Annotated in this window: 94 protein-coding genes and 4 tRNA genes (1 of these 98 only partly in view); 35 read left to right on the top strand and 63 right to left on the bottom strand. The window is 57.6% G+C overall.

Annotated features, from left to right (window positions below):
- The first annotated feature begins 70 nt into the window (after positions 1-70).
- Together AC5FXY_RS02445 and AC5FXY_RS02450 are read left to right on the top strand one after the other, a co-directional pair.
- Positions 71-1297 carry a Glu/Leu/Phe/Val dehydrogenase dimerization domain-containing protein gene (locus tag AC5FXY_RS02445; protein WP_493555040.1) on the top strand — a complete coding sequence of 409 codons (1227 nt, stop codon included), beginning with the start codon at positions 71-73 and terminating at the stop codon, positions 1295-1297.
- A gap of 167 nt (positions 1298-1464) precedes the next feature.
- Entirely contained in the window at positions 1465-2604 is a 1140-nt protein-coding gene (locus tag AC5FXY_RS02450; protein ID WP_493555041.1) for a mechanosensitive ion channel family protein, read from the top strand.
- A 405-nt stretch (positions 2605-3009) separates the two neighbouring features.
- Here the strand turns inward: AC5FXY_RS02450 and AC5FXY_RS02455 are convergent, their stop codons facing one another.
- Both AC5FXY_RS02455 and AC5FXY_RS02460 read right to left on the bottom strand, forming a co-directional pair.
- Entirely contained in the window at positions 3010-3918 is a 909-nt protein-coding gene (locus tag AC5FXY_RS02455) for a TerB family tellurite resistance protein (RefSeq protein ID WP_493555042.1), read from the bottom strand.
- 108 nt (positions 3919-4026) lie between these two features.
- A complete protein-coding gene (locus tag AC5FXY_RS02460; RefSeq protein ID WP_493555043.1) occupies positions 4027-6555 on the bottom strand; it encodes a hypothetical protein in 2529 nt (842 codons plus the stop codon).
- Between the two features lie 191 nt (positions 6556-6746).
- On the opposite strand from AC5FXY_RS02460, the gene AC5FXY_RS02465 reads away from it, so the two are divergent.
- A tRNA-Val gene (locus tag AC5FXY_RS02465) sits at positions 6747-6824 on the top strand.
- Between the two features lie 46 nt (positions 6825-6870).
- Here AC5FXY_RS02465 and AC5FXY_RS02470 read toward each other — a convergent pair.
- Positions 6871-8151 (bottom strand): glycosyltransferase family protein, encoded by a 1281-nt coding sequence (locus AC5FXY_RS02470; protein WP_493555044.1) that lies wholly within the window; start codon positions 8149-8151, stop codon positions 6871-6873.
- 72 nt (positions 8152-8223) lie between these two features.
- On the opposite strand from AC5FXY_RS02470, the gene AC5FXY_RS02475 reads away from it, so the two are divergent.
- Entirely contained in the window at positions 8224-9861 is a 1638-nt protein-coding gene (locus AC5FXY_RS02475) for an ArnT family glycosyltransferase (protein WP_493555045.1), read from the top strand.
- On the opposite strand, the gene coaE is transcribed toward AC5FXY_RS02475, so the two are convergent.
- The 8 genes from coaE to AC5FXY_RS02515 all read right to left on the bottom strand — a co-directional run bounded on the left by coaE (position 9803) and on the right by AC5FXY_RS02515 (position 16425).
- A complete protein-coding gene (coaE, locus tag AC5FXY_RS02480; RefSeq protein ID WP_493555046.1) occupies positions 9803-10444 on the bottom strand; it encodes a dephospho-CoA kinase in 642 nt (213 codons plus the stop codon). The two genes, AC5FXY_RS02475 and coaE, sit on opposite strands and share 59 nt — an antisense overlap.
- A 2-nt stretch (positions 10445-10446) precedes the next feature.
- Positions 10447-11424 (bottom strand): YbbR-like domain-containing protein, encoded by a 978-nt coding sequence (locus AC5FXY_RS02485; protein WP_493555047.1) that lies wholly within the window; start codon positions 11422-11424, stop codon positions 10447-10449.
- Between the two features lie 29 nt (positions 11425-11453).
- Positions 11454-11771 carry a preprotein translocase subunit YajC gene (gene yajC / locus AC5FXY_RS02490; RefSeq protein WP_493555048.1) on the bottom strand — a complete coding sequence of 106 codons (318 nt, stop codon included), beginning with the start codon at positions 11769-11771 and terminating at the stop codon, positions 11454-11456.
- A 112-nt stretch (positions 11772-11883) separates the two neighbouring features.
- The gene (locus AC5FXY_RS02495; protein WP_493555049.1) at positions 11884-12408 is read right to left on the bottom strand and encodes a DUF1573 domain-containing protein; all 525 of its coding nucleotides are present in this window, start codon (positions 12406-12408) and stop codon (positions 11884-11886) included.
- Between the two features lie 84 nt (positions 12409-12492).
- Positions 12493-13494: an isocitrate/isopropylmalate dehydrogenase family protein gene (locus AC5FXY_RS02500; protein ID WP_493555050.1), complete on the bottom strand. Its 1002-nt coding sequence runs from the start codon at positions 13492-13494 to the stop codon at positions 12493-12495.
- A 111-nt stretch (positions 13495-13605) separates the two neighbouring features.
- Positions 13606-13920, bottom strand: a complete 315-nt coding sequence (locus AC5FXY_RS02505) for a YtxH domain-containing protein (RefSeq protein ID WP_493555051.1) — start codon at positions 13918-13920, stop codon at positions 13606-13608.
- 113 nt (positions 13921-14033) lie between these two features.
- A complete protein-coding gene (gene nusB / locus AC5FXY_RS02510; protein WP_493555052.1) occupies positions 14034-15221 on the bottom strand; it encodes a transcription antitermination factor NusB in 1188 nt (395 codons plus the stop codon).
- A 112-nt stretch (positions 15222-15333) separates the two neighbouring features.
- On the bottom strand, positions 15334-16425 hold the full coding sequence (locus tag AC5FXY_RS02515; protein ID WP_493555053.1) for a Glu/Leu/Phe/Val dehydrogenase dimerization domain-containing protein: 1092 nt from the start codon (positions 16423-16425) through the stop codon (positions 15334-15336).
- A gap of 238 nt (positions 16426-16663) precedes the next feature.
- On the opposite strand from AC5FXY_RS02515, the gene AC5FXY_RS02520 reads away from it, so the two are divergent.
- On the top strand, positions 16664-18448 hold the full coding sequence (locus tag AC5FXY_RS02520) for an ABC transporter ATP-binding protein (RefSeq protein WP_493555054.1): 1785 nt from the start codon (positions 16664-16666) through the stop codon (positions 18446-18448).
- Positions 18449-18469: 21 nt separating this feature from the next.
- Here the strand turns inward: AC5FXY_RS02520 and AC5FXY_RS02525 are convergent, their stop codons facing one another.
- Together AC5FXY_RS02525 and AC5FXY_RS02530 are read right to left on the bottom strand one after the other, a co-directional pair.
- Positions 18470-19606: an NAD(P)/FAD-dependent oxidoreductase gene (locus tag AC5FXY_RS02525; RefSeq protein WP_493555055.1), complete on the bottom strand. Its 1137-nt coding sequence runs from the start codon at positions 19604-19606 to the stop codon at positions 18470-18472.
- Positions 19607-19685: 79 nt separating this feature from the next.
- Positions 19686-20051: a T9SS type A sorting domain-containing protein gene (locus tag AC5FXY_RS02530; protein WP_493555056.1), complete on the bottom strand. Its 366-nt coding sequence runs from the start codon at positions 20049-20051 to the stop codon at positions 19686-19688.
- A 217-nt stretch (positions 20052-20268) separates the two neighbouring features.
- Between AC5FXY_RS02530 and AC5FXY_RS02535 the strand changes: the two genes are divergently transcribed.
- Both AC5FXY_RS02535 and AC5FXY_RS02540 read left to right on the top strand, forming a co-directional pair.
- Positions 20269-20342 (top strand) — tRNA-Pro (locus AC5FXY_RS02535).
- Positions 20343-20422: 80 nt separating this feature from the next.
- A tRNA-Pro gene (locus AC5FXY_RS02540) sits at positions 20423-20496 on the top strand.
- 166 nt (positions 20497-20662) lie between these two features.
- Here AC5FXY_RS02540 and AC5FXY_RS02545 read toward each other — a convergent pair.
- From AC5FXY_RS02545 to AC5FXY_RS02565, 5 genes are all read right to left on the bottom strand, one after another.
- Positions 20663-21193 (bottom strand): hypothetical protein, encoded by a 531-nt coding sequence (locus AC5FXY_RS02545; RefSeq protein ID WP_493555057.1) that lies wholly within the window; start codon positions 21191-21193, stop codon positions 20663-20665.
- A gap of 73 nt (positions 21194-21266) precedes the next feature.
- Positions 21267-23057: an ABC transporter ATP-binding protein gene (locus AC5FXY_RS02550; protein WP_493555058.1), complete on the bottom strand. Its 1791-nt coding sequence runs from the start codon at positions 23055-23057 to the stop codon at positions 21267-21269.
- Between the two features lie 308 nt (positions 23058-23365).
- Complete coding sequence (gene truA, locus AC5FXY_RS02555; protein WP_493555059.1) at positions 23366-24193, bottom strand: tRNA pseudouridine(38-40) synthase TruA; 828 nt, start codon at positions 24191-24193, stop codon at positions 23366-23368.
- Positions 24194-24304: 111 nt separating this feature from the next.
- Positions 24305-24862 carry a GNAT family N-acetyltransferase gene (locus AC5FXY_RS02560; RefSeq protein WP_493555060.1) on the bottom strand — a complete coding sequence of 186 codons (558 nt, stop codon included), beginning with the start codon at positions 24860-24862 and terminating at the stop codon, positions 24305-24307.
- Complete coding sequence (locus AC5FXY_RS02565; protein WP_493555061.1) at positions 24862-26064, bottom strand: thiolase family protein; 1203 nt, start codon at positions 26062-26064, stop codon at positions 24862-24864. The genes AC5FXY_RS02560 and AC5FXY_RS02565 overlap by 1 nt, the downstream gene beginning before the upstream one ends.
- Before the next feature lie 79 nt (positions 26065-26143).
- On the opposite strand from AC5FXY_RS02565, the gene AC5FXY_RS02570 reads away from it, so the two are divergent.
- The gene (locus AC5FXY_RS02570; protein WP_493555062.1) at positions 26144-26611 is read left to right on the top strand and encodes a DUF4293 domain-containing protein; all 468 of its coding nucleotides are present in this window, start codon (positions 26144-26146) and stop codon (positions 26609-26611) included.
- A 110-nt stretch (positions 26612-26721) separates the two neighbouring features.
- Here the strand turns inward: AC5FXY_RS02570 and AC5FXY_RS02575 are convergent, their stop codons facing one another.
- From AC5FXY_RS02575 to AC5FXY_RS02595, 5 genes are all read right to left on the bottom strand, one after another.
- Positions 26722-27615 carry a proline and serine-rich protein 1 family protein gene (locus AC5FXY_RS02575; protein ID WP_493555063.1) on the bottom strand — a complete coding sequence of 298 codons (894 nt, stop codon included), beginning with the start codon at positions 27613-27615 and terminating at the stop codon, positions 26722-26724.
- Between the two features lie 201 nt (positions 27616-27816).
- On the bottom strand, positions 27817-29829 hold the full coding sequence (locus AC5FXY_RS02580; RefSeq protein WP_493555064.1) for a CHU_0125 family OmpA-like outer membrane integrity protein: 2013 nt from the start codon (positions 29827-29829) through the stop codon (positions 27817-27819).
- Positions 29830-29954: 125 nt separating this feature from the next.
- Positions 29955-30449, bottom strand: a complete 495-nt coding sequence (locus tag AC5FXY_RS02585; protein WP_493555065.1) for a hypothetical protein — start codon at positions 30447-30449, stop codon at positions 29955-29957.
- Positions 30450-30594: 145 nt separating this feature from the next.
- Entirely contained in the window at positions 30595-31449 is an 855-nt protein-coding gene (locus tag AC5FXY_RS02590; RefSeq protein WP_493555312.1) for a (Fe-S)-binding protein, read from the bottom strand.
- 104 nt (positions 31450-31553) lie between these two features.
- Complete coding sequence (locus AC5FXY_RS02595) at positions 31554-32933, bottom strand: 4Fe-4S dicluster domain-containing protein (protein ID WP_493555066.1); 1380 nt, start codon at positions 32931-32933, stop codon at positions 31554-31556.
- Positions 32934-33097: 164 nt separating this feature from the next.
- Here AC5FXY_RS02595 and AC5FXY_RS02600 point away from each other — a divergent pair.
- From AC5FXY_RS02600 to AC5FXY_RS02635, 8 genes are all read left to right on the top strand, one after another.
- Positions 33098-33170 (top strand) — tRNA-Phe (locus AC5FXY_RS02600).
- 297 nt (positions 33171-33467) lie between these two features.
- On the top strand, positions 33468-34679 hold the full coding sequence (locus tag AC5FXY_RS02605) for a PAS domain-containing sensor histidine kinase (protein ID WP_493555067.1): 1212 nt from the start codon (positions 33468-33470) through the stop codon (positions 34677-34679).
- A gap of 97 nt (positions 34680-34776) precedes the next feature.
- A complete protein-coding gene (locus tag AC5FXY_RS02610) occupies positions 34777-35199 on the top strand; it encodes a response regulator (protein WP_493555068.1) in 423 nt (140 codons plus the stop codon).
- Positions 35200-35664: 465 nt separating this feature from the next.
- Positions 35665-35877: a heavy-metal-associated domain-containing protein gene (locus tag AC5FXY_RS02615; protein WP_493555069.1), complete on the top strand. Its 213-nt coding sequence runs from the start codon at positions 35665-35667 to the stop codon at positions 35875-35877.
- A 290-nt stretch (positions 35878-36167) separates the two neighbouring features.
- The gene (locus AC5FXY_RS02620; RefSeq protein ID WP_493555070.1) at positions 36168-38426 is read left to right on the top strand and encodes a heavy metal translocating P-type ATPase; all 2259 of its coding nucleotides are present in this window, start codon (positions 36168-36170) and stop codon (positions 38424-38426) included.
- Between the two features lie 205 nt (positions 38427-38631).
- Complete coding sequence (gene chrA, locus AC5FXY_RS02625; RefSeq protein ID WP_493555071.1) at positions 38632-39975, top strand: chromate efflux transporter; 1344 nt, start codon at positions 38632-38634, stop codon at positions 39973-39975.
- Between the two features lie 73 nt (positions 39976-40048).
- Positions 40049-41083 carry a DUF1259 domain-containing protein gene (locus tag AC5FXY_RS02630; protein ID WP_493555072.1) on the top strand — a complete coding sequence of 345 codons (1035 nt, stop codon included), beginning with the start codon at positions 40049-40051 and terminating at the stop codon, positions 41081-41083.
- A gap of 92 nt (positions 41084-41175) precedes the next feature.
- Positions 41176-42498 carry a cation:proton antiporter gene (locus AC5FXY_RS02635; RefSeq protein ID WP_493555073.1) on the top strand — a complete coding sequence of 441 codons (1323 nt, stop codon included), beginning with the start codon at positions 41176-41178 and terminating at the stop codon, positions 42496-42498.
- A gap of 58 nt (positions 42499-42556) precedes the next feature.
- Here AC5FXY_RS02635 and AC5FXY_RS02640 read toward each other — a convergent pair whose 3' ends face one another.
- Positions 42557-43696, bottom strand: a complete 1140-nt coding sequence (locus tag AC5FXY_RS02640) for a DnaJ domain-containing protein (protein ID WP_493555074.1) — start codon at positions 43694-43696, stop codon at positions 42557-42559.
- A 170-nt stretch (positions 43697-43866) separates the two neighbouring features.
- Between AC5FXY_RS02640 and AC5FXY_RS02645 the strand changes: the two genes are divergently transcribed.
- The 3 genes from AC5FXY_RS02645 to AC5FXY_RS02655 are packed head-to-tail and all read left to right on the top strand — an operon-like array spanning position 43867 to position 45740.
- On the top strand, positions 43867-44235 hold the full coding sequence (locus AC5FXY_RS02645; RefSeq protein ID WP_493555075.1) for a phage holin family protein: 369 nt from the start codon (positions 43867-43869) through the stop codon (positions 44233-44235).
- Between the two features lie 22 nt (positions 44236-44257).
- Positions 44258-44986, top strand: coding sequence for a hypothetical protein (locus AC5FXY_RS02650; RefSeq protein WP_493555076.1), 729 nt, complete (start codon positions 44258-44260; stop codon positions 44984-44986).
- The gene (locus AC5FXY_RS02655) at positions 44964-45740 is read left to right on the top strand and encodes a phosphoglycerol geranylgeranyltransferase (protein WP_493555077.1); all 777 of its coding nucleotides are present in this window, start codon (positions 44964-44966) and stop codon (positions 45738-45740) included. The genes AC5FXY_RS02650 and AC5FXY_RS02655 overlap by 23 nt, the downstream gene beginning before the upstream one ends.
- 145 nt (positions 45741-45885) lie before the next feature.
- Here the strand turns inward: AC5FXY_RS02655 and AC5FXY_RS02660 are convergent, their stop codons facing one another.
- From AC5FXY_RS02660 to panC, 7 genes are all read right to left on the bottom strand, one after another.
- Positions 45886-46809 carry a helix-turn-helix domain-containing protein gene (locus tag AC5FXY_RS02660; protein WP_493555078.1) on the bottom strand — a complete coding sequence of 308 codons (924 nt, stop codon included), beginning with the start codon at positions 46807-46809 and terminating at the stop codon, positions 45886-45888.
- A gap of 159 nt (positions 46810-46968) precedes the next feature.
- The gene (locus AC5FXY_RS02665; RefSeq protein ID WP_493555079.1) at positions 46969-48108 is read right to left on the bottom strand and encodes an acyl-CoA dehydrogenase; all 1140 of its coding nucleotides are present in this window, start codon (positions 48106-48108) and stop codon (positions 46969-46971) included.
- A gap of 257 nt (positions 48109-48365) precedes the next feature.
- Positions 48366-49052: a zinc metallopeptidase gene (locus AC5FXY_RS02670; protein WP_493555080.1), complete on the bottom strand. Its 687-nt coding sequence runs from the start codon at positions 49050-49052 to the stop codon at positions 48366-48368.
- An 81-nt stretch (positions 49053-49133) separates the two neighbouring features.
- On the bottom strand, positions 49134-49628 hold the full coding sequence (gene rfaE2 / locus AC5FXY_RS02675; RefSeq protein WP_493555081.1) for a D-glycero-beta-D-manno-heptose 1-phosphate adenylyltransferase: 495 nt from the start codon (positions 49626-49628) through the stop codon (positions 49134-49136).
- On the bottom strand, positions 49612-50661 hold the full coding sequence (locus AC5FXY_RS02680; protein WP_493555082.1) for a lysylphosphatidylglycerol synthase transmembrane domain-containing protein: 1050 nt from the start codon (positions 50659-50661) through the stop codon (positions 49612-49614). The genes rfaE2 and AC5FXY_RS02680 overlap by 17 nt, the downstream gene beginning before the upstream one ends.
- A gap of 85 nt (positions 50662-50746) precedes the next feature.
- Positions 50747-51094: an aspartate 1-decarboxylase gene (gene panD / locus AC5FXY_RS02685; protein WP_493555083.1), complete on the bottom strand. Its 348-nt coding sequence runs from the start codon at positions 51092-51094 to the stop codon at positions 50747-50749.
- A 71-nt stretch (positions 51095-51165) separates the two neighbouring features.
- The gene (panC, locus tag AC5FXY_RS02690) at positions 51166-52056 is read right to left on the bottom strand and encodes a pantoate--beta-alanine ligase (protein WP_493555084.1); all 891 of its coding nucleotides are present in this window, start codon (positions 52054-52056) and stop codon (positions 51166-51168) included.
- A gap of 80 nt (positions 52057-52136) precedes the next feature.
- On the opposite strand from panC, the gene AC5FXY_RS02695 reads away from it, so the two are divergent.
- The 4 genes from AC5FXY_RS02695 (at position 52137) to AC5FXY_RS02710 (ending at position 58010) form a co-directional block, all read left to right on the top strand.
- Positions 52137-52949: a glycogen/starch synthase gene (locus AC5FXY_RS02695; protein ID WP_493555085.1), complete on the top strand. Its 813-nt coding sequence runs from the start codon at positions 52137-52139 to the stop codon at positions 52947-52949.
- The gene (locus tag AC5FXY_RS02700; protein WP_493555086.1) at positions 52933-54399 is read left to right on the top strand and encodes a DUF4270 family protein; all 1467 of its coding nucleotides are present in this window, start codon (positions 52933-52935) and stop codon (positions 54397-54399) included. The genes AC5FXY_RS02695 and AC5FXY_RS02700 overlap by 17 nt, the downstream gene beginning before the upstream one ends.
- An 88-nt stretch (positions 54400-54487) precedes the next feature.
- Complete coding sequence (gene glmS, locus AC5FXY_RS02705; protein WP_493555087.1) at positions 54488-56323, top strand: glutamine--fructose-6-phosphate transaminase (isomerizing); 1836 nt, start codon at positions 54488-54490, stop codon at positions 56321-56323.
- Between the two features lie 376 nt (positions 56324-56699).
- On the top strand, positions 56700-58010 hold the full coding sequence (locus tag AC5FXY_RS02710) for a DUF6056 family protein (protein WP_493555313.1): 1311 nt from the start codon (positions 56700-56702) through the stop codon (positions 58008-58010).
- Here AC5FXY_RS02710 and AC5FXY_RS02715 read toward each other — a convergent pair.
- Positions 58007-58696, bottom strand: a complete 690-nt coding sequence (locus AC5FXY_RS02715; protein ID WP_493555088.1) for a 3-hydroxyacyl-CoA dehydrogenase family protein — start codon at positions 58694-58696, stop codon at positions 58007-58009. The two genes, AC5FXY_RS02710 and AC5FXY_RS02715, sit on opposite strands and share 4 nt — an antisense overlap.
- A 57-nt stretch (positions 58697-58753) precedes the next feature.
- On the opposite strand from AC5FXY_RS02715, the gene AC5FXY_RS02720 reads away from it, so the two are divergent.
- The 5 genes from AC5FXY_RS02720 (at position 58754) to AC5FXY_RS02740 (ending at position 62584) form a co-directional block, all read left to right on the top strand.
- On the top strand, positions 58754-59140 hold the full coding sequence (locus AC5FXY_RS02720; RefSeq protein ID WP_493555089.1) for a RidA family protein: 387 nt from the start codon (positions 58754-58756) through the stop codon (positions 59138-59140).
- 106 nt (positions 59141-59246) lie between these two features.
- Positions 59247-59432, top strand: a complete 186-nt coding sequence (locus AC5FXY_RS02725) for a hypothetical protein (protein ID WP_493555090.1) — start codon at positions 59247-59249, stop codon at positions 59430-59432.
- A gap of 145 nt (positions 59433-59577) precedes the next feature.
- Positions 59578-61134 carry a glutamate--tRNA ligase gene (gltX, locus tag AC5FXY_RS02730; RefSeq protein WP_493555091.1) on the top strand — a complete coding sequence of 519 codons (1557 nt, stop codon included), beginning with the start codon at positions 59578-59580 and terminating at the stop codon, positions 61132-61134.
- A 156-nt stretch (positions 61135-61290) separates the two neighbouring features.
- Complete coding sequence (locus AC5FXY_RS02735; RefSeq protein WP_493555092.1) at positions 61291-61674, top strand: hypothetical protein; 384 nt, start codon at positions 61291-61293, stop codon at positions 61672-61674.
- Positions 61675-61804: 130 nt separating this feature from the next.
- Positions 61805-62584 carry a TIGR00266 family protein gene (locus AC5FXY_RS02740; protein ID WP_493555093.1) on the top strand — a complete coding sequence of 260 codons (780 nt, stop codon included), beginning with the start codon at positions 61805-61807 and terminating at the stop codon, positions 62582-62584.
- Positions 62585-63504: 920 nt separating this feature from the next.
- Here the strand turns inward: AC5FXY_RS02740 and AC5FXY_RS02745 are convergent.
- Together AC5FXY_RS02745 and lptB are read right to left on the bottom strand one after the other, a co-directional pair.
- Positions 63505-65004, bottom strand: coding sequence for a GH3 auxin-responsive promoter family protein (locus AC5FXY_RS02745; RefSeq protein WP_493555314.1), 1500 nt, complete (start codon positions 65002-65004; stop codon positions 63505-63507).
- Between the two features lie 286 nt (positions 65005-65290).
- Positions 65291-66022 carry an LPS export ABC transporter ATP-binding protein gene (gene lptB, locus AC5FXY_RS02750; RefSeq protein ID WP_493555094.1) on the bottom strand — a complete coding sequence of 244 codons (732 nt, stop codon included), beginning with the start codon at positions 66020-66022 and terminating at the stop codon, positions 65291-65293.
- A gap of 388 nt (positions 66023-66410) precedes the next feature.
- On the opposite strand from lptB, the gene AC5FXY_RS02755 reads away from it, so the two are divergent.
- Positions 66411-66671, top strand: coding sequence for a hypothetical protein (locus AC5FXY_RS02755; protein WP_493555095.1), 261 nt, complete (start codon positions 66411-66413; stop codon positions 66669-66671).
- A 713-nt stretch (positions 66672-67384) separates the two neighbouring features.
- Here the strand turns inward: AC5FXY_RS02755 and AC5FXY_RS02760 are convergent.
- Complete coding sequence (locus AC5FXY_RS02760) at positions 67385-69244, bottom strand: M61 family metallopeptidase (RefSeq protein WP_493555096.1); 1860 nt, start codon at positions 69242-69244, stop codon at positions 67385-67387.
- A 177-nt stretch (positions 69245-69421) separates the two neighbouring features.
- On the opposite strand from AC5FXY_RS02760, the gene AC5FXY_RS02765 reads away from it, so the two are divergent.
- Positions 69422-69835, top strand: coding sequence for a DoxX family protein (locus AC5FXY_RS02765; RefSeq protein ID WP_493555097.1), 414 nt, complete (start codon positions 69422-69424; stop codon positions 69833-69835).
- A 57-nt stretch (positions 69836-69892) separates the two neighbouring features.
- Here the strand turns inward: AC5FXY_RS02765 and recJ are convergent, their stop codons facing one another.
- The 12 genes from recJ to pdhA form a co-directional block, all read right to left on the bottom strand.
- Positions 69893-71614 carry a single-stranded-DNA-specific exonuclease RecJ gene (gene recJ, locus AC5FXY_RS02770; RefSeq protein ID WP_493555098.1) on the bottom strand — a complete coding sequence of 574 codons (1722 nt, stop codon included), beginning with the start codon at positions 71612-71614 and terminating at the stop codon, positions 69893-69895.
- A gap of 260 nt (positions 71615-71874) precedes the next feature.
- Entirely contained in the window at positions 71875-73707 is a 1833-nt protein-coding gene (locus AC5FXY_RS02775) for a tetratricopeptide repeat protein (protein ID WP_493555099.1), read from the bottom strand.
- Positions 73708-73895: 188 nt separating this feature from the next.
- The gene (locus AC5FXY_RS02780; protein WP_493555100.1) at positions 73896-76004 is read right to left on the bottom strand and encodes a peptidylprolyl isomerase; all 2109 of its coding nucleotides are present in this window, start codon (positions 76002-76004) and stop codon (positions 73896-73898) included.
- An 82-nt stretch (positions 76005-76086) separates the two neighbouring features.
- Positions 76087-76341, bottom strand: coding sequence for a hypothetical protein (locus AC5FXY_RS02785; protein ID WP_493555101.1), 255 nt, complete (start codon positions 76339-76341; stop codon positions 76087-76089).
- Positions 76342-76353: 12 nt separating this feature from the next.
- The gene (lptC, locus tag AC5FXY_RS02790; RefSeq protein ID WP_493555102.1) at positions 76354-76929 is read right to left on the bottom strand and encodes an LPS export ABC transporter periplasmic protein LptC; all 576 of its coding nucleotides are present in this window, start codon (positions 76927-76929) and stop codon (positions 76354-76356) included.
- A gap of 5 nt (positions 76930-76934) precedes the next feature.
- Positions 76935-78275, bottom strand: a complete 1341-nt coding sequence (gene bamG, locus AC5FXY_RS02795; protein WP_493555103.1) for a BamG family beta-barrel-assembly machinery protein — start codon at positions 78273-78275, stop codon at positions 76935-76937.
- The gene (locus AC5FXY_RS02800) at positions 78265-79008 is read right to left on the bottom strand and encodes a type III pantothenate kinase (protein WP_493555104.1); all 744 of its coding nucleotides are present in this window, start codon (positions 79006-79008) and stop codon (positions 78265-78267) included. The genes bamG and AC5FXY_RS02800 overlap by 11 nt, the downstream gene beginning before the upstream one ends.
- A gap of 78 nt (positions 79009-79086) precedes the next feature.
- On the bottom strand, positions 79087-80952 hold the full coding sequence (locus AC5FXY_RS02805) for a pseudouridine synthase (RefSeq protein WP_493555105.1): 1866 nt from the start codon (positions 80950-80952) through the stop codon (positions 79087-79089).
- Between the two features lie 196 nt (positions 80953-81148).
- Entirely contained in the window at positions 81149-81532 is a 384-nt protein-coding gene (locus AC5FXY_RS02810) for a TraR/DksA family transcriptional regulator (protein ID WP_493555106.1), read from the bottom strand.
- Between the two features lie 230 nt (positions 81533-81762).
- The gene (gene ribH / locus AC5FXY_RS02815; RefSeq protein ID WP_493555107.1) at positions 81763-82239 is read right to left on the bottom strand and encodes a 6,7-dimethyl-8-ribityllumazine synthase; all 477 of its coding nucleotides are present in this window, start codon (positions 82237-82239) and stop codon (positions 81763-81765) included.
- A gap of 136 nt (positions 82240-82375) precedes the next feature.
- Positions 82376-83155 (bottom strand): tetratricopeptide repeat protein, encoded by a 780-nt coding sequence (locus tag AC5FXY_RS02820; protein ID WP_493555108.1) that lies wholly within the window; start codon positions 83153-83155, stop codon positions 82376-82378.
- A gap of 56 nt (positions 83156-83211) precedes the next feature.
- The gene (pdhA, locus tag AC5FXY_RS02825) at positions 83212-84333 is read right to left on the bottom strand and encodes a pyruvate dehydrogenase (acetyl-transferring) E1 component subunit alpha (RefSeq protein ID WP_493555109.1); all 1122 of its coding nucleotides are present in this window, start codon (positions 84331-84333) and stop codon (positions 83212-83214) included.
- Positions 84334-84408: 75 nt separating this feature from the next.
- On the opposite strand from pdhA, the gene recF reads away from it, so the two are divergent.
- Both recF and AC5FXY_RS02835 read left to right on the top strand, forming a co-directional pair.
- Positions 84409-85518 carry a DNA replication/repair protein RecF gene (gene recF / locus AC5FXY_RS02830; RefSeq protein WP_493555110.1) on the top strand — a complete coding sequence of 370 codons (1110 nt, stop codon included), beginning with the start codon at positions 84409-84411 and terminating at the stop codon, positions 85516-85518.
- A gap of 80 nt (positions 85519-85598) precedes the next feature.
- Positions 85599-85916 carry a DciA family protein gene (locus AC5FXY_RS02835; protein ID WP_493555111.1) on the top strand — a complete coding sequence of 106 codons (318 nt, stop codon included), beginning with the start codon at positions 85599-85601 and terminating at the stop codon, positions 85914-85916.
- 507 nt (positions 85917-86423) lie between these two features.
- On the opposite strand, the gene AC5FXY_RS02840 is transcribed toward AC5FXY_RS02835, so the two are convergent.
- The gene (locus AC5FXY_RS02840) at positions 86424-86810 is read right to left on the bottom strand and encodes a winged helix-turn-helix transcriptional regulator (RefSeq protein ID WP_493555112.1); all 387 of its coding nucleotides are present in this window, start codon (positions 86808-86810) and stop codon (positions 86424-86426) included.
- A 368-nt stretch (positions 86811-87178) separates the two neighbouring features.
- Positions 87179-88036, bottom strand: a complete 858-nt coding sequence (locus AC5FXY_RS02845; protein WP_493555113.1) for a glycerophosphodiester phosphodiesterase family protein — start codon at positions 88034-88036, stop codon at positions 87179-87181.
- A gap of 289 nt (positions 88037-88325) precedes the next feature.
- Here AC5FXY_RS02845 and AC5FXY_RS02850 point away from each other — a divergent pair, with 289 nt between their 5' ends.
- Positions 88326-88955: a hypothetical protein gene (locus AC5FXY_RS02850; RefSeq protein ID WP_493555114.1), complete on the top strand. Its 630-nt coding sequence runs from the start codon at positions 88326-88328 to the stop codon at positions 88953-88955.
- A 96-nt stretch (positions 88956-89051) separates the two neighbouring features.
- Here AC5FXY_RS02850 and AC5FXY_RS02855 read toward each other — a convergent pair whose 3' ends face one another.
- From AC5FXY_RS02855 to AC5FXY_RS02890, 8 genes are all read right to left on the bottom strand, one after another.
- Positions 89052-89333 carry a PLD nuclease N-terminal domain-containing protein gene (locus AC5FXY_RS02855; RefSeq protein WP_493555115.1) on the bottom strand — a complete coding sequence of 94 codons (282 nt, stop codon included), beginning with the start codon at positions 89331-89333 and terminating at the stop codon, positions 89052-89054.
- 101 nt (positions 89334-89434) lie between these two features.
- Positions 89435-90073: a rhomboid family intramembrane serine protease gene (locus AC5FXY_RS02860; protein WP_493555116.1), complete on the bottom strand. Its 639-nt coding sequence runs from the start codon at positions 90071-90073 to the stop codon at positions 89435-89437.
- A gap of 161 nt (positions 90074-90234) precedes the next feature.
- Positions 90235-91209: a polyprenyl synthetase family protein gene (locus AC5FXY_RS02865; RefSeq protein WP_493555117.1), complete on the bottom strand. Its 975-nt coding sequence runs from the start codon at positions 91207-91209 to the stop codon at positions 90235-90237.
- Positions 91210-91377: 168 nt separating this feature from the next.
- Complete coding sequence (gene rnr / locus AC5FXY_RS02870) at positions 91378-94041, bottom strand: ribonuclease R (RefSeq protein WP_493555118.1); 2664 nt, start codon at positions 94039-94041, stop codon at positions 91378-91380.
- Positions 94042-94504: 463 nt separating this feature from the next.
- Complete coding sequence (locus tag AC5FXY_RS02875; RefSeq protein WP_493555119.1) at positions 94505-96499, bottom strand: ABC transporter ATP-binding protein; 1995 nt, start codon at positions 96497-96499, stop codon at positions 94505-94507.
- A gap of 415 nt (positions 96500-96914) precedes the next feature.
- On the bottom strand, positions 96915-97565 hold the full coding sequence (locus tag AC5FXY_RS02880; protein ID WP_493555120.1) for a lipoprotein signal peptidase: 651 nt from the start codon (positions 97563-97565) through the stop codon (positions 96915-96917).
- A 374-nt stretch (positions 97566-97939) separates the two neighbouring features.
- Positions 97940-101350, bottom strand: coding sequence for an isoleucine--tRNA ligase (ileS, locus tag AC5FXY_RS02885; RefSeq protein WP_493555121.1), 3411 nt, complete (start codon positions 101348-101350; stop codon positions 97940-97942).
- Between the two features lie 156 nt (positions 101351-101506).
- Complete coding sequence (locus AC5FXY_RS02890) at positions 101507-103969, bottom strand: efflux RND transporter permease subunit (protein ID WP_493555122.1); 2463 nt, start codon at positions 103967-103969, stop codon at positions 101507-101509.
- Between the two features lie 195 nt (positions 103970-104164).
- On the opposite strand from AC5FXY_RS02890, the gene AC5FXY_RS02895 reads away from it, so the two are divergent.
- Positions 104165-104542, top strand: a complete 378-nt coding sequence (locus AC5FXY_RS02895) for a hypothetical protein (protein ID WP_493555123.1) — start codon at positions 104165-104167, stop codon at positions 104540-104542.
- 86 nt (positions 104543-104628) lie between these two features.
- Here AC5FXY_RS02895 and AC5FXY_RS02900 read toward each other — a convergent pair whose 3' ends face one another.
- Both AC5FXY_RS02900 and AC5FXY_RS02905 read right to left on the bottom strand, forming a co-directional pair.
- The gene (locus AC5FXY_RS02900; protein WP_493555124.1) at positions 104629-107847 is read right to left on the bottom strand and encodes a DUF7948 domain-containing protein; all 3219 of its coding nucleotides are present in this window, start codon (positions 107845-107847) and stop codon (positions 104629-104631) included.
- A 148-nt stretch (positions 107848-107995) separates the two neighbouring features.
- Positions 107996-109519 (bottom strand): glycine--tRNA ligase, encoded by a 1524-nt coding sequence (locus AC5FXY_RS02905; RefSeq protein ID WP_493555125.1) that lies wholly within the window; start codon positions 109517-109519, stop codon positions 107996-107998.
- 353 nt (positions 109520-109872) lie between these two features.
- Here AC5FXY_RS02905 and AC5FXY_RS02910 point away from each other — a divergent pair, with 353 nt between their 5' ends.
- Positions 109873-111273, top strand: a complete 1401-nt coding sequence (locus tag AC5FXY_RS02910) for an inorganic phosphate transporter (RefSeq protein WP_493555126.1) — start codon at positions 109873-109875, stop codon at positions 111271-111273.
- A gap of 198 nt (positions 111274-111471) precedes the next feature.
- Here the strand turns inward: AC5FXY_RS02910 and AC5FXY_RS02915 are convergent, their stop codons facing one another.
- The 4 genes from AC5FXY_RS02915 to AC5FXY_RS02930 all read right to left on the bottom strand — a co-directional run.
- Positions 111472-111951, bottom strand: coding sequence for a hypothetical protein (locus AC5FXY_RS02915; RefSeq protein ID WP_493555127.1), 480 nt, complete (start codon positions 111949-111951; stop codon positions 111472-111474).
- Between the two features lie 57 nt (positions 111952-112008).
- Entirely contained in the window at positions 112009-112500 is a 492-nt protein-coding gene (locus AC5FXY_RS02920) for a DUF4385 domain-containing protein (protein WP_493555128.1), read from the bottom strand.
- A gap of 1008 nt (positions 112501-113508) precedes the next feature.
- A complete protein-coding gene (locus AC5FXY_RS02925; protein WP_493555129.1) occupies positions 113509-115128 on the bottom strand; it encodes an Ig-like domain-containing protein in 1620 nt (539 codons plus the stop codon).
- Positions 115112-115343: the 3' portion of a hypothetical protein gene (locus AC5FXY_RS02930; RefSeq protein ID WP_493555130.1), read on the bottom strand. 83 nt of this gene lie beyond the right edge of the window; only the last 232 of its 315 coding nucleotides appear in the window; its start codon lies off the right edge, out of view; the stop codon is at positions 115112-115114. The genes AC5FXY_RS02925 and AC5FXY_RS02930 overlap by 17 nt, the downstream gene beginning before the upstream one ends.

The raw sequence follows: 115343 nt of genomic DNA on the forward strand, positions 1-115343 counted from the left end.
GCAGCGGCCCCGTCCGTGCGCCTTTGTCCCGAACATACTCTCACTCCTACCCCACCCCTCCCCGCTGATTATGCGCGACTTATTGGCCACCTTCGAAAACAAGCGTCCCGAAATCGTCTTTGAGTGGAAAGACTCCGAAACCGAGGCCGAGGGCTGGGTGGTGATCAACTCGTTGCGCGGCGGTGCGGCCGGCGGCGGCACCCGCATGCGCAAGGGCCTCGACAAGCGCGAGGTGGAAAGCTTGGCCAAAACCATGGAAGTGAAGTTCACCGTCTCGGGACCGGCCATCGGCGGCGCCAAGTCAGGCATCAACTTCGATCCGCAGGACCCGCGTAAGCGCGGCGTGCTGGAACGCTGGTATCGCGCCGTGATTCCGCTGCTGAAAAACTACTACGGCACCGGCGGTGACCTGAACGTGGATGAAATCCACGAGGTAATTCCTATTACGGAGGATTACGGCCTGTGGCACCCGCAGGAAGGCGTGGTGACGGGCCACTACCGCGCCAGCGAGCCGCAGAAGATTCAGAAAGTAGGCCAGCTGCGCCAAGGCGTTATCAAAGTGGTGGAGGACGAACTGTTTACGCCCGACCGCGCCCGTCGCTACACCGTAGCTGACCTCATTACCGGCTACGGCGTGGCCGAAGCCGTGCGCCACTACTACCGACTCTGGCCTGAGCAGGACGTAACCGGTAAGCGCGCCATCATCCAGGGCTGGGGCAACGTAGGCGCCGCCGCAGCTTATTACCTAGCCCAGCAGGGTGCGCTTATCACCGGCATCATCGACCGTGCTGGCGGGCTGCTGAAGCCTGAGGGTTTTACCTTCGAGGAAATCCGTGCCCTGATGCTTAACCGCCAAGGCAACGCGCTGGCGGCCGACAACCTGCTACCTTTCGCCGAAGTGAACGAGCAGATATGGTCATCGGGGGCTGAAATCTTCGTGCCGGCCGCAGCTTCGCGCCTGGTTACCCGCTCGCAGGTAGAGCAACTGCTGGCCGGCGGGCTGGAAGTCATCAGCTGCGGCGCCAACGTACCCTTCGCCGATCCGGAAATCTTCTTCGGCCCCACCGGTGAGTTTGCCGATGCTCATACGGCCGTCATCCCCGATTTCATTGCCAACTGCGGTATGGCGCGGGTCTTTGCTTACCTGATGGAGACCAATGCGGAAATCACCGACCAAGCCATTTTCGGCGACATTTCCCGCATCATTCTGCGCGCTCTGGAGCGTACCTATGCGCAAGGACATCAGCTGCAGATAGCCCGCACATCGTTTGAGTTAGCCCTGCGCCAGCTGGTGTAGCCCGGCCTCGGCGCTGCTGGCGACAGGCATCTGGCGCAGTTTTACAGCCCCGGCAAGGTGTCAGAACCCTGCCGGGGTTTCGTCTGCCGACGAGTTTTGACAAATAGCCTTGGCACGCGCCGCGCAAGCGCCTGCCACCTCTTTAGCGCTACCACACTTGTTTACCCATGACCATCCACGAGTTTCTTAACCAACGCTTCTTCGGCAATACCGTCGGGCAGTTTATGGTCTGCGGCATTATTCTGCTGCTGGGCTTCCTGCTGCGGCGGCTGATGTCGCGGTTCGTGTCGAAGCTATTTTACCGGCTTACCAAGAAATACACCGCGGGCGTGTCAGAGCAGGAACTGAGCGCACTCCTGATCAAGCCGCTGTCGGTGGTGCTGTTTCTGCTGACGCTGTTTGTGGCCTTCAACGTGCTGGACTACCCCGTGGAAGTAACCGACCTAGCGCATTCCGACCCTTGGCCTAAGAAAATCGCCCTGCGCTTGTACCAGATCGGGGTGATTTCGGCTACGGCGTGGGTGGTACTGCGCCTCATCGACTTCGCGGTACTGGTGTACCGGCGTCGTAGCGAGTTGATTAGCACCATCACCACTTCCCGCCTCGACGCGCAATTCATTCCCTTTGCCAAGGACTTTATAAAGGTCATTATCCTGATTTTTGCCTTCCTCATAATCCTGGCAAAGGCCTTCGGGGTAAACGTGACGGCCTTGATAGGCGGCCTGGGCATCGGTGGCCTGGCTGTGGCATTTGCGGCCAAGGAAAGCCTGGAGAACCTCATTGCCTCGTTCACCATCTTCCTCGACCGGCCTTTTCAAGTAGGCGACCTGGTGGAAGTGGGCGGCATTACGGGCTCGGTAGAAAAGATAGGTTTCCGTAGCACCCGCCTGCGCACCATCGAGAAAAGCTACGTGACGGTACCCAACAAGTCGATGATCGACAAGCCGTTGAACAACTTGTCGCTCCGCACTTCGCGCCGGGTCAATTTCGTGCTGGCCTTCAGCCACGATACCAACAGCGAGCAACTGCGCGCCATCATGGTGGATCTGCAGCATTACCTGCAGGAGCACCCGCAGCTCACGGAAGAAGCGCACATTCGCCTCACCGCCCTCACGCCCATTTCCCGCGACGTCACCGTGCAGTACTTCGTGCAAACCACCGACTACAACGAGTACATGACCGTGCGCGAAGGCATTTACTACCGCATTCTGCAGATCATCGAGCAGCACGGCGGATCCTTTGCCTCGCCCGACATGCAGTTCCGCGCCCCGCAGTGGCCGGGCTTCGGCATAGTTGGCACTACCTGAGTGGTAACACCAACTGGATCACAACGAAGCCGGCGAGGATATCCCCGCCGGCTTCGTTGTGCTTGGCCCACACTGACCCCCAGCTCACTGGAACTTCGTCGACTTAATGCGCACGCGGTGGTTGATGATGTTTACTTCCTTTGCCCGCGGGCAGGCTTAGGCTACCTTGGTGCTCCAGCTTCGAACGATTTAAGTACAGGGTAACGCTCGTTAGCGCAGGGCTGGCATCGAGTAGCGGGCGCGTCTGGGCTTGGGCGCTGAAGCAGGCGCCTAAAACAGGAATAGTACACGTAGTTGCATGCAAATGCCGATCAGATGAACGCGGCAAGTTGAGCATCTTCCTCCTAACAAAAAACGGCTGCTCCGCGGGAGCAGCCGGTTCTGATCAATTAAGACAACAGCGTGTTATCGCCCGCCGAGCAGGCCGCCCAGCAGGCTACCCATGCCGCCGCCCATCAGGCCACCGAGGCCGCTGCCGCCGGTGCTGCGCGGGCCCATCTGAGGACGGCCACCCAGGCCACCCAGTACCGTCATGAGGCCACCCAGCCCGCCGCCAGGCACGCCATAACCGGCTGGCCGGGAGCCGTAGCCGCCCGAAGCACCACCAAGCATTCCGCCGAGGGCGCCGCTGTTCATCAGACCGCCGAGCAGGCCGCCCATGGTACCGCCGCCGCCCATGGAAGCGGCTGCACCACCTAGCAAGCCTCCCAGAGTGCCACCGCCTCCGCCCATCATTCCACCACCCATCATGCCGCCGCCGCGGTTGCCGCCCATCACGCGCGACAATACCATGGGCGCTGCTACAGCTAGCAGACCAGTAAGCGCTGCCTGAGGCGGAATGCCCACTGACCGCAGCTTATCGCCGATGGAGTCCATAAAGCCTTGTGGCGCCTGTTGAGGGTTTTGTGCCTGGGCCTGCTGGGTCTGATTGACAGCGGTTTCCAGGGCGTTTACCTGCTGCTGATTCAGGCCGAGGTAAGATGAAATTTTATTGACCATGGCCTCTTCCTCGTTGGAATAAGCGCCATCGGCCCGGGCAAAGCTGATCAGATCCGTCACTAGCGAATAGCGTAGGTTGCTGTTGCGTAGCTGATCTAGGTTCGCCTTGATGCTTTCGTTGTTGGAATCCTGTGCGGCATGAAGTACCTGCTGGGTGCTCTGCCCCGATAAGCCGGCCACCTGAGCCATTTGCTGTAAAAATTCCGCTTCTTGCTGCGAGGCTTGACGGTCGGCCGTAGCAATACTGGCAATTACGCTGAGGTAGGCGGTTTTCTCCTGCTCGGAGTATTGGTTAAACACTTCTTCGGGCTGCATGTGGGGGTGTTTTGGGGTGAATAGATAGTTCATGACCCATCGCACCGCGCACGGCGGCGAATGGCTGTTAGCCTTACGCATCGTTTTCAGTAAATGTTGACGCTGAGCTTAGAACTCGAAGTACTCTCCCAACTGAGGCTGCGCTGGCTTTTTTTCTTTGGATGGCACTGGTCGTACAGCCGGCTGCGTTCGAACGGCAGGCCCCGATGAGCTGGTTTCGTTGCCCCCGCCCGCCGGCGGGGAAGCTGTTCCCGCTGGACTATCGGTCGTTCCTTTCTCGCCGCGTCGCACCACGGTTCTTTGTCGTCGGTCCCACCCAACGCGGAAATTGTCCTCCGTTCCCCACACCCGCAGCAACAAATCGGGTCCGCCGCGGCTTACCACACCACCAGCGTCGCCGTCGAAAATGGGCCGGCGCAGGCCCGGTAGCAGCGGCACCACCAGGTGGTAATCCATGTGCTGATCGAAAGTGTGGGTGCCCGTCAGCCGAATTACGGAAGCGCGCTTGACGTTGGAGCGAATCTCCATTTCGGGCACGTACACGGTGCGGCTCTGGATGTAGACCGTGTTGGTCAGCTCGTCGAAGCGCAGCCGACGCAGCTGCTCGCGGCTGGCTAGCATGCTGAGCTGCTGCGCCGGTGCAAAGTCGTGCAGCTCGCCGTGGCGCACTGTAGCGCGCACCTCGGCTTCCAGCCGGTCGGTCAGAGGCTGCAGCTGCGGGCCAAAGAACATGTCCGCCTCGGCCGATGCCGTCAGTTGCCCGCGCAGGTGGCGGCTTTTGATAAAGCTTTGCCCAAAATCCTCGAACACATAAAACAGGCTATCGAGGGGCACTTGCTGGCACGACGCCACGGTACTTACTTTCAGCAGCTCCGGTCGGCGGGCATCAAGCGTGCCACGTACGGCTAGTTGGCCACCGGCAGCCGTCAAGGACAGGCCAGGTGAGGTCAGCACCTGCTCGTGCAGCCGCACCGTACCCCGGGCCGCACGCGCCCGGAACCGGCGGAAGTGTAGTTGCTGCACGTTGGCGTTCAGGTCCAGATCGAGGCTGGCGGGCAAGGTCAGGGCGTATTGCGGCTGACTGCCAGCTTTCGGAGCCGGACCGGTGGGCGCCGCGTCGGCAGCACGCAGCAGCTCATTGAGGTCCAGATACCGCGCCTCCACGTCGGCTTCTACCCGCAGCGGTTGGCGTGGCAGTAGCAGCCAGCCTAGGGCGTTGCGAAACAACCCGTTGATGCGAAAATCGGAGCGACCGGCGCGGCCCGTGAAGTTGGTTACGGCTACATCGTTGCGACGGAGCAGAAAGCTACCGTTGAGGTTTGAGAGCGGCAGGCGCAGCTTGCGGCGCAGGTGCAGGCTTACGTTGCGCAGCTGCAGCTCGCCGGCTGCTTCGCCCGCCGCCCGGGCCGGGTTTTGGCGGAAGGTGCGCAGATTGCCCGCCAGCTGGGCTTCCAGGTGCAGTTCGCCGCGCCCCTGCTGCACTTCGGCCACGGGGAAGAAGCGCAGCGCGTCGGCCACATCCAGGTTGGCCCGCACCTTAAGCTGCAGGTAGGGGTCGTGGAAGTTACGGTACAGCAAGCTGCCGCTGAACGACCGGCCACCTAGCTGCCCGCGCACCTGCTGCAGCTGCAGCTCGGCCGTGCGTTCCGTGGCCAGGGCACCGTTGTCGAAGCTGCCTGTCAGGAACACGTGCTCCACGCGCTGCTTGGTGTCAGGATGAAAAAACGATGCGTCTCGGCAGCCGAAACTGGCCTGTAACCGCGGGTTCTTTTTTGCCGACAGCTCTCCGCGCACCGTGCCGTTGAAGTACACGGCTCCCTGGCTGCGGTACACCGCCATTGACTTGCTGAAGCGTAGCGGCAGCAATGCCAGCACGCTCTGCACATCGGTGTCTTTGCCATCGACGCGCAAGTCGAGCCGCGTCGGCTTGGCCCAGTTGACGGAGCCAGCCACCGCGTAAGCCGCTGCCCCGATGCGCAGCTCCGAGGACTGGATGGAGACGTTGCGTCGGGCGCGGTCGATGTCTAACGTGGCAGCCAGGGTCAGCTCCCGGTTGCGGAAGTAAGTATCGGAGCCCAGCCGCAACGCATCCACCCGAACTGGCCCCGTAGCTGTCAGCTGTACTTGCTCCCCTTCGATGCCTAAGCTCGCCTGCAATTCATGCGCGTAGAAAGAGTAGCGGTGTTGCAGGGCCGAATCGGCGTAATACACGGCCACGTTGCGCAGTTGCACCCGTTCAATATCAAAGCGTACCGGCTCCTCATCGGCCGTTGAGTCGGTTCGGAGGATTAAGTAGTTCGGCTCGCCCCGCCGATCCAGACGCACGGTCACGGCTCCGTTCTGCAGCGTGAGCGTACGGATGCGGTAGCGGCCGCCGAGCATATCCCAAGCATCGAAGGAGCAGTGTAGCTGCTGCAGGCGCGCCAAGGCCGTAGTGTCTTGCGGCAGCGAGCCACTCACTCGCACGTCACGCAACGAGATGCTCACGCGCGGAAAATCTTGCCACCACGACATCTTGAGTTGTCCTACCTGCACCGGCGTGCGCAGGTAGCGGTTGGCTGACTCTACAAATAAGCCAATGATGCGGTCTTCCCCTAGCCAAAGCGCCGCAGCCAGCCCCACTACCAGCAGCAGCACCGTCAACAGCCCATATCCCATCCACTTTAGCGCCCGCACCCGATTTTTTTTAGCGTTGATACTGAAAAGCTTGCGTTAAAACGCCGGTTTTAACGCAAAATTTCCGTCCGAAATGTCGGCAAACTGTTGCGGTTTCCGAAAACACCCCCCATATTTGCACTCGCAATCGGGACACAAGCCTGGTTAGCCAAGGGGGATTAGCTCAGCTGGTTCAGAGCATCTGCCTTACAAGCAGAGGGTCGGCGGTTCGAACCCGTCATCCCCCACCACTGAAAGACTGTCGGAAACGGCAGTCTTTTTTTGTTTTATCGCCTTTCATACTGCCTGTTTCTTCTGAAGCCGGGCATTGCGCAGCCGCTGCCAGGTGATAAATGGGAACAGCACGAAGGCCGGCTCGGCAAACAAGCGCCAGCGGTAACCGACAAAGAATACGACGCTCAGCGTCAAAACCACTGCAAAAGGTGTGAGCAGCATCACATCGGCAAGCTGAAACCGCAAGCCACGCCACTGGACAGCGGTCAGCAACAGGCTGACAAGAAACGCCACATGCACTACTGCAGTCAGTGGATTAATATCGGTCCGCAGGGCATTGGCCACGAAGTTGCGCGGGCTGAAAAATACTTTCAGCTTCTGCCCTACTAGGCGCACCTCTTCCGCTGGGTGCTCGGCCACCCACGCGCGAGCCAACCGGGCACGGGCTTGGCTTTCCTGGTATTGGTCTAGTTGATGCAGCTCGGGAATATTGTCCAGCACCCATCGGCCAAATGGTTTGTCGGCTTCGTCCCAGTCAAACATGAATTGTCCCTGGGTGTAGGAGTTATGTCCTTGCAAAAGCTCGAACCCAGGCTGCGTGCTCAGCACCGGGGCGCCAAAAAGCTGATTGTTCTTGATCAAAATGGGCATGTGTGCCGTGACGACCAGCCCCAACGTTAGCAGGGCTGGCTGCCAAACCTGCCGTAGCGTGTGCTGCTGGTAGCTGCGTAGCAGCAGCCACCCGAACATAATGCCATATACAGCCAGCAGATAGCCCCGCAGCAGGCACGACAGAACTACCACGGTGGCCAGCAGCAGAGCCTTACTCAACGGAAGTGAACGGCCTTCAAGCAGCCGCAACAGTTGATACATACTCCACACCAAGGCCGGTAGGCATAGGTTTTCGTACCAGAACCACGCGCCCACGTACCACAGCACCGATGGGTATAGAGCTAGTAACAATCCGCCTGCCCAAGCCAGCTGCGGCGGAACCTCGTACCACCGCAGAATGCGCTGCCCATAAAGCCACGTAAGCACGCCCCCTGCGGCCATGAGTAAGTACATCCCCGCCGTGAAGTAGTGCCGCGGCAGTCCCAGTTTAAACCAGCCTGCGTACACCCACACCGGAAACGCGGCGTGAAAGGCATCGGGCCGCAGCGCCTGGCGCACTGGGTCGTGGCTTACGTAGCCATGGCCCTGCAGCCAGTTTTCAGCAATGCGGGCGTTGCGCACTTCGTCCCAATTCCACTCTAGCCCGGGGTTGTTGTGCCACAGCAGGCCGAGACGCAGGCCAAACATCAGCACGGCAATCAGCCAGAAAGAAGGAGGAAGACGACGAAGCATACGGCAGGTAAGGGTGGGCACAAAGAAACACAGTCGCTGACGAAGCTACCTTTGCGTTGCTTGGATCCAGCTATGTTGTCAACGCCCCCTTCGATACTGCCCTCTTCTACTCTCGGCCGCTGGTTGGTTTCGGCCTTCTTTTTGGGCATCCTGCTGACTGGAATATTGATTCATCGCGACTACGGCGTATCCTGGGATGAGCCCGTTGACCGCTTGAATGCATCGGTTAATGCCAAGTACATCGCGGACAAAATCGCGCCCGATCTGGCTCGGCGCGCTGAGAACTACGCCCTTATTCCAGAGCTGGCCACGTATCCGGACCAAGACCACGGGGTTTCTTTTGAATTGCCGGCGGCCTTGTTACTGAAGCTGCTGGGCGTCGAAGAGCAACAGCAGGTATATCAAACGCGCCATTTGTTGATTTTCCTGCTGTATTTCTGTGGTTTGCTGGCCTTTTATCGGCTGGCTCAACTTCGCTTTCAGGATTGGCGCATTGCTCTGATTGGCACTGGTGTGCTGTTTTTCACGCCTCGCTTGTTTCCTGAGTCCTTCTACAACGCAAAAGATGGCCTGTTCCTAGCCTTTTTTGTGATTGGGGTATGGGGGCTAGCTCAGCTGTTACGCCATCCTTCTTTAAAGACTGGCCTGTGGCTGGGTATCGTTACCGGAACAACTATTGCCTTACGCGTCAATGGGGTAATGCTGGTGCCGCTTCTACTGCTGGGCTTTGGCTTACGCTTATGGACTGGGGGCACTCGGCGGCGCTTAGTGGCCGCCGTAGCCTTGTGGTTGATTTCAACGCTATGCTTTACCGTTCTGCTATGGCCCTTTTTATGGGAACAGCCTTGGGAGCATTTCCGCTTGGCCTTTCAAAACTTCAGCCGCTTTCCACGGGGTGCCACCAGCGTACTTTACAATGGGGAATGGGTTCCTGCTTTTACGCTACCGTGGCACTATGTCCCGGTTTGGATACTCATTACTACCCCTGTCGCTTACATCATTGGTTTTGGGTTGGGAGCCTTCAGTTGGCTGTGGCGTTTTCTTCCCCGCCCGCTTCGCGTGCTACGCACTTACTTTGGCTGGCTTGATTTGCTTACCTGGGCATGGCTGCTGGGCCCTTTGGTAGCGGTAGTATTATTCCGCTCGGTGCTATACGACGGTTGGCGGCACCTCTTTTTTGTCTACCCGGCCTTTGTGCTCATTGGTTTGCATGGTGTACACCACTTATTCCGCTGGGCTCGGCAGTGGCACCGGCCGGGCTTGCGTACCGCTGCACTAGCAACAGGCAGCGTATTAGCTCTTGGTGCGGGGGAGCCTATCTGGCGCATTATACACGACCACCCGCACCAGCAGGTATACTTCAGTTTATTGCCTCCTTCGGTAATTGAATGGGGCTTTGAGCGCGACTATTGGGGGGCTAGCTACCGCACCGGCCTTGAATGGATTCTGCAGCATGACCAGGCCCAACGCATAACGATAAGTTCTTATCGGCCGGAGCCCTTGTACAACAACCTGCAAATTCTGCCGCCAGCACAACGGGAACGATTTGTTTACGTCCGTAATGGGCATGCCAGGTATTTTATTACCAATTACCGTTGGCATCCAGAGCCATACCCCGACAGCACCGGCCAGGAGGTCTACCAGCTACAGGTTAATGGCTTGAAGGTGTTGTCCGTATTTCGGAAGGGAGGGCCGCCGCCAGCGCCGTAAACTGCTCGTGTAGGGCCAGTACCTGCGGCAGCACCATTTGCTGGTCATCGTTGTAGATGACAAAATCAGCCCGCTTAAGCTTTTCTTCTTCGCTGAGTTGCTTGCCGATGATGTTCAGCACGTCGGCGGCCGAGCGGTGCGGGTCGCGGCGCAATACCCGCTGCTGGCGCACCGACTGCGGGGCGTACACGGTGATAACGCGGTCTAGCTGTCGGTAGGAATTGGACTCAAACATCAGCGCCGCTTCTTTCAGCACATACGCGTGGCCTGCCTGCTGCTGTTTGGTGGCCCACTGCTCAAAGTCATGCCCGACACGCGGGTGCACCAGCGCATTTAGCTGCGCCAGCTTGGCAGGATCAGTGAAAGCCACTTGGGCTAGATGCGCCCGGTTTAGGCCACCTTCCGGCAGGTAAGTTTCGGGTCCGAAAGCATCCTGGAGTGCAGCCCGTAGTAGCTCATCGTGGTTCATGACCCATTTGGCCCGGGTATCGGCATCGTACACGGGCACCCCGAGCAGGGCAAACAGGCGGCAAATAGTAGTCTTGCCCGAGCCAATGCCGCCGGTAATTCCAATCTTGAGCATGGCTACTGAGGTTTAGCGCTTTTGCCGGTGACCACCCGTAGTACCGGCACCTTTAGGCGGGCTCCACGCACCACGTAGGGCAATGGCCGCAACGAAAGCTGCACTGTGGAATCGTTTTCCTGCATCTGTCGGAAGTCGACGAACGCACCCACTTGCTCTGGCCCGACGCGGGCAGAGTCCTCGGGGAAGTATTGCACTTCTACCGGAATTTGGGCCGGCTGCAGCTTGATAGAGCTATCGATTGGGAAGAAATGCCGCTCCGGCGTTACCAAAAGGGTGCGGGTGTGTACCTCCCGCGGCCGCAATTTTACCTGCACTTCCTGCACGTCCGTTTCCACAAGGGCCGGACCGCCGATGGGTACCCTAATGCTGCCATCGGTGCTGCCAGCGGGGGCTTTGGGCAGATGCACCGAATACAGGCCCGGCCAGCTGTTCAGCACGCTGGCGGGCCCGCGAAAAGTCACGCTGGTGGGCACAAACTTCGCCTCAAAAGGCAGGGCCGAGCCATCGGCGGCTGGGCTCAACCGCAGGGTAAGCTTGCGCGTCACCAGGCGGTCAAACTCGAAATAGATCGTATCGGTCAGCACGGCGTTGAGCTGGAGGCCGTCCATGGCATTGATCAGGCCGCCGCGCAGCGCATTGCCCGGCACCGCTCCGCTGCCGCCGGGCCGGCGCACCTCCACCTCGGCGGGCCGAATATCGAGCCCCATGGTATTGCGCAGCAGCTTCCAGCCCCGCCCCGTTACCTGCACCGAAATCTGCTCCGGCAGCGGGCGGAGCGGAATGAAGTTTTCCTTATCGTAGCGCCACTGCAGCGGGTAGTTGACGCGCGTAGTGTAGGTCTTATTCAGGGCGTTGAGCAGCCACAGCGTAACAGCCGCCAGAAAGCAGGTAGTAACTACGCGCCAAAAGCTCCGCTCCGGTTCGGATAGCGGCCGGATAAACCACTGGGCCAGTGAACGAGCTATCTGGAGCGGCATGGCGCGTCAGCAAGGGAGGCGAAAAACTCTTACGAAGCAGCTTCAGCGGGCTTGGCGGTGCTCAGCTGCCGGGCCACGGCCGAACGGTCGAACGTCATGCGGATGCCTTTGTCAACTTCCAATACTACCTTATCCTCCCCTAGCTCCACCACGCGCCCGTGCAGGCCCCCAATAGTTACTACTTGCGAGCCTTTGCTCAGGCCTTCCCGCAGCTTGCGCGCATCAGCCGCCCGCTTTTGCTGGGGCCGGATCATGAAGAAATAGAATACCGCGACCAACAGCACCGGAAACAGGTACTGCATCGGGCCGCCTTGGGCAGACGCTTGCAGGAGTAAAGAAAGAAGCATGAGGCAGATGAGGAAGTAGAAAGCAAACGAGAAGAGGAGCTAGGGGTAATACGAAAACTTATCAGTTCTGTATCAACCCACTAGCTCCCCGTCACAAACTCTAAAACAGAAATTACTGACGTACGGGGCCTTGGGAGCCGTCGGGCAGAATGTTGCCTTTGATGGTCAGCTGGGTAGTGCTGGGCTGCGTGTTGGCGTAGATGGTGATTTGCTTGTTCTGCACGCCCGACTTGCCGTGGCTGTCGAACTGTACCTCAATCTTGCCTTTCTGACCGGGGGCTACCGGGTCTTTGGGCCAGCTCGGCACGGTGCAGCCACAAGAAGCCTGCGCGTTGTCGATGAGCAGCGGCGATTTGCCGGTGTTCGTAAACTCGAAGGTGTGCTTTACCACGTCGCCCGGCTTGATGTCGCCGAAGCTGTACTCCGTCTGCTCAAACGCCAGCACCGGCGCGTTGGGGTTTGGAGCTTCGGTTTCTGCCGTTACGTTAGGGTTGTCCACCGTCGGGTTGGCGGCGTCGGCGGCTTGGGTGGCGGCGGCGTTCATGCCGGCCTCACCCACTTCGGTCTTGTCCTGATTGCAGGCGCCTGTGAAGAGCAAACCGGCTACCAGCAGCGTCGAAAAAAAGGTGCGTTTCATGAATATCAGAAAGGATCAAAAAAACCGCGCCGCCCATTCCGGCGGCGCGGCGGGGTGTGCCCCAAAGATACAACGTGCAGCGCGTTAGCGCAGGTTGTTAATGACGTTCTGTGCGAACTGCTGCGTGGAGGCCGGACCGCCCAAGTCACCGGTGCACTGCTCCTTGTGGCGCAGCGTCTCGTTCAGGGCAGCCTCAATGCGGCCGCAGGATTCTTTCTCGCCCAGGTGCTCCAGCATGAGCAAGGCCGAGCGCAGCAGGGCCGTGGGGTTGGCAATGCCCTTACCAGCAATGTCCGGCGCCGAGCCGTGCACCGCCTCGAAAATTGCCATGTCGTCGCCGATGTTGGCGCCCGATACTACGCCCAGGCCGCCTACCAGACCCGCGCACAGGTCCGACAGAATGTCGCCGAACAGGTTGGTCGTCACAATCACGTCAAACTGCTCGGGTTTGGTCACGAGCTGCATGCACATGTTGTCGATGATCTTGTCTTCGTACTGAATGTGCGGAAACTCCCGTGAGGCTTCCTGCGCGGCGTTCAGCATCAGTGTGCCGGCCATCTTCAGGATATTGGCCTTGTGAGCCAGCGTTACCTTCTTACGGCCGTGCTTGGCGGCGTAAGCAAAAGCGGCGCGGCAAATCTTGCGCGAGCCTTCCACCGAAATACGGTTAAACGAATCGGCAATACCACGGGCCTCGTCGTACACTTCCAAACCCGAGTACAGGCCTTCGGTGTTCTCACGAAACAGCACGATGTCTACGCCCGAGTAGCGCGTCGGTACGCCTTCGGTCGTCTTGGCGGGGCGCAGGTTCTGGTACAGGTCGTACTTCTGGCGCAGCGACACGTTGATCGAGCGGAAGCCCTTGCCTACCGGCGTGGTGATGGGGCCTTTCAAGGCTACGCGGTTGCGCTCCAACGAATCCAGCAGCGCTTGGGGAATCAGCTCGCCGGATTGGTCGTAGGTCGTCTGACCCGCGTTTTGCTCTTCCCACTGCACGGGCACTTGGGCCGCAGCGAAGATGTCCTGAACGGCGCGCGTGATTTCGGGGCCGATGCCGTCGCCAGGAATGAGAGTGATGGTATGCATTTGGGAGAATGAGTAGGAAAGGAAATGTGCTAACGTGCTGAATGTGCTACTGCGCTAATGCGGCATTTCCGTCACTAGCACAGTAGCACATTCAGCACGTTAGCACACTGGTTACAGGGTTGTGCGACGCGAATTGATCTGGTTGATGAGTTGGTCGACGTCGCCAAGCAACTGCTCTGCCTTGTCCTTGGCGTCGCGAATTACTCGCTGGCCTTCGGCGCGGGCCGACGACGGGCCTTCATCGGCACGGCTGGTGACGAGGCTTTCCGTCAGGTCGGCCAAGATTTCGCGGTAGCGCTCAAGCTGATAGCTCAGCCAGCTGCGCGTTTCGCGGCCGGTTTCGGGCGCGTACAGAAGACCAATGGTAGCCCCGGCGAGGGCGCCGGAAGCAAAGCACAGAATGCCGATAGTGGTTTTGCTGGCCATGGGGCGGGAGCAGAAGAGAGAGAAGGGAAAGATCAGGGGGAATGATTTCGAGCCCAAACAACTCAACGGGGTCAGTCGCAGCCGGGTTACCGGCTCCGGCCGGGGTCCGGCGCTTACTGGTTGTCCAATAGGCCGCGGCCGGATTTGCGAATGGCCCCACTGGCCATCAAGTCCTGCGCCAATTTATCCAGAATACCGTTTACGAACTGCTTGCTTTTAGGCGTACTGTAGAGTTTGCTGATTTCAATGTACTCGTTGATGGTCACCTTCACCGGAATAGAGCGGAAAAGGTGCATCTCGCAGAGGGCCATTTTCAGGATAATCTTGTCGAGCATGGCCACGCGCTCCACGTCCCAGTTCTGCACAGCGCCGGAAATCAGCTGCTCGTAACGGGCGTCATCGTTCAGCGTTTGCTTGTAGAGCGTCTCAGCAAACTCCTTGTCTTCCTTCCAGTTGGCCGAAAGCGACAGAAGCTCCATGTTCTCGTCGGCGCTTTCTTCCAACATTTTCATCGTCTTCACCACGAGGTTTTTGACGATGGAGCGGTTTTCCTCCCAATTCAGATCCTGCTCCTCAAGCAGGTTCGGAATGGCTTCGCCCTTGAAGACGTAGGTTTTGTAGATGTACTTGAGGATTTCCTGATCAGCGGCGTAGTCACCGGCCGGGGCCTCAAAGTAACTGCGCAGCTCCGTGTCGTTGCGCATTTCGTTGCGCCAAGCGTTGCGCAGGGCTTCCATCTCGTCTTCGCCGGCCCACTGCAGGGTGCGGCGGATGGTCAGCTCCTGCAGCTGCTTGTTGTCGGCGAGCTTCTGCAGCACAGGGTTTTGCTCCAGCCGCGTGGTATCGATGCGGTCGGTGGCGGCGGTAAAGCGGCGTGCCTCGCGGCTGCGCTCTTCTTCCAGCACCGTACGCAGGGCAGCGGGCAGGTTCAGCAGGTGAATGTACTGATCGTGAATGCTCTCGGTGGCGTGGAGCATCTGATTCAGATAGAACAAGTTCTCCTTCTGTACCTGCTTCTGGTAGTACTTGGTGGCGTCTTTGACAGCGTCGTTGACCTCTTGGTTGTCGAGCTGTTCCGGCTCAGCCGTACCGCCGGCCTTGTGCCAGTCGCGAAATCCTGCCTCGGCCAGCTTCTGCTGCCCTTGGAGCAGGCGCCGGTCTTGGGGCACCATAGAGTTCAGATCGGGCTGAAAAGCTTCGCCAATGCGGTCAAGAGCCAACAGATAATCGGACCCCACTGCCTGATCGTAGGCATAAAGGGCCTGCATGACTTTGATGCGAAGCGTACGGCGGTTAAGCAAAACGGAAGAGGTTTATGAGTTTATGAGTCGGGGAGTCCACGAGTTGGGGAGTCATGGCTCAGAAGTTCTGAACAACAACTCCTACGCTCATAAACTCCCCAACTCGCAAACTTTAGTACGTCGACTTCACCCGACCGATGGCAGCAATGCGCTGCTCGGCCTGGCGAACGGCTGCTGCCTGCGGGTGCGTACCCTCTTTAGCGGCCTTCTCCAGTACCTGGATGGTGTAGTCGTAAATTTTTTCAGTCTGGGTAAGGGCACCCTGACGGCTGGAGCCTACTACTTCCGAGTACACGTTGATCAGGCCTCCGGCGTTGATCAGGAAGTCGGGAGCGTAGATGATGCCGCGGTCCACGAGGGCCGGACCGTGCACGTTCTCGTCGGCCAGCTGGTTGTTGGCGCAGCCCGCTACCACGGCGCACTTCAGGCGTGCAATGGTGTCGTCGTTGAGGGTAGCACCGAGGGCGCAGGGCGAGTAGATGTCTACGTTTTGGTCGTAAATCTCGTCGAGGCCCACCACTTTGGCACCGAAACGGGTACCGGCTTCCTCAGCGCGCTCCTTGTAGTAATCGGTCAGTACGATTTCGGCGCCCTCTTTGGTGAGGTGCTCCAGTAGGTAAGTACCTACGTGACCCACACCCTGCACGGCTATGCGCTTGCCTACGAGGCTATCCGAGCCGAATGCCTTCTTGGCGGCAGCCTTCATGCCCATGTAGGTGCCGTAGGCCGTTACCGGCGACGGGTCGCCCGAGCCGCCCATGCTCTCGGGCAGGCCAGCTACGTGCGTGGTTTCCATGCGGATGTACTCCATGTCCTTGGTGGTCATGTTCACATCCTCGGCAGTGATATACTTGCCGTTGAGGTTTTTAACGAAGCGACCGAACTTGCGCAGCAAAGCTTCGTTTTTCTGCGTCTTGGCGTCGCCGATGATTACGGCTTTACCCCCACCCAGATTCAGGCCCGAAATGGCGGCCTTGTAGGTCATGCCCCGCGAGAGGCGCAGCACGTCGTTCAGAGCTTCCGCGTCGGTAGCGTAGTGCCACATGCGGGTACCGCCTAGCGCCGGGCCCAGTACGGTGTTGTGAATGCCGATGATGGCGCGCAGACCGGTTTCGTGGTCGTGGCAGAACACCACCTGTTCGTGCTGATGATCAGCAATTTGCCCAAAGATGCTGGTCTCGGGCAGGGCTTGAATCTCAACCATTGGGGGAAATTGTTGTGGGAATGGGTTGGGAATGGGGTCGACGGCTGGTTACCGGTGCCCACCCACAGTTACCGAACACAAAAGGCGGTCGTAATCGGTTTCTGATTACTGACTACCCTCCACGCAGTACCTTTGGCCAAGGCCCCGAAACCGGGCGCAAAGGTAACCCGTTTTTCCGACTTCAGCCCACCGGCAACGTTCCCCAAGCGGGCCTTAGCGGCCTCTTTTCCACCCGCTCGTGAAAGCACTCCGCGCTACCGACAAGTACTTGATTCGCTACAAATGGCACTTCCTCGGTGGGGTGCTGTTCGTGGCCCTGAGCACGCTGCTGGCCATTTTTCCGGCCCAAGTGGTGCGCTATGCCTTCGACTTGGTGCAGGAAGGCATCGACCTCTACCACCTCTTCGGTGGCACCGAAGCTCAACAGAGTGTATACAGTTTGTTCGGCCGCAACATCATCCTGTACGGCGCGCTGATTATCCTGCTGGCCTTGCTGCGTGGGGTATTCTTGTTCTTCATGCGCCAGACGCTAATCGTGATGTCGCGGCACGTCGAAAACGACCAGAAAAACGAAATCTACCAGCACTACCAGTCGCTGCCGCTGAGCTTCTACCGCCGCAATAGTACCGGCGACTTGATGTCGCGCATTTCGGAGGACGTAGGGCGCGTGCGCATGTACATCGGGCCGGCCATCATGTATTTCCTGCAGCTGGTCATCCTGTTTCTGCTGATCGTGCCGCTGATGCTGGTGGTCAACGTGAAGCTCACACTGCTCACCTTGTTGCCGCTACCTATCCTGAGCATCAGCATTTTCTACGTCAACAACCTGATCGAGAAGAAGTCCGATGAGATTCAGAAGGCCCTGTCGAACATGACGACCTTCGTGCAGGAAGCCTTCTCGGGCATTCGGGTGCTGAAGTCTTTTGTGCGCGAGCAGGATTCGCACCGCAACTTCAGCACCGCCTCAGATACGTACCGGGAGAAGTCACTGAGCTTAAACCTCGTCAACTCGCTGTTCTTTCCGCTGATTCTGTTTCTGGTCGGCGTCAGCACCATCGTCACGGTCTGGGTTGGCGGTCAGGAGGTTATCCGCGGCACCATCACCACGGGTACTATTGCCGAATTCCTGATTTATGTGAACCTGCTGACCTGGCCCGTAACGGCGCTGGGCTGGACTTCCTCGCTGGTGCAGCGCGCCGAGGCTTCGCAGGCCCGCATCAACGAGTTCCTTGATCAGAAAACCGACATCGTTTCGCGCCAAAACATCGAGCAACCCATCCAAGGCGACATTGTATTTGACAACGTGTCGTTTACTTATCCCGACACCGGCATTGAAGCCCTCAAAGGCGTATCTTTCCGCATCCAGCCGGGCCATACGCTGGCCATCATCGGCAATACCGGCTCGGGCAAAAGCACCATTGCCAACCTACTCTGCCGCCTTTACGATGTGCAGGACGGTCGCATCCTCGTCGACGGGGTAGACGTGCGCGACTACTCACTTACTTCACTGCGCAGCCAGATTGGTTACGTGCCGCAGGATGTATTCCTGTTCTCCGACACCATTGGCCACAACATCGGCTTTGGCCTCGATGAGCTGCCGAAGGAACGAATGGAGCAGGCTGCTAAGGACGCCGACGTGTACGAGAACATCATCCGCTTTCCGGAAGGCTTCGACACCAAAGTGGGCGAACGAGGCATTACGCTCTCGGGCGGGCAAAAGCAACGCGTCAGCATTGCTCGCGCCTTGGTAAAGGAGCCCAGTATCCTTATCCTCGACGATGCGCTATCGGCTGTGGACACCAAAACGGAAAACGTCATTCTGGACAGCCTGCAGCGCATCATGCGCAACCGCACCAGCCTGATTATTTCACACCGGGTATCGTCGGTCAAGCTCGCTGACCATATTCTGGTGCTCGACGACGGCTGCATCGTGCAGCACGGTACCCACGAGGCGCTCATGGCTGATCAGGCTGGGCTGTACCGCGCGCTGTACGAGCGTCAGTTGCAGAGTGAGGAAGCGTAAGCCTGACTGTAGCGCGGACTACTAACCGCCCATTAGCTCAGCTGCACGCCAACCACTCTTTGCCCCCATAGCCACGCCCATGCCATTGCAGCGTAGCGCACCGTAAACGTTTGGAGCTAACATTCCAATAAACGGCTCTAACTCCTGCCCGAAGCCCATTACCCCGCTCCAGCGGTGCTCGATGGTGGGACGCTGCCCCGGCAGTATTACTTCGTATAGCAATTGCTCCAGCTGCTGCTGTACCAGTGGCGTCAGGCCAGGCTCAGTGGTGGCTTCGGCTGCGAAGTCGAGGTTGCGGCCGCCGCCCAGCAGCAGGCGGTTGCCCACGTTGCGGAAGTAGTAGTAGCCGGCATCGTAGTGAAAGGTGCCAGACAGGCGCAGGTTTTCGATGGGCTCCGTAACGAGCACTTGCCCGCGACCGGGCACCACGTCGAGGTCAGGGAAAAATTGGCGGCTGAAAGCATTGGTAGCCAGCAGCACTTGTCCTGCTTCTATATTCGCCAAGGGCGTTTTCAGCTGTATACAGGCTGACCCAGGCTCTATTGCTTGCACGGGCACTCCATGGAGCACCACCACGCCTTCTTGCCAAGCCAGGCGCAATAGTGCGTGCATCATACGGCCGGTGTCGAGGGCGCCCTCTGCTACATTTTCGAGTAAGGCATGCACTCCTGCAAAGCCGAACTCCGCCAAGCGGTGGCTGCTGTCGCGGAAGACTACTGCCTCGCCGATGACTGATGCCAACAGTTCGTTGTAGTACGGCAGTTGGTGCCGGCAAACGTGCGCAACTTCTTCATCGGCTGGCGAGAACAGCTCAAAGCCGCCAACTGGTTCGTAGCCGAGGGCTTCGTTGCCGAGCAGCTGGCGCAGCATCTGCAAGCCTTCCCAGCGGTAGCGCACCACCGACAGCAAAGCGTCGGTGCCGCCCTTCTTTTCCTGCTCAATCAGTTCGGAAATGCTCCCAAAACAGGCAAAGCCAGCGTTTTTGGTGCTAGCACCGTTGGGCAGGGTGTCGCGCTCAAGTACTACTACCCGCGCCTTGGGGCGCTGGCGCTTGGTATAGATGGCGGCCGTTAGGCCCACCAAACCTGCACCTATTACGGCTACATCAAAGCCTTGCAGGAAAGACTGCTTCTCCCAATACGACAGTAACGTAGCCATGCGACGGCAGCAAATAAAAATGAAAAGCCTCCCGACAGCGAATGTCGGGAGGCAAAACTACTGACCGGCTAGCCCAAGGCTATTGCCCAAGCGTTACGCGGCGCATAAAAGTCTTATCGGCCACCATGCAGCGTACCACATAGGCGCCGGCGGGCAGGTTCCCCAGCGGCACCGACATAGCCGCGCCATTGGCCGACAGAGCCTTGGTCAACACGGGGTGCCCGGCGGCATCGTTGACCTCCAGCTGCATCGGCCCCTTGGCGTTGGTACGCACGCGCAGGGTGTTGTTGACCGGATTAGCCTCAACGTTGAACGTAATATTCGGCCCATCAATTTTTTTCTGCACGGAATCCGAGGTGATAAGCGCCGGTGTAACGGATGCAGTTTGGGCCGTGGCAGCGCCGGATAGCGCTACAAGCATAATAGTGTAGACAAACGCTTTCATAGGTGGAAACGACTGCGTGTCAGGACTCAAAGATACTCTTTTTTGCAAGGATGAGCTAGGCTTTTATCGGGCCATCAAGCTCGACTATTCCCTAAACGCGGTCAGTGCCAACTTTCGTGCCTAATATTTGCATCCAGCGGGCCTATAAAATTTATCACCTCAAGAGTTGCAGTTTAACTTCAGAGGTGCGTACATTTGCACCCACATTGTCCGAAAACGGGGTGTAGCGCAGCCCGGTAGCGCGCTACGTTCGGGACGTAGAGGCCGTAGGTTCGAATCCTGCCACCCCGACTACGAAAAGGAAAGAAGCTGATACCAGCGCTTTTTTTCTGGACAATGTAAAAGGCCGCCTTCCCGAAAGGCGCCACGCTCGGGGTGTAGCGTAGCCTGGTATCGCGCCAGCATGGGGTGCTGGAGGTCGCAGGTTCGAATCCTGCCACTCCGACAAAAACCCGCCGAACAGCTTGTTCGGCGGGTTTTTTATTGCCTTTGCGCTCTGAAGTACCGCGTAGTCTGAGCCAGGGGTTGCGATTCAAGCTGCTGCCGAAAGACACTGTCTTCCCGAGCAAAACACATTTGTTGAGGCTTAGGCACGAGGTTCGGTTAAGGGCTTACTGACCCGAACCAGCCACCACCACTAGCATTTCGGCTGGCGCGTCTTCGGGAAACTGCTCCAGAAACACGTTCTGTGACTTGAGCTCACGTTCATTCAGCGCTTCTTTCAGCGCCGGGTACAGCCGGCCCGGCGCCAGCATAAAGCTGGCTTCCACGCGGGCTTGCAGCACCCGCTGCCCGGCCGGAAACACCCGGTAGCGGTAGCCCACCGGCAGTTGCTGGGTGGTATCAGCCACTACCAGCCCGATAAAAGCCTTAACCTCCTCTCCTTCTGCCTCGGGGTCGTTGTAGTAGATGTTGCCGAGGGTTCCTTTGATAGTGCCTTTGCGGTAAAGCTCGTTGGCTTGGCTGAACAGCTTGCCGAACTGGTTATCGGGAATGCCTTCGTAGTAGCGGCCGGCCAAGAAGATGGGTTGTGGCGTGGTCAGCTGCTCGATATCGGGCTTACTGAAGCCGCCCAGGTAGGCGTACACGCTTGCAAAGCCAACCAGCAGCACCCCGCCGATAATTAAAAACCAACGTGACATGAAAGGGGAATGAGTTGTAGTGTAAATGAGTAGTGAGACGGATAGAGCATGAGCACTTTGCTCACGCGCTCATTTACTCGTTCACGTATTGCATCTGGTACAGCTGGGCGTAGTAGCCACCGAGGCGTAGCAGCTCCTCGTGCTGCCCGCTTTCCTTGATTTCGCCGCGGTCGAGCACGATGATGCGGTCGGCTTTCTGGATTGTGCTTAGGCGGTGGGCAATAACGAGGGAGGTACGGCCCAGCATCAACTTCTCGATGGCCTGCTGGATCATTTCCTCCGTTTCAGAATCGACCGACGAGGTGGCCTCGTCCAGGATGATGATGCGCGGGTTGTATACCAGGGCCCGTACGAAGCTAATAAGCTGGCGCTGCCCTACCGACAGCGTAGCGCCGCGCTCCATCACCTTGTACTGCAGCCCGCCGGGCAAGCGCTCAATGAATTTATCGGCCCCTACTAAGCGGGCGGCGTCCCAGATCTGGGCTTCGCTAATAGTGTGGTTGCCGAGGGTGATGTTGTCTTGAATGGTGCCGTTGAACAGGAATACATCCTGCAGCACCACCCCAATGTGGCGGCGCAGAGCCTTCAGGTCGTACTCGCGCAGATCGTGACCATCCACACAGATTTCGCCCTTCTGAATATCGTAGAAGCGGGAAAGCAGGTTGATGATGCTGGTTTTGCCGGCGCCGGTAGCACCCACAAAAGCCACCGTCTGCCCGGCTTTGGCTTCGAAGTTGATGTCGCGCAGCACCCATTCCGGCTCGCTGGCCTCGCTAACTTCCTTGTACGAGAACCACACCCGGCGGAACTCTACGTCGCCGCGCAGGGTTTCGGGCCGGCGCGTGCCTTCGTCGGCAATGAATTCTTTGCTGTCGAGCAGCTTCAGCAGGCGTTCGGTGCTCACCAGGCCCAGCTGCAAGGTGTTGAAACGATCCGCAATCTGTCGGATGGGCCGGAAAAACAACGCGTTGTACATGATAAAGGCGATGAGCGCCCCCTTGGAAATGGTGCCCTCAATCTGGCCCTGGGCTGCGTACCACACCAGCAAGCCCACGCCTACGGCCGCCAGCACTTCGGCCACCGGAAAGTACACCGAGTAGTACAGCACCGAGCGGATGTTGGCGCGGGTGTGCTCCTGATTCAGCTTCTCAAACTTGCGGAACTCACGCTGCTCATTGCCGAAAATCTGCACGATGCCCATCCCCGTTAGGTGCTCCTGCACGAAGGCATTGAGGTTGGCTACGGCTGTGCGCACCTCCTGAAAAGACTTCTTTACTTTTTCCTTGAACACGTACGTGCTCAACAGCAGCGGCGGAATCACCGACAGGCTCACCAAGGTCAGGCGCCAATCGATGTAAAACATGAACGCCATGATGAACAGCAACTGCAGGATGTCACCGATCATAGCCGCCAGCCCTTCGCTAAACACATCCGACAGCGTTTCTACGTCGGAGATATTGCGCGTCACCAGTACCCCGATGGGCGTACGGTCGAAGAACTGCAGCCGCAGATTCAGGATGTGCTGGTAGAGGTCCACGCGGATGTCGCGCACTATGTACTGGCCCAGCCAGCCGCCGTAGTACGTTTGGAGGTAGCTCACGCCGGTGTGCGCCACTAGTATTCCCATCAGCCAGGCAAACATACGGTTCAGCCCCGGCCAGTCGCCGTTGCTGATCTGCACGTCCACCATCTGCTGAATCAGAAACGGGCGCACCGTGCCCAGCACCGCCGTGGCAATGGTGAGGAAGATGAGCAGAAAGAAAATGGCGCGGTACGGCCGCACGTACACCAGCAGGCGTCGTAGCACCTGCCAGTCGAAGATATTGCCGGCTTTGGCGGTAGTTGCAGTAGCAGCAGGCTCCACGGGCAGCAGATTAAGTCAGGTTGGGAAAGGCGTAGTGGTCTTAACCACCCAAACGCCCGGCAAGTTACGGCAGTCGCAACGAGGCACGCACAGAAAAGCCTAAGCCGTACTAAAGCTAGAGCTAGCTCCCCTCCTCAGATGAGGAGGGGTTGGGGTGGTTGATGGACTAGAGATAGAAGATTCAGGCTACCTGTCGCGTCAGTCCTGCTAAGCTTGCTTTTTTCAATCGCTCACGAGTAGGTCAACCACCCCTAACCCCTCCTCATCTAAGGAGGGGAACCTTGCTCTAGTCTCTGGCTTAGCTTTGATTAGCCTCGCTCTTGCTTCCAGTAATGCGGCTGCAAATCAGCGTCAGTCACGAAGAAGGGCCTCTTCCCTGCCCAATCAGGCAACAATATTTCCGGCGGATACTCTACGCGGCTCAAAAACAAGCCTTGAGCCGGTGCCGCCCCGCTGGCGGCAATGCGCTGCTGCCGGTGCAATACCTCGGCAAACTGCACTGGCGTGAGCCGCCCGCGTCCTACATCAAGCAAGGTACCCACCACGAGCCGCACCATACCGCGCACGAAGCGGTTGGCCCGGATGCGAAACATCAGCCCGTGCGGCGTGGGGTGCCAGCCGGCCTCATGTACCCAGCAGACGTAGTGCGTCTCGGCGCCTTTCACCTTCGAGAAGCTCGTGAAGTCACGCTGACCGAGCAAATACTGCGCTGCTTCGTTCATAGCGTCCACGTCGGGCGCTTTGTCGAGCCACAACGCTTGGTCGCGGCGAAACGGGTCGCGGCGCAGTACCACGTGGTACTCATAGGAGCGCGCCACGGCCCCAAAACGAGCGTGTGCATCGGACTGCACCGGCGTAAGGGCGTAAGCGCCGATGTCGGGTGGCAGGGCACGATTAAGGCGGTACAGTAACTGCGTGGTGTCCAACTGCGAGGGCAGTTCCGCGTCGAAGTGCGCTACCTGGTGACTGGCGTGCACGCCCGAATCGGTGCGGCCACTACCGAGGCTGTACACAGACTGCCGCAGAATTTGCGAGAGGCAGCGGTCCAGTTCCTGCTGCACGCTCGGGGCATTGGGCTGTATCTGCCAGCCGCAGTAGCGGGTGCCGTCGTAGGCGAGTTCGAGGAAGTAACGCACATTAATTGAATGAGGAATCAGAACGGAGCAGGAACCATGCGGGTGCTACAGCGCTTGGCGGCGCGCATGCGTGACATACAAGAAACAAAACTGCCCCTTCTCCATCATTCCTCATTCGTTGACCAACGCGTACAGCAGACCATCGACGGTCCGGCCATCCTTGGTAATGCTTTTGCGCAGGCGGGCTTCAAACGCAAAGCCGGCCTTCTCCAACACCCGCCCTGAAGCAGGATTGTATTCGAAAATGGTGGCAAACAACCGACACACCTCAAAGTGCGCGAAGGTATACTCGGCTAGTGCCCGGGCAGCAGCTGTCGCAATGCCGTACCCCCAGTAGCGGCGACCCAGCCAGTAACCTATTTCGGCTTCGCGACGGTTGATGTCGCCCTGAAACAGCACACTGATGCTGCCCACCGCCTCGCCGTCTGCCTCGATGCACAGGTGCAGGTCGCGGCGGCCGTCGCCGTGCACGAAGCTGATGTACCACTCCGCATCTTCTAGTGAGTACGGATGCGGAAACCGGTCGCGTAGATTCAGCCAGATGTCGCGGTCATTGGCGTGGCTAGCCAAAGCGGGTGCATCGGCAGCTTGAAAAGGTCGTAAACGCACGCCGGCCACCGGCAACGGCAACGTAGGCTGCAGAAGGTCGGTGGCCGGCGTGGTAGTCATTACAGCTTCTCGTAGATAACGGCAGCTCCCTGCCCCACGCCCACGCACATGGTGGCGAGGCCGTAGCGCACATCGTCGCGACGCTTCATCTCATGCAGCAACGTAGCCGTGATGCGGGCTCCGCTAGCCCCCAGTGGGTGGCCAATGGCAATAGAGCCGCCGTTTACGTTGATTTTGCTGGGGTCGAGGTTCAAATCGCGGCAGCAGGCAATGACCTGCGCGGCGAAAGCCTCGTTCAGCTCAATCAGGTCTAGGTCGTTTACCGTCAAGCCCGCACGCTGCAGCGCTTTCTGGGTAGCTGGCACCGGGCCGATACCCATGATAGCCGGATCGACGCCCGCCACGGCCGTGGATACCACACGGGCCAGCGGCTTCAGGTCGAAGCGCTTCAGGATTTCCTCGCTCACCACCATGCTTGCGGCAGCGCCATCGTTGATGCCCGAGGAGTTGCCGGCCGTTACGGTGCCGCCGTTGGGGTTGAAGGCGGGCTTGAGCGCACCCAGCTTTTCTAGGGCCGTCAGGCGCGGGTGTTCATCGGTGTCGAACATCACAGCCTCAGTCTTGGGCTGCGACACGAATACTGGAACGATTTCGCGGCGGAAGCGGCCCTTCTCAAAGGCTCGCTGGTACTTACGCTGCGACTCGAAAGCCCATTGATCCTGCTCTTCGCGGGTGATGCCGTACTTTTTGGCCACGTTCTCGGCCGTCTCGCCCATGGAATACGGGTGATGCAGCTTCGAAAGCTTGGGATTCACGAAGCGCCAGCCAAGGGTGGTGTCGTGGGCGGTGAAGTCACGGCCAAAAGCCGTTTCAGACTTGGCCATCACAAACGGGGCCCGGGTCATGCTCTCCGAGCCGCCGGCCAGGTACAGGTCGCCGTCGCCAGAGCGCACGGCGCGGGTCGCGTCGATGATGCTTTGCAGGCCCGAGGCGCACAAACGATTCACCGTTACGCCACCTACCGTAGCGGGCAGGCCAGCCAGCAAAGAGGCCATGCGGGCCACGTTGCGGTTGTCTTCACCGGCTTGGTTGGCAGCGCCCATGATGACGTCTTCTACCAGTTGGGGGTCCACCGACGAGTTGCGGCGCAGCAGCTCGCGGAGTACCACGGCGGCCAGATCATCGGGGCGAACAGCACTGAGCGCGCCGCCGAACTTGCCGACGGGGGTGCGAACAGCATCTACAATGTATGCTTCAGGCATTGGATAAATGCGGGTTAGCTAAGTCTTTTGGCTACTTTTGCCGGCCCAATCAGACCGGATTTAGCTCACAACAACAAAGATGATACAAAGAATCCAAAGCGTGTTTTTGCTTTTGCTAGCCATCAGCATGGCGTGCGTTCTGTTTCTGCCGATTTGGTCCAAAACCGATCCGCTGACCAACCAAACGCTGACCCTCACCGCCACGCAACTGCAGTCGTCTACACCCACGGTGCCCGGCATGGGCACATACGCCATTGCGGCCTTGGCGGCCGCATCAGCGCTGGTGGCGCTCATCGAGATTTTTCAGTTCCGCAAGCGCATGACGCAATTACTGCTTGGTTCGCTCAATTTGCTGCTGATTTCGGCTACCATCGGCGCCAGCTTTTATTACATCCGCGAAGCTGATCAGCTGCTGAACGCGAAAATTCCCGGCGAGTTTGAAGCCGGCTTTTACTTGCCCACTCTAGCCCTGCTGCTCAACCTGCTGGCCAACCGCTTCATCCGCCGCGATGAAAAGCTGGTGCGTTCCATGGACCGCCTACGCTAGTAAACCGGCTACTTATGAACGAAGAGGTGCCCCGACTCTATGAGTCGGGGCACCTCTTTTTTGCGCTACAGTAAGTCTGGCGCTCAGGCTCTATGGCGTAGCATCACCCGCTACACACCGCGGTTTTGCTCAATGTATTGCTGCATTTCCCGCACGCTAGAATCGAAGGTAAACACCTCGTACACCCGGTAAAAGTTCTGCCGGTCAGCCACGCGGCCGTACGCGTACTTGGCCAGATCGAGCCGGCCACGGTCAAAGCTGATTCCACCGAGCAAACGCCGCAGGTCTTCGCTACGGATGTCGCTTTCGGCCAAGGCTTGCTTGGCCATCACTACCTTCTGGTCATCAAACGAACGGGCCTGCAAAGCCCGGATGAGTTCATCCACCTCCTGCGCTTCCATCAGGTGACGGTAGTTATTGCCGTAGCTGCCACCATTGGTATAGCCACCGTTGTTGTACCCACCGCTGCTGTAGCCTCCCGGCGCGGGCTGCGAAGGCTGTTGGGTGTAGGGGTCGCGGCCGTAGCCATCGTCATAGCTGCCGTACCAGTCGTCGCGGCCGCCCGGAGTAGGCCAGCCGCTGGGGCTATTATAAGGCGTTGGCTGGCACTCGTAACCGTATTCGTAGCCGCGCGCCGGGCCTCGCCCGCGGCCACCGGCCCAGCCTGGCAGCGGCACCTCATCGAAGCGTTGCAGCACAGGCGGGTAGCCGCGACGGGTCACGAGTACGAAGCGCGTTTCGCGGCCCGGAATTAACTGTACCCGGGTGCGGTAGTTGAGCACGCCACCGTTGGCCGGAATCTGAAACTCAGCCCAATGGGTGCCCGGTGCCAGCCGATCGAAGCGCACTTGCGTGAGGCCGTAGCGGCCCCCGATGGCGTAGCCATCGAGGCGTAAGCGGAAAGGTAAGCCGCGCTCAGAGCGCACGGCCATACCTGCTGGCTGAGCCAGCGCCACCTGAGCCAGCAACAGCAGACTCAGGCACAGTAGTAAGGTTCGTTTCATAGCTGTAAAGGAAAGAAAGGCAACTGCTTCGGTGAGGAAGCAGCCAGCGGTGCTTAAGCCAACTTCTATGCCAGTTTCACGGCACGTATCAGCCCAGCTTTGCTTCCCCCATTTCTTGTTCGACAAGTACAAGCCTTAAACGCAAAGCAGCCCCTGCATCCATTGATGCAGGGGCTGCTTGTTGGTTGACTTTACGCGGACTTAGTTGCCCGACGGAGTCGTAATCTTGGTCACCTTAAACTCCGTGCGACGGTTACGCTGGTGCTCATCCTCGGTCTTCGCAGTTTTCACCACCGGAGCCGTTTCGCCGTAGCCTTTGGCCGTAATGCGCGACTTGTCGATGCCCTTGGAGATGATGTAGTCCACGGCCGATTGCGCGCGCTTCTGCGACAGGGTCAGGTTGAACGCGTCCTTACCACGCGAGTCGGTGTGCGAGCTGAGTTCGATGCTGATGTCGGGGTTATCGACCAGCGTCTGCACCATCTTATCCAACTCGGCGGCGGCATCCTCGCGGATATCCCACTTGTTGTAATCGTAGAAGATATTCTCCACTACGATGGCCTTGTTCTTGATGATTTCGTTCAGCGTCAGCGTTACGGGCAAGCTGATGTCGTTCATCTCGTTTGGCAGCTGATCCTGCGCCGGCACTTTGCCCACGGTGCTCACCGATTGGCGCGCCGTGAAGTAGCCAACCCGGTCGGCCACCAGTGAGTACGTAGCCGACGTGTCCAGCTTCACTTTGAAGGAGCCGTCTTCGGCCGTTTGCACGCTCTGCACTTTCTGACCGGCCCTGTTCAGCACGTCCACCGTCTCGTTACCAAGCGGCGATGTTACGCCGGTTTTGCCATTTACGCCCAGCACTTTGCCTTCGGCGTAGAACGTTACCAGCTTCAGCGGCTTCTTGCGGAACATGTACAGGTCGTCGGACCCCTTGCCACCGGCGCGGTTCGACGAGAATACGCCTACGTCGGTGCCCGTCAGGTACGGCGCGAAGTCGTCGCCGGTGCTGTTGATGGGGGCGCCGAGGTTGGTCACTTTGCCGTTCTTCTCCACGCGGAACAAGTCCAGCTTACCAAAGCCGGGGTGCCCGTCGGAAGAGAAATACAACGTTCCATCAGGGGCTACGCCGGGGAAGTTTTCGTTGCCGGGGGTATTGATCTGGTCGCCCATGTTTTCGGGCGTCGAGAAGCGGTTGTTGGCACCCAGCGTCGACTTGTACAGGTCGTTACCGCCTTGCCCGCCGGGGCGCGACGAGGCGAAGTACAGCGTCTGGCCATCGGGCGAGAGCACCGGCGAGAAATCGTCGGCCTTGCTGTTATTGATGCCCCGGATCAGCTCGGGCTCCGTCCAGGTGCCGCCGCGGAAGTAAGACACGAATAGGTCTACGCTCAAGTAACCCTTCTTCGAGCCATCGTTGGAACGGGCAAAGACCATCATCTTGCCATCGGGCGAGAACGTGGCCGAAGCCTCGTGCATGCCGGGCTTGTTGAAGAGCGGCTTACCAGCATCTTTGCTCGGCGTAGCAGCCCCGGCCGAGGCCGTCGCGCCTGCCGTCTGCGCCACATCCTCAAACGAGACGACCGTACCCCCTGTCATCTTTTCCAGGTCGTCGAATTTGATGGCGTACAGATCATTGAAGCCTTCACCGTTGCCGAGGTACTTCTTACCGTTGCGGCCCGAAGCAAAAATCAGCTCCTTGGTATCCGGCTTGATGGTAGCACTGAAGTCCGATGACTCCGAGTTTACTTGATCCAGCGGGGTTACCTCGTTGTTGTTGCGCATGGCCTGCAGCTGGGTGGCGGCTTGGGCATTCTGCGCTTCACGTTCGGAACGGGCTACCAGCGCCCGGTTGGTACCGCTTTGGGCGTACTGCTGAAATTGCGTTGCAGCTTCTTCGTACTTGCCAGCGGCTTTCAAAGCCATGGCATAGTGGAAAGGCGCATCGGCATTCTTTACTCCTCCATCCAACGCTGCCTTGTAGTACTGCTCGGCCTGCTCGATGCGGTTAGACATGCGGTAGGCTTCACCGATTTTGTAGTTGGCCAGCGCAATGTCTTTGCCTTTGGCCACATCGGCTTTGTAGAGTTCGATGGCGGTTTCGTACTCGCCGCGCGAAAAGCGCTTATCGGCCTTGCTCAGGCCGCCCGACGTAGCGCAGCCGCTCAAGGCAGCTACGGAGCCAGCCGCCGCACAAGCAACGATGAGGTTCCTCATAGGTGGAAAAGAGAAGGGGTGGAGGTGGGGGTAAAAGTGTTTCAGGGTGGTTCGCTTTAAGGCCAAGATGGGGCTAGCAATAATACTAAGTTTAGATATCATTCTGCCCCGCCCCCCCGTTTTTTCTAAGTAGCACTAAAATACCGAGAAAGCCACGTGGCGGCGGCAGGTGCGGGCCATCCTCCATCCAAGGCACTGCGCTGGTTTACCGTATTGTCAAAGTACAGCGTATCGGGGCGCAACTTGCCTTGGCCCACGGCCTGGCGCAGGTCGCGGCGATGCAGCAGTTGCACTTGGCCCGCTTCGTCGAGAAAAGCCAGCTGCTCCTTGGCCAATAGCTCTAGGCTTAGCGCGCTTTCCAGCTCCCGTACAAAGCGCACGGAGGAATCGATAGAGCAGCCGCTGGCATCGGCCACAGCCTCATCTAACCCGATGACCAGAAACTGGCGGTGCCGGAACTCAGCCGAAGCGCGCAAGTGGCGGCCGTGGCTTGTCCATGCTTCGGAAAACTGCTGCAAAGCTGGCTGCACTACCGCTAGTTCAGCATCGGTGAGGGGGCGGCTGGCCTGGTATATCCAGATGCGGGCCAAAGCGGGGAGTTCGTGAAAGGGAACGAACATAACGGAAGAACAGGTAAGCGCAACGCGGGCTTAGACCGCCGGCAACCTTGCCTGGCAGCACCCGGTCACAATAGAAAAACCCGCGCCCCGAACAAAGTTCCCAGGGCGCGGGCCTCAAGTTAGGCAAGCTTTTTCTGGCGCGGTACTAGGCGTTCAGACCTTCTGCCGATGCTACCAGTTCGGCCAGGTCAAATACCTGCACGTTGTTTTCACGCTCTTTGTTTTTGACGCCGTCGCTCATCATCGTCATGCAGAACGGGCAACCCACGGCAATGATACCGTTGCCCTCCCGCGAAGCGGGCGTGGCACCAGCATTGCCGCTCTCTACGCCCATCAGGCTACCAAGCGCCGCCGCGTTGCCGTCGATGGTGGCCAGAGCTTCTTCGGTACGCTCGATGTTGACGTCCTTCTTGCCGGGCTCGGGCTCTTTCCACATCTGCGCCCCGCCGGCGCCGCAGCACAGACCGTTGGCTTTGCTGCGCTTCATTTCCACCAAGTCAGCGTCCAACGCGGCCAGTACTTCGCGCGGCGCTTCGTAGATGTTGTTGGAGCGGCCGAGGTAGCAAGAGTCGTGGAAGGTGATACGGCGGCCTTTGAAGGACTCGCCACCCTGCACCTTCACGCGGCCATCATTGATGAGCTGTTGCAGGAACGTGCTGTGGTGAATTACCTCGTAGTTGCCTCCCAGTGCGGGGTACTCATTCTTGATGGTATTGAAGCAGTGCGGGCAGGCCGTCACGATGGTCTTGATGCCGTAGCCATCCAGCGTGGTAATGTTCTGCATGGCTTGCATCTGAAACAGGAATTCGTTGCCGGCGCGCTTAGCAGGGTCGCCGGTGCAGCTTTCTTCCATGCCCAGCACGGCATACTTCACTCCCACGTGTTCCAGAATGCGCACAAAAGCGCGCGTCACGCGCTTGTACCGGTCGTCGAAGGCACCGGCGCACCCTACCCAGAACAGGACCTCGGGTTGCTCGCCGCGGGCCGCCATATCGGCCATCAGGGGAACGTTGATTTGACGCTTGGCTACTTGCTCAGCCATTGTATTTGAGAAGCTAGAAGTCAGAAGATAGAGTGAGGAGAAGCAGGAATGAGAGGAGCCTTCTAGCTCCTCGCTTCTACTGCTGCCCCCTTCTCGGCCACGTACAATTCGTCGGCCCAGTTAAAGCGGTCGGAGGGCGAAAAAGCCCACGGCGCGCCGTTGTTTTCGATGTTGGAGAACATCACGTTCAGCGAGTGCGGCGCCGCCGACTCTTCCAGTACCAGGTAACGGCGCATCTCGATGATGCTGTCGAGCGGGTTGATGTTGACGGGGCAAGCTTCCACGCAGGCGTTGCAGGTGGTGCAGGCCCAGAGTTCTTCGGGCGTCACCTTGCCGCGTACCAGCGCCGCATCTTCCGTATCGGCCCCGATGTCGCCGTTGTACTTGTTTGGCGCGAAAATCAGCGGCGACTCGTATTTTTCCTCAATCCGGTCGCGCGTGTCCATGATGATCTTGCGCGGCGAGAGCAGCTTACCGGTCAGGTTGGCCGGGCACACCGAGGTGCAGCGGCCGCACTCGGTGCAGGAGTATGCATTGAGCAGGTTTAGCCAGGAGAGGTCGTCGGCATCTTTGGCGCCGAAGCGCTGCACCACGGGGTTGCCATCGGCGTCCACGGGGCCAGCAGGCACCTCGTAGCTTGGGTCCATCATGGCCTTCACCTCGTGGGTGATGCTGTCCACGTTGGAGAACTGGCCTTGCGGTACCAAACGCGTGTAGTACACGTTCGGGAAAGCCATAATGATGTGGAAGTGCTTGGAGGACGGCAGGTAGTTCAGAAAGGCCAGAATACCCAGGATGTGCAGCCACCAGCCCACGCGCTCCAGCACGTGCAAGGCCGCCACGTTGTCTGGGAACAGACCCGTCAGCAGCGAGCTAACGGGGAAAGTACCCGGCAAATCCAGCCCCTGCTGCTGATGCAGCTTCAAGTCGGCCGCGTTCATGGTGAAGAGAGCCGTCATCAGCACTATCTCCACGTACAGAATCACGTTGGCATCGAGCCGCGGCCAGGCACGCATCTCCACGCCGGTCAGGCGGCGCACGGGTTGGGTGCGGTTGCGGCGCCACCAAAAGGCAATGACCGCAACGATTACCAAGATACCGAGAATTTCGTTGGTGGCCATCAGCACGTCGTACACCGGGCCGAGAAAACTCAGGGCTCGGTGCGTGCCGAAGATGCCGTCAATCATAATTTCGATTACCTCAATGTTGATAACGATAAAGCCGACGTACACGATGAGGTGTAGCAGGGCCGGGGTGATGCGCTTGAACATCTTCTGCTGCCCGAAGGCCACCAAGATGGTCTTGTTTATCCGCTCACTGACTGGACCGCCCATCACGCGGTCTTTGCCCTTTAAGATATTGGCGCGAATCTTTCGCACCTGCCACACAAACAGCCCTATGCCCAGGACTGCGACGAGCAGAAAGAGAATTTGTTGTACCACGGTTGGGAGGGAATGGTTGGCGGCAAGATAGTAGGCATGCCTAATACTTTTGCTACGCGAACAAAAGTAATCCGTTTCCGGTCAAAGATTTTTTTTCGCAGAAATCTTGCGTTGTAGAATCCGCTGTCTATTTTTGCGCTCCAATCAGCCACAAACGGCTAACTGGTGATGTAGCTCAGCTGGTAGAGCAAAGGACTGAAAATCCTTGTGTCGGCGGTTCGATTCCGTCCATCACCACAACTAGAAACCTCCTGATAGCTCAGGAGGTTTCTTTGTTTTTGGGTTTTTTACGCAGTGCTTGCCCGCACTTAAGCGGCCGGCAAGACACTGGTGGAGCGCGCAGAAGCCGCCCTCGTTGGAGCAGCAAGAAGTTGAGCACGCCCCGCGCATCGGTCCCTTCAGCGGCCTAATCCCTGTTCTTACTGGGTACCTTCATCCGTCTCCTGGCCCGCAACTGCAGGCGGGCAAGGTTTCTATGACCGGGGATTTTGCCTTTGCGTATGACGATCCTGTGCACCTTGCCTTTATCCCATCATGCCTCTAAGTTCTGACCACACGCCCCCATTAGGTTCCTTGGAAACGGAACTGCAAGCCGTGCGGGAGGAAAACCGGAGGCTGCACGCAATGGTAGCCAAGATTGAACACGATGCCTTAGCGGAGCGCTACGAGCAAAGCCAAATGCGCTTCCGTGCGGTGTTTGAAAACTCCCCACTCGGCCAGAAAATCATTACCCCCGACTTAATAATTCGCCAGGCTAACCCCGCCGTAGTGGCTATGCTCGGATTAACCCGCCCCGACGAGCTCACCGGGCGACGCATCGTTGAGTTTGCACACCCTGACCGCTGCGCTGACTGGAATGAGCTGCAAACCCGGCTCTGGCAACACAAGCTACCCTATTTCTCCCTCGAGACCATTTTGGTGCGCACTGATGGTACCCCGTTCTGGTGCCAAGTTCACTCTGTGCTCTTTCCCGACGAAAGCGGTGAGCTAGGCTACACCATCCTCGAGGATATTTCCGAGCGCAAAAACCTGGAAGCCAAACTTCAGCGTGTTTATGATGCTCAAGAAACCATCCTGCAGCTAGCCACTCACGACTTGAAGGGCCCCATTGCCCACATCGAATTGATGGTGGACCTGTTGCAGCGCGAGGTGACTAGCCGCAACGGCGAGGCTCCACCCCCGGCGGAAATGAGCCACTACTTCACTCTCATCCAGCAGGCCTGCACCCACGCCCATGCCTTGCTGGAAGATGTGCTCTACGTCGGCGACCTTGACCAGAACGGCTTGGAGAAGCGCCCGACCGACCTGAACACCTACCTCAAAAAGCAGCTGGATCGGCACACCCTAGCGGCCCAGAAGCAAGGAATAACCCTAAACCTAGACTTACCCGGCTCGTCACTGCAGGTCCGCCTTCACCCCGAAAAGTTTGGCCGCGTGCTTGACAACCTGCTCCACAACGCCTTAAAATTCACCCCGGCCGGAGGTACCATCACCTTAGGCCTGGGAGAGCACCAAGGCAAGGCTCGTGTGACGGTGCAGGACACGGGCATCGGTATTCCAAGTAAACTTCACGCGCAGCTGTTCGACAAGTTCAACCCCACGCGCCGCGCCGGTCTGCAAGGGGAAACCACCACCGGCCTCGGCCTGTTTATCGCCCGGCAGATCGTGGAGCTCCACGGTGGGGCAATCTGGCTTGAAAGTCGGGAGGGAGAAGGCACCACATTCTTCATCGAGCTTGCTTCATAGAACGCGACGGAGGCGGTACCTTTGCGAGGCGCCTTTTTTCTGCAACCGGTAGGTTGTGGACTGCTTTGGGCGTTGCAGCAGTGCCCCGTTCCGACATATGATAAAAATCGCCAGTGTGCTGCTGGTCGACGACGACCCGCTTACCAACGACCTCAACGAACGCCTGCTCCGGAAGCTGGAAGTAGCCGACCAGTATCTGTCAGCCACCGACGGCGTGGATGCCCTGGCGGCCTTGGAGCAGCTGAGCGCCCGAGCCCAGCCCAGCAGCCCGGTCTTGGTCCTACTCGACGTGAAGATGCCGCGCATGGACGGAATGGCTTTCGTCGAAGCTTACCAGCAGTTGCCGGAGGCCCACAGGAAGTCCATTATCATCGTGATGCACACCGCATCCATGAGTTCGACTGACCTCGGCCGCATGAATTCCCTGCCCATTGCTGGCCTAGTCAGCAAGCCCCTTACCAAAGAAAAGCTCGACACCATCCTCCAACTGCACTTCCAGCGCCAGTTTCCCTCGGAATAGGGCACTAGTAGGATCATGTTGCCCGAGTGGTGGCAACTCATTTTCACTTGGGCAGCTTACAATTTACGCCCTCAACGATTCACTGTCCTAATAGGTCCTGGCCTCTTGAACTCCATCTATCGCCCCAGAGAGAACCCTCCTGATATCTCAGGAGGGTTTTTCTTTTCCTGGCTTTTTTGTTCACGCTCAACAGCCGACAAGACACGTTAGGAAAGTAGCGTCATTCAATAGAAAGAGGGCCCATTAGGAACTTGTATCAGCAGCAGCCGCACTTTGCTTCGCCATTGAAAACCAGCCCCTTTTGGAGCCTATGTGCTGTTTATAGCACTTGCGGTTTGCAGCGAATCTTATAACTCCGGATAAGGATTGTGTACGGCCGTAGGCATGGGTGAAACGTACTTTTGTATACGTCGATTCCTAGCCAGCACTTTATCAAGTCTGGCCCTACCCTTCGCTTTCCGAATTATGAATACGTTGAAGTTTAAGACCAACATCAACTGCGGCGGCTGTATAAAGGCCGTCACCCCGACCCTCAACGGTGAAAAAGCCATCGGGAACTGGCAGGTGGACACTGATAACCCTGATAAGATCCTGACCGTGACCGGCGACCTGAACGCGCAGCAGGTAGTAGAGCTGGTGGAGAAGGCTGGCTTCAAGGCCGAACCGGCTCAAGCGTAGTCTCGTCGCCGTCGCGACTTGCCCCGGAACGCTTGGGCTTGACCCAGGCGTTTTTTGGTTGGACAGGCTCAAGCTCGGGGAGCACCGCAGCACCTTGTGCTGAGCAATGGCCTGAGCATTTGCAGGCCCCGCTTCTGGACCAAGAAGCTTCCCGCGAGTTTCCAGAGCGCATTGCAGGGGCCAAGTGGGCCTACCCTACTGGGTCAACCCTCCCCCACAATTGTGCAACGTCCCGCTCGGCTACTTGCACCTCGTTTGGGACGCAACCGGCGGCTCGGCCGTCTACCGCTATGAACACCGAAACCATTTTGCCTTCCCGCCGCGCCCGCGCCGGTCAGCTAAAACAGATAACTGTGCCCATCACCGGCCTGAGTTGCGCTTCCTGCGCAGCCAGCGCCGAGTCGATGCTGAAGGCACAGCCCGGAGTGACGGAGGCGGGCGTCAACTTTGCAACGCAAACGGCTGCCATCGCCTTCGACCCTGCCCAGGTGCAGCTTCCGCAGCTGCAGCAGGCCCTGCAGTCCGTCGGCTACGACATGATTGTGGACGAAGACAACGCCGCCGACAAACAAGCCGAGCTGCAGCAGCAGCATTACCAAGAGTTACGGCGCAAAACCAGCTGGGCGGCGGTGCTGGCCGCCCCAGTAGTGGCGCTCGGTATGTTCTGGATGGACGCCCCGTACGCCAACTGGATTATGCTGGTGCTGTCGCTGCCGGTGCTTTGGCTGGGCCGCAACTTCTACGTGGGGGCTTACAAGCAGGCCCGGCACGGCCGCGCCAACATGGATACTCTGGTGGCGTTGAGCACCGGCATTGCCTTCCTGTTCAGCACCTTCAATACCGTTTATCCGGAGTTCTGGCACCTCCGTGGCGTGCACCCGCACGTGTATTTTGAAGCCGCCACGGTCATCATTGTATTTATCCTGTTGGGCAAGCTGCTCGAAGAAAGGGCAAAGTCCAACACGTCATCGGCCATTAAAAAGCTGATGGGGCTGCAGCCCAAGACAGTGCGGGTGCTGGAAGACGGACAGGAGCAGGAAATTTCCGCCGTGCAGGTGCGCATCGGCCACGAGGTGGTGGTCCGCCCGGGTGAGAAAGTGCCCGTAGATGGCGTGGTAACCAGCGGCAGCTCCTTCGTCGACGAAAGCATGATCAGCGGGGAGCCGGTGCCCGTGGAGAAAGCTGCCGGCGCGCAAGTGTTTGCCGGCACGGTAAATCAGAAAGGGGCTTTTCGTTTCCGCGCCGAGAAAGTGGGAGGCGCTACTGTATTGGCGCAGATCATTCAGATGGTGCAGCAGGCGCAAGGCAGCAAAGCCCCGGTGCAAAAGCTCGTCGACAAGATTGCCGGCATCTTTGTGCCCGTGGTCATGGGCATTGCGCTGCTCAGCTTTGTGGCCTGGCTACTCCTCGGCGGCGACAACGCCTTGACGCACGGGCTGCTGGCGCTGGTGACGGTGCTGGTCATTGCCTGCCCCTGCGCGCTGGGCCTAGCCACACCTACGGCCATCATGGTCGGCGTAGGGAAAGGTGCCGAGCACAACATCCTGATCAAGGACGCAGAGAGCCTCGAATTGGGCTACAAGGTTACGGCCGTCGTGCTTGACAAAACCGGCACCATCACCGAAGGCAAGCCCGAAGTGACAGATTTGCACTGGTTTGGCCCCGAAGCCGATCGGCCGGCCCAAACAGCGGTGCTGATGGCAGTGGAGGCCCAGTCGGAGCACCCACTGGCCGAAGCTGTGGTGCGCTACCTGCAGCCGGGCACCGCGTCCCAAGCTACGCCGCTTACAGGCTTTAGCAGTCTGACGGGCCGGGGTGTCGAAGCCCAGGCAGCGGGCGAGCGGTACCTCGTCGGCAACCGGCGTCTGCTGCAGGAAAACCAAGTAGCAATTAACCCTTCGGTGGCGCAACTCGCGGAGCAGCTGCAGTTGCAGGCCAAAACGGTGGTATTCTTCGCCAATAGCCAGCGAGTACTGGCCGTGGTAGCCATTGCCGACCGTGTCAAGGACACCTCCCGCCGGGCTGTGGCCCAGTTGCAGGAGCAAGGCATAGCGGTGTACATGCTCACCGGCGACAACGAGCAAACGGCCCGCGCGGTAGCTGAGCAGGTGGGTGTGCAGCACTACCGCGCCGAAGTATTGCCCGGCGACAAGGCCACCTTTGTGCAGCAGTTGCAGGCCCAGGGCAAGGTAGTGGCGATGGTTGGCGACGGCATCAACGACTCACAGGCCCTGGCCCAGGCCGATGTGAGCATTGCCATGGGCCACGGCTCAGATATTGCGATGGACGTGGCCAAAATGACGCTCATCACTTCCGATCTGAACTTGGTACCGAAGGCTTTGCGGCTCTCGCGCCGCACAGTGCAGACCATCCGCCAGAACCTGTTTTGGGCCTTCATCTACAACTTGATCGGCATTCCCATTGCCGCCGGGCTTCTCTACCCTCTCAACGGCTTTCTGTTGAATCCCATGATTGCGGGAGCGGCCATGGCGCTGAGCTCGGTGTCGGTGGTAACTAATAGCCTCCGTTTGCGCGCTTCGCGTTTGTAAAAGGGCACTAGGTTTGACAGCAAAGTGGCTGGCTCCGGCGTTGGCCTGACCAGCAGTGGCATGACAGCAGCGGGCCAGTTCGATCCAGCATTGCCTTTTGCCTGTACCCTCCGCGTTGTAGCCCACCAGTGCTGCTTAGAATTACCTTTTGCTACCCCGCCCGTTGCAAGCCGCAGCACAGAGCAGCACGTAACTTGGGCGCACCATGGCACCTGCTCGTCCTCCCATTTCCAAGCCGACGTTTGGTGAAGCGTTGCGTTTCTGGCTGAAGCTGGGTTTCATCAGTTTTGGCGGGCCCGCCGGCCAGATTGCCATCATGCATACCGTGCTAGTGGAAGAGAAGCGCTGGATTTCCGACGCCAAGTTTCTGCACGCGCTCAATTACTGCATGCTGTTGCCCGGGCCTGAAGCGCAGCAATTGGCCACTTATATTGGCTGGCTATTGCACGGCACTCGGGGCGGCCTGGCAGCAGGCATCTTATTTGTTTTGCCGTCGGTATTTATCCTATTGATTCTTAGCCTTCTGTATGTCACGGTTGGCACGTTGCCGGCACTGCAGAGTGTATTTCTGGGACTGAAGCCAGCTGTAGTAGCCATCATTCTGCTGGCGCTGCTCAAGATTGGTAAAAAGTCGCTGATCAGCCCGCTTCACTATGGCTTGGCGGTGGGCAGTTTCGTGGGTATTTACTGGCTTAATATTCCCTTCCCTCTTATTATCCTTGGGGCGGCGCTCGTTGCGTTGGTGGCACAACGTTTTTACCCTGCACCGGTGGCTACCGCGGCGGCATCCCAAAGCTGCGCGCATCAAGCTGAAACCGGATATTTCCTTACTACCCAGACGATTGTTGCAGGCATCGGCTTTTCGGCGAGGCGGTTAGCCCGACAGGCGGCGGTGGCAGGAGTGCTCTGGGTGTTACCACTAGCGTTGTTATACTTGCTCGGAGTTGATTTTCCCTTTTGGCGTCGCTTGAGCCTTTTCTTTACCCAAGCAGCATTGGTCACTTTCGGGGGCGCCTACGCTGTGCTGCCTTATGTGGCCCAAGTGAGTGTGCAGCAGTTGCATTGGCTTACTCAAGGTCAGATGCTCGATGGCTTGGCGCTGGGCGAAACCACCCCGGGGCCACTCATAATGGTGCTGGCCTTCGTAGGGTTTATGGGGGGCTATTCGCACTTTGGCGGCTCGTTGGCGCTGGGCGCGCTGGGCTTGTTACTGACGACTTATTACACTTTCCTGCCCTGCTTCGTCTTTATCCTAGTGGGCGGGCCGCTGATCGAGCGCACTCAAACCAACGCCTCCATCAAAACCGCGCTCAGCGTAATCACGGCCGCAGTCGTAGGCGTCATTCTTAACTTGGCCGTGTACCTGGGTCAGGCGGTACTGTTCCCTGCGGGTAGCCTCTTGTTTGCCGACTTACACTGGCCGAGCCTGCTTTGGCTGCTGGTGTCGTTGGTGGCCCTGCACCGTTTCAAGCTGAACCTGATTCTGTGGATCGGCGTCAGTGCCTTAGCAGGGCTCTTAGCTTACCTGCTCACGCTGTACGTAGGGTAGTGGTCAGGCTTGCGTGGTCAGCGCATAAGCCGTTCATGACCGGCAATTGTTAACAGCTCATAATTGATGATATATGAGAAACTCCCGCTTTTCCCGTCGCGACTGGCTTAAAACTACTGCCCTGGCTACCACGCCATTGCTCCTCGGCACCACCGCAGAAGTGCATGCTTGGTCAGTGCCCGGTGCCGGCCCTACCCCTGCCCTTACACCCGCCGAAATAGCCGCTATCGAAGCAGCTTTTGGAAAAAAAGGAAACTACATCGATGCTCAAGCCACGCACACCACGGCCCTGCCCCGCAACGACTTGAAGGTTCGCATCAAGGGTGAACCGGTGCCTATTGCTTTCGGCTTCGGCGGCTGGGTGGCCATCAAGCACACACTCGATGGCAAATCGGCGATGCTCATGAGCGACACTGTGCTACTGCAAGAAGAAGTCAATCCGCTGATGTCGGCGGCACTGGCCAACGGGTTGGAAATCGGGGCAGTGCACAACCACTTTTTTTACGAAGAGCCGCGCATCTTTTACATGCACATCCACGGCATGGGCAGTCCGGCCGAGCTGGCGCAGAAGTTTGCCTCCACGCTCAAGGGTTCCAAGCTCCTGCCGGCTAATCAGCCTTCGACCGTTTCCCCACCTGCACCTCAAGCCGGTAACACGGCTGCGCCAGCCAGTTCGGGCACGCCTACCGGCAAGGAGCTGTTTAACCTGCCCGCACTCGATAAAATCGTGAACCACCAAGGCACCGTGAATGGCCCGACGTACAAGTACACCGTGGGCCGCCCCGACCTGCGGGTGCTGATGATGAACACCGAAATGACGGCCGCCATCGGCCTAAATTCTTGGGCCACCTTTGCCGGCCAGCAAGCCGACGCTCACGTGGCCGGTGATATTGCCATGCTGGAGCACGAGGTAAACCCCGTAATCAAAGCCTTGCGGGCGCACCACCTGGAAGTGGTGGCCCTGCACAACCACATGCTTTTTGATCAACCCCGGATGTTGTTTTTGCACTACTACGGCCGCGGGCCGGCCGCGCAGCTGGCCACGGGTTTTCGGGCGGCTCTGGATCAGTTGGGTCAGAAATCAAGTGGCTCGCCGATGAAGCACTAGGTAGGGCCCGGATCGGTTTGTTCCCCGCCGAAGATGCCTTACCGTCAGGTTTGTTCGTATTACGGCCATCCCCTGACTTCTAATGTTGCTTCATGTCGCCTTACAACGTTACGCTAGCGCTGCTTGGCATTGCCATTTTAGGGGTAGCGTGGCTCCCCTCTTTGCTGGAAAAGTACCCGCTGTCTTATCCAGTTCTATACCTGTTGCTGGGTATGGTCGTGTACATGTTGCCGCTCGATTTACCTTCTCCCAGTCCATTCGACCACCCCACCCTGGCTACGCACCTATCCGAGATATGCGTAATCATTGCCCTGACGGGTACCGGACTGAAAATCGACCGACCTTTCTCCTTTCATACTTGGCGCGTGCCGCTGCTGTTGGTGTTGGTGCTGATGATCATTACCATCGGCGGGGTAGCTGGTATGGCTTGGTGGATAGCAGGCCTGGCTCCAGCCTCGGCCGTGCTGCTTGCTGCCGCCCTCGCCCCCACCGACCCCGTGCTGGCCGGCGATGTGCAGGTCGGTGACCCTGGCGAGGGCCGCGAGGATAATGTGCGTTTTGCCCTCACGGGCGAGGCCGGGCTCAACGATGGACTCGCCTTCCCTTTTGTTTATCTGTCTATTGCCTTGCTGCCGACTTTCATGCCGCTAACCGAGCGCCTGGGGTCGTGGTTTTGGTACGACCTGCTTTACCGCACCGCTGCCGGCGTTGCGCTGGGCTGGCTTTCTGGCAAGCTGTTGGCCACTCTGATTTTTCATCTGCCGAAGCGGGTCAGCATCAAGGCCAATGCTTACGGTTTTGTGGCGTTGGCCGTCACGCTTACGTCTTACGGCGTGACCGAGCTGTTGCATGGTTACGGCTTCCTGGCGGTGTTTATCGCCGCAATTACGCTACGTGCCCGGGAGCGGAAACACGAATACCACAAGCAGATGCATGCCTTTACCGATCAGCTTGAGCGCCTTCTGATTGTGGTGCTGTTGATTTTGCTGGGCGGGGCCATCGTGCGCGGCCTACTTGCCCCATTGACTTGGGCGGGGGCAGCCGTGGGCCTGTTACTGATCTGGGTGCTCCGCCCCATCGGTGGCCTGCTCACGCTGAGCCGCACAGCGAATATGACCTGGGCCGAGCGCGGTGTCATTTCCTTTTTCGGCATTCGGGGCATTGGTTCCATTTTCTACCTCGCCTTCGGGCTGGAGAACGGTCATTTTCCCGATTCCAAGGAGCTCTGGGCCATTGCGGGCTTCACCATCGTCGTTTCGGTGGTGATGCACGGAGTAGCGGCTACGCCCGTGATGAACTGGCTCGACCGGCGCCACGGACGCCAAATAGCCGCCGAGTTAGCTCAAGAGCACTTGGAAGAAGAATCAGAAGCAAACGACGACGAACAGACGGAAGAATCTGCTAAGCCCGCTTAGTAGTTTCAGCGCCGCCCTGAAGCATAACACCTACTTAGAAGCGCGCTATTGATGAGCATTAGCTCCCGCAACCATAACGCCGCACGGCATCCTGGGCCGGCAAGTATTTAAGCTTTGCTCCACGGCGGAAAAATTCACAGGCTGCGCCCTTACGGCCCTGCTTCTGAGCTACGCGCCCCAGCAGGAAATGAATCTGCCCACTTTCGGGCTGCAGCAAAAGTACCTGCTGATAATCAGCCAGCGCAGACGAGTAGTTGCCTTGTTTGAAGTAGGCTAGTCCGCGGTACGTAAGCCATTTGGTGGAAGGGGAGTATTCGTTGGACCGCTGACGTAGTCCCACACTGATGTCGCGGGCGGCGGCGTTGTAACGGCGCTGCTCAAACAGCGACACCTCTCCCCTTGCCAGCCACGCCTCAGTCAGGGCCGAATCGAGAGCCAGAGCGCGCGAGAAGCTTCGCATAGCGGCTTGGTGGTGCCCGTGACCGGTTTGGCACTGGCCAATGCGGTACAGCAGTTCGGCTGCCTGCCGACGGTCTTGCGTTTCGCGCAGCGCCAAGCGGTAGCCGTCGGCGGCCCGGGAATAATTGCGGTACACCAGCTGCTCGATTTCGGCCCGTCGCCGCAGCGCTCCTACGTGTTCCGGTGCAAAGTGCAGTGTTTCGCTCATGTAGCGATGGGCAGTCTGCCACTCCCGCTTGACGTAAGCCTTCAGTCCATTCCGGTAGTTGCTCTTGGCCGTGAAGTGGTCCATCACCAGCTTGATACTAATAGCTAAGGCCAGAATACCGAGAAATAAACTGATGACCAGTAGGTAGTCCTTGCGGGTAAACCGGGCCTTTTGCCGCCGCACGTAGTGCCGCTCAGCCGACGAGGCCGGCCGGCGCGTCCGCAATGGCTCCGGCGGGGGCATGGGTACGCCGTACACATGTTGGGCCTGCGGCCGAAAGGCTTGGGCCCGCTGGGCTTCGTCGGCTCGCTGGCGCGCCCGAAATAACTGATGATCGTAACTGGCTCGTCGTTGCGGATCGGCCAGCACTCTATACGCCGCCGCTACCAGCTTAAACTGTTCCTCATGCAGCGTACTGCCCCCGTTGCGGTCGGGGTGGTAGCGCAGTGCCAGCTGCTTGTAGGCCTGCTTGATGTCGGCCAACGTGGCCGTGGGCGCGACGCCCAGCACCTGGTAAAACGTTTGGCTCACAATGGCAGACGCAGTAAGGGTAAAATTAAGGGGAATTTCAGACGCGCGGCAGGCTTTTTCGTATGAACCTTCGGCTTGAAGAACGATGCCCCCCGGGTTGGAGTTCTGCCAAGCCTTTGCTTTACGCTTCCTCCCAACCAAACCTGTCACCTAACAAACTTCGCCGCTGCATGGCTACCGACGACGACAAAACGCCCCGCAACGACTCGCTGATGAGCAATCTGATGGGTTACATCGACACGCGTATTGACTTGGTGCGCCTGGAGGTGCAGGAAAAAGTCAAGACGGCGTTTGTCGGCACGGCCCAGGGCGTCACGCTTGGGCTCCTAGGACTATTCTTTTTGATTTTCCTTAGCATTTTCGCCGGCCTGGCGCTCAACGAAGCCCTCGACAGCTCTTTTTGGGGATTTGGCATCGTCGCTGGATTCTATTTGGTGCTGCTGATCATCTTTGTGGTGGGCGTGGGCAAAAAAATCTACCAAGGCCTAGCCGATAAGATGCTGAGCAACACCATCTACAAATCGGACAAGCGCCAATAACCTTCTCAACCGTTTTAGCGCGATGAGCGAATTGCACAACCCGCTGTTTGACGACGAACGTGAGTTTCTGGAGCGCCAGAAACTGGAATACGAGCGTGCTCTACTGGGCGACGTAGACCATATCAAAGACAAAACCACCCGTGTGGGCAAGTACGTGGCTATTGGCGCAGCGCTGCTCGGCGGCTTCTGGCTCGTCAGCAAAGTCTTGGGCCGCGGCGACGAGGACGATGACCATCCACGTCCACGCAAAAAACTGAAAGGGAAGAAAGCGAGCAAAGCAAGCGGCAAGCGCAAAGCCCAACTCGTAGCGCATTCCGATGATTACGGCTTTGGAACCAACGTAGCAGAAGCGCACCCGCGGGCTCACCTTGCGCCGCCGGTTTACCACGCCACTGCGCCCGCCGATTCTGACCCATTCCCGGCCTTCGATGCGCCAGCTCCGTCCCAGCTGCCGTCTACGGTACCCGGGGCCGCTTATCAGTCCCAATACAACCGCGCCTACGCCCGCCCCGAGCCCCAAAGCTCCGCGGTTATCGATACAATTCGCGCCTTTGCCGACTCCGACGCTGGCAAAATGCTCATTGGTCAGCTTTCCGGGGTGCTTATCGCTTTGATCACGCGCAAGGTGAACGAGTGGATGGATGTAAACAAAAATTCGGACCTTGCAGCTTCGGGCACCGAGCCCGAAACCAAGGACATCGACTTTGTCATCCACCACGACGACGCGCATGCGCCCGACGCCACTGCATGACGCCTTAAGCCTCCGCGCCCAACGCGGCCATAAATCCTTGGCCGTGCTGCTCGACCCCGACGATTTAGACGAGGTCGGCGCGCGGCGTATTCTGGCGCTGAGCCAGCAGCATCCGGTTGATTACTTCTTCGTAGGGGGCAGTTTGGTGACCACGCAGCACCAAGCTGCCCTTATCGGCTTGCTGAAGAATCACTCTTCGGTACCCGTTATACTATTCCCCAGCAACAGCTTGCACATCGATGCCCAAGCTGATGCCATTTTACTGCTGTCGCTCATCTCAGGCCGTAACCCTGATTTTCTGATCGGCCAGCACGTGGTAGCCGCGCCTTTGCTACGCTCCAGCCAACTCGAAATCCTGCCCACCGGCTACATGCTAGTGGATTCGGGTCGTCAAACCACGGCCAGCTATATGAGTGGCACGACACCCCTGCCGTACGACAAGCCCGCTATTGCAGCCTGCACTGCTATGGCCGGTGCCCAATTAGGCCTGCGCCTGATTTACCTCGACGGTGGCAGCGGGGCCATGTACCCCGTATCAGCTGCCATGATTCAGGCCGTACGGCAAGCCGTGGAAGTGCCCATCATTGTGGGCGGCGGCATCAACACGGCTGAAAAAGCCCACGCAGCCCTAACCGCCGGCGCCGACGTAATTGTCATTGGCAACCAGATTGAGAAGGACCCAGAGTTCCTTGGCGAAGTTTCCCGCGTGGTTTGCGCTTACAATGCCGTTCCCGAAGCCGCGCTGCTCAAGTAAGCTTTGCCCTCTTTTTCCTCATAGGATCTATAAAACAGAAGGCGCCTCGACATTATGTCGAGGCGCCTTCTGTTTTGATCTTTCACGGAATCTGCAGACCAAAGGAAGGTCAAGCTAAACCCGGAAGATTCCCAGCATTCCCAAATTAGATGTTCATGGCCGATTCGCGGCGGCGCATTTTACCAGCTGGAATGCCAAACATCATCTTGAAGCGGCGGCAGAAGTAAGCGGTATCCTTGTAGCCCACTTCCTTGCCGATGTCCCGGATGCTTTTCTTCGTCGTGCGCAGCAGGAACACGGCACGCTCCATGCGCTGGTATTCAATGTAGTCCTGCGGGTTGATACCCGTCAGCATCTTGAAGTACTGACCAACGTAATCTTCCGAAACGTTAGCTACGCTCGACAGAACTTTGTTCGACAGATCACCACCCAGGTTTTCTTTGATGTAGTTGAACAGGTCGATCAGACGCGGGTCCTTGAAGTACGTGCTGTTGGTGGCCAACTGCTCCACAAACATCTTGTTCTTCAGGATATAGCGAATGATTTCCACCACCAAGTTCTCGGTGTAGATCGAAACCAGTCGTTCGCGGCCAGGCAGTTCCTGCAGGCTCTCTTCCACCACCTTGATGACCAAGTTGGCCAGTTTGGAGTTGCCGCTGATCATGAACGCCGGCACGTCCAAGGAAGCAAAGAAGTTCACCGAGTCAAACACCTTTGCTTCAAACGAAACAAATGAGTGGCTTTCCTCAGCGTCGGAAATCAGATCCAGGTCCGTGTTGGAGTGGAAGAACTTGTCCTTGTTGCTGATCAGGTCGTCGTTGGTAATAGTCTTACCGCCGGGCTCCCCGTAGCTCACGCGCGTGGCGCGGCCGCCGGGGATAAACAGCATGTCCCCCTCCTCAATCACGATATCGTCTTCGCCAAAGGAAACCCGACCCTTATGCAACAGAATAAGATTGTTGCCCACGTCGTAGTAGTTGCGCACGGTGAACGGCTGCTGCAACACCAAGTTCTTGGCTTTGATGTAGCGCACGCCGAGCGATTCTATGACTTTATTGTAATCTTCCATATTCAGACGCTGGGGTGGGTGGCTCAGTATCAGCGGGATAAATTGACTCCGCTGTTTAGACAATGCAAAATAAGATATAAAAATTCACAAAAACGAAAACCCAGCCAGAATTTTGGCTGGGTTTTGTGCAAGCTTTCTGACTTTAAGGCAATTCGCCCCTTACTTCAGGATTTCCCGCGAGATTACAATTTTCTGAATCTCAGAGGTTCCCTCGTAGATCTGGGTGATTTTGGCGTCGCGCATCATGCGCTCCACGTGGAATTCTTTCACGAAGCCATAACCACCGTGCACCTGCACCGCCTCTACGGCTGTGTCCATGGCCACCTTTGAGGCGAAGAGTTTGGCCATTGCGCCGGACTTGGCGTAGTCTTGGTGGGCATCCTTGTCGTGGGCAGCCTGCAAGCACAGCAAACGGGCAGCATCGATGTTGGTAGCCATGTCGGCCAGTTTAAACTGAATGGCCTGGTGCTGCGAAATCGGCACCCCAAACGCTTTGCGCTCCTTTGAGTACTTCACCGACAGCTCATAAGCCCCCGAAGCAATACCCAGGGCCTGCGACGCAATACCAATACGGCCACCGGCCAGCACTTGCATGGCGAATTTGAAGCCGAAACCATCTTCACCGATGCGGTTCTCTTTAGGCACCTTCACGTCCGTGAACATGAGCGAGTGCGTGTCGGAGCCACGGATACCGAGCTTGTTTTCTTTCGGGCCGATAACGAAACCAGGCGTATCCTTCTCCACAATCAGGGCATTGATGCCGCGGTGCTTGAGTTCCGGATTGGTCTGGGCAATAACCAGGTATACCGAAGCCGAGGAGCCGTTGGTAATCCAGTTTTTGGTACCATTCAGCAAGTAATGGTCGCCCATGTCTACCGCGGTGGTGCGCTGCATGGTAGCATCCGAACCAGCCTCTGGCTCCGACAAACAGAAGGCACCGATGATTTCACCAGTCGCCAGTTTGGTCAGGTACTTCTGCTTTTGCTCTTCGGTGCCGTATTTTTCCAGCCCCCAGCATACCAGTGAGTTGTTCACCGACATGATAACGGAGCAGGAAGCATCCACTTTGGAAATTTCCTCCATGGCCAGCACGTACGACACGGTGTCCATGCCGCCGCCGCCGTACTCCGGGCTAACCATCATGCCCATGAAGCCCAGCTCGCCCATCTTCTTGATTTGCTCAGCAGGGAATTTCTGGTGCTCGTCGCGTTCGATTACGCCGGCCCAGAGCTCGTTTTGGGCAAATTCGCGAGCCGCGGCTTGCACGGCGAGTTGTTCTTCGGTGAGCTGAAAATTCATGTGGGAATGGGGTAAGGGAGCTTGTGAAATGGCTAGGCTATACCGCTACGGCGCCGCGAAATTAGGCAGCAGCACGGTGGTTATCAACCTTAAAGTTGGATAAAAACCAGCTTTAAATCCCGAAGGCCAATGACTGCATGCATAACAACAACCCTGTAGGGTTTGGTTTGGAATGGCCCGCGACACAGCACAATAAATCCACAAAAAATGCCCGGCTTGGCCGGGCATTTTTTTGAAGAAGAACTGCCCTGATGGGATTAACTGCGGTTGCGGCCGCCCATGAAGATGCTTACGTAATACAGCAGCGTTGCCAGTGAACTTATGGCAGCCACCACATAGGTCATAGCGGCCCACCAAAGGGCGTCCTTGGCCATGGCATGTTCCTGGGTGGTAACAATACCGCGCTGATCAATCCAAGCCAACGCCCGACGGGAGGCATCAAACTCCACGGGCAAGGTCACGAAGCTGAAGATTGTCGTCAAGGAGAACAGCAGAATACCGATACCCAACGGAATAAGCGTGGATTGCACCATGAAGATACCCGCCAGCAAAATCCAAGGCATAAAGCGCGACACAGCGCTCAGCGCCGGTACCATGGACGAACGGAACTGCAGCATGCTGTAAGCCGTGGCGTGCTGCACGGCGTGGCCGCATTCGTGCGCGGCTACAGCCGCGGCCGCAGCCGAACGACCCTCAAACACCTCCGCGCTAAGGTTGACGGTTTTGTCGGCAGGGTTGTAATGGTCGGTTAGGCGCCCCTCGGTAGAGATAACGCGCACGTCGTGAATGTTGTTGTCGGCTAGCATCAGCTCGGCAATCTGTTTACCAGATAAGCCCGATTGTAACCCGATTTGGGAGTATTGGGTGAACTTGCTGCGCAGCCGCCACTGGATGAAGAAGCTGACCAGCATCAGCACGATAATCAGCAAATAAAAGGAGTTCATGGCGCAGAGGAAAAGTGCTTGAAGAAGTGAAACCGCCGGCCGTCAGCTTTGGCCCCGGTCTCGTTTCCAAGCCCACGGTCCCTAAGCCGACTCGCCTAGCTCGAAGCGCCGAATGCGCTCCACAATGCGGGTGGTGCTATAACCCGCTACTAGGGGTACGGTGAGCACCTGCCCGCCGTTACTTAACACAAATTCGTGGCCTACGATTCCGCTAATGGAGTAGTCATCACCCTTCACCAGCACATCGGGCCGTACGAGATGGATAAGATCCAACGGCGTGGGCTCATCGAAGAGCACCACGGCATCTACAAACAAAAGGGAGGCCAGCACCCGAGAGCGTGACATTTCGTCCTGCAACGGCCGCCCAGGCTTCAAACAACTGACGGAACGGTCAGTATTGAGCCCCACAACCAGCGCATCCCCGAGGGCTCGTGCCTGCTCCAAGTAATCGACGTGGCCAAGGTGGAGCAGATCGAAACAACCATTAGTGAATACAATGCGACGGCCCAGTTCACGCCAAGCATCGAGCGTGGCGGGCAGTTGCTCGCGCGTCAGGATCTTATCTTTCGTCGGCATGGGCTACTGACAGTTCGGCTGAATCGGTTAGCACTAACGGGTTGCGCCGGCTCTGAAGCAAGCTGGCTACGAGGCTGATGCTTCCCATCAGGGCTACTAACAGCGTCTGGGCGCCGTGCACGACTAGCGCAAACGCAATGCCTCCTTCTTTCGAGACACCATATACCAAGAGTGCTCCTTGCACCATTACGTGGAACACCCCAATGCCGCCCTGCACGGGGGTTGCCATGCCGAAGGCGCCAAAGGTCAGCACCGACAGACCGGCCGCAACGCCTAGCTTGGCGGTTTCAGGAAAGGCAAAAAAGGCGAGGTAATCCATCAGGAAGTACACCACCCAGGTAAAGATGGTGTGCAGCAGAAATATGCCTTTGTTTTCGACTTTGCGGAAACTGAATACCCCTGCCAGCAGCCCCTGAATAATCTTGACCGCGTGGTTGAAGAAGGCGTATTGCCGAAGCCGGTCCAGGTTTCGGAACATCAATACCAGCAACACAATACCTAAGGCTACTCCTAGCCCTACTACAGAGAGGATTACAGGTCGATGCGCCTCGAACGAAGCGTATCGATCCGTGAATAAGCTCATTACAAAGCCCCAGAACTTATCGAACTCCAAGAGCAGGACTACTCCCAGCAAGCTAAAGAGTACCACCACATCGATAATACGCTCGGTAATCACCGTGCCCACACCTACCTGTACCGGCACCCCAGCCGAGCGGCGCAGCTCCGAACAGCGGATTACTTCCCCCATGCGTGGCAATACCAAGTTGGCCAGGTAGCCGATCATCATGGCGTGGTACACGCGCCAGAATCCTGGGTGGTGCCCCGTGGGCTCAATCTGCATCTTCCAGCGCCAAGCACGGCTGAGGTACCCCAGCACCGACACAAACATGGTAACGCCAATCCAGAAGAAATTGACCTCCAACATGGACTGCCAGATACGGCTCAGGTCTTGACCACGCAGAGCGTATACCATGAGCCCGCCCGATAGGCCAAGCATCAGGGCATATTTGAGAATAGTAAGAACACGCTTCATTGGCGCCAGCAAATCCAGATTGACAACTAAACTACACAACAAAGCCAGCAGTATGGGCTGCTGGCTTCGGAATTAAACGGCAGGATTAGACGAGCCGGTTGTGTTGGTCGGGAAACACCAGCGTGGGCTTATGCTCCCGGGCAATGGCGAAATCAATCAGGCAGTAGGAGAAAATGATAACAACATCCCCAACAGCTACGCGACGGGCAGCAGGCCCATTCAAACATACCATACCCGAGCCTCGCTCCCCTTTGATGGTATAAGTCTCGAATCGTTCGCCGTTGTTTACGTTTACGATTGTGACCTTTTCATTCTCCACCATGTTGGCCGCGTCCAGCAGATCTTCATCAATGGTGACGCTGCCCACGTAATGCAACTCGGCCTGAGTAACCTTGGCGCGGTGGATTTTTGACTTTAAAACCTCAATGTGCATGAGTAAGCAAAGCAGGTAATTAGGCGGCAAAGATACGCAAATTACCCCTGCTCTTCTGTTTGTCCAATGTGCTAGTGCATAACCAGTAATAGGTTATCTATCAGCCGCACCCCGTCCAACCAGGCGGCTAGGCATACTACTACTTCCTGCCCGGGCTCCACCTGAGTGCTTACCGGCTGTAAGGTTCGGGCATCTGCTACTTCCAAATACTCCAGTTCAATCTCAGGAAACTTTGCCAGGTAAGTGGTTGCCGCTCGCAAAGCTGCTTCGGGAGCACCTTGGCTCTGCAGTTCGTTTACGGCTAGCTGCAAGGCTTCGTACAGGCGCGGGGCAACTTGGCGCGAGGCCGGTGTAAGTCGTTGGTTACGCGACGACATTGCGAGGCCGTCGGTTTCGCGCACAGTGGGGCAGCTCACTAGCTCCAGGTCAAAGCTCAAGTCTTGTACCAGCTGCCGCACTACGGCTACCTGCTGCCAATCCTTCTGGCCAAAGTATGCTCGGTGCGGTCGGCAGAGGTGAAACAGCTTACTGACCACCGTAGCCACGCCGTTAAAGTGCCCTGGCCGGTGGGCGCCTTCCATCACCTGTTCCAGTTGGCCAAAGTGAAATTGTAGCGCCGTTGGCCGGGGGTATATCTGGTCTACTGCGGGCGCAAACAAAGCAGTACACCCGGTTCCGCGTAACATTTCGGCATCGAATTCGGGGACGCGGGGATATAATTTGAAGTCGTCGCTGTTGTTAAACTGCGTGGGGTTCACAAAAATGCTTACTACCACTACTTCATTTTGCGCCGCGGCGGTGCGCACGAGCTGCAAATGCCCTTCGTGTAGAGCACCCATTGTGGGTACAAAGCCGATGCTTCGGCCTTCGCAACGCCATTTTTCAGTCCGAGCTTGCAACGCGGCGGCGGTTTCAAGTATCTCCATGTCAGGCAGACGGCCCCGGCAGCCCGGGGTAAGCATAGTGGATTTATCGGACAAAATTGTTTAATTTTGTGCGTCCCAATGGTGTTTCCTTTTCCTAACCTCTCTTTTAATCCCGTATGTCGAAGCTAAGAATACTCTATGCTGCCACGGAAATTAATCCGTTTTTGCAAACGACCCGGGTAGCGGAGTTCCTGCGGCGCCTGCCGCAAGGGATGCAAGAGATGGGGATGGAAATCCGCATTTTTGTCCCGCGCTTCGGCATTATCAATGAACGGAAGAACCGCCTGCACGAAGTAGTGCGCCTTTCGGGTATCAACATCGCTGTGGGCGAAGATGAGAAACCGCTTATCATCAAGGTGGCGTCTATCCCGAATGCCAAGCTGCAGGTGTACTTCATCGACAACGAAGATTATTTCCACCGCAAGTCGGTACTACGCGACAAGAACGATCAGTTTCACGCTGACAACGACGAACGGGCTATCTTCTTCTGCAAAGGTGTGCTCGAAACGGTGAAGAAGCTAGGCTGGGCCCCGGATATTGTGCACTGCAATGACTGGATGACCGGACTAATGCCGCTGTATTTGAAAACGACCTACAAAAAGGACCCGATTTTCAAAGATGCCAAGTCGATTTTCACGGTGTACAACAACGAGTTTGATTACAAATTCGAGGGCGACATCATTGAGAAAGCCAAGATGTTAGACATTGACGACTCGATGCTAGCGGCTTTGCAGTCGGCTGACTTCACGGGTTTTGTCAAGATTGGCATGGAGTACGCCGATTCCGTGGTGCGCTCCGATGAAGACTTTAGCGAAAACCTGAACGCGCTGTTTCAGGAGTATTCCTCACGCCACCGCCTTGGACAAGTGGCTGACGATGAAAACCTGCTCAGCTCATACTACGCCCTTTATAATGAATTGGCCAACTAGGCTATTGACTCGACGGACGTCGGCAGCTCTGCTGTTGGCGTCCGCTTTGTTTTCGCTCGGTTCGTGTGAAGACGCCAATGAGCTAGGCATTGATTTGCCAGGCACTGTACCCGTAGGAGCCATTTACGAGGAATTCCCCGTGGGAAGTGCCGCCACGATCTGGCAGGATTCACTGGCTACTACCCGTCGCGACCGATACTTGGTAGGCCGCCTGACCGACTCTAATACTCGCGGGGTAATAGAAACCAACGCTTACTTGGATCTGATTCCTAGCAACGACACACTCCCTTCGTTCTTTACTGGAGCGCAGTTGGATTCGGTGGTCTTGTTTGCTGGCTTTGACCGAATTTATGGCAGCGCCACCCAGCCGGTGCGCCTCAGCGTGTATGATCTTCAGCAAGCGCTAGACGAAAACACGCCTTATAACTCTAGCTCCAACGTACAACTGGGTCAGTCGATTGCACTTAATAAAACTGCATCCCTAAACCGCCGGGCCCGTGTGAGAGTAACTCCTGCATCGCAAACGGACACCACAACCCGGGTTGTGGATCTGCCACTGCGCTTGCCGCTTTCCGATAATGCTCAGCAGCCAACTGCTTTTGCCACGCAACTGTTTGACCTACTGAAGGCTCAAAACACGCTGACGCAGCAACAGTTGCAACGCGTTTGGAAGGGCATATCAATTCAACCGGCGTTAGGCTTCAATGGGACTGTAATTGGATTCAATCGGTCCACGGAGTCACAGGTATTTGTGTACTACCACATTCCAGCAAGTGGGACTACACCGCGAAAGAGCAGGTTTTATCGCATTTTGTTTAATGACCCCATTGTAGGGGGTAGCGTATCAAGCCCCCGCTATTTCACTGGTATCACTTACGATTTCAGTGCTGCAGGGACTCCATTCGGTTCTTTGAATGGAAATACGGAAGTACCAGCAGCCAGTTCTGGCGGTATTACCTATGCGCAGGATGGAGCGGGCTTGGTGACCAAAATTACCCTTCCGGGCCTCAATACCCTACGTGAACGGCTTACACAGCAAAACATCATTATCAACCGAGCTGAACTAATTGTACCGCTGCAAAGAAGCAGCAACATTCAGTTCGCTGCCCCTACCGCTCTTTACCTTTATGAGGCAGGGGCAAATAATCGGGTGTTGCGGCACGATAATGCCGGCACGCAAACGGAGCGCATCGTGCAATCCGATAATGCCAACCCAAGAGGCACCAATGCCGAAGCACAGTTGCTACTCAGTGCCAATGAGCAACAGTACAGTGTTCTGCTTACCACTTACGTGCAGGCATACACTACTAACCAGCTGAACGGTGCTTTGCCAACCTCTTTCCTGCTGTCGCCCACGCTGCGCCGGTCCGGAACCCTTTCGCTCAACCGGGCCGCTATTGATGCCCAAAACATTCGTCTGCGGGTATACTACACCAAGCCTACACAGTAGTAGTCATATCTTTGCAAAACGGCACGGACTTTGACACAGGGCCGCGCCATTCATCTTTTCTGATCTTTCTTTCTTCTGGACACCCAGTATGTGCGGAATTGTTGCTTACATCGGGCATCGTGAAGCCTGCCCCATTATCCTCAAAGGTTTGCGCCGCTTGGAATACCGCGGCTACGACTCAGCAGGCATTGCATTGCTTAACGGCGAGCTAAACGTTTTCAAAAAGAAAGGCAAAGTAGCTGATCTTGAATCGTTTATCGCTGACAAGAACGTTCATGCCCACGTGGGCATGGGTCACACCCGTTGGGCTACCCATGGTGAGCCGAACGACGTGAATGCTCACCCGCATTATTCCACATCGGAGCGCATCGCCATCATTCACAACGGTATCATCGAGAACTACGCGGCCCTGAAAACGCACTTGATGCAGCAAGGCCATGAGTTTCATTCAGATACGGACACAGAAGTATTCGTTAATCTGATCGAGGAGATTCAGAAGCAGAACAAATGCACGCTCGAAGAAGCCGTACGTTTGGCACTGCACGAAGTAGTTGGGGCTTATGCCATTGTCGTGCTGAGCAAAGAGGCTCCGGATCAGCTGATTGCCGCCCGCAAAGGCTCGCCAATGGTTATCGGCATTGGCGAAAACGAGTTCTTCATTGCTTCTGATGCCACGCCTATCATTGAGTACACCAACGAAGTTGTGTACGTCAATGACTACGAAATTGCCGTTATCCGTAACGGCAAGCTCGACATTCGCAGCAAAGAGGATGTTCAGCAAACGCCCTACATCCAGAAGCTGGAGTTAGCCCTTGATAGCATCGAAAAGGGAGGCTACGAGCACTTCATGCTGAAGGAAATCTTCGAGCAGCCTAAATCGATCTTGGATTCGATGCGTGGCCGTTTGGAAATGGAAGCGGGTCATTTGAACATGGGTGGCTTCCGGGCCTTCGAACAGAAGTTCCTGAATGCGCAGCGCATCATCATTGTGGCTTGCGGCACTTCTTGGCATGCTGGTTTAGTGGCTGAGTATCTCATAGAGGACTTGGCGCGCATTCCAGTGGAAGTAGAATACGCTTCGGAATTCCGCTACCGCAATCCAGTGCTGTCGGAGCGCGACATCGTAATTGCTATTTCACAATCGGGCGAGACGGCAGATACGTTGGCAGCTATTGAATTAGCTAAGAGCAAGGGTGCTACCATCTTTGGTATCTGCAACGTAGTAGGCTCGAGCATTGCCCGTGCTACCGACGCGGGTGCTTACACTCACGCTGGCCCGGAAATCGGGGTGGCATCGACCAAGGCTTTCACTGCCCAGGTAACGGTGCTGACGCTGCTGGCCATGATTATGGGTCAGCGCCGTGGGGCGCTATCGGATCAGCGCCTGCGTGAGTTAATGATGGAGCTGCACACCATTCCGCAAAAGGTTGAGAAGGCCTTGGAGCTGGATACCGAGATTCGCCAGATTTCGGAAATCTTCAAAGACGTTCCCAACTTCTTGTACCTAGGCCGCGGCTATAACTTCCCGGTAGCCTTAGAAGGAGCCCTGAAGCTGAAGGAAATCAGCTATATCCACGCCGAAGGCTATCCGGCGGCGGAAATGAAGCACGGCCCGATTGCGCTTATTGACGAGAACATGCCGGTAGTGGTTATTGCCACCCGCGACAGCTCGTACGAGAAGATCGTGTCCAATATTCAGGAAGTGAAGGCTCGTAAGGGTCGCATTATTGCCATCGTGAGCGAAGGCGACACAGTGATTCCGCAGATGGCTGAATTTGTGATAGAAGTGCCGCATACCTCCGATGAGCTAATGCCCTTAGTATCGGTGATTCCGCTGCAGCTGCTCTCTTACCACATTGCTGTGCTGCGCGGCTGCAACGTCGACCAGCCTCGTAACCTGGCCAAGTCGGTTACAGTGGAGTAAGGCATTTCTGCTTGCTTATTAAAAGAAAAGGAGCTCGGTTGGGCTCCTTTTCTTTTTTAACCCCTTGGCTATAGTCAAGCAAGGCATGTGGAAGCGAGAAGTAACCCGCGCAATTCCTATGCACCGTACTTTCGAGAGTCAGTTGGTAAGCCTTACTTTTCTTATGCCTGCCCCACCCTACGACGATATTCCGCTGGCCTGTCGTCCTTTGCTCGGTAATAGTGTTTCCTCAATAACAAGGTTGGCTCTGGCCGGAGCAGTGGTAGTAGCGTTGCTGCCCTTCTATGCATTATGCGGGTATGCTCACCCCGCTGCCGATGACTTCTTGCAGGCCAATGCTGTACAGCAGTACGGCCATTGGGGCTACTTGGGGCACATGTATCAGGAATGGACGGGGCGCTACACGGCTAGTTGGTGCTGGAGCATGCTAAACCCGGTTTCATATGGCCACATCAATGCCAGTTACGGGTTCGTATGTCTGTTACTGCTCCTTGCGTTACCGATTACATTATATGCTTTACTAAGGAGCCTACTTCGTAAAGCATTTACGTCGGGACAACTATGCTTGGCAAGTGGAGTATGGATGCTGCTAATAACCTTTCAGTTACCAAGCCCAGCTGAAGGGTTTTATTGGCTAACTAGCGGATTTAATTACTTACTACCGGGCTTGCTAGTGTTGCTAGTGTTAGCCGCTGCTGCTCAACACGGTGCAGCAGTTTCGCGTCGGGCTCGGTGCAGGTGGCTACTGACGGCGGCTGTACTAACGGTGATGGCCGTGGGCGGTAATGAAATGGTAGCCTTGCTATTGCTCATGAGCTGGGTGGCCGCAACGGCGGTGTATTCATGGCAGCTTAAGCGCGTAGCGTGGTCCTATGTAGCAGTAAGCCTCCTAACGGCAGCAGCCTGTATTGTGGCTTGGTCAGCGCCCGGTAATTTTGGCCGTATCGCCGGCAACCCCCAGTATTTCAGTCTAGCTCAATGCGGCCTGCTAGCGCTGAAAACCACGGCTTATTACTTCCTAAACTGGCTGGGCAATGGAGTGCTCCTAGCTGTAACACTGCTGCTGGTACCCTTGAGCGCAGAATTGATTAAATGCAGTCAATTGCCGCTCAACCGCCTGACCCGAGCTCCGTGGCTGCTGACCTTGTTGATACTATTAATGCTCGTGCTGAGCCAGGGCCTAGCCTTTTGGGCTACCGGAATGGAATCACCGCCCCGGGCCTGCAACCTTCAGTACTTGTTATTCGTGGTGGGTTGGTTTTTGGCTGCCCATGGGTGGGTACAACACCTGCACCGGGCGCAGTTGGCACTCCCTTATCTAATCCTTCCACGTTACGCCCGCTACGCTTTGCTGGGGTGGCTTCTGCTGGCGTTTCTCACCGACCACAATGTACGGTTGCGCAATCCTGGCTGGCTAAGCTGGCGCGAAAACAGCAACAACACCATCGTAGCTTACCAGGAATGGTTGAGCGGTACTGCCCAGCGCTATGACCAACAACTAACTGACCGATACCTACTTCTACGCACATCGGCGGCACCCGATGTGTGTGTGAATCGGCTTCAGGACCCACCCCAAATTCTGTTATTTCAGGATATTACCCCCGATCCGCACAACTGGGCCAATCTGGCATACGCCACTTTTTTCGGCAAACGCAGCGTGTGCCTAACGCCCCAAACTGCGCCTTAAAAGGTTTCGGCCCGCAAGGACATACGCTTAAGCAACGGGCAGACTCTATACCGCTCGTCGCGGGTATCTTCCCAGAGCATGGTCAATAGGTCGTATACACGGCCGACCCCAATGGCATTGGCCCATTCAAAAGGACCTTTGGGATAATTGGTGCCGAGCTTCATGCCCAAGTCAATATCCTGAACGCTGGCGGTGCCTTCCTGTAAGGTGAAGCACGCTTCGTTGATGATCATGCACACAACGCGGGGCGTCACCATCCCTACGCGGTCGGCTACTACGCGGTACTCTGTTCCTAGCTTAGCGCAGGTAGTGGCTAATACCCGTGAATGAGTAGCATCGTACAGGCTGACTTCCAGCAGCGGGCGGTTGAATAGCGTAGGCAGGCCGCAGAAGCCGAACACCGGGTACGCCGGCTTATCGGTGCCGAAACGGGCAGTAAGAGACTCCGTTGCGGCTTCCACAAAAGCCACAATACCTTCTTGGTCTTCGTACAGTGGGCCATAATTGCCGAAATCGAACACCACCTCTACCGTTGGCAGAGCTTCGTCGAGCAGTGGCATTGCCATTTCTACATCATCTACCAGCCGGGTATTGGCCTCTGGGATAAAGGTATACTGGTGCTGCGGCCCGAATTTATCACGAATTTCGTTTTGCAGTTGGTGACCGTCGAGGATGAGCAGATGCATGGTTTTGGCTAAGTTCAGGCCACGAAAATAGGGCTTAGCCCCGCTTGATCTTTCCTCATGGCAAATACCATCATCAATTCGCCCGAAGCACCGGCCCCCATCGGCCCCTACAGCCAGGCTGTGCAAGCCGGCAACACCATTTACGTATCGGGGCAGATAGCCCTCGATGCCTCCGGCGGTCAGCTCATCGGTGAGGGCGACGTGCAGGCCCAGACGCACCAAGTCATGCGCAACGTGCAAGCCGTGCTCGCGGCGGGTGGTTACACGCTGCAGGACGTGGTGAAGTGCAGCATCTTCGTCAAAGACCTCGGGCACTTCGGGACCATCAATGAGATATACGGTTCGTACTTCGGCGCCGGCCCCTACCCGGCCCGCGAAACGGTAGAAGTAGCGCGCCTGCCCAAAGACGTGCTGGTGGAGATTTCCTGCATTGCCGTTAAGTAGTTACATAAGGCGAGGTTGTGAAGTGACAAGGTACTACACTGCGGAGCTTGACGTTAGCTCCCATAAAAGGGCGCAGTTGCCCCTTCACAAACTCACTTTTGGGCGCATGAAAGAACTCGGACTCGGTTTACTGCTGATTGGGCTGGTGTCGCTGGTGTTGCCGCTGCTGGACATGAAATTCATGTTCCTGACGTGGATCGAACAATGGGGGCCCGCAGTGGCTTGGGGCATCCGAGGCGGCATCACGCTGCTTGGGCTCGTGCTCTGGCTAACCTTTCGCCACCGCGACTAAGCCATGAAATGGTGAAGTGATGGGATGGTGAGTGCTGTTCCGACAGCAAAAATCACTATTTCGCCACTTCACCATTTCACCTTTCGTACCTTCGCGGCGCGTTTTGGCCCTGGCAGTTAGTTGGGGCCCGACATTGTCGTTTCGTATGGAAAGAGAAGTTCGGGTGCGTTTTGCGCCCAGTCCGACCGGGCCGCTGCACATCGGTGGTGTGCGCACTGCGCTGTATAACTACCTGCTGGCCCGCAAAATGGGCGGCAAGATGCTGCTGCGCATCGAAGACACCGACCAAAACCGCTTTGTGCCCGGCGCCGAGCAGTACATCATGGACTCGCTGCGCTGGTGCGGCATCGAGATTGACGAAGGCCCCGAGCAGGGCGGCCCGCACGCGCCTTACCGGCAGAGCGAGCGGAAGCCCATGTACATGCAGTATGCCCAGCAGCTGCTCGACAACGGCTTTGCTTACTACGCCTTCGATACGCCCGAAGATCTGGACGCCATGCGCGCCCGCTTGACGGCTGCCAAGGTGCCCAACCCGCAGTATAACAGCATCACGCGCACCCAGATGCGCAACTCGCTCACGCTGCCCGAAGAAGAAGTAAAGCAGCTGCTCGACAGCGGCGCACCCTACGTCATTCGTCTGAAGGTGCCGCGCAAGGAAGAAGTTCGCTTCAACGATCTGATCCGCGGCTGGGTGGTGGTGCACTCCTCGTCCATCGACGATAAAGTGCTGATGAAGTCGGATGGCATGCCGACCTACCACTTGGCCAACATCGTGGACGACCACCTCATGGAAATCACCCACGTGATTCGTGGGGAAGAATGGCTGCCCTCGGCTCCGTTGCACGTTCTGCTGTACCGCTACCTGGGTTGGGAAAGCACCATGCCGCAGTTTGCGCACTTGCCGCTGCTGCTTAAGCCCGACGGCACCGGCAAGCTCTCGAAGCGCGACGGCGACCGGTTGGGCTTTCCCGTATTCCCGCTGGAATGGCACGGCAAAGACGCCGAAACCGGCGAGCCGACGGTGAGCAGCGGCTACCGCGAGTCGGGCTACCTGCCCGATGCATTTATCAACTTCCTGGCTTTCTTGGGCTGGAACCCCGGTACCACGCAGGAACTCTTTTCGATGACGGAGCTGATCGAGGCGTTCAGCATCGACCGCGTGAGCAAGTCGCCAGCCCGCTTCGACCAAAACAAAGTCCGCTGGTACAACGAACAGTACCTGCGCGCCAAATCTGACAGCGAGTTGGCGGGATACCTCACCGATGCCCTGCAGCAGCAAGGCATCAGCGCGGAGCTGCCGGCAGAAAAGGCTGAACAGATTGCCGGGCTGGTAAAAGAGCGCGCCACGTTCCCAGCCGACCTAGCCCGTGAGGCCCGCTTGTTCTTCGAGCGCCCAGCAAGCTACGACGAGCAAGTAATCAGCAAAAAGTGGAACCCGCAGGTGGCCGAAGCACTAGCGGCCTTTGCTCAGGAGTTGCCCACCGCTACCGACACCACGCCGGACGCCATCAAGGCCTTGCTCACGCAGGTGTTGGAGCGTCAGGGCATCAAGATTGGGCAGGTGCTGCAGGCCCTGCGCGTAGCCGTGACGGGTGCAGGCGCCGGCCCTGATCTGATGCACATCATGAGCATTCTGGGCCCACAGGAAACTGCTGAGCGCATTCAAACCGCTGTGGCTGCTCTCACAGCGCAGGCGAGCTAAGGGACGCTATCTGGAGCAATAGCTTGTTCTAGCTGGCTTCCAGCATTTATGCATCCGAAGGCGGGGCCGTTGCGTAGTTGAGAAGCTACGCAGCGGCCCCGCTGGCTTTTTGAGCTACGGCCGCGTGCGTTCCTCACTTCATAGGCGCGACCGATCATGGCTAAGAAACCCGTAAAAAAGAAGCAGCAGGACCCGGCCAAAAAGCCGCGGGTGCACAAGGAGCTGGAAGGCTTCGAAATAAAGGTGAATCCCTTGGGCGAAATCACCTCTACTTACAGCATCGAGCAGATCAACGAGTTCCTGAACCGCCATGTGCGCGACAAGAAACTGGTGAACCGCGACGGGCAGTTCGGTGAAAAAACCGAGGCGGAAGACGCTTTGCTCGATGATGAAGAGAATCTGCCGCTTGAAGAGGGTGCGCCCGAGGAGCCCGAGGAATCGGAGGAAGACTTTATGCGGCGCACTTCAAGCGAGGCCAAACGCAAGAAAAAAACCGACGATGACGTGGTGATGCCGCCCTCTACCGAAGACGACGAGTAATACGCACTAGTGGTTCTCAGCGCCCGGAAGGGAGCTTGTTTCAAGCAGATGCGAAACAAGCTCCCTTCCGGGCGCTACATGTTTATGTCAGCTTCGCTATACTTGCTACCGATACCAACAACCTCTCCTCATGCAGTCGCACGACGTTGATTACCGCATCATTGGTCACGATATTCAAGTACTGGAAGTAGAGCTCGATCCAGGTGAAACGGTTATTGCTGAAGCAGGTACAATGGTGTACATGGATGAAGCCATTGCCTGGGACACGCGAATGGGCGATGGTTCGGAGCCTGATCAAGGCTTTTTTGGCAAATTACTTTCCGCCGGCTCGCGCCTGATTACCGGTGAGTCATTATTCATGACTCACTTCACCCATTCGGGTCGTTACGGCAAAGCGCGGGTGGGCTTCTCAGCCCCTTACCCTGGCACCATTATGCCTTTGGATCTGCGCACGCTGCCACAAGGGCTTATCGTCCAAAAAGATGGCTTCCTGGCGGCGGCTCGGGGCACTAAAATCGGCATTCACTTCAACCAGCGGTTGGGCTCTGGTTTCTTCGGCGGTGAAGGCTTTATCCTGCAAAAGCTCACCGGCGACGGCAAAGCTTTTATTCACGCGGGAGGGACCGTTATTGAGCGGCAGCTAAACAATGAAATGCTGCGCGTCGATACGGGCTGCGTGGTAGCCTTCGAACCAGGAATTGATTTTAGCGTTGCCCGGGCCGGCAGCCTAAAATCAATGATTTTCGGTGGCGAAGGACTGCTATTAGCCACTTTGCGCGGTACTGGCCGTGTGTGGCTCCAAAGCATGCCTGTGAAAAAATTGATTCAGGCGTTGATGCCCAACGGGGCAAACGCCCAAAAAGAAAGCGGTAGTGTGCTCGGTGGCCTGGGCCGAATGTTCGATGAATAATTCACCGCAAACGCAGCAGGCGGCTGGCCCACGTGGGCCAGCCGCCTGCTGCGTTTGCAGAAGGTTCTAGACCGTTGCTGTTTTGGTAATCGAGGTGTGCCCGAATGATTCGTCGTTCGAACCCATTTGACTGGCAATAATACCGAGGCTAACCAGTAAGGCTACCAATAGAAGGCCAAGCAAACTGAGCACGGAGCGAGTACTTAGCAAGCTTTTGCTTTTGGGCTCTGAACGGCGGCGGTAACGCTTCCGCCGCGAAACATACGGCTGGGAGTCGTTTTGAGAAGCAGTATAAGTGTGCAATGCGGGTGGCAGTTAGAGTTCGATTGATAGAGCAATATATAGTTGGGCCAATGATTAATGCAATGTTAATTGTCACAATAATTTCGGAATTGACTTTCACTGCTTGTTTAGTGGTCAGCTAGTTAGCTAGTCATTCCCACGGGTCATGCGGCGCCCATTGTCATGGAGTCTCCAGCCCGTGTGACGGCCAGTGCTATCATACAGTTGCCAGAGGCCCATCAGTAATAGTGGACCGAATCGGCCCTGGCCAATACCCCCGCCTGCCCACGCTGAATGACTTAGCCGTTACGGTGAAACTAACGCACCGGCAGCAGTTCGTTTCGTCGGTAACAGTCGTCGTGGTCGAGCTGGCCATCGTAGCTGTAACACCACCAATTCCCGCCGGCCGGCACATGCGGTAACGCCCCCGAATGGCCAGTTGGGTATTCGAAGCGTCGGAGTAGCTTACCCAAGGGCCATGCCGGTTCCCCGTGGTTACGGTTTGATTACGCGACCAGAACCCAATGGGCCCACGAGAAAAGGTGTAGCTTGTCAGCAGTACCAGCGAGAAAACAAGTCAAACCAGGCGCATCGGGATAATGATTAGCGCCCTTGAACTCAGAATTCAGTTGACTTAACTACCGCTCAGCTATATCTAACAGCTCATCCATCAGCTCACGCGAATTGCTTAGGCGAGGCACCTTGTGCTGTCCGCCTAGCTTGCCGCGCTTGGCCAGCCATTGCTGGAATGTGCCTGCTGCGGCCACCGTAACCACCGGCGGCTGCAAGGCCAGGTCGCGGTAGCGTTTGGCGTCGTAGTCGGAGTTGAGCTGGCGTAAGGTATCGTCGAGTATTTGCGTGAAGTGAGCGGCATCGGCTGGAGCATGCACAAACTCCACCAACCACTGATGCCCACCGCGCGACCCAGCGCTGGAGCTGAAATAGATTGGTGCGGCAGTATAATCCCGGACCAGAGCGCCGGTGGCCGCCGCCGCCGCCGCAATGGCTGATTCAGCGTTTTCGACTACCACTTCTTCCCCGAAGGCATTTAGGAAGTGCTTGGTACGGCCTGAAATTCGCACCCGGTACGGCGCAACCGATGTGAACCGGACGGTGTCGCCGATCTGATAGCGCCACAGCCCTGCGTTGGTGCTGATGACGAGAGCGTAGCTCGGGCCAACCTCTACTTCTTCCAGGGTGAGCGTACGCGGGTGCTCCCGCCCCAGCTCTTCCATCGGGATAAACTCGTAGTAGATGCCGTGGTCGAGCAGCAGCAACAGATCCTGCGAATCAGGCTGGTCCTGGAAAGCCAAATAGCCCTCTGAGGCGTTGTAGATTTCGAGGTAACGCATTTGTCCCTCTGGAATAAGCTGTTGAAACAGCTCTCGATACGGCCCAAAAGCTACCGCTCCGTGCATGAAGAGGCGCAGGTTGGGCCAAACTTCCGGGATGGACTTGCCCCCGGCCAGTTCCGACACGCGTCGCAACAGCACGATCATCCACGTGGGCACACCAGCCAGGCCCACCACGTTTTCGTGCAGCACATGTTGCGCAATGCGCTCCAGCTTCTGCTCCCATTCGCTCAGCAAAGCCAGCTCCAGCGGGGGCGTACGGCGTGATTCGGCCCAGGCCGGCAGGTGCTGCATGATTACCGCTGATACATCTCCAACGCGCGAGGCGGGGTCGTCGGGGCGGAAAGGATTGGGGCCATGTGAGCCGCCCAAAGAAAGGGTTTTGCCGCGGAGCACACCGGCTTCGGGATAGAGCGTTTGGGCCACGGCCACCATATCGCGGCCGGCGCGGTAGTGGCAGTCCTCCAGGGCTTGGGGCGTCACGGGAATGTACTTGCTGCGGGCGTTGGTAGTACCGCTGGACTTGGCAAACCACTGCACCCGGCCGGGCCACAGCACGTCTTCCTCGCCTTGTAGTACGCGCTCAATCCACGGGTACAGCTGCTCGTAGCTGCTGACGGGCATACGCTGCGCAAATTCCCGGGTCGATATTGCATCTGCGAAACCATACTGCCGGCCCCAATCGGTATGCCGAGCCGTCTGGAGCAGGTTCTGCAGTACCTCGGCCTGCACCGAGTGCGGCTCGGTACGTAACCGTTCCAGCCGCGCCAAGCGAGGCTTTACCATCCAGGTCAGCAGGGTATCAATCACGGATTGGGGCGAATATGGGAATTTGGCTTCGTTGCCCTTAGTTTACTGGTGTTGTAACCATCGGCGCAGTGCAGCTAGCATACGGCGCGTTACTGCTTCGGGCTGCACGAAGACAGGGCAAATTACCGTTCTCCACTCACTCTTGGCGCAAAGGACTGGAAGTTTGATATAGTCAGTGGCCTTGTGCTTCCTCGGATACACGGAAGATCATCACTGACAAGCAGAAACTTCAACCCCCAGGCAGTCAAAAGAAAGCCCTAGGTTAGATTTTCCGCTTCAGCTCGAAGTGCTTGCCCAGGTACACTCGGCGCACCATTTCGTCGGCCGCGAGTTCCTCGGCGGTGCCGGCCTTCAGCAGCTTGCCCTCGAAGAGCAGGTAAGCGCGGTCCACGATGCTGAGCGTCTCATTCACGTTGTGGTCGGTGATGAGAATGCCGATGTTCTTGTGCTTGAGCTTGGCCACAATGCCCTGAATTTCTTCTACCGCAATCGGATCGACGCCGGCAAAGGGCTCATCGAGCAGCACGAACTTGGGGTCGACGGCCAGAGCCCGGGCAATTTCGGTGCGACGCCGCTCGCCCCCGGATAGTACCCGGCCCATGTTTTTGCGCACGTGCGTCAGGCTGAACTCGTTCAGTAGTTCCTCCACCTTGTCGTGTTGCGCTTGCTTGGGCAAATTGGTCATTTCCAGCACTGAGAGGATGTTTTCCTCCACTGTCAGGTCGCGAAATACCGAGGCCTCCTGGGCCAGGTACCCAATGCCGCGCCGGGCACGCTGGTAAATAGGCAAGGTGGTGATGTCTTCGTCGTCGAGGAAGATGCGGCCGGAGTTCGGCTTCACCATGCCCACCGTCATGTAGAACGAGGTGGTTTTGCCGGCCCCATTGGGCCCAAGCAGGCCCACAATTTCGCCCTGCTCTACGTGCAGAGACATGTCGTTCACAACGGTGCGTTGCTTGTATTTTTTGACGAGGTGTTCGGCGCGAAGAATCATCGTAGCGACAAAGGTAAGGCGGCGGCGGAGATGCTGCGCGTGGAGGGCTGATAAGCCTTGGCAACGTTTTTGACGAGCTTTTAGTCCACCTTCAATCCGATTACATGCCCATTATTACTCGTTTTGGCTTCTTTACCGTTATCGGTTTACTTCCAAGTCTCGCTTCGGGCCAAGTAGTCACCGACCCAAGCCAAGCCTCTGCCGCCCGCGACTCGGTGCTACTCGCAGCCAGTACCATCCGGCTCGATCTTCAAAGCCGCACCCTCAGCCTCCAAAACCAAGCGCCGCACTTGGGTAAGCGCCGCGTAGTACCGCGAGGCTATGCGCAGCCAGCAACCTTGGTAGCTACGCCCACGGCTCTGTTGAGGGCAGGAAAGCCAAACGAGTCTTGCTGTGGAAGCACGTACATCGTACGCGCCGCAACGGTGCCACTTTGGATGTTTTCAATGGCTACCAAAACAAGCAGCGGGTGGTGGAAGAAATGCGGCATAACGGCCAGCTCACCTACCTACGCGTTACGCGCTACAAACAGGTGCCCTACGTGACGGCGCCGGTAATTGCGCAGCAAGGGTGGCTCAACGGCAACGGGCACGTCCGTTGGGGCGGCATCTCCTACATCATCCCAGCCTTTGTCAAACTGGGGAATTAGGCACCCTTCTACCGGTGCCTTAGAAAGCCTGGTGCCAGGTCAGGATTCCCGCCGAGCTATCGACATTACCTTTCCCGCTTTTCTGCAGCAATACTCCTCTTCTATGCCTACTCTTACAGATCGTTGCATCCGCCTGACGCTTGCTACGCTTTTCTTATTAGGCGCTGCCTCAGCCAGTCAAGCCCAGGTAGTTACGGACCCCAGCCGCGTGACTTCCGCCCGCGACTCGGTTGTTCAATTGGCCAACAGTACCCGCCTCGCCATCGAAAGCAAGGCTACCGGCTTCAGAATAAAAGCTCCACGAACGGGGGTCCGTCGGCAGGTGATACGCGGCCACTATACAGCCACTCCGGCCACCAACAACTCAGCTAAGAGCAATGAGCAAAACGCGTGGAAGCTCACCCGCCGTGTCTTTCGTAGCGGGGTCGTACGGGAGAAGTATGTTGGATTGGACCAAGCTGGCCGCCGCGTACTCCAGGAAACCCGCCACAACGGAACCACTACGTACTTATATGTTAGCCAATACAAAGCTGGCCCAGGGCCGGCAGGTTACTTGCTGCTTCGCCGCGGTATAGTAAGTAGTAGTGGTTACGTACGCTGGAATAAAGAGCTTTACGCTTCTCCGAGCCCAAGTAAATTGTAAAGTCTATAAGCCACGTGCCCAGAAAAGCCCCCGCTGCGGCAGGGGCTTTTTTGGGCACGTGCAGGTCCAGCTAACTTTTGCTACCCAGCATGCTGCGCCGCAAGGCTTGCTGCACCGGAGCTGCCGTCGGGCTTACGTCAAGCACGTTCCGCAGCTCTACGTCGTACTCGCGGGGGCGGCCCGTGACGTCCTGAGTAGTACTACCGCGCCGGATGGTCATGCGCACGGCATCGTCCGAAGTAGGTTCTACCAGTGGGCGAAGCTGCTGCTCGGCCGTTTGCAGGGTTACGGCTTTGCCGTTTACGGCCACTATTACGTCGCCGGACTGCAGCCCAAAGGCATTGTACTCAGGCTTAGTGTCCTCGACGGAAAACTCCTGCTTGCCCTCGTTGTAGCGAAATCCGAGCTTACCGAAAGCCTTGATCTTAGCCGGCGCCTTGTCGGCGTAGCGCCAACCGATTTTGTCGAGGTATTCCGCGAGGGGAAGCGGCTCCTTGCCAATGACGTACCGGTCGAAGAACTGCTTCATATCGGGGTGCGTAAGGGCCACCACTTCCGGTATTAGCTGGCTATCCTCAAAGGAGCGCGTGGGACCGTACTTATCCCGCAAGGTCAGCAGCACATCGCGCAGCGTTTTCTGGCCTTGCGTGAGCTCCTGAATGCGGATGTCGAGCAGCAACCCGATGAGGGCGCCCTTTTGGTACACGTTGGCGTACATGTCGTCGTAGGGCTTCTCCAGAATGCGCTGGCTCATCTCCGTGAACGATACCGTGGGGTATTTGGCCGTACCCTGAATCTTCTCACGGATGGTTTTGCGAAACTCATCTTCGGTGGTCAGACCGGCCCGCACCTGTACAAGGTGGGCGAAGTACTCCGTCACGCCTTCGTACAGCCACAGATGCTGCGACATTTTCGGGTCGCGGAAGTCAAACTCACCGATTTCGCGCGAGTGAATGTTCAGCGGCGCGAGCATGTGCAGAAACTCGTGCGAGGCCACTTCGCGCACCATCTCATTGAGCTCGGCTTCGGTATTGCGCTCGGGCAAGAAGTAGACCGAGGAGTACGAGTGCTCCATGGCCCCGTAGCCGCCGTTTTTGCGGTTGACCACCGGCGAGGTCTGAAAATCGGGGAAGTACATCAGGAAGTGGTACGAGGGTACCGGCATCTTCCCGAAAAACTGGCCCAGCGCCTCGGCCATGGGCCGCATGAGCTGGCTGATTTGAGCGGCTTTTACTTTGCCCGTCTCCGATACCACCGACACCCCAATGCGGGCGCCTCCTACCGCGAAGCTCACCGTATCGGCCTTGCTGTACATGATGGGGCCGTCGGCCAGCGTCACGTAGCTGTCGGCGGTGAATACGTCTTGCGTGGCCGTACGCTGCACCGGCAGGGCCGTGGCGGCGTACAGTTCCGGCGTGTGCTGCACCGTCACTTCGTACGGCAGCATTTTGTAGCCTTCGAGGTAGCCGTACAGGCCGTAGTGGTTCAGTACGAAGTTGGGGTAGGCCGACTTCGCATCGAAGTTAGTTCCGCCGGGCTGGAAGATGTAGCTGTCGTCCTGCTTGGCGTCCCAGGTATCATCCACCACGTATTCCAGGCGGGCCAGCTTTTGCGCCTTCTCGATGGTGAACAGATTTTGTCCCTCGCGCTTCACCTTGAGTTTCTTGCCCTTGTCGTCGTAGGCCACGAAGCCCTGCACGAAGCGGCCGTAGTCTTTTTTGGAGTACGAGCCGGGCACTACGCTGGGCATCACGTAGGTTACCTTGTCTTCCTTGACCGGCGGCGTATTCACCACAATTCGCAGCTGATCCGTAGCTGCAGCGGGCTGGGTATCGACGGTAATGCGGTAAGCGCCGCTGGTGGCCGTTTGGGCTTGCGCACTCAAAGCAAACAATCCGCCGAAGCTGGCGGCTAACAGGATTGATTTCATCAATCGACGAACAGAAATGAAAAACGAAGAATTCAGGTAAGCCTCGGCTGGCCTGTTCCGTGCGAATGTAGCAGTTCGGCCGTGTCGGCTGCATCACAACGTGACTATTCCTCGTCGTCGCTTTTCAACTGAGGCTGGAGAGGAAACGTAGCAGAAGTTCAACCAACTATTTCGCAAATGGCTACGGAATCATCTGCTTTGGCTGTGTGGGCCCCGCGCCTGCGTAGCATCCTGCGTATCGTGGCGGGTTTTATGTTCATGCTGCACGGCACCCAGAAGCTATTTGCTTTTCCGCCGAGCGAAAAAGGCCCAGTGGAGTTGATGTCGCAAATGGGGCTGGCAGGGGTCCTTGAGTTCGGCGGCGGACTATTGCTGCTGTTAGGGCTTTTTACGCGGCCGGTTGCCTTTATCCTCTCAGGCCAGATGGCTGCGGCTTACTTCCTGGCGCACGCACCCCAAGCGTTGCTCCCGCTCGAGAACGGCGGGGAACTGGCGGCGCTGTACTGCTTTCTGTTCCTTTATTTTGTGGCCGCCGGCCCAGGCCCGTGGAGCCTCGATCATCTGCGCCAACGCCCGCAGCACCGGGTATAAAAAGGAGGCGGCCGAGAAACTACTGTTTCTCGGCCGCTATGCCTTAATCAGCGGCTATTACTCCCATCCGATATCCTTCAGCCGCAGCTGCAGCGTTTTCTGCCCGCGCCACTCGTTCACGTCTATCGTGTAGCAGAGGTTGAACGGCTGGCCTTTGGCAATGCGGCCGTAATGGTCGGCCAGCCCGAAGCCTATGGCCTCAATTTGGTTGGAATCTTCCTGCATCACGGTCAGCTTCAGGTGCGAGTTGCCGACCACCTTCACCGAGCCGGGCACGGCATACACTTCGCAGGCTTCAAACACGGGGCTGCCGTTGCCAGGGCCGAAGGGCTCCATCTGGCGCAGCAGGTTGAAAAAGCTCCAGTTTACGTCGCGCAGGCGTAGCGGCAAGTCTATTTCCACGGGGGGAATCAGCTGCTCGTCCTTGATGCGCGAGGCCACTATTTCCTCGAAGCGGCGGCGAAATGCCGGCACGTTTTCGAGCGGCAGCGTAAGGCCCGCCGCGTACATGTGCCCGCCAAACTGCTCCAGCAAATCGGAGCACTCCAGAATAGCCTGATGCACATCGAAGCCCACCACGGAGCGTGCCGACCCAGTGGCTTTGCCATTCGACTCGGTCAGAATCACCGTGGGCCGGTAATACTTATCCAGGCAGCGCGAAGCCACGATGCCGATGACGCCCTTGTGCCAGTCCTGCTTGAAGAGCACCGTGGAGCGGGCATTGCGCAGCTCCATGTCAGTCTCGATCATCTGCAGTGCCTCTTCCGTGATGCGCGTATCGAAGCCGCGGCGCTCGGTGTTGGTCTGGTCCACCACGCTGGCGGTGGCCAGGGCCTGCTCCGCCGTTTCCGACAGCAGCATGGCCACGGAGCGTTTGGCGTCGCCGAGACGGCCGGCCGCGTTGATGCGCGGCGCAAACCCGAATACCAGACTGCTGACCGTCAGCGGACCTTCGCGCAGTCCGGCTAGCTGACGCAGCGCGTACAGGCCCGGGCGCGTCTCGATGGCAGGGTCATTGAGGCGCTTCAGTCCGTGGAACATCAGTACACGGTTTTCGCCCGTTATCGGCACGATATCGGCCGCGATGCTTACGGCCAGCAGGTCCATCAGCTCCAGCAGCGGCGCTTCATCGAAGCCTTGGCTGCGGCATACCGCCTGCATCAGCTTGAAGCCGACGCCGCAGCCCGAGAGGTCTTTGTAGGGGTACGGGCAGTCGGCGCGTTTGGGGTCGAGCACGGCCACGGCCGGCGGCAGTTCGTCGCCGGGCAAGTGGTGGTCGCACACGATGAAATCCACGCCCTTCTCACGGGCGTAGGTGATTTTGTCCACCGACTTCACGCCGCAGTCCAGCGCCACGATGAGCTTGAAGCCGTTGGCTGCTGCCCAGTCGATGCCTTGCGTGGAAATGCCGTAGCCCTCCACGTAGCGGTCAGGGATGTAATAATCGATGCGCGCCGGGCCGAACAAGGTTCGCAGGTACGAGTACACTAACGCCACGGAGGTGGTGCCGTCCACATCGTAGTCACCGTACACCAGCACCTTTTCTTCCGCAAACAGCGCGTCGGTGATGCGCTGCACGGCCCGGTCCATGTCCCGCATAAGCATGGGGTCGGGCAGCTCGTCTACGCTAGGCCGGAAATAGGCCTTGGCCTCCTCATAGGTGCAAATGCCGCGTTGGCACAGCAGGCTGATAACGGATTCGTTGACGCGCAACGCGGCAGACAGGTGCCGGACCTGTTCCGGGTCGGGAGCGGGCTTACGAATCCAACGTTTCAGCATGGGTGGGGAGGGCGTTATCTTCAAAAGTAAGAAGAAAAAGGCGTCGTTTGTACTCCCCTCCCCTGCCTTTCGACCCTGGCTGGCGTAATTTCACGCTCTTAATCAGCCTTTTCTCTGCTTCATGAAACGCCTCCGCGAGTTCTACCAACGCTATCAGCAGTACATCCTCACGGATGGCCTGATGTACTTGGTGTTTATCGTGGCCCTGGCACTGATGTTCGTGTTTTTCGGCTGAGTTTGCGCACTGGCACCGCCAGCCGCTACTGCGGCACGGCGTCGCCGCGCAGCCGGCGCACCCGCTTGCGTGCCTCGGCTACGTAGATGCTGCCGGGGTATTTGGTCAACAGCTTGGTGTACAGCTCCTGCGCCCGGGCCCGGTCCTGCCGGTTCTGCTCCTCTATTTCAGCCGTCAAAAACAGCGCGTCGTCGGATAGCACATCGTACTTCGGATTCTCGGTAATACGCTGCAGCGTCTGCACCGCTCCTGCATAGTCACCAGTGCGGCGCTGCAACTGGCCCTTTAGGTACCAAGAATCATCGGTAAGGGCGTGGCCTGGGTACTTGGTTAGCAGCTGATCCAACGCTTGCACTGCCTGCGGCAGCTTGTTCTGGAACACCAGCAGCTCGGCCGCCGCATAATCGCGCAGGGCTACTCCGGCGGTATCCATGGCCGTATTGTCGCCGATGTGCAACGAGAGCTGCATGGCATCGTTGGCTATTTCGCGGCTGGTGGCCTGCTTCAGAATATCCAAGTGGGATTGCGCCAGCTTAAAGTCACCGGCAAAGTAGTTCAGCCGCGCATTGCGCAGCTTGGCCTCGTAGCCCAACGGTTGGTCCTTGCGCGACCGTTCTACCTGCGAGTACAACAACGTGGCTTCCCAAGGCTCGCTCCGCAGGATATAGATGTCGCCCAAAGCAATTTTGGCCTCATCGACGAGTTGCGGATCGGCTCGCGGCAGGTCTACTACCTCTTGCAGCAGTTTCATACCCTTATCCTTTTCGTCGAGCTGAAAGGCGTATAGCAAAGCCATGTTGCGCAGTACGTCCGCCGTCTGGGCGGTGCGCCCAAGCTCGGTCAGCAGCTGCTGATAATCAGCAATAAGGGCGCGAAGCTTGGTTTGGTCTACCGGGTAGGTATTGCGTACCTGCTCTTCGCGCGCCTGAATCAGCCGCTGCCGGGCCAGCTGATAAAACTGCCCGCCCCGGTATTCGCGGGCGATGTACTCATAAGCTTCGATAGCGGTATCATAATCCTTATTGCGCTGCGCAATGGTAGCCACATCCATCACCCGGCTGCCCTCGGTGCGCTGGCGCCGGTCGAGGGCGCGGGCCTGCAGCAAGGCGCCGCTAAAGTCGCGACGCTGCTGGTAAAGCCACAGCAACAATTCACTCCAGGTGGCTTGCTCGGGCTGTTGCTGGGTACGCGTGAGCAGCAGCTTTTCAAGGGTATCGAGGTCCTTGTCGGTCTGCATGCTGTTCTGCAGCATGTTGCGCACAAAGGGCAGCTGTTGTGGGTCCTGCTCGGCCAGGCGCAGCGTTTCGCTGAGCAAACCAGCCGTCTTTCCCGTGCGGGTGTACAGCTGGATGAGCTGCGGGCTGTACTCGGCGTCGTTTTTGGTCAGTACACGGCCGCGCAGGTAGGTACGCTCGGCCCAGCGCGGCAGTTCGCGTTGCTGGAACTCAGTGGCGACGGGCACCACCTGCTCAGCCTTCAAGGAGGCCAGCACTTTCTCATACTGCTTGCCAGCGGCCGTAGTATCGCCGGCGGCCGAGTATACACCGCCCAGCAGCACGCCGTAGGTTGGCTGGCCAGGATTGCGCTTAGTAGCCTTTTTGATCAGCTTCTCGGCGTCCTTGTGCTTCTTTAGCTGCAGCAGGGTATTCACGTATTCCGGCAGCACCTCAGCCGAGTATTGCTCGTCAGTCGGCAGGTTATCGTACATCGCCTCGGCTTTCAGCCAGTCGCCTTTGCGGGCGTATTCGCGGGCCAGGCCCAGCGGGCCGCTCTGCTGGCCTAGCACGGGTCCGGCAGCAAGCAGCAGCCCCACCAATCCTAAGCGGCTCTTCTTCCACAACGCAGGCAACAGGCTCATAGAAAGCAGGTAGGTTCTATCGACAACAAACAAAACGGCTCTGCGCGCTCAACACTACTAGGCAGGGTTTCATTCAAGCTCGGCCGCTGAAAGCCAAAGACATGACTCGGCAGCGCCCGTTGCGTACGAAAAAGGGCCGTATCCCGGAAAGATACGGCCCTTTGGCAGTTACGGTAATCGGCTGCGGCTTAGAAGAACTTCACGCGCTCGTCTTTCACCTCCGCTTTCTGACGCACAGCTTCGTAGATAGCGCCGTTGGCTCGCGCACTGCGCATAGTTTGCAACTGGTTGCGCACAGCCTTGAGGTCTTGCGACGGCGTCGTAGGCTCGTTTTTGCTAACCAGCTCTACCACCAGCACGCCCTGCTCACCCTGGATGGGCGCCGAACGCTGCCCCGGCTTCAAGCCGAACGTAGCACCCACAGCCACCGGCTCGTTGCCCAAGCCCGGGATTACGCCCTGACCCAGCGTTACGTCGTTGGCCTCGCGCACCTGAGCGTTGGCACCGTAAGCGGCAGCCATTTGCTCCAGCGTGTTGCCCTTAAGCTTGGCCATGATCTGCTTGGCCTTTTCCTCGTTGCGTACGAAGGCCGATATTTCCGGCTTCACAGCCGCTACGTCAGCAGTACCTTCCTGGCGGGTTCCCGTCAGCACGGCAATGACGTACTGGTCGTTTACCTGGAACACTTCCGATACTTCGCCGGTCTTGGTGTCTTTGTTGAAGGCCCAGCGCACCACTTCGCGAGCGTTTGGCAGCGTACCTACTACGGCGTCGGTTTTGCCTACGCCCTTGGCTTCCTGCTTCTGCAAGGTTTTGTCGGCCGCTACGGCTTTGCGGAACGATTCCAGGTCGCCAGCCGCAGCCTTGAGCTCCTGAGCGCGCTGGTAAGCAGTTTCGTTGGTAGCGTCAGAAGGCACGATGCTTTTCTGTACGGCTGCCACGCGGTAGGTCTGGCTGGTCTTCGGAGCCGTCACCTTCACGATGTGGTAGCCGAAGGAGGTCTTCACCAGATTCGGCAGCAAACCAGCCGACGAAGCTCCAAACACGGCTTTCTCAAACTCCGGTACCATGCGGCCGGTAGTAAACCAACCCAGGTCGCCACCTACCGGCGCAGTGCCGTCGGTGCCGTGCTGCTTGGCCAAGTCGGCGAAGTTGGCGCCGGCTTTGATTTTGTTCAGGATGTCCTGCGCCTTGGCTTTGGCCTGAGCATCAGCGTCCGGAGTAGAGCCTTCGGGCTTGATCAGGATGTGGCTGGCGCGGGCCGCTGACACAGCGCCAGCTTTGGTACCCGTGATTTTGTACAGCGAATAAGTACCGTTTTCGGCGAAGGGACCGTACACCTGGCCTTCCTGCAGCGGCAACTGCTGACGCAGCTTCTCGGGCAGATCAGCCGGCGATACAAACTGCCCGTTGTAGGGCTGATCGGAGTTCAGGCGCACAAACAGCGAGTCGTTCGGAGCAGTACGGAACTGCTGCGCCAGCTGATCCATGCTCTGGCGCACGGAAGTGCTGTCTTCGGCCGAAGGCGTCACGTTCACCACTACATACTCCAGGTCGCGGCCATCCTGCACTTTGTAGCGGCTCTTGTTGCGGTTGATGTAGTCCTGCAGCTGCGAGTCTGACACTTTCACGGCCGAATCGGAGATGCTGAAGTACGGCACGAACAGATAGCGCACATTGGCGCGGCTGTTTTGGGCAGCATCGAAGCGCTGGGCTTCGGCTGTGGTCACGTACTCCGTGTTGCGCAGCAGCGCGTAGTACTTGCTACCCAGGCGCTCCTGTGGCAGGTTCTGCTCGAAGCTGTACCAAGCAGCTTGCTGCTGCGGGGCCATTTTGTCGAGCGAGCGGAGATACTCAATTACCTTGGCGCGGTCGAACTGCCCGGTTTGCGGATCGGTGAAAGCCTGCTTGATGGTCGGGTGAATGTTTTTGCCCTGCACCATGTCGGTCAGTTCTTCGTCGGTCACTTTCAGGCCCAGTTCTTCGAACTCAGGGCGGAAAGCCCGCTGGAATACCAGCTGGTTCCAAGCTTGGTCGCGCAGGCTTTGTAGTTCCTGCTCGGTGGGTTGACGGCCATTCTGCGCCGCAAATGCGTCTTTTGACTGTTCCAGAGCGGCGTTAAACTCTTCCAGGCTCACGTCTTCCCCGGCTACTTCGCCGACGCTGGTGTCCTGACGGTTAAACAAGCGGTTGTTTCCCCCGATCAGGTCGCCGCCCACGATGAAAAGCAACATCCCGACGGCCACGGTGCCGACGGCCCAGCCTGATTTTTCGCGGATGGTGTTGATTAAAGCCATTTAGTTGAAAGTAAGCAGCAAAGAATACGCGGAAAGACGTGCAAAATAACCCCTTTTGCCCCAATTGACAAAAGTACCGCCGCTAGCGCCGTTTGCCAGGCTTGCTTTGGGCCTTACGGGCCGGTGCCGACTTGGCAGCTGGAGCAGGCGTTTCAGGTTCAGGTCGGCGTAAAGCGCGATGTATCAGCAAGAAAACAGCCGACAACGCGAAAAACGTGTAATTACCTGGCAAATCGTTTTCTACAATGGTGCGGTGGATTCCGATAACCATCAGCACCACCGCTAAAGAAAACAGCACGGTACGGCCCAGGTCACGATCGAAGGCAGGCAGCTTCATGAGCGTTACAGCTTAACGTTGGGGCGTATCGGCCCCTTCTTCCACGGTAAACACGCCCGTGGGCTTCAGGATTCGGTAGCGCGAGAAATCTTCGTTGGCTTCCAGGCCATTACCCGTCAAAATTTCGGTGGGTGTCTGTACCCGCACTTGGGTTTCTTTTTCGGTGTATATGCGGCCGCGGGGACGGTCGTAAAACAGCTCTTCCGTATTCAGGCTCTGCTGTTTTTCCTCATTGCGCACGCGCACGTCGCCGCGCACCACGTAGCGATTGTCGGCGCGGGTAAACTTGCCGTAGTTACCTCGGAGCGTATTCACCACGCTTAGCCCATCCTTGGCATAGAAGGTAATATCCATGCCTTTCGGATACACCAAGTCGCCGTTTTCGTAGGTTTCCTCCAGCTTCGACGTGAGCCGTACCTGCAGCCGTGCCGAGTCACTGAAAAGCGTCGTCACGTTGGCAGTAATCATGGTGGGCCCGGCGTATTCTACCTTTTTCTTGGGCGCATCTACCTTATCTTGGCAACTGCCGAGCATAAGTCCCGCTGCCAGCGCGGCGACCAACCAGTATTTGGCGGCTAACGCTTTCACAAGTACTATTCAATGCGGCGCTTGAGGAACCACCGGCTGTTGAGCGAGAAGCCCAGCTGCGCCTTGATGTAGTTTTCTTTGATGCCGCCCTGTTCGTTGTTACCGCGTTGGCCATAGGTGAAGGCCAGGTTCATGTTGGTCGATTCCAGCGCCGACTGCGTCGGGAAGGGGAAGCTAAAACCCCAGCTCACGGCCCGATCATAGAGCGTCTGCCCGCCCGGCCGGTACGGGAGCTGCGCCGCGCTCAGACCGAAGCGGTAAGTTACCCGCTGGAAATAGTTCGTAACGGAGGTCGGATCCGGCGAAATCTCGCCGCCTACACCCACCCGCCAAGTATCATCGAACGTAACACCCTGTAGGGCGTTAGCATCGCGAAACTTCGACCACTGACGCTGCGAGAAGTCAGCGCTGACGCTCCAATTCTTGTTGTTATCGAGGCTCACTCCCACCTGCACAGCCGCAGGGAGCGTGGTATTTATAGCCACGTTGTCTTGCAGCAGCAACGGAGCCAGGATGGGGTTGTTGCTACCATCCAATATTGGGCTGCCATTGATGTCGAATTGATCTTGCTGCACCGTACGGCGGCCGCTCAGATCAGACTGAAAGCTGTACACCGCAGCCAGGTTGCCCGACAATTTGCTTGACAGCTCCTTTCGGTAGTGCAAGCCCGTTCGGAAAGCAAAGTCGTTGAACTTGGTGCGCTCGGTGGTGCCGGCTTGCCTTGTTATTTCATCCGAGTAGACGAGGGTTGAGGGATTAGGAACCACAATCGATAGCGTGGAGCGCTCAATCGCACCGAATACGTACGAAGCAGTTACACCGGCGGTCAACCCTTTGGCAATTCGCACCCCTTGGGCTACGTAGGCCTCGCTAAGCCCACCGGAACCTGTGTACTGGGTCCGCACCTGCGCCGTGGGGTCGCCTGTTACGGCGCTCAGGGAAGAAGACTGATAATCCACAGCAGTTATCGGCTTCAGACCGGCCGCCAGCCCCCAGCGCCGCGATATGGGCACTCCAAAGGACAGATAGCCCAGCGTGGCATTGCCGGTACGTTGCGAGGCGCTGTTGCTGCGCAGCTGCTTGAGCTGTCCAGCCAGCACAGCTTCGTACGTCGTGCGGTTGGTGTAGTACACCAAGGCCGGGTTCAGATCATTGATCTGCACAGCGTTTGGGGCTGCTAAGCCCACACCACCCATGCCTTGCTGCCGGACACCGCCGGTATTCTCGTTAAAATCGCCTAGGCCCAAGCGTGAGTACGGCGAGTTGCCGAGCCCCTGCCCTGAAGCTGCTGAAGTGGCCCCCAGCAAGCTCAGCAGAGCCAGTGCGGTCAGTTTATTACCCGACATTATGCACCAGTATTCGGTGAAGCCCGAGCAAAACCAGCTCGGAAATGACAAAGATGCGGCCTTTGAGCCGCGATTCAAAAAACGCAGCGTCGCCCCCGGTCAGCACCACCGACAAAGTAGGGTACTGCGCACGGTAGCTCTCGATAATACCGTTGACTTCAGCTACGGCTCCAAGCAAGGCGCCGCTCAGCATGGCCGAACGGGTATCAGTTCCACAAACCACTAGCGCCGCTGCCTCCTGCACACTGGGGAGTGGCAACTCGGGCAAACGGCCCGTAAAGGCGTGCATAGCCTGTAGGCGCATGCGCAGCCCCGGTGCAATGCTACCTCCTTGGTAGGTAGCATCCGGCGTCACTAAGTCGCATTTGATACAAGTACCAGCATCCACCACTAGCACCGGGCAGTTGGGCAACAAGTGGGCCGCTCCCACCGCTGCAGCCAACCGATCAGCCCCCAAGGTGTGTGGCGTAGCGTAAGCATTGGCGAGCGGTACCTGGCTTTCACCAGGCCGAAAGGTAAGCAGCCGGCCAGGCACCATACCAGCTAGCATCACGACCCACTGCTCAGCTGGAGCAGCCACGGAAGCTATTAGCATATGCTCTGGCTGCACCTGCTGCACTACCTGCACCAACTCATCGGGCATGGCAACGATTCCAGCTTCGACTAAAGCCGAACCTTGAAAGCCGCCGTACTTGGCCGCTGTGTTGCCGATATCGAGGACGAGTGTGGTCATGTGTAGAAAAGCGGCCCGGCCGGTTTAGGACCAGGCCGCTTTCGTAAGAGCCCAGCCGGAGCGGCTGGGGTTGCGTGCCTACATGAAATATTTCAGGCGAATTACCTCTTTTTCGGTCAGATAGCGCCAGTGGCCGCGGGGTAGGTCCTTTTTGGTCAAGCCAGCGTACTGCACACGGTCCAGGGTCTTCACATCGTAGCCCAGGTGCTCGAAAATGCGGCGCACGATGCGGTTGCGACCGATATGGATTTCGATGCCCACGAAACGCGGGTTACCGGCAACTACTGCTACGTCGTCTACTTCAGCTTTGCCGTCTTCCAGCTCGATGCCAGCTGCAATCTGCGCCAGGTGCTCGTCAGTAAGATCTTTATCCAGCTCCACCTGGTACACCTTCTTGTTGCGGTGCGAGGGATGGCTCAGCTTCTGGGCTACCTCCCCGTCGTTGGTAAACAGCAACAGGCCGGTGGTATTGCGGTCGAGGCGACCTACCGGAAAGATGCGCTCTTTGGAGGCATTCTTTACCAGATCCATCACGGTCTTACGGCCGTCGGGGTCGTCGGTAGTAGTCAGGAAGTCCTTGGGCTTGTTCAGCAGCACATACACCTGCTTCTCGCGCTTCAGGTTGGTCTTGCCGTAATGCACCGTGTCGGAGGGCTGCACTTTATAGCCCAGCTCGGTTACCACTTCGCCATTCACCCGGATTTCTCCGGCTTCGATAAGCGAATCGGCCTCGCGACGCGAGCAGATACCCGCATTGGCGATGTAGCGGTTCAGCCGGATAGTATCATCCGTTTCTTGCTCCTCGCGGCGGCGCTTGTTACCACGGGTTTTATCTTCCTCGTAGAATTTCAGGTTTTTGTACGACGGAGCCTCTTGAAGTTCGTCGCGCTGCTCGTCGCGTTTACCACGCGGCTTACCACCCAATGCTTCCGGACGCGCCTGGCGACCAAACACGGCGCGCTCCTCCCGGTTATAGCGCTCCGGCCGAGGCCGCTCATTGCGCTCGGGACGGTCACCACGCTCTGGTCGCTCGTCACGCTTAGGACGCTCAAAACGGCTATCCCCACCAAAACGCGGACGGTCATCGGCAGGACGGGCGAAGCGGCCGGGTGCATTTGGACGCTGCTCATCCGAGCGGCCGAAGCGGCCAGCACCGGCTGGACGGCGGTCATCACTGTTGAAACGGCGGTCAGTATTACCACGTTCAGGCCGCTGCTCATCGTTGCCAAAGCGGCGACCAAAACCGCGCTCTTGCCGCGAATCTTCACTTCCAGGCGCACGGGAGCCACGGGGCGGGCGAGAATCGCCACCTCGAGCATCACTACCGCCTTCAAAACGGCGAGCCGGCCGTTCTTCACGACTAGGGCGCGATTCGCCGCCAAAGTTGCCGCCACTGCGGGGAGCACCGTAGCTCGGACGGCTGGCACCGAAGCCTCCGGGACGGTCGCCACCAAAACTACGACGCGGCCGGTTCTGGTCATTGCCTTCTGGCCGACGGTCAAAGCTGCGACGCGGTGCGTCGTCGCCTGAAGAAGGCCGATCAAGACCTTTGAAGTCCGGTTTGTTTAAGCGGCCGCGCATGAAGTCTGCAGCATCGTCACTTTCAGCAGGCTTGCTGTACGGACGGCTCGGACGGGCGTCGCGGCGGTCGTCGTTTGGGCGACCAGGCCGGCGGTCATCGCCGCTACCGTATGGACGGTTGCTCGGGCCGTTGCCGAAGCTCGGCTTGTTGCCACCCGCAGGACGACCAAACGGCGGCCGCGAAGGAAAATCGTTGCCACCTTCACGGCGGCCATACGACGGACGGCCTTCGTCGGAGCGCCGGTCGTCGGGGCGACGATTGTCACCAAAAGAGTTGAAAGGTTTCCCGCCGCGCTGCGGAGCGGATTCGGGGCGGCCTGGGCGACGATTGCCGGGGCCAGAGGGATGCTGCTTCTTACCCATAGTGGGAATATGTCAGACGCACGGCATCGCTGCCGGGCTGTGTTGTGGCTATGTATGATGTCCCTAACGTCACCGCTTAGGTTTTGGTGCGCTTAGCAGGCAACCAAAAAAGCGCCCGAATCTGCAGTTCGGCCTCCCTCACGCTGGAGCGGAGAACCGACCGTGCAAATTCGGGCGGCTGATTATAAACGGCGCGTTAGTCGCGACGAGCCATTTTGGCTTCGATGGAGTGCTGCGTGTGCGGCACAGCCCGCAGGCGTTCCTTTGGAATGAGCTTGCCAGTTCCAATGCAAACGCCATACGTACCGTTTTTGATGCGGATCAGCGCGTTTTCCAACTGTTGGATAAACTTCATCTGACGCGAAGCCAGCTGATTCAAGCTTTCCTTTTCAGCGGTGTCGGCGCCATCCTCCAGTACCTTCGACGGCGAGGCCGTGGTATCGGTACCCGAATCGTTGCGGCGGCTCAGTGTTTCTTTGATGAACGTTACTTCCTTCCGGGCGGCAGTCAGCTTTTCCTGAATAATGGCTTCAAATTCGGCCAGTTCTTCCCGGGAGTAGCGTAGTGATTCTTCACTCATGGTGGGCAGGAAAAAGTTGTAAGCGGTTGAATTTAAGATTCTTATCCAGCGCGTCCTGATCGTAAGACACCGATAGTTAAGTATTTTGGCAACACTTATCGGCAAAAATTAGTGCCGAGTAGCGTTGGCCCTCATCTTTACTCCGGGGTATCGACTGACCTTTCAGCCCGGCTTTCCAGCCGCAAAGCTACGGTTTTGGACGCATTTTAATCGTTTGGTACTGATAAGCTTCAGAAGCCCAGCATGTGAATAGCTGTCACGGCTGCTTCTACTCCCTTATTGCCATGCTTACCGCCGGCCCGGTCCCAGGCTTGGGCTTCATTTTCGGTAGTCAGTACACCGAAGATTACAGGCTTATTGAATTTCAATCCGACGTTCATCAAGCCGTTGGCTACGGCATGACTAATAAACTCGTCGTGACGAGTCTCCCCCTTGATGATTACCCCCAGGCAGATGACGGCGTCTATCTCTTCGTGCTGCGCCAGTAGCTGAGCGCCCAGCCCCAATTCGAAACTACCGGGGACAGTGTTTCGGTAGATGTTCTCCTCCTTGGCCCCGTGCTTGAGCAGTGTCTCGTATGCGCCTTGGCAAAGGGTATCGGTAATAGCCCGGTTCCATTCGGCTACTACCAACCCGAAGCGTTTGTCACTGATGTCAGGAAATTGATCGGACGTGTAGTCGCTTAGGTTTTTGAGAGAAGTAGCCATTGCGCGGGGGTCAGGGTTATTGGATCAATGTGCAAATATCTACTTCTCCCAGCAGAACCTTTATGCCACCATGAAAAGGCAGCGCCGTTTCCCGCGGTGCGGAAAACGGCGCTGCTCTTGCGCTGTTATGCTAAACCTACTTGCTTCCAGCAGCAGCCTTAGCCCGTGCCTGGAAGATCTTGGCATCGTTTATTTCAGCTGCCGTCGGGTAATTGGCAATGATCTTGGCGTAGGTTTCTTGGGCCTTGCCAAAGTCCTTCTGCGTTTCTTGGGCAGCGGCTAGCTTCATAAGGTAACCCGGAGTGAAGTAGTCGTTGGCTTTATGGTCAGCAGCCTTCTGGTAGTAGTTGGCGGCTTCCTGATACTTCTTCTGCTCCATATAGGCGTCACCAGTCAAAGCGTAAGCCCGAGCCTGCAGCAGCAGGTCATCCGAGCTGAAGTCTTCGAGGTAATCGATGGCCTTCTGGAATTCGCCGTTTTTAAGGGCGGCAGCACCGGCGTAGAAATTGGCGAGGTTACCTGCTTTGGTACCGCTGTACTCCTTAGCCACGGTTTCAAGGCCTTCGTACTGACCATCGCCTTTCAAGGCGGTCTTCAGCGAATCAGCTTCCCAATAGTTTACGGCCTGGAACATGGCCGCCTGGGCTTTCTCGTCCTGCGACTTCCGCCACGTGTAATAGCCAAAGCCAGCTACTACCGCCAGCACGATGGCCGCGAGCAAGCCGAACAGGAGGTTCTTGTTCCGACGAACGAACTCCTCCGACTCGCCCAGGCGCGCTGCCAGCGCGTCTGGGTCTTCAAGCAGGGGGTGTTCGACGGGCGCGTTGGGGTCCTGCTGACCCGGCTCTGACGGCTGCTGCGGCGCTTGGTTCGGGCGCGACAGCGGCGAGTTGCGCGTGTAGGGAATCTTCGACATGAGAGAAGAATGGGCGACCAATCTGCTGGGTCACCCGGCTTTGGCTTAAGCGGTAGTTACTCGCGGATGTAAGGATAATCCCCCTGCACGTACACGTCCTGGAACAGCTCCTCGGCGGGTGGGTAAGGAGAGTTTTCGGCAAACTCTACCGATTCCAGCACCACCGCTTTGATCTTCTCATCAATGGCGGTCAGTTCCTCTTCGGTAGCATACTGTTGCTCTAGAATCACGGCCCGCACGTTCTCGATAGAATCGCGCTGACGGTAGCCTTCCACTTCTTCCTTGGTCCGGTACTTAGCCGGGTCCGACATGGAGTGGCCTTTGTAGCGGTAGGTCTTGAACTCGAGGAAGCTCGGGCCTTCGCCGGCGCGGGCACGCTCGGCGGCGCGGGCTACGGCACGGTGCACTTCCTCTACCTGCATGGCATCCACCGGCTCCGAAGGCATGTCATACGCTTCGCCCAGGGTGTACAGCTCGGTAACGTTGGAGGTCCGGCTTACCGAGGTGCCCATGGCGTAGCCGTTATTCTCTACTACGAAAATGACCGGCAGCTTCCACAGCATAGCCATGTTGAAGGCCTCGTGCAGGGCACCCTGGCGCACGGCACCATCGCCCATGTAGCAGATGCAGAGCTTTCCGGTCTTGTTGTATTTCTCTGCGAAGGCAATGCCGGCACCTAGTGGAACCTGACCACCCACGATACCGTGGCCGCCCATGAATCCTACACTTTTATCAAACAAGTGCATGGAGCCGCCTTTGCCCTTTGAGCAACCCGTTTCCTTGGCAAACAGCTCAGCCATGATGGCATTGGCCGTCGTGCCAAGTGCTAGTGGGTGCGCGTGGTCACGGTACGCTGTAATCCACTTATCTCCTACCTGCAAGGCTGACACGGCACCAGCTACGCAAGCCTCTTGGCCAATGTATAGGTGGCAGAAACCTTTAATCTTCTGCTGGCCGTATAGCTGACCAGCCTTCTCCTCAAACCGGCGCATGAGCATCATGCTCTCGTACCAGTTCATGTAGGTTTCTTTGCCAAATTCAGCGTTGGCGCCTTGCGGCGAAGCAACTGGCGCAGCCGTTTCAGCCTGGGGCTCCTGCACCGGCTGCTGTGCTTTGGATTTGGCTTTGCCTGTCGAATTGGTTGCCTTTGAGGCAGCCTTTACCTTCGTATCCGCCATTGGTAGCTCTTCTTGTTCGGGTTTTGGAATGCGAAAGTACGTAAAAGCATTGCAACTCCGAAACCTACGCTTTTCATGACGCTGGACTCGCTGCAACTCCTTTTTTTCAAGAACTACGACGAGGCCAGTATCACCCTGTCGCCGCACATCAACTGCTTTCTGGGAGAGAACGGTAGTGGCAAGACCAACCTACTTGATGCTATTCATTACCTGTCTCTGACCAAAAGCGCCTTTTCGGCTGCCGATGCTCTGTGTCTTAAGCAGGGAGCCGACTTCTTCCTAGTTAAGGGAACATTCAGCTTACCCCTCTCTCCCGCCCCCGACACTATACAGTGCAGCTTACGGGCTGGGCAGAAGAAGATCGTCACCCACAACAAGCAGCCTTACGACCGCCTCTCCGACCACATTGGGCGTTACCCGGTGGTACTCATCTCTCCTTACGACACAGACCTTATAAGACAGGGCAGCGAGGAGCGCCGTAAGTATTTCGACAGCTTAATTTCGCAGCTCGACCATTCGTACCTGGAGCTGCTCATTCAATACAGCTTCACCCTTAAGCAACGCAACGCCCTATTAAAACAGTTCGCTGAGCGGCACACCTTTGATCGGGATTACCTGCAGGTGCTCGACGAACAACTCGTAGCCTCGGGCACCGAATTGATAACCTTACGGCAAAGGTTCCTGGAGCAATTTACCCCGGTGTTTCAGCGCCACTATCTGGAATTAGCCGATAGTCGAGAGGCCGTGAGCCTGGAGTATAAGAGCCAGCTCTCCGGCCAGGACTTTGCCCAGCTCTTGCGGCTTAATGAACGAAAGGACTTAGCTCTGCAACGAACCTCGGTGGGGCCGCACAAAGACGACTACGTGTTCCTGATGGATAACGTGGCCGTCAAGAGCTTTGGCTCCCAAGGTCAACAGAAGTCCTATGCCATTGCGCTTAAGCTGGCTCAATTCGAAATTATGGCCAGTAGCAAACAGCATAAACCCTTGTTGTTGCTAGATGACATCTTTGACCGCTTGGATGAACGCCGCATCACCCGACTGTTGCAGCTGGTGGCCAACCACACGTTTGGGCAAGTCTTCCTGACTGACACTCACCTCGAGCGTACCGATCGGGCCCTTGCAGGCCTATCCGAACAAGTGGCTCGCTTCCGCGTTGAAAACGGGACCGTTCGGCCACTTTAAGTCCGTCTGACCCTACCTTTGTACTCGGCTTTAGCAGTTTAGCTAATGCCTATCTCCGCGCATATTTTATCATTTTCGTCTTGAAATCACGCAACGCATCCGATTTTTCTCGCAAGGCTGATGTCGTTCCGCTGAAGGAAGGTATTCAAGCCTTGTTGAAGGCCTACCGACTCCAGGGCAAGATGAATGAGGTGTACGTAGTGTCTTCGTGGGAGCGAATCATGGGCCGCGCTGTGGCACTCAAAACCCAGGAGGTGTACTTCCGCAACGGAAAGCTTTTCGTCCGGCTTTCGTCGTCGCCGCTGAAGCATGAGCTATTTATGGCGAAGTCCCGCGTGGCCGAAATTATTAATGCCGAAGTAGGCGAAGAGTTAATCAAGGAGATTGTTTTTCTCTAGGGTGCCTCTACCCCTCTCTTTGTTTCCTCGCAGCTCACCTAACTGGTGAGCTGTTTTTGTTTTTACTCATTATAGAGATGAGAGTTTTTAAAGCGGCAAGCCGCTGGCTGGATTTAGTAGAGAATTAGGCTATCAGATTTATCACGAACCACATCTTCAACCACCCTCTTTACGAGGCTTAAGAATAGCGCAAACTCGACTGTTTGCCTCGGTCTTAACTCAGCAGGCGATGAAGCCTTTTCACGATCAACTTAGATCGTCGCCTACCGGGCTTATGGGAGTTATGCCATTTTCTTCACCCTTTATATCTGTTTCCCTTCTCTTATCTCATCCGCGCCCTATGAGGGTAGCACTTCGCTTAAGGCTTACCTGGATTCAAACTTAGAGCTGATTTTACTGGCACTAGAGCCGGGTGGCTTACCGCTGAGTTGCAACACTTAGTACTCCTGTGGTACTGGCGGCGTACAAGTGCATGAAACAAAATGTTCCACGTGAAACATCACATGTTCACTTAGGCCCATAAACTTTTAACAACAGGTCATTATATGCTTCTAACAGGGCTATGTACTTCGCCTGAAGCGCCAACAATGACTTTGTACAGTCCTGATCTACAGATTGTAACGATACAGCTCTATTTACAGAAACAGATGCAACACTATTTGTAACTGGTGTAACTGTAAAGGGTAATTGAGACTGAACAGGTGTATCAAAATCATTTGTAAAATCGTGCTGTATTACCTCCCCTACACGCTTAACAAAACTGTAATCTAGTGTAGCTTCTTTAAATTTACGGTATATCGTCGGACGTGTAATACCCAGCTCTTGCACGAGGCGGCTAATAGAAATACCGCTGTTTTTGATTACTTCTTGCAGGATTTCGCCTTGGTGAGCCATGGAATGGGGACGTAAAAGAGCAGGGGTGTAAAGATGACAAAAATGTAAGATGTATCAAAACCATAGGTACACATTTTAGTGACACACTTGGACACTGTAACTGTAATTTCAAGTACGTGTAACATTGATACAGACACCAATTACAGTTACACTTAACAAAGATGACACAATACACTTGTATCATTACACGCTTTGACATACTGTTTTGGCGCTGTGACTCATCTATATGACCTATGATGGCGGCACAACTAGAGGACTGTATTATGTACTGCATCCGCGGCTCTGAAAAGACGCTATACCCCCTTCCCTATTCAGCTGCGCAGATTACCTCAACTAAGGCAAGTTGACACTGAAGTAGCCTGCAGATGTTACGCTGAAAATACAGCCGATGCTCGGTCAGGATAATCGGTGGTGATACCCGATACACCCCTTGCAGCTAAGTCGCGCATTAGGGCTGCGTCGTTTACCGTCCAGGTTACAACAGGCAGTTGCTTCTGGGAACAGAAGTTGAGCAGCGCGTCGTCGATGAGCCCATAATCCGGGCCTAATACATCGGGCACAAAACCCAACCGCTCAATATGCCGCTCGACCGGTTCAGCATCTTCAATTAGCAAGCAGACCGGCAAAGCTGAGTGCTGCCGAACGGCCTCCACCACGCGGTGGTCGAACGACATCAACAGCACTTCAAATTCGTGGCCAGTAAGGGCCACACATTCGGTCAGCTCCTGCAGCACACGCGCCACGAACTGCCGTGGCGAGGGATGATAGATGCCATCGGTGGCAGGGCTGCTTTTAAGCTCGACAGAGAAAATAGGCACGGCTTGCTGCACCTCGCGACAGCGACGGAATACAGCCATAAAAACGTCTTTCAGCAAAGGCTTATATGCTGACCCCAGCACTTGCTCGGGGAAGCTCGGATGGCGCTGGCTGCCGCAGTCGCAACAGCGGATGTCAGCATAAGAGTGTTGGTAGAGATTATATGACAAGCCCTGCTCCGGGGTGAGCTTATGCCCGTCTGGGTATAGGCAAATAGCCGCATTCAGCCATGCCTCATGCGACACTACCACTTCATGGTCGGCCGAAATAATGACATCCAATTCTAGTCCATCGACACCCCATTCCAAGGCGTGTAGGAAGGCCGGCAGGGTATTTTCGGGTCGTAAGCCTCGACAACCACGGTGACCATAGATACGAGGGCGGTCGGACAGAGCGGCGAAACGAATCATGGATCTGATACGAAACCAGCAAGCAAAACGACCGAACTACTGCAGCAGCGGTCTTTATACAAAGCTTGAGCGGTCTGTCGGCTTGTAGTGCTACACCATCGCGTATCTGCGGGTGAATGACGCTAAACCATAATCCATACGCAGAAACGTGTAGAGACGAGTCGGCCCATCAATGGATAACCATACTAGACTGCCCTCAAAGGTCTGTTCAGAACGTGCATTGAGGCGGACCGGACCCAACCGCTATTTTTGAACGATAGACCAATCGACGTTCACAACTCAATAACTCATGAAACGCCTCTTACCCATTATTCTCTTGGTAGTAATTGTAGCGGCCGGCTACTGGTATTACCGCATGCTTACCACCGGGCCTAAGTTCGCGCTGGGCCAGGCAGCCAAAGCGGTACACGACCACGACATAGCCAGCTTCGAGAAATACGTGGACGTGGAAAGCGTAACGGGTAGCCTAGTAGATCAGGTAGCTACCCAGGGCTCGGCGCTGGGCTTGATGGTGCCGGGGGGCGGCTTGATGGCGAAGAGCGTGCTGGGATTGGCTAAGCCGCAGCTAACCAAAGCTGCCCGCAAGGAAGTTCAGCGCTTCGTGGAGACTGGTTCGTTAGAAGCCGCGGCCGATAACCAATCAGAGCGCGTGGTGAGAGTGTCGATAGCCGGCTTGGCCAGCAAGGTAATCAGCCCAGAGAGCAGCTTTAAGGGAGTGAAGTACGTGAACGAGCAAGGCGAACAGGCACTGGTAGGCTTAGAGTTTACTCAACCGAAGCTTGATACCACCATGGTACTGGAAGTGAAGATGCGCGACCGGGGCGACTACTGGCAGGTAACGGAAATCACCAACTTGGGCGAGACGCTCCGCCACGTAGCCCGGATGGAAAAGCAAAAGCTGCTGAACCGAAACAAGTAGACAAACGAATTCACTTGTCAGCTTAACTTAACGAAAGAGCCCCCGGTAGCACTTGCTACCGGGGGCTCTTTTAATTAGGAAGAACTAAAGGCTGACCTAGGTATTTGACTTACCCCGACCCGCCATGAGGTAATAAAGAATCAGGCCCAGCAACGGTAGGAACCAGATGATGGCAACCCAGAGTATCTTCTTGCCAAGCGACCAGGGCTGACGGAAAATGTCAATCAGGGCCAGAATATCAAGAATCAGGATGATGCCGCCGAAGATGGTGAGGCTGCCGGTGTCATTGCGGCGGCTGCAGGCTGTGAGGCTCATCATCAGCAGGGTCATCAGACACGCTGCCACAGGGCGAAGCGAGAAAGAAGGGAGTCGGTTCATGTGGTGTTTCGGTTAATAGGGAGCATTATTTCTGCCTCTCTTTACGAAAGCACCCAGCAATGGATATATAACAAGTATATATATCCACCCAAAGATTTGATTTACAGATACTTATCTGAAATCTGTCGCCAGAATTCAATCCCAGCTTCTGGTCGCATGAGCATGGTAAGCACTACTCCGTAAAGGGCGCCATAAAAGTGGGCGTCGTGGTTGATGTTGTCGCCGGAGCGGCGACCTTGGTAATAGGAATAAGCGAGGTAGAGGAAGCCGAAAATGAATGGCTTGATCGGAACAGGAATAGGGAAGATGAAAATACCGCCCGTAACAGGATAGAACAGCACGGCCGCAAAGATGACCGAAGCTACCCCACCCGAAGCCCCGAGGCTGCCGTAGCGGGCATCGCGACGGTGACGGAAGAAGGTGGGAATATCCGATACGATGATGCCGCCGATGTAGAGCAGCAAGAACACCAGCGTGCCGTATAGGTCGCCAAACTCTACGCTGAACCGCTCCAACACGAGTTGGCCAAAGGAGAAGAAGGCAAACATGTTGAAGAAAAGGTGCATCAGATCGGCGTGCAGGAAGCCGGACGTGAGGAAGCGGTACCACTCGCCGTGCTTGCTCACACGGTGGGGACTAAAGATCCAACGCTCCATGAGCGACTGGTTTGACCAGGCATAGATGGAAATGCCGGCGGTTAGGACTACCAGAATCAGGACAAGGTCAATCGGGAAAGGCATTGGGAAAAGATTAGGGGCTTAAGGAGAAGGGAACAGAAACGAAACAGATTCCGCCAGCAAAAAGACTAGGCGCAGCCAAACCCTGTACCGGATGGCAGCCTACTGGCTACCGGCCCGCGAGGTATTATAGCTACGCCTAGCGAAAATGGGTGATGATGCAACTAGTTCTCGCGCTCCATCAACTGCAAGGCCAGACCGCGAAGCAGCTGCTTGCGTTCGGCTGGGGCCTGAACGGCGTCCAGATGAGCCAGCGCATCCTGGAAGTAATCGTTGATAAGCGCCTCGGTACGGGGGCGAATACTAAGTTCGTCGTAAACGGCTTTTACGGCCGCCACCTTGGCTTCGGCAGTTTCAGGGGCGCCGTTGCCCATCCACTGCTGTAGCGTGGCTTGTTGGGCTTCGTTGGCCTGTTCCAGAGCCGTAAGCAGCAGGTAGGTCTTCTTATCCGATACGATGTCGCCGCCGACACGTTTTCCGAAGGTGGCAGCGTCGCCGTACACATCGAGCAGGTCGTCGCGGAGCTGGAAGGCAATGCCCACGTCCACGCCGAAGCGGTAGAGGTGGTCGGCATCGGCCTGGCTGGCGCCGCCGAGGCGGGCCCCCAGCTCCAGGCAGAAGCCCAGCAACACGGCCGTCTTCAGGCGGATCATATCGAGGTACTGCTCGATGCTGACGCGGGCTTCCTTCTCGAAGTTCATATCCAGCTGCTGGCCTTCGCAGACTTCGGCAGCCGTCTGGCTGAAGCGGCGCAGGGCCTCGGGCAGCAGCGCAGGCTCGATGCCAAAGAGCAATTCGTAAGCGCGCACCAGCATCACGTCGCCCGACAGGATGGCCACGTTCGGGCCCCACTTGGTATGCACGGTGGGCTGCCCGCGGCGCAGCGGTGCCTGGTCCATGAGGTCGTCGTGGAGCAGGGTGAAGTTGTGGAAGACTTCGGTGGCCAGGGCCGGCCGGGTGGCGCGCTGCCAATCATCGGTGAAGAGCTGGGCACCGAGCAAGGTCAGCAAGGGACGAATGCGCTTACCGCCCATGCTCATGGAGTAGCGGATGGGCTCGTAGAGTTCCTGGGGCTGGTCACCGTAGTGCAGCTCGGCCAGGGCAGAAGTGAGGGCGTTGGAGAAAACAGTAAGGTCCACAGAGGCGGCTATATGTCAGCTGCAAGGTACGACGCCAAGGCGGCACGGGTGGTTGCATGCGGGTGTGGGCATCGTAGCGCGGACTCTACAAGTCCGCGCTACGATGCGCTACACGCAAACGGCCCCGCTGGCAGTGCCAACGGGGCCGTTCAAATTTCAACTCAGCGCTTAGCTGTGGAAGCGGCTGCGGCCTTTCTTGCCACCGCCCGAGCCGCCACCGGCTTTGGGCGCCCGGCTGCCGCCCGACTTACCGCCGGAACGGCTGCCTCCGCCGCCACCTGAGCCCGAGCGACCCCGGCTGCCGCCGCGCTCGTCGCGGGCGGCGTAGCCATCGGACTTGCTGCGGCCGGCGCGGCGCTGATTGTTGCCGAGCGCGTCGGTTACCAGTTCCAAGTCGATGGTACGGTCGAGCAAGTTGGCGGCTTTGATGACCACCTGCACCGGGTCACCAAACTTGATGATACGGCCGGTGCGCTGGCCGATCAGGCGCATATTGTCCTTGTCGAAGTCGAAGTAATCCTCCGGAATGCTGGAGAGGCGGATCATGCCTTCGCTCTTGGTTTCGCCCATCTCCACGTACATTCCAAACTCGGTAAGGCCCGAGACCACGCCCGTGAACTGCTCGCCCACGTGCTCGGCCATGAACTCCACCTGCTTGTACTTGATGCTGGCACGCTCGGCCTGAGCAGCCCGCTTCTCACGCTCCGAGGAGTGCTTGCAATCGGCTTCCAAGGCCACGGCATCGGCACTCTTGGCGCCGTGCAGGTAGTCCTCCAGCAGGCGATGCGCCATCATGTCGGGGTACCGGCGGATGGGCGAAGTGAAGTGCGAATAGTGGTCGAAAGCCAGACCAAAGTGGCCCAGCGGCTCGGTGGTGTAGATGGCCTTGGACATGGCGCGCACGGCCAGGGCCTGAATCACCGATTGCTCGGGCTTGCCTTCCACCTCGGCGGTGAGCTTGTTGAGCTCCTTGCTGACGTTGGTGTTTTCACCGAAGTTGAGCGAGTGGCCAAACTGGCGGGCAAACTGCGCGAAGTTCTCCAGGCGGTCGGGGTCGGGCGCATCGTGGGTGCGGTACACCATGGTGAGGCGCGGCTTGCGCGGCTTCAGGCGGAACACGAACTCGGCCACCTTGCGGTTGGCCAGCAGCATGAATTCCTCGATCAGCTTGTGCGCGTCCTTGCGCTCCTTCACGAACACGCCCACTGGCTTGCCCTTCTCGTCGAGCTTGAACTTCACTTCCGGCGCCTCAAAGCTGATGGCACCTTTGCGGAAACGCTCGGCCTGCAGGCGCTTGGCAATCCGGTTGAGCAGGTTTACTTCCTCGGCGTAGTCGCCCTCACCGGATTCGATGCGCTCCTGTGCCTCCTCGTAAGTGAAGCGGCGGTCGGAGTGAATCACGGTGCGGCCGTACCATGCGTCGTAGAGCTTGCCATTCTCGTCGAGCTCAAACACGGCCGAGAAGGTCAGCTTATCCTCGTTGGGGCGTAGCGAGCAGAGTCCGTTGGAGAGGCGCTCGGGTAGCATCGGAATGGTACGGTCCACCAAGTACACCGAGGTAGCGCGGTGCTTGGCTTCCTTTTCCAGGCGGGTGCCGGGCTGCACGTAGTGCGTCACGTCGGCGATGTGCACCCCGATTTCGTAGTGCCCGTTCTCCAGCGTCCGCAGCGACAGGGCATCATCGAAGTCCTTCGCGTCGACGGGGTCGATGGTAAAGGTGGTGATGTCACGGAAGTCGCGGCGCTTGCTGATTTCTGCCGGCGTGATGGCCGCCGGAATGGCGTCGGCCTCGGCTTCTACTTCCTCCGGGAATTCGAAGGGCAGACCGTACTCGGCCATGATGGCGTTAATCTCGGCCTCATGCTCGCCGGCGGGCCCAAAGGTGCGCACCACCTCGCCCACGGGCTGGCGGCCGGCCTCGGTGGGCCACTCGGTAATCTTCACGAGCACCTTGTCGCCGTTCTGCGCTTCGCCCAGCGCGTGCGGCGGCACGAACACATCAAAGTAGAGCTTCTTATAATCGGGCTGCACGAAGCCGAAGCCGGCCTGCATCTGAATGCGGCCTACTACTTCTTCCTTCACCCGCTCCAGGATTTCCACCACGTCGCCGGTCGGCTTCCCGTCGCGGTTCTGGCCGAGGCGTACGCGCACGGTGTCGCCGTCCATGGCAAAGGCCAGGCGGTCGGTGAAGATGCGCAGGTCCTCTTCCAGCTCCTCGCTCACGATGAAGGCAAACTTAGCGTTGGCCAGGTCTACCGTACCCGTGATGGTAGGGCCAGCCTTATAGCCCGACTCGCGCCGCTCGCGGTACGAACCGGGGCGGTGGCTGCGGTCGGTGGTGCCGGGCATATCGAAGCCGGGTGTGCGGCGTCGGTGCACGATGGGGCCGTTGGCCTCCAGCTCCTCGGCGGGGTTTTCCAGCGGACGACGGTTGCGAGGCTGGTAGCCGGTAGCGGCGTCGCCGGGACCGGCCTCGGTACCACCGCGGGGGCGGCGCGGGCCGCGGTCTTTGGCAGGCACGTCGTGGTCGGGCCGCTCCTGTTGGGCGCGGCCGGGAATTTCCACAAGGCGGTAGTCGTCGTTTTGGAGCAGGGCGATATGCCCGCTTTTCTTGAGTCCCTTCAGGGCCTCGAACAGGCTTTCGCGCTGCTCTTTCTCTACCACGCCAAGACGGCGCGCCAGCTGGCGGTAATTAAAAACTTTGCCGGGGTTGTCGGCGAAAATGCGGAAGACTTGCGTCTTGTTGATGACGGCCGACGAGGCGGCTTCGTCACGGCGGCGGGCCGGGTCGCGCTTAGGGCGCGGGGCATCCGAGTCGTTGTTTCTTCTCATATTGAAAAGGGTCGCCGCCGGGCTGCTTTTGGGTATCTCTGACGGGCGGCGAATTAGCTGAAAAAAGCAGGCCGGTACGCACCACGTTTGGGGCGGGCCTGCGGGAGTAAATATGCGTTTTAGCTGGTTTTGGTTACAGCCAAGCGCTGATTTGTGGTCTAGTGTTCGAGTACCGACCGACTTAAGTTGTGCGAAAGAACAGAACTTCTGAATATTTAACGTGAAGCTGCGCTTTGGCGGGGATGATACGCGGAGTAGAGAGTAGTTGGTTTTGGTGATTTTTAGGCGTTATACGCTGCGCTTGGGGTTAAGGGCGTGCGGGACATAATGTTGAATAAATAGATAGGCTTAGAAAGGCTGTAATACTCTAGCGTGGACTTCAGTCCACGTCTATCAACCGAACAGCCTCATGGCGTCAACCGTGCGATGATATTGTTCTAGCAAACGCAGAATGAAGTTCGTGCTACGCCAGTTCTCGCCGGGCCACGGCGGCGCGGATGTCTTCGGGCGTGTCCTTCGGAATGGCCGAAAGCAGGCGCTTGGTGTATTCATGCTGCGGATTCGTGTACAGCTCGGCCGCTGGGCCCTGCTCCACAATTTTGCCCGCGTTCATCACCAGCAAGCGGTCCGACATGAAGCGGGCCACCGACAAGTCGTGGGTGATAAACAGGTAAGTAATGCCAAAGTCGCGCTTCAGGTCGTTGAGCAGGTTGAGTACCTGCGCCTGCACCGAGACGTCCAGCGCTGACACGGATTCGTCGCAAATGATGCACTTCGGCTGCAGGGCCAAAGCCCGCGCAATGCAAATGCGCTGGCGCTGGCCACCGCTGAACTCGTGGGGGTAGCGCAGATAATGCTCTTCCTTCAGCCCCACGGTGCGCAGCAGTTCCAGCACGCGGGCTTTCTGTTGCTGACGCGTACCGCCCACATTGTGCACGCGCATCGGCTCCAGAATGGCTTCGCCCACGGTCAACATAGGATTCAGGGCGGCGTAAGGATCCTGAAATACCATCTGAAAGTCGCGACGGCGACGGCGCAGCTCCCCGGTTGGCAGCTTCGCCCAGTCATCCCCATCGAACAGAATTTTGCCCGACGTTGGTTCCACCATCCGCAACAGCGTGCGGCCAAGGGTGGTCTTGCCGCAGCCCGACTCTCCTACCAAGCCCACCGTTTCGCCACGGCGAATATCGAAGCTTACACCGTCCACGGCGCGCACTACCTCAGTAGCGCGGCTGAAAAATCCTTTACGGATGGGAAAATGCACGTGCAGGTCCTGCACCCTGAGCAACACCTCTCCCGCAGTGCCAGCAACCGCGGCTCCCGGCCCGGCATCAGGCCGCACATCGGCAGCGGCGACTTCGGTGGGCGCAGTCGAAACCGGTGGTACGGCAGCACTGGGCATAGGCACGCCGGTTTCCATCAGTGGGGCCGTTTCAAAGCCTACCAAAGCATCGGCCGACTGTGGAACATCAGGATGTTCCACGGGAAACAATTTGGCCGTCTCAGTCTCATTCTGAGAGTTTGCACCGACCAAGACAGCGTCTTCGTTAGCAGGGCTTTGCAGCGAAACCGCTCCAGTGCTAAAAAAGTCACCAGCGGCGTCTTGGCGCATGAAATCGGCTACCGTCGGCAATCTTTTTTGGCCTAACGATAATTTTGGTCGGCAAGCCAACAGGCCTTTGGTGTAGGGATGCTGCGGATTGGTAAAAATGTCGAGCACCTTGCCCTGCTCCACCACCTTGCCTCGGTACATCACCAGGATGCGGTCGGCTATTTCGGCTACCACGCCAAGGTCGTGGGTGATGAAAAGCACGGCGGTGTTGCGTTGCCGGCGCAGGTCGTCAATGAGCTGCAGGATGCGGGCCTGCACCGTCACGTCGAGGGCGGTGGTGGGCTCATCGGCAATGAGAATGGCGGGCTGGCAGGCCATGGCCATGGCAATCATCACGCGCTGCTTCTGGCCGCCGCTGATTTCGTGGGGGTAGGCCTTGAATATTTTCTCCGGCCGCGGCAGCTGGGCTTCGGTGAATAGCTCGATGGTGCGAGCCGCCGCCTGCTGCTTGCTCAGCGAAGTGTGCAGCAGCAAAGCTTCCACCACTTGCGCCCCGCAGGTGTGCACGGGGTTAAGCGAAGTCATCGGCTCCTGGAAGATGAACGAAATTTCGTTGCCCCGCACGCGCTGCAGTTCTGGCTCGGAGAGGCGCAGCAGATCTACCTCGCCGCCCAGGGCCTCCGATTGAAAGCGCGCTTCTCCCCCACTCAGCCGGCCCGGCGGCATCGGAATCAGCCCCAGCATGGCCAGTGACGTCACCGACTTGCCCGAACCCGATTCGCCCACGATGGCCACCGTCTCGCCGGCGTGCAGCTGAAACGACACGCCTTCCACGGCCCGAGTAAGGCCGTACTGGGAGGCAAAGTCGATGGTCAGGTCGCGGACGTCGAGAAGGGGCAGTTTCATCAAGGCAATTTAGAGCTTAGAGCAGCAGAATTGGGAAGTAGAACGGTGTCTTAGTGTGGGTAAATAGGTGGTTTTGCGGCGGTGCAATGCTCAACAGGTACTGTCCAGACCTCCAGATTTGGGCTTCCGTTTCCGCCTTTGGGTGTGCGTAGCTGTGATTCAAGACCAAACCAAACTGCTAAGTGACCTTCTGGCAACCTTGACATTCAATCATTAGCAACACCGATGACAGCCCCAACCAATCCATCTACTTCAATAAAGTCGCCAACTTTAACGTCTTCAAGGCGCATAAGCAGCAGCAAGTGGATAGGGTCGCACTTACATCTTAGTTGCAAGAACGGTAGAATCTGGCGCAAACAACAACAGCCCGCACCAGAGTGGCGCGGGCTGTTCTATGTTCAGCTTTTAAGATTGCTTAAGCCACCTCCGTTGCCTCCGCGTCAAGCCGGGTCTGATTCGTTTCGGGCTGATTTTCAGCCTTCTTTTCTTCGTGGTGCTGAAAGAATTTGCCCTGATTCAGCAGGATGAACACCACGCCCATGAAAATGGCCGAGTCGGCGATGTTGAAAATGGGCCAGAGCGAGAGGTGCATATTGCCCACCAGCGGCCAGGAAGCAGGTAAAAAGCCCTCGTAGATATCGACGTACAGCATGTCGATAACCTGCCCGTGCAGCCAGGGTGTGGGGGCGGTGAAGGGGGCGTTGTTGTAGATGATGCCGTAGAAAATGGAGTCAACAAGGTTGCCGATAGCGCCGCCCAAAATAGCCGCGATGCACCAGATAAGGCCTTTAGGGGCGTGGCTTTTCCACAAGTGGTAGATATAGTAGGCGATGCCCGTCACAGCCAGCAAGCGGAAGAGCGTAAGCATGACTTTGCCATAAGGCGCCGGCAGTTCCACGCCGAAAGCCATGCCGGGATTCAGCGTGTAATGCAGCTTAAACCAGTCGCCAATCAGGGGGATTTCGCCCGGCATGCCCGGCTGCATGTAGGTGTGCGTGGCCCACTTCGAGAGTTGGTCGACGACAATTACCAGCAGGGCCAGCAGGTAGTATTTCCAGTATTTCATGAATTCGCTGATTTGGCGGCTCCGACGGAATTGCACTGCGCGTAGCATACAACTGCACCCCTATCTTATACCAACTGAGCACAAATTCTGGTGGAGCTTTGTGCCGAGAGAATTAGCCTTGCGGGGCCTGATTTGTGAGTTTTGAACCGTTTCAGACTACTCCGGCGGCGTTTTGTGCGCCGGTGTGCCGGAAAGCAAATTTAGCGGAAGCTGCCGCGAAAAAATCAGAACGCCATGTTGAGCTTGCCGAGACATCTCGCTGGATAGTAATCTTCTTGTTGAACAGTAGATTAGCTACCTGGAGTCAGCACGCGAGATGTCTCGACAAGCTCGACATGACGTTCATGAATTCAGCTTACAAACTTTTCACAGCTTCAATCTGGCTGTTCGACTTTGATCCAAGCTACAGCCGTGTAATCATCAAAATCGAGCACTGTGCCACGAGGATTCTCCTCGCCACGAACTTCCAATGTCAAAGCTTGTATTTCAGTGCGGATGTAGTCGCCGAAGGTTTCGACAGCTTGAGTTAGCTCAGGCTGGTTAGCATAGAGTAGAACATGAACTTTATCTTGCACTTGCAGTCCCAAATCTTTGCGCAGGTTTTGTAGGCGATTTACCAACTCGCGGGCCACGCCTTCGTGGCGCAGCTCGTCGGTCAGGGTCACGTCGAGGGCTACGGTGAGCGGGCCGTCGGTGGCCACGAGCCAGCCGGGCAGGTCCTCGGTGCGGATTTCCACGTCCTCGGGCGTGAGCGTGACTTGCAGCTCGCCAGCGGTTACGGATAGCCCGCCTTCCTTTTCCAGATGGCTGATTTCGTCGTCGGTCATGGCCTGGATGCGGGCCGCTACCACCTTCAGATTCGCCCCGAATTTCTTGCCCAGCACCTTGAAGTTGGGCTTCACCGACTTCACCAGTACGCCGCTGGTATCGTCGAGGAACTCGACGTGCTTCACGTTTACCTCGGCGCAAATCAGGTCTTCTACCTTGCCAATCTGCTCCCGCGTGCTCTCAGTGAGCACCGGCACGAGGATGCGCTGCAGGGGCTGACGCACCTTCAGCACCGACTTCTTCCGCAGTGAGTGCGTGAGCGAGCTGATGCGCTGAGCCAGATCCATACGCTCTTCCAACGCCTTATCGATCAGGCTTTCTTCGGCCTGAACCAGCAACGACAAATGCACCGATTCAACGGCCAGCGGCGTGTTTTTCTCCATGGCCTCGGCGCGCATGCCGTCGGTCATGTTCTTGTAAAGCCACTCAGCGAAGAAGGGCGCTACGGGCGACATCAGCTGCGCCACCACCACCAAGCACTGCTGTAGGGTTTCGAAGGCAGCTTTTTTATCGGCCGTCAACTCGCCTTTCCAGAAACGGCGGCGCGAAAGGCGCACGTACCAGTTGGAAAGCTGGTCGGTGACGAAATCCTGGATGGCGCGGGCCGCTTTGGTGGGGTCGTAGTTGTCGAAATGGCCCTGCACTTCAAGGATGAGCGACTGGAGCTTGCTCAGGATCCAGCGGTCCAGCTCCGACAGCTCGGTCAGGGGCACGCGGTCGAACTCGCGGGCCTGAAACTCGTCGAGGTTGGCGTAGAGGGCGTAGAACGAGTACGTGTTGAAGAGCGTGCCGAAGAAGCGGCGCTGCACCTCCGTGATGCCCGCGAGGTCGAACTTAAGGTTGTCCCAAGGCTGGGCGTTGGCAATCATGTACCAGCGCGTGGCGTCGGGGCCGAACTTGGCAATGGTCTCGAAGGGGTCGATGGCGTTGCCGAGGCGCTTGGACATCTTGTTGCCGTTCTTATCCAGCACCAAGCCGTTGGCAATGACGTTCTTAAAGGCCACTGAGTCCTCCAGCATCACGCCCAGCGCGTGCAAGGTGAAGAACCAGCCGCGGGTTTGGTCGACGCCTTCGGCAATGAAATCAGCCGGGAAATTGCGGCGGAACTGGCCTTCGTTTTCGAGCGGGTAGTGCCATTGTGCGTAGGGCATGGCGCCGCTGTCAAACCACACGTCGATGAGGTCCGTTTCGCGGTACATTGGCTGGCCGGAGGGCGAGACGAGGAAAATGTCGTCGACGTAAGGCCGGTGCAAGTCCACTTTCTCGCCGTTGGCGTAGGGGTTGTGGGTCATGATGTCGGCCGCTACCGCCTTATCAATCTCCTGCTTAAGCTGCTCCACCGAACCGATGCAGATTTCCTCCGAGCCGTCCTGGGTGCGCCAGATTGGCAGCGGGGTGCCCCAGTAGCGCGAGCGGCTTAGGTTCCAGTCGACGAGGTTTTCCAGCCAGTTGCCAAAGCGGCCGGTGCCGGTGCTTTCGGGCTTCCAGTTGATGGTTTTGTTGAGCTCGATGAGGCGGTCCTTCACGGCCGTGGTCTTGATAAACCACGAGTCGAGCGGGTAATAGAGCACGGGCTTGTCGGTGCGCCAGCAGTGCGGGTAGGTGTGCTCGTATTTTTCCACCTTGAAGGCCCGGCCGCGCTCCTTCAGCCGCACGCTGATGTCCACGTCGAGGGTGCGGTAGTCAGCAGCGGAGTCGTCGTGACCGTCGTAGTTCTTCACCCAACGGCCGCCGAATTCGCCCATCTGGGGCACGTAGCGGCCCGTACGATCCACGATGGGCCCGGGCTTGCCGTCGTCGCCCATTACCAGCAGGGCCGGAATGTCGTTTTGCTGAGCTACACGGAAGTCATCGGCGCCGAAGGTGGGCGAGATGTGCACGATGCCGGTACCGTCTTCGGTGGTCACGAAGTCGCCGGGAATGATGCGGAAGGCCCGCTCCTCCCCTTCGAAGGCCGGGAAGCCGTTTTCGTGGCCGAAGAGGCGCTCGTAGCGGATGCCGACGAGGTCAGCGCCGCTAAACTCGGCTAGCTGGCGCCAAGGCAGCACCTTGTCGCCGGCTTTGTAGCCTTCCAGCTCGGCCTGCGAGCCCTTTTCAGAGAAGTGACGATTTACCAAATCCTTGGCCAGCACCACTACCTGCGGCTCGTGGGTGTAGGGATTGAAGGTGCGCACCACGGCGTAGCGGATGTTCTTGCCCACGGCCAGACCGGTATTGGCTGGCAGCGTCCAGGGAGTGGTGGTCCAGGCGAGGATGTACACCGGGGCTCCATCGGCCAGGGCGAACAGCTTTTCCGAATGCTCGTTCTGCTTTACTTCGAACTCGGCCACGATGGTCGTGTCCTTTACGTCCTTGTAGGTACCGGGCTGATTCAGCTCGTGCGAGGACAAGCCGGTGCCGGCCGCCGGCGAGTACGGCTGAATCGTGTAGCCTTTGTAGAGCAGGCCCTTGTCGTATAGCTTTTTAAGCAGCGCCCAGCAGCTTTCGATGTACTCCGGCTCGAAGGTGATATAGGGGTCGTTGAGGTCGACCCAGTAGCCCATTTTCTGGGTCAGCTCGTCCCACTGGTGCTTGAAGCGCATCACCGTCTCGCGGCACCGCTGGTTGTACTCGTCTACCGTGATTTTCTTGCCGATGTCTTCCTTGGTGATGCCCAGTTCCTTCTCTACCTGCAGCTCGATGGGCAGGCCGTGGGTGTCCCAGCCGCCTTTGCGGTTTACCTGGAAGCCCTTGAGCGTCTGGTAGCGGCAGAAAATGTCCTTCACCGTGCGCGCCATCACGTGGTGAATGCCCGGGGCGCCGTTGGCCGAGGGCGGGCCCTCGTAGAACACGAACGTTTCGCGGCCCTCGCGGGTGCTCACGCTCTTCTCAAAAATGCCGTTTTCCTGCCACCAACGCAGGATGTCGCTGCCCACCTGGGCGTAGTCGAAGGGCTGCTTGTATTCGGGGTATTTCATCGGTCAGAAAAGTGCCTTATAAGGCCTCATTCCTAGCTCCTCTCCGAAAAGAAAGGGCACTAATGCTGGTATGTAGCTCTAGTGCGGCGCTAGGAAAGTCGGTTATCGAAAGCAAACAAAAGGAAAGGCAAAAAGGCTCAGAAGCAGAGAGTAAGACTAAAAGCGTGGCCCCTCATTTCCTTCGGAAAGGGGGCCGGGGGGCGTGGCTTTCACGGTCATGCGCTCCAAGTTTAGCTCCAGGTCGTCGTCTTCTTCGTGGTACTGCTCATCGTAGTGCTGAATCAGCGACTTATCGATGGGCTCATCCTTGCCGTGCTCAAAGGTGACGAGCAGAGCCGGCAGCAGAATCAGGTTAGAGAAATTAGTAATCAGCAGGCTGGCCGACATCAGCACGCCCAGGGCCTTCGTGCCACCAAATTCACTGAAAGCGAAGATGCTGAAGCCCACGAACAGCACGATGCTGGTGTAAATCATGCTAGTACCGGCTTCCAACAGCGAGGTGCTGATGGCAGCCTTTACGCGGCGCCCGTTCAAGGCCATTTCCTGCCGGAACTTGGCCAGCAAGTGAATGGAGTTGTCGCCGTCGATGCCGAGGGCAATGCAATAGATCAAGGCAGTAGCGGGCTTCAGCGCAATGCCGAAAAAGCCCATCAGGCCGGCCGTCAGCAGCAGAGTGAACAAGTTTGGAAGCAAGGCAAAGACCACAGAACGAATCGAGCGGAAGAGCATCAGCACCACCAAACCCACCAGCGCGAAGGCCAGCACGAGGCTTTCGCGCAGTGTGCCGATGATGAATTCGTTGCCTTTGGTGAAGAGGATGGTGGTGCCCGTCAGCTTCACATCCATGCCCGTACCGTTGAAGATTTCCTTGATTTGCGGCTCGATTTTGCGGGTCAGCAGGGTATCGAGGTTACGCGAACCGATGTCGGCAATCTTCAGCGAGATGCGCGCCTGCTGGCCTGTGGAATCGGTGAAGGAGCGCAGCAGCTTGCTATCCATACCACTGCCTTCCTTGCCTTGGGAGCGGGCCAGGTAGCTCAGGATGAAGTTGCGCTCGGAGTTGTCGGGCAAGCGGTAATACCGCGGGTCGCCGTTGTAGAAGGCCTGTGTGGCAGCCTTCAGGAAGGTCACGATGCTGATGGGCGAAGTAAGCACCGGCTGGGTGCGCAGGTAGTTCTCGAGGCGGTCAATGCGCTCCAGGTTTTTCAGGCGCAGGATGCCGCGCTTCTTGCCCGTATCGATGACGATTTCCAGCGGCATCACGCCGTTGAAGTGCTGCTCGAAGAACTTCAGGTCGGAATTTACCGAGGAGTTGCGCGGCAAGTCGTCCACCATGTAGGCTACCGACTGCACCTTGCTGGCCCCCAGTACTCCAAGCCCAGCCAGCACCAGCGTAATGGCGTACACCAGCCCACGGCGCTCCAGCACGAGGTAATCGAAGAACTCCAGCAGCTTGGTTAGCGGCTTGGCATCGAGGTGTTCCAACTGCTTGGGCGTGGGCGGCGGCAGGTAGGTAAAGACGATGGGAATCAGGATAATCGAGATGAAAAACGCCGCGAAAATGCTGATGGTAGCCACCCAACCGAACTGTGAGAGAATGGCAATGCCAGTGAAGCAAAACACGAAAAAGCCAATGGCCGTCGTGGTGTTGTTCATCAAGGTCACCAACCCGATTTTGCGTAATACCCGCGTCATGGCCAGCACCTGATTGCCGGATTTGCGGTAATCGTAGTGGTAGCGCGAGAGCAGGTAGGTGCAGTTCGGAATGCCGATGACAATGAGGATACTGGGAATCAGGCCGGTAAGCAGCGTAATCTTATACCCCAACAGCACGATGGTGCCCACGCACCAGATAACGGCCACCCCCACAATGAGCAGCGGAAACACCACCGCCGACCACGTCCGGAAAAAGGCAAACAACGTGACGCTGGTGACCAAGGCGGCCAGCAGCAGGAAAAACTTCATCTCGCCGGCCACCTTGCTGGTCATGGTGGAGCGCACGTAGGGCAGACCGGCGTAGTGCAGCCGAATGCCGGTTTTCTTGGAGAAGCGCTCGGCGTGGCCCAAAATCTTGCTCATCACGGCTTGCCGGCGCGAGGAGTTAAGGTACTTGGGGTCCATGGTGAGGGCCAGCAGCGTGGCCCCGGTAGTAGGACTAATGAGCTGCCCTTTGTAGAATTCCTGCTGATTGACCACCCGCATCAGCGAGTCCAGTTCGGCCTGCGTCTGCGGAAAGGTGCGGAAGATAGGTGCCGTGGCAAAGCGCTGCCCGGCGGTGTCCTTGGTCAGTTGAATGAGTTTGGTGACTGACAACACGCCGCTGACGCCTTCTTCCTTGCCCAGCGTATCGGTGAGGATACGCAGCTCGTTGAAGTTGCCCAGTCGGTACACCGAGCTGTCCTGCATGCCCAGCACCAGCACGTTGCCATCTTCGCCGAAGGTCTTTTTGAACTCCTGGAAGTAGATCATGTCCGGGTCGTTGGGACTCACGACCTGGGCAAAATCATAGGTCATTTCCACGTCTTTTGCCTTCCAGGCCATAAACGCGGTAATGATGGCCAGCAACCCAACGAGCAGGCGGCGGTTCTTGATAATCAGCAGGGCAAGCTTACTCCACATTAGCGCATCAGGAAAATTGCAGCAAAGGTACATAAACCCCTCGGGGCTATTTTTTCAAGTTGGATTGTACCTAGGAATGAAAATTCATAATCGCAATAAGTATTTGTAACTCACCAGGTTGAAAACCCCGTATAACGGCGTAGTTTTCTGCCAGTCGATGCAACCCACCCTTGTCACGGCGGCTCGTACCATACAATGACGTTATATTCTTCGCAGGATGCTTCGCTGACTCTGAACGCGGCTTCCAACACGCTGCATCTGAGTTTCAACGCCACGTACCTTGATCTTTCTTTCGGGCAGGCATACCACTGCGCATTGCAGGAAATGCTGACCAACAACGTAGGGAAGCTGCTACTGGACCTGAAGCGCAACACCCCCTCCACCGACGACCACGAGCAATGGCTCCTGGAGTCGCTGCACACGCATGTACCCGCCCGCCCGGCCCAGCCGCTATTTATCGCGGCGGTGCTCAGCGAAGGTCAGTACCAGTACCAGATCAGCAACTGCCCAGCCAGCACCACCTTTACGCCGGGGCAACTTCACCTCGCGCCGCGAAGCTCCGGCTTGGCTTAGCAGTCAATAAGCACGATTCCCAACGAAAAAGCCCCGGACTGTCCGGGGCTTTTTCGTTGACGACTACATGGGAAAGCCCGCTCCCATCAGCGCGTAACCTCCAGCCAGCCCTTCCAAGTCTCGCCGTTGCGAGCCGTGAGCTGGTAGTAGTACAGACCAGTCACCACGTTACCGGTGCCCCAGCCGTTGGTGTAATTCCGCTGCTCGAATACCTTCTTGCCCCAGCGGTTGAAGATTTGAATATCCACGGGCTCAAAAGTCACGAACGGCTTAAACGTGTCGTTCTGCCCGTCGCCGTTGGGGGTAATGATGTTGGGCAGGCTGAACAGCTCTACTTCGATATCAAACGTCTGAGTCACGGAGCAGCCGTTACCATAGGTAGCGCGTAGCGTCACTTGGTAACGGCCTAGTCGGGTGTAGGTGTGCGTAGGCGATACGGCAGTGGAGCGCACATTGCCGCCAAAATTCCACTCAAAGCCCGTAGCACCTTGGGTGGTATTGGTAAATACCACCGGTTGGTTTACGAACGTCTGCCGTCGGTAGGCCACGTTGAGCTGCGGTTGGGCAAATACGCGGACCTGCACCGTGTCGCGGCTGACGCAACCGCCGGCTCCCGGGGCAGTTACCGACAAAAAGTAATCCGTAGTCACGGTAGGCGCCACCGTCAGCAGTTGGCCGGTTACTACACCACCACCAGTACTGGCGCTCCAGGTGTAGGTAGCTCCAGGCAAGCCACCATCAGCCGCCGCCAGTTGCACCGTGGTGCCGGGACATATGGTCTGATCAGGCCCAGCCAAGGCCACTGCCCCTTGCTGTACCTCGATGGTATCGACGGCCGTCTGGCTTTGCAGGCAGGCCGTGGTATCGAGCACCGTGAGGGTGACGATGTAGCGGCCGGGAGCAGTGAACGTATGCGCTACGGTGCCGACCTGGGTGGTAGTGCCACCGTCACCAAACGACCAGCGGAAGGCGTTGCCGGCCTGCGTACTCGGGCGGAAATACACTCGAAAAGGCGAGCAGCCGCGTTGCACGCGCGGCCCGGTGGGCGTATTGGAAGGCACAAAACTAGCGCGCAGCTGCAGGATGTCCATCTTGAACGCACCGTTGTTGAAACCGCTGCGGGCCGACGAGGAAAAGGCATTGCTAGTGGTGGGCATGCCCCCGCTCACGCACACCGATTGGTAAATGATGCCTTTTTTATCAAAGCGCGACGTGCCGCCATCCACGTGTGGGCCGTTGTTGCCGAAGTAAGACCCATAGACCAGGCCACCGGCGTTGGGCGACAGCTGCATCAGGTAAAACGAACCGCCCGTGGAGGTACGCTGCAACGCATCGGGCGTGGTGGGCGCGCTATCGACGCTGCCCACGGTAAACGAGCCGCCCCACGCCGAAAGCAGAATCTGCCCGCAGTTGTCGACCAAAAAAGCCGTGGGTGACATATTCACTCCACTGCCCGAAGCAGTACCCAGCGTGGTGGAAAACTGGGTGGCCGATAACTCATAGTTCAGCTTGTGCACGAACAGGCGGGCATTGGTATTGGCGTACACGCCCGGCGTGACGGGGTAGTTGCCTTCGGTCTGGCCCAGCACGTACACGTTGCCTTCCTGATCGAGCTGGACAAAATAAGCCTGCTCGTAGGCACTGGTGCCCAGAAAGGTGGCCCGCTGCACCGCCGAGCCATCGGCCGCTACGCGGGCCACAAAGCCATCGGTGGTGCCGCGTGAGGTAGCGTACAGGCCCCCGGCGCTACCGGCCATACTGCTGCTGGTGGTGCCGCCGCTCACCACCACGTTGCGCAGGCTATCGAGCTGCAGCGAATAACCGGCTTCTTCGCCCGCCCCGCCCAGGTATGAGGCCCAGGTAAGTGTGCTGAGGTTGGGAGTAAGCTTGGCCACCACGGCGTCGCTGCTGCCGGTCAGGCTGCGCTGGAAACCGGTGGCAGGAAAGTTAACCGAGCGCGTCACGGCGGCGCAGTAGATGTTATCGTCGCGGTCCACAATGACGTCGCCGCGGTAATCATCGCCGTAATTGCGCCGCAGGATGCCGAGGATTTGTCCATCGTTGCTGCTGCCACCAAGGTAAGTAGAAGCCAGCAGCGCATTGCCGGCCGCATTAAGCTTGCACAGCACGATGTCGGTACCACCGTTGTAGGAGTTGTCAAACGCGTTGCCGGCAATGGGAAAGCCGCCGTCGGAAGTGCCCATAATCACTAAGTCGCCCCGGTTGTCGACCACCATGCTGTGCGGGTGGTCGTTGCCACTGCCGCCGATGTAGGTAGCGTACAGCAGGGAAGCCGCGCCGCTGGTGGCCGCGGGGTCGAACTTCATAATACCCATGTCCCGCGCACCGCCAAAGCTGACGTCGTAAGCGCCGGTGGTGACCGGGAAACCTGTGTTGAATACCACGCCGCCGGCGTATAGATTGCCGGCCGGGTCGTAGGTGGCGGTGTAGCCGTAGTTGTTGCCCGTGGAGCCGGAGTACGACGAATACACCAAGACCGGGTCGATGACAAGCGGCAGGCGCCGGTTGTAGCCTTTGGGCAGCGCAAACGTTACGGTGCGTCCTTCAACCCGAAACCGGCAGGCTACTTCGCGCCGCTTGCCGCCCACGAGTTGGTAGGCCACGGGACGCCTTTCCAGTACCTCGCCTACCGAGGTACCAATGCGCAACGTGCCATCATCGGCCACGCGCAGGCTTTCGGCGCCGTCGTAGCGCAGCCGAATGCGGCTGGGGTCGGCACCGGCAGCTAGCTCAAAGTCGTATTCCAACTCGTCGGCGCGGCTGTACAGGCGTAGGCTGGTGCCCGGATACAGGTGCCGGTAGCGCACCTCGGCGTAGGCTGGCACCTTGGTGGCCCATTTAGCGGGGTCGTCACCCAAGAAGTAGTTGCGCTGCGTAAGAGCTGGAGTGCTGGCGACCAGCTCAGCCTGCTCATCGGCTCCCTCAAAGGTTACCGAGTAGGCATGGGCCTTGATGCGGCCATCGGAGGCTTTTTCCGGGTGATGCTGCAGCTCGTCGACTGCCGCCGCATCGTAGAGGGCGTGGGTCAGGCGGCCTTTTTCAAGGTAAAGCCGGCCCATCGGCAAATCCACGGCGTACTGCACGCGCTCGGGCCACTGCTTTCGGTTTTGTACAAACTGCCAGTGCGGCGGGCTGGGTGTGGCTACCGTACCCGCCCGGGCTGCTCCCGGTTGGCTGGCCGCCGGCTGGGCATTGGCTGGCGGAACAGCTGCCAGCCAATGCCCAGCCAATACGCAAGCAGTAATTGTCAGGACGCGGCGCGCCCACTGGGTAGTTGTTTGCATAGCTTAATGGATAAGTGAAAGCAGAAACGCGCAAGCGCGGGTAGCATTGCCTCTGAAAAACAGCAAGCCGTCGGGGATAGACGAGCAAATAGCTTGCCCTCCCCAACGGCTTACATTAAAAATCTAAAATAATTTATACTACCAGGTGCTACAGCTGCTCAAAGATTCGGGCAAAGCTCACAGCATCACCGATATAGCTACGTAGATCTGCGATGGGCATGCGCGTCTGCTCCCGCGAGTCGCGGTGGCGCACCGTTACGGTGTCGTCCTCCAGCGTCTGGTGGTCGACGGCGATGCAGAACGGCGTACCGATGAGGTCCTGACGGGTGTAGCGCGTGCCGATGGAGTCCTTTTCCTCCACCACTAGGTTGAAGTCGTGGCGCAGCGCGTTATAGATTTCGTTGGCCTTGTCGGGCAGACCGTCCTTTTTTACCAGCGGGAAGATGGCGGCCTTGATGGGCGCCACGGCCGGGTGCAGGCGTAGCAGCTTGCGCGTCTTGGTTTGCTGCTTGTCGCCTTCGCCCTCGGTGATGGTTTCTTCTTGGTAGGCCTGGCAAAGCGTGGCCAGAAACAGACGGTCGGCACCCACGGAGGTTTCCACTACGTAGGGCACGTAGTTTCCGTAAGGCTTGCCAGTTTCGGGGTTGATATCGTTGTCGAAGTACTGCTGCTTTTTCCGGCTCAGGTTCTGGTGCTGGGTCAGGTCGAAGTCGGAGCGGGAGTGGATGCCCTCAATTTCCTTGAAGCCGAACGGGAACTCGTACTCAATGTCCACGGCCGCTTTGGCGTAGTGGGCCAGCTTTTCGTGGTCGTGGAAGCGCAGCTTATCGGCGGGTAGGCCCAGCACTTCGTGCCAACGGCGGCGCGTTTCTTTCCAGTGCTGGTACCACTCGCCCTCGGTGCCTGGGCGCACGAAGAATTGCATTTCCATCTGCTCAAACTCCCGCATGCGGAAGATGAACTGCCGGGCCACAATCTCGTTGCGGAAGGCCTTGCCGATTTGGGCAATACCAAACGGCACCTTCTGGCGCGCCGACTTCTGCACGTTCAGGAAGTTCACAAAGATGCCCTGCGCCGTTTCGGGGCGCAGGTAGATCTGCGAGGAGCCCTCGGCCACGGCGCCCACCTGCGTGGAAAACATCAGGTTGAACTGGCGCACATCGGTCCAGTTGCTGGTCTTCGATACCGGGCAAATGATTTTCTCATCGATGATGAGCTGCTTCACGCCGGCCAGGTCTTCGGCCGTGAGCAAGCGGCCCATTTCGGCTAACAGGGTTTCGGCCCGGGCAATTTCGCCATTGTTCTCGTACTCGGCGGCCTTTTCCTCCAGCAGTACGTCGGCGCGGTAGCGCTTCTTGCTGTCGAGGTTATCAATCATCGGGTCCGAAAAGCCATCGACGTGGCCGGAGGCTTTCCAGGTAAGCGGGTGCATGAAAATGGCCGCGTCGATGCCTACCACGTTTTGGTTGAGCTGCGTCATGGCCCGCCACCAGAGCTGCTTCAGGTTGTTTTTCAGCTCCACGCCGTTGGGGCCGTAATCGTACACGGCGGCCAGGCCGTCGTAGATTTCGGAGGAAGGAAATACGAAGCCGTATTCCTTGGCGTGCGACACGATGTCGGCCAGCGTGCCTTCGGTCGTATTGGCGGCGGATTGTTGCGTCTGCTTGCTCATGGGTTGGTATAGACGTGAGAAGTCAGAAGTGCGAAGTGAGTAGAGCGGTTGGCGCTAAAGCGAATCCCCGGCATTCTCCTCCTGCCTCTGAAATCAAGACAAAAGTAGGACGAAGTAGCGGAAGCTTTAACCTATTCCGCAACGGCCCGGTAGGCGTCAGGGCTCGTTACCAAGCTACTGCGGCGCCGAAAGCGTAGGTTTGCAGTATCAAACTTTTCCCCTCGGCCTGGGTACAAGGCTGGTTGCGCGTACTGCGGCGCAGGCCGTTGGAGTAACAATTTCATAATCTTGTGCCCCTTTTCGGCCGGTGTACTTTTGGCCGGCCAAACTTTTGCTCACCAATTTCCTCCTATATGCTTGGCTTAGAGCCTCAAGTGCTCCTGCTACTGCTGGTTTGTCTGGTTGCCGCCTGCGCGTTTGAATTCGTCAACGGCTTCCACGACACGGCCAACGCCGTAGCCACCGTCATTTACACCAACACGCTGCGGCCCTGGGTGGCGGTTGTCTGGTCGGCGTTTTGGAACTTCATCGGGGTATTCGGCGGCGGCATTACCGTAGCCATGGGCATTGTGTACCTGCTGCCCGTCGAAAGTCTCGTCGATCAAAACATTTACCACGGCATTGCCATGGTGGGGGCGCTGATTCTGGCGGCCATCATCTGGAACGTGGGCACGTGGTACTACGGTATCCCGGCCTCGTCTTCGCACGCGCTGATCGGCTCCATTCTGGGCGTGGGCATTGCCTTCTCGCTGCTGCCCGACTCGTCGGGCTCGGCCGTAAACTGGAGCAAAGCATCGGAAACGGGCTTGGCGTTGCTTATCGGACCGCTGTTCGGCTTCACGCTTACCATCATTGTGATGTTTGTGCTGAAGCGCTTCGTACGCTCCAAGGCTATTTTTAAAGAGCCGCACAAGCGCAAGCCGCCACCCCTCTGGATTCGCCTCATCCTGATCGTGACCTGCACGCTGGTCAGCTTTTTTCACGGTTCCAACGATGGCCAGAAAGGCGTGGGCCTGATCATGCTCATTCTGATTGGCATCGTGCCGTTCAAGTTTGCCCTCGACGAAACCCGCAATCCGCTGGAAATGCGCGGTTCGTTGGCGCAAGTGGAACAGGTAATGAGCCGCATCAACCCCGCCGAGCTGGCTCCCGACGAGCGGCAGGCCCTCACGGAAATTAACCAGCAAACCGCTACGCTCGACCGCATCTTCCTCGGCAAAACCGCCGTCGACGAGGTACCGGAGCCCGACCGCTTTGAGATTCGCAAGGCTATCCTGCTTACCTACAACCGCGCCAAGAAGCTCATGAACAGCGAGCGGGTGAGCTTAAGCCCAGCCGACCGCGCCAATTATGACAAGGCCATCAACGACATGCGTGGCTTCACCGATTACGCTCCCTGGCAGGTTTCCCTGATGGTAGCCCTGTCGCTGGGCATCGGTACGATGGTGGGCTGGAAGCGTATTGTGGTGACCATCGGCGAACGAATCGGTAAAGAGCACCTTACTTATGCGCAGGGTGCTTCTTCGGAACTGGTGGCAGCTACCATGATTGGGGTGAGCACCCAGTTCGGGTTGCCCTCGTCCACCACGCACGTGCTATCGTCGGCCATTGCAGGCTCCATGGTGGCCAACCGCGGCATCCGTAACCTGAACCCCGGTATGGTGCGCAACATCGCACTGGCCTGGGTGCTCACGCTGCCCGTGACCATGGCGCTGTCGGGTACCTTGTTCCTGCTGTTCCGGGCGTTGCTGTAAAGTCAGGCCCCTTTTAAAAGCAACAAAAAAGCCGCCCTAGACCGGGGCGGCTTTTTTGTTGCTTGGTTTATCCAAGCTTAATCGTGCCTTAACGTAGGTTTGGCTTTTTCGGTTACGATTGTACTGCTGGTTATTTGTTTTCAGCTACTTATCCACTTATCAACACGAAAAAAGGCTCATTTTGTGGATAACTCCAATCTAAGCGGGCCACTGAACTTCCAGGTCGTCGTTGATAAACACCCCGAAGTTTACGAACTGCAGCTCCCCTTCATCGAAGTAAAGATCAATCATCTCTTTCTCGTAGGATAGGCGCATTTCGCCGGTGTCTACTTTTTCCACCTCGCCATTTTCGTAGCCGTGGCGGCGCATCAGATCCTGAATTTCCTCCAGTGACTTGCCGTGGATAGGCTCACCGTAAAGGCGCATGCCGGGGTGGTCAGTCTCGATGCAAGACAGACGGTAGTCATCTTCGCGGTCGAAGTACAGCGAGTAGCCTTCCTCCAGGTAGTTCCAGGCCTGGTGCTCGAATTCGTCTTCGTCTTCCGACTCTTCAATTTCTTCCGGCTCGCCCATCAGGGCGCGTACTTCGTCCATGCTGGCGCCGAACTTCAGCGGGCCCATGCCTTGGCCCAACACGATTTCGTTTTCTTCGGTGCTGCGGGGATGGGGCGTGTTCATATCAGGAGTCATTTGGGGGTTGGTAGCGAGTAAAGGTAAACGGTGAGAGTTGTCAACTCATTTTCCGTAGCGGGTTTCGAATTCGGCTTTCTGCCGCAGGTACTCGGGGTGGGTTTTGGCTTCGTCCCACTTGGATTTGAAAATAGCAGCTGCTTCGGCCTTTTCCGCATCTTCTGGGTCGCGGGGTAGCTCGGCTCGGCCATGGGCGCCGCTCTGGCCTTTTTTATCGACCGGCACGGGGCCGTCGTACTTTTTGCCGCCGCGGTGATTGGCGTAGCGTCGGGCCCTGGTAAAGCCCATTTGCAGAAACTTGCGTGCCATGTCGGCTCCCACAAAGTCCTCAGCTTCTAAATAGCGCAGAAACAGGCCGTAAATCGACTCGGAGGACTCACGGGCTACGGCGGGCGTGCGGAAGCGCCAGAAGGGCAGGATTTCGCTCTTATAGGGCTGCACGAGCAAAACGCCCTGCTCACCCTTGCCCACACGGTACAGCTCAGGCCGCTGCCGAAAGTCGACTTGGCGAAAATCGAGGGTGTAATCGAACGGCATAGTGCGGCGGTGAGGAGCCTTATACGCAAACCTGCGGCGCAAGGCTTTTTCCACCAGCTAACTTTTTCGGGCGTTGATAAGTCCGGCCCCAAACCCAGCAGCCAAATTTCCAGCCCCGGCACATTTCCAATAGTGACCCCAACCTTCCTCCTTCCACCCAGAAGCTTGAGCAAAGCCAACTTTTCCCGAACTGAGGTTTTCCACCTGCCTAATAACTTTTCACTAAATAAAATTTTAAGATTCTTTTTTGTCTTCAGTTGTTAGGGCGGTGCATAAGTGGATAAGATTTGGGCTTATGCACAGGGCTTGATAACATGTGCACAAGAACGGATTTATACACCGGCTATCCACATAGGGTGTTGATTTCATAGCATTGATTTACTGATAATTAACAGCCTTTTAGACAATCCACATACTTGTGCACAAGGGTGTGAATTCACATCCGAGTGGATAGTGGATAGTGCCGAAACCGTGGGGAAGTTGTCCACGGCTGTCCACACCGCTCGGGCACTGGTATGGCCTGCCGACAGCCAAAAAAACTTATCCCAAAATTCTCCACGGCTATCCACCATTATCCAGTCGTTATCCACGGGTTATCCCCAGGTTACCCGCAGAGGGGGTAAAACTGTCCACAATGCCCTGTGGAAATGTGGATTACGGCTAAAGTAAGTTTCGAAAGCAGCTGATAGTCAAGGTGAAGTTACTTGCAGCTATATTCTACAGCATAAGTACGTGACCTGAACTATTTGTCGGAGCTAGTTCCCTATCCCTGCTGGAGTATCCGCGTTGGGTGAGGTAGGCTAGAGTAGGGTTACACTCGTTAATCGAAAGCTCAAGCCCGTCTTGACGGGCGGGATAAACAACGATTACCAGCCCCTATGTTCTTCGAGCATCTTACTCCTCGGCGGAAGAGAAAGACATGCCCTGGCCGCACTTCACAACTTAGGTAACAAAAAAGCCCCGGAACGGCATGTCCCGGGGCCAATATGGCTATTGGTAGCGGCTGAGCTAGAAGCTCAGTCGCAGGTTTTCAATTTCCCAATTGGCGCGTACCTGCTGCGGCTGGTTGAAAAACCACACCGGCTCGGCGGGTACACGCAGGTTGGGGTCGCCGCCCTGCCAGCGCCCGTCGCCGTTGGCGTCGATGAGGACACGCAGACTGTAAGTGCCTGGCGCGAGGTAGTCGAAGCGGAAACTGCGCGGATTCCGCAGGCTGGTTACTACCTGCTGGTTTTGGTCGAGAAGCTGCAACTCGAAGCTTTTGACCTTGGTTTGAACCGTGCCGGAAAGCGTACCGGTAGTCGACTGATCGGTGACGCGCAAGCGGATAGGGCGTAGGTTCAGCGGCAAGCCCGTGATGCTGGTCAGGGTCGTACTGTCGGGGACAATGCTGATGAAATTGCGGGCCCGCGTATTCAGATTGATGGCGAGCAGCGTGCGGTCGGGACTAAGGAAGCCATCGGCGGGCAGGCGCAGTGGGCGGCGCGTGGTGGAGTCTTCCACCAGGGTAGCGAAAGGCTTGTTAGTTGCCAGGCGCACCGGCTCGTTGAATTGCAGGCGCAGCTGCCCGGTGCGGGCTATTTCGCGCGGGCTGCCTACTACCTGATATTGCGGCCCGCGACGTGGGGGCGCCTGGCCTTCAAAACGCATGTTCACGGTATCCACGCCCACGTTACCGGCACTGTCGGTAGCCGACACCAAGTAGCGGGCCGCTGTTACGGCCGGCGTGCGAAAGATGGTGGCCGTTCGGCCTTTTTCCGTCAGCAGCACTGCTTCATTTAAAGCTGGATTGGCTGCCGCTTGGCCCAAGGCCGCCACGGTTAGCTGCCGCAGGCCTTCGCCGTAGCTAATGCGGTACAGCGTGGGTTGGGTTTGCTGCGACTGGATCAGCGGCCGGCGGGAGTCAGGGCGTACCGTGAGCAGACGCAAGGAATCCAGCCGGGGCCGTAGCTCCACGGGTTGCGGCAGGTATGCAATGCGCTCCGGCTCGTCGTAGCGGCTGTTCTGGTTTTTATCGAGCAGGGCATAGATGCGGTAGCTGCCCTCGCGCAGGTTGCGCAGTTCAAACGCGCCACTCTTGTTGGTGCGACCAATGTAGTACGGTCGGCTGCGCTTGACATCGGCGGTATCGGTAGTTGGGTACAAGGCAATCAGGGCTTCGGCTTCGGGCTGACCCGTAAGCAGCTGGGCTACCGTGCCGCGCACCGAGCCTGAATCCAGAGCCGCACCGGTGCTAAATGCTACCACCACGTTGGGCGCCACATTGCTTTCGGTGATGTCGACCACGGCTTCGTTGAAGTTGAAGACGTAGGTCGTGTTCGGGTCCAGCGGCTTATCAAAGCGCAGTTCAATGGCGTTGCGCTCTTCCCGGATTTTGTAGCGGTTGTCTTCGGCCAGGCTGGGCGTGACGAGCAGGTTCTTCTGCAATTCCTTCAGTTGCACCGGCTCCGAAAACACAAGTCGGATGCTTTGCTGGCTGACGTTGGTAGCGCCGGTTTTGGGCGTACTGCCCACTAGCTTGGGCGCCTCCGTATCCCGAACGCCGCCCTCGGGCGAGCTGATGGCCGCGCAACCGGTAAGTAGCAGCCCCAGCGGCAGTAGCAACGGCGTATTAGCGCGAACGAACATTGTAGAGCAGCAAAGTGGAAATCGTAATCAGGGCGCAAGCCCCCAGAATAGTCCAGCGGGCCCGCTTCGACAGCGGGGCCGGCGTGGGCTCGGCATCGGGCGGCGGCTCAGTCGGCACGAGTGCCTGCACCGAGTCGGGCCTGAATACCGGCAAAGGTATAACGACCGAATCGGCTGGTACCGGTGCCACTTGGGCCGCCGTGGGAACAGTGCCA

The organism is Hymenobacter sp. FMD4 (genome assembly GCF_058932745.1).

Bases quoted from the DNA above. Each gene is read 5' to 3' on its own strand.
- AC5FXY_RS02505 (WP_493555051.1), bottom strand. From the start codon at position 13,920: ATGGCCAGCAAAACCACTATCGGCATTCTGTGCTTTGCTTCCGGCGCC.
- AC5FXY_RS02735 (WP_493555092.1), top strand. From the start codon at position 61,291: ATGGCTAAGAAACCCGTAAAAAAGAAGCAGCAGGACCCGGCCAAAAAG.
- AC5FXY_RS02575 (WP_493555063.1), bottom strand. From the start codon at position 27,615: ATGAAACGAACCTTACTACTGTGCCTGAGTCTGCTGTTGCTGGCTCAG.
- AC5FXY_RS02530 (WP_493555056.1), bottom strand. From the start codon at position 20,051: ATGAAAGCGTTTGTCTACACTATTATGCTTGTAGCGCTATCCGGCGCT.
- AC5FXY_RS02630 (WP_493555072.1), top strand. From the start codon at position 40,049: ATGAGAAACTCCCGCTTTTCCCGTCGCGACTGGCTTAAAACTACTGCC.
- lptB (WP_493555094.1), bottom strand. From the start codon at position 66,022: ATGATTCTTCGCGCCGAACACCTCGTCAAAAAATACAAGCAACGCACC.
- AC5FXY_RS02925 (WP_493555129.1), bottom strand. From the start codon at position 115,128: ATGTTCGTTCGCGCTAATACGCCGTTGCTACTGCCGCTGGGGCTGCTA.
- coaE (WP_493555046.1), bottom strand. From the start codon at position 10,444: ATGCTCAAGATTGGAATTACCGGCGGCATTGGCTCGGGCAAGACTACT.
- AC5FXY_RS02565 (WP_493555061.1), bottom strand. From the start codon at position 26,064: ATGCCTGAAGCATACATTGTAGATGCTGTTCGCACCCCCGTCGGCAAG.
- recF (WP_493555110.1), top strand. From the start codon at position 84,409: ATGACGCTGGACTCGCTGCAACTCCTTTTTTTCAAGAACTACGACGAG.
- chrA (WP_493555071.1), top strand. From the start codon at position 38,632: ATGGCACCTGCTCGTCCTCCCATTTCCAAGCCGACGTTTGGTGAAGCG.
- AC5FXY_RS02875 (WP_493555119.1), bottom strand. From the start codon at position 96,499: ATGAAACTGCCCCTTCTCGACGTCCGCGACCTGACCATCGACTTTGCC.
- AC5FXY_RS02905 (WP_493555125.1), bottom strand. From the start codon at position 109,519: ATGAGCAAGCAGACGCAACAATCCGCCGCCAATACGACCGAAGGCACG.
- AC5FXY_RS02450 (WP_493555041.1), top strand. From the start codon at position 1,465: ATGACCATCCACGAGTTTCTTAACCAACGCTTCTTCGGCAATACCGTC.
- AC5FXY_RS02445 (WP_493555040.1), top strand. From the start codon at position 71: ATGCGCGACTTATTGGCCACCTTCGAAAACAAGCGTCCCGAAATCGTC.
- AC5FXY_RS02495 (WP_493555049.1), bottom strand. From the start codon at position 12,408: ATGAAACGCACCTTTTTTTCGACGCTGCTGGTAGCCGGTTTGCTCTTC.
- glmS (WP_493555087.1), top strand. From the start codon at position 54,488: ATGTGCGGAATTGTTGCTTACATCGGGCATCGTGAAGCCTGCCCCATT.
- AC5FXY_RS02455 (WP_493555042.1), bottom strand. From the start codon at position 3,918: ATGCAGCCCGAAGAAGTGTTTAACCAATACTCCGAGCAGGAGAAAACC.
- AC5FXY_RS02880 (WP_493555120.1), bottom strand. From the start codon at position 97,565: ATGAAATACTGGAAATACTACCTGCTGGCCCTGCTGGTAATTGTCGTC.
- AC5FXY_RS02580 (WP_493555064.1), bottom strand. From the start codon at position 29,829: ATGAGGAACCTCATCGTTGCTTGTGCGGCGGCTGGCTCCGTAGCTGCC.
- AC5FXY_RS02890 (WP_493555122.1), bottom strand. From the start codon at position 103,969: ATGTGGAGTAAGCTTGCCCTGCTGATTATCAAGAACCGCCGCCTGCTC.
- AC5FXY_RS02470 (WP_493555044.1), bottom strand. From the start codon at position 8,151: ATGCTTCGTCGTCTTCCTCCTTCTTTCTGGCTGATTGCCGTGCTGATG.
- AC5FXY_RS02665 (WP_493555079.1), bottom strand. From the start codon at position 48,108: ATGAATTTTCAGCTCACCGAAGAACAACTCGCCGTGCAAGCCGCGGCT.
- AC5FXY_RS02660 (WP_493555078.1), bottom strand. From the start codon at position 46,809: ATGGAAGATTACAATAAAGTCATAGAATCGCTCGGCGTGCGCTACATC.
- AC5FXY_RS02545 (WP_493555057.1), bottom strand. From the start codon at position 21,193: ATGTCACGTTGGTTTTTAATTATCGGCGGGGTGCTGCTGGTTGGCTTT.
- AC5FXY_RS02910 (WP_493555126.1), top strand. From the start codon at position 109,873: ATGCTTGGCTTAGAGCCTCAAGTGCTCCTGCTACTGCTGGTTTGTCTG.
- AC5FXY_RS02670 (WP_493555080.1), bottom strand. From the start codon at position 49,052: ATGAACTCCTTTTATTTGCTGATTATCGTGCTGATGCTGGTCAGCTTC.
- AC5FXY_RS02680 (WP_493555082.1), bottom strand. From the start codon at position 50,661: ATGAAGCGTGTTCTTACTATTCTCAAATATGCCCTGATGCTTGGCCTA.
- panD (WP_493555083.1), bottom strand. From the start codon at position 51,094: ATGCACATTGAGGTTTTAAAGTCAAAAATCCACCGCGCCAAGGTTACT.
- AC5FXY_RS02915 (WP_493555127.1), bottom strand. From the start codon at position 111,951: ATGAACACGCCCCATCCCCGCAGCACCGAAGAAAACGAAATCGTGTTG.
- AC5FXY_RS02485 (WP_493555047.1), bottom strand. From the start codon at position 11,424: ATGCCGCTCCAGATAGCTCGTTCACTGGCCCAGTGGTTTATCCGGCCG.
- yajC (WP_493555048.1), bottom strand. From the start codon at position 11,771: ATGCTTCTTTCTTTACTCCTGCAAGCGTCTGCCCAAGGCGGCCCGATG.
- AC5FXY_RS02500 (WP_493555050.1), bottom strand. From the start codon at position 13,494: ATGCATACCATCACTCTCATTCCTGGCGACGGCATCGGCCCCGAAATC.
- AC5FXY_RS02620 (WP_493555070.1), top strand. From the start codon at position 36,168: ATGAACACCGAAACCATTTTGCCTTCCCGCCGCGCCCGCGCCGGTCAG.
- AC5FXY_RS02810 (WP_493555106.1), bottom strand. From the start codon at position 81,532: ATGAGTGAAGAATCACTACGCTACTCCCGGGAAGAACTGGCCGAATTT.
- AC5FXY_RS02655 (WP_493555077.1), top strand. From the start codon at position 44,964: ATGCGCCCGACGCCACTGCATGACGCCTTAAGCCTCCGCGCCCAACGC.
- rnr (WP_493555118.1), bottom strand. From the start codon at position 94,041: ATGAGAAGAAACAACGACTCGGATGCCCCGCGCCCTAAGCGCGACCCG.
- AC5FXY_RS02760 (WP_493555096.1), bottom strand. From the start codon at position 69,244: ATGAAATCAATCCTGTTAGCCGCCAGCTTCGGCGGATTGTTTGCTTTG.
- AC5FXY_RS02765 (WP_493555097.1), top strand. From the start codon at position 69,422: ATGGCTACGGAATCATCTGCTTTGGCTGTGTGGGCCCCGCGCCTGCGT.
- AC5FXY_RS02840 (WP_493555112.1), bottom strand. From the start codon at position 86,810: ATGGCTCACCAAGGCGAAATCCTGCAAGAAGTAATCAAAAACAGCGGT.
- ribH (WP_493555107.1), bottom strand. From the start codon at position 82,239: ATGGCTACTTCTCTCAAAAACCTAAGCGACTACACGTCCGATCAATTT.
- AC5FXY_RS02740 (WP_493555093.1), top strand. From the start codon at position 61,805: ATGCAGTCGCACGACGTTGATTACCGCATCATTGGTCACGATATTCAA.
- panC (WP_493555084.1), bottom strand. From the start codon at position 52,056: ATGCTTACCCCGGGCTGCCGGGGCCGTCTGCCTGACATGGAGATACTT.
- AC5FXY_RS02515 (WP_493555053.1), bottom strand. From the start codon at position 16,425: ATGGTTGAGATTCAAGCCCTGCCCGAGACCAGCATCTTTGGGCAAATT.
- AC5FXY_RS02710 (WP_493555313.1), top strand. From the start codon at position 56,700: ATGTATCAGGAATGGACGGGGCGCTACACGGCTAGTTGGTGCTGGAGC.
- AC5FXY_RS02895 (WP_493555123.1), top strand. From the start codon at position 104,165: ATGACGTTATATTCTTCGCAGGATGCTTCGCTGACTCTGAACGCGGCT.
- AC5FXY_RS02570 (WP_493555062.1), top strand. From the start codon at position 26,144: ATGATACAAAGAATCCAAAGCGTGTTTTTGCTTTTGCTAGCCATCAGC.
- AC5FXY_RS02605 (WP_493555067.1), top strand. From the start codon at position 33,468: ATGCCTCTAAGTTCTGACCACACGCCCCCATTAGGTTCCTTGGAAACG.
- AC5FXY_RS02805 (WP_493555105.1), bottom strand. From the start codon at position 80,952: ATGGGTAAGAAGCAGCATCCCTCTGGCCCCGGCAATCGTCGCCCAGGC.
- AC5FXY_RS02645 (WP_493555075.1), top strand. From the start codon at position 43,867: ATGGCTACCGACGACGACAAAACGCCCCGCAACGACTCGCTGATGAGC.
- AC5FXY_RS02590 (WP_493555312.1), bottom strand. From the start codon at position 31,449: ATGGCCGATATGGCGGCCCGCGGCGAGCAACCCGAGGTCCTGTTCTGG.
- AC5FXY_RS02610 (WP_493555068.1), top strand. From the start codon at position 34,777: ATGATAAAAATCGCCAGTGTGCTGCTGGTCGACGACGACCCGCTTACC.
- AC5FXY_RS02775 (WP_493555099.1), bottom strand. From the start codon at position 73,707: ATGAGCCTGTTGCCTGCGTTGTGGAAGAAGAGCCGCTTAGGATTGGTG.
- AC5FXY_RS02650 (WP_493555076.1), top strand. From the start codon at position 44,258: ATGAGCGAATTGCACAACCCGCTGTTTGACGACGAACGTGAGTTTCTG.
- AC5FXY_RS02560 (WP_493555060.1), bottom strand. From the start codon at position 24,862: ATGACTACCACGCCGGCCACCGACCTTCTGCAGCCTACGTTGCCGTTG.
- AC5FXY_RS02785 (WP_493555101.1), bottom strand. From the start codon at position 76,341: ATGAAGCTGCCTGCCTTCGATCGTGACCTGGGCCGTACCGTGCTGTTT.
- AC5FXY_RS02855 (WP_493555115.1), bottom strand. From the start codon at position 89,333: ATGAACCGACTCCCTTCTTTCTCGCTTCGCCCTGTGGCAGCGTGTCTG.
- AC5FXY_RS02720 (WP_493555089.1), top strand. From the start codon at position 58,754: ATGGCAAATACCATCATCAATTCGCCCGAAGCACCGGCCCCCATCGGC.
- pdhA (WP_493555109.1), bottom strand. From the start codon at position 84,333: ATGGCGGATACGAAGGTAAAGGCTGCCTCAAAGGCAACCAATTCGACA.
- AC5FXY_RS02525 (WP_493555055.1), bottom strand. From the start codon at position 19,606: ATGGCTACGTTACTGTCGTATTGGGAGAAGCAGTCTTTCCTGCAAGGC.
- rfaE2 (WP_493555081.1), bottom strand. From the start codon at position 49,628: ATGCCGACGAAAGATAAGATCCTGACGCGCGAGCAACTGCCCGCCACG.
- AC5FXY_RS02635 (WP_493555073.1), top strand. From the start codon at position 41,176: ATGTCGCCTTACAACGTTACGCTAGCGCTGCTTGGCATTGCCATTTTA.
- AC5FXY_RS02585 (WP_493555065.1), bottom strand. From the start codon at position 30,449: ATGTTCGTTCCCTTTCACGAACTCCCCGCTTTGGCCCGCATCTGGATA.
- AC5FXY_RS02920 (WP_493555128.1), bottom strand. From the start codon at position 112,500: ATGCCGTTCGATTACACCCTCGATTTTCGCCAAGTCGACTTTCGGCAG.
- AC5FXY_RS02860 (WP_493555116.1), bottom strand. From the start codon at position 90,073: ATGCCTTTCCCGATTGACCTTGTCCTGATTCTGGTAGTCCTAACCGCC.
- AC5FXY_RS02900 (WP_493555124.1), bottom strand. From the start codon at position 107,847: ATGCAAACAACTACCCAGTGGGCGCGCCGCGTCCTGACAATTACTGCT.
- AC5FXY_RS02695 (WP_493555085.1), top strand. From the start codon at position 52,137: ATGTCGAAGCTAAGAATACTCTATGCTGCCACGGAAATTAATCCGTTT.
- AC5FXY_RS02725 (WP_493555090.1), top strand. From the start codon at position 59,247: ATGAAAGAACTCGGACTCGGTTTACTGCTGATTGGGCTGGTGTCGCTG.
- AC5FXY_RS02745 (WP_493555314.1), bottom strand. From the start codon at position 65,004: ATGGTAAAGCCTCGCTTGGCGCGGCTGGAACGGTTACGTACCGAGCCG.
- AC5FXY_RS02780 (WP_493555100.1), bottom strand. From the start codon at position 76,004: ATGGCTTTAATCAACACCATCCGCGAAAAATCAGGCTGGGCCGTCGGC.
- gltX (WP_493555091.1), top strand. From the start codon at position 59,578: ATGGAAAGAGAAGTTCGGGTGCGTTTTGCGCCCAGTCCGACCGGGCCG.
- AC5FXY_RS02615 (WP_493555069.1), top strand. From the start codon at position 35,665: ATGAATACGTTGAAGTTTAAGACCAACATCAACTGCGGCGGCTGTATA.
- bamG (WP_493555103.1), bottom strand. From the start codon at position 78,275: ATGTCGGGTAATAAACTGACCGCACTGGCTCTGCTGAGCTTGCTGGGG.
- AC5FXY_RS02715 (WP_493555088.1), bottom strand. From the start codon at position 58,696: ATGCATCTGCTCATCCTCGACGGTCACCAACTGCAAAACGAAATTCGT.
- AC5FXY_RS02820 (WP_493555108.1), bottom strand. From the start codon at position 83,155: ATGTCGAAGATTCCCTACACGCGCAACTCGCCGCTGTCGCGCCCGAAC.
- AC5FXY_RS02475 (WP_493555045.1), top strand. From the start codon at position 8,224: ATGTTGTCAACGCCCCCTTCGATACTGCCCTCTTCTACTCTCGGCCGC.
- AC5FXY_RS02700 (WP_493555086.1), top strand. From the start codon at position 52,933: ATGAATTGGCCAACTAGGCTATTGACTCGACGGACGTCGGCAGCTCTG.
- ileS (WP_493555121.1), bottom strand. From the start codon at position 101,350: ATGAAATACCCCGAATACAAGCAGCCCTTCGACTACGCCCAGGTGGGC.
- AC5FXY_RS02800 (WP_493555104.1), bottom strand. From the start codon at position 79,008: ATGACCACACTCGTCCTCGATATCGGCAACACAGCGGCCAAGTACGGC.
- recJ (WP_493555098.1), bottom strand. From the start codon at position 71,614: ATGCTGAAACGTTGGATTCGTAAGCCCGCTCCCGACCCGGAACAGGTC.
- AC5FXY_RS02845 (WP_493555113.1), bottom strand. From the start codon at position 88,036: ATGATTCGTTTCGCCGCTCTGTCCGACCGCCCTCGTATCTATGGTCAC.
- AC5FXY_RS02850 (WP_493555114.1), top strand. From the start codon at position 88,326: ATGAAACGCCTCTTACCCATTATTCTCTTGGTAGTAATTGTAGCGGCC.